Origin of the sequence: Paenibacillus pabuli NBRC 13638 (genome assembly GCF_001514495.1) — a bacterium.
In the GTDB taxonomy this organism is placed as follows: Bacteria; Bacillota; Bacilli; order Paenibacillales; family Paenibacillaceae; genus Paenibacillus; species Paenibacillus pabuli.
In genome coordinates this window covers 56,821-158,073 of record NZ_BCNM01000019.1, presented here as the reverse complement: position 1 = coordinate 158,073, position 101,253 = coordinate 56,821, and the positions used below count along the sequence as shown (strand labels likewise).

The window sequence follows — 101,253 nt, the reverse complement described above, 5'->3', positions numbered from 1 at the left end:
GGCGCTGGGCGCTGCCGCAGCGCCGCTGCAAGCGGAAGCCGCCGCGTTGCAGCAGGCGGCTGTAGGCGCGCAGCAGCGCCGCATGGAAGCGGCTGCCGCGCAGGAGGCCGGCCAAGCCGGGCTCGCACAGGCCGAGCGCAGGCTGGCCGAGAGTGAAACCGCCGCAGCCGCATTGCACGGCCGCTGGGCCGCGGAACTGCCAGGCATCGCTCAGGAGGAGGCTATGGCCCTCCACCAGGCGATGCAGGAGCGCGACGCGCGCGCAGAAGACATCAAGGAACGATTGAACAAAAGTGTAACGTTCCTTGAAGAAAAGGAGCTGCTGGTCCAATCTCTCCAGCATCAGCTGGTTGAATTGGACAAACAGCTGATTCAGTGGCAGACGGAATGGCAAGGCAACAACAAACTGCTTGCCGAGAAGGAAGAACGTCTCCGCCAATGGGTTGGTGAGCAGCGGGTTGAGGATTTGATTGCTGCTGCCCAGATTCGACTGAATGAATTGCGAAGAGCTGCCGCTGATTCGGCGCAGCGCTTCAAGGAAGCCGATGCGTTGAAACAGGAATCAGCCAAAAGGGACGTCATGGCCCAACAGGCAGCAGCTTCGGCAGCAGAGCATTCGCAGCAGGCACAGGAACGCTGGAAGCAATTGCTGGAACAATCCCCGTTTGCTACGGAGCATGAGGTGGTGGAAGCATCGATTCCTGCCCAGGAAGCCGAGCGACTGGCAGCAGAAATTCAACAGCATCGGGAACGTGATCGTGAGCTTGCATCCCAACTTCGTGAACTGGAACAAAAACTGGGCGGAGCAGTCGTATCCGAGGAACAGTGGTTAGCTTGCACCGAACGACTGCAACGATCCCGTACAGAGGATGAGGCGGCCCTCCGAGCGAAGGCGCGTGCAGAACGTGATCTGGAGGATGTTCAGCAGCGACATGTACGCTGGACCGAGCTGGAGAACAAGCGGGTGGAGGTAAGCCGTCAAGGTGAAATGCTTAGCAAATTACAAGCGGCATTCAGAGGGAATGCATTTGTTGAATACATTGCAGAAGAACAACTGATGCAGGTGAGTCAGGCAGCCTCACAGCGTCTGCGCTTCCTGACCAAACAACGCTATTCTCTTGAGGTGGATTCGGGTGGAGGCTTTGTCATCTGTGATGATGCAAATGGTGGGGTTAAACGACCGGTGTCCACCTTGTCCGGTGGAGAGACCTTCCTGACCTCATTGTCCCTGGCATTGGCACTATCTGCCCAAATTCAGCTGCGCGGCCAGTATCCGCTGCAATTCTTCTTCCTGGACGAGGGGTTCGGCACACTGGACCCTGAACTGCTGGATACGGTCATTACATCGCTGGAAAAATTGCATGATGACCGTCTTGCTGTCGGCATCATCAGTCATGTTCCGGAGCTGAGAGCACGTTTGCCGCGTAAACTGGTGGTTATTCCAGCAGGTGAAGCCGGAGCCGGTTCCCGTGTTGTACTGGAAACCTTATAGAACGGAAGCGTTCCACCGATTCAATGAGTTGATCGAGAGATCCCGATTTTAACCAGTCCTGCAACGTGCATCTGATGGAGGTCTCCACAGATTGATTGACGATGATGGGCTTGAATTCATTTATATGTTCCGTTAGATTCGTTAAGTGAGTTAGATCACAGATACAGGTTCATTCTGTTGTTATACTACAGTTAAGCCGACAAACTTTATGTAAAGTACCCCGGCGGACGTCTGACCGGGAAAGCTCCTGGATAGACGTCCGCAACAGCAGGCCCCAATACGGGAGCTGCTACGGGGTGCTTCTTTTTTATGTTTTCAGCACTTGCCCCTACTTCACAGGTGATTCATTTTTTATAAACTTTTCTAGAAACAGTCGTACTCCTGAAACTCTTGTCATTCATATAGTGTCATTTCGCCCAGATCCTGAATACCATGAAAAGGTGATGAAGAGCAGAACAGTTCAGGGAGGCGATAGAACGTGGAAAAGGTGGAAGCGAAGAAACTGTGTAAGGAACACATGCATCGCTACGTGTGTGTACAAATGCATGATGGTGCCCATTATGATGGCATTATGGAGAATGTGGATGATGACATGATTTACCTGGCCGTTCCCGTGGGTCATGACGCTATGGTTAATCACGGAAATGGGGGCCCCAATATGATGCCAGCTCCTTATCCCGCTCATGCACGCGGCTTTTTTCCAGGGTATGGCTATGGATATGGCTATGGCTACCCATATCCATATTACGGCTACGGTCGCAGACGTTTCAACAGGCTGGTACTTCCTCTGATTGGGCTTACTGCCTTAACCTTATTGCCTTATTATTAATAGGGCTGTGTGATGAAGTAATGCGTATTGATGCACATATTACCTTTTACATCTTGGTGTATGCTCAGCAGTTCACTAAGATGTAAAAGGTTTTTCTGTTTATAATTGCGATTTTATGGAGATAACGGAGCAGGTTAGATTGGACGTCACTTTTCAGTTCCGGTATGATAGTAGTGTATACATAATTTTAATCAAAGGAGGGTATGAACAATGGATTGCTTGTTTTGCAAAATTGTGGAGGGCAGCATTCCCTCCAATAAGGTACTGGAGAATGACCATGTCATTGTCTTTCATGACATCCAGCCCGCTGCACCCACCCATGTACTCGTTATTCCAAAGAAACATATTGATTCCATGAATGAAGTAACTGCGGAAGACCTGCCGTTAATCGGTGAGATCCATTTGGCTGCGAAGGAAGCAGCTAAGCGTCTGGGTGTGGAAGAGACAGGTTACCGGCTGATTAATAACTGCGGCAAGGACGGGGAACAAACCGTTCATCATTTGCATTATCATTTGCTTGGCGGTACGCGACTCGGCGTATTAACGAGCTTGTCTGATTCACACAAATAAAAGTTTTGTTACTGTAATTAGGATTTATCCATATGCTAGAATATGGGGCTAAAGTTCACATAAAATAAATGATCATTACGTTAAGGTTGACACCTTTATTACCTTTCGCCTATAATGAAAGGTGATGAACCGTGTTATTGCTCTTGGACGGTCTGGTCGGAGGGAGGGAAAACTGGTGTCTGAAACTAAAGTTCGCAAAAACGAGACTATTGATGCTGCACTTCGTCGGTTTAAACGTTCCATCGCAAAAGATGGCGTATTGGCTGAGGTGAAGAAACGTAAGCATTATGAGAAGCCAAGCGTAAAGCGCAAGAAAAAGTCCGAGGCTGCTCGTAAGAGAAAGTTTTAGGAGGATTTTAACTACATGAATCTTAGCGAACGATTGAACGAAGATATGAAGCAAGCGATGAAGAGTAAGGACAAGTTCAAGCTCTCCAACATTCGGTTGATTCGTTCGACGATCAAGAATCTTGAAATAGATTTGAAAAGAGATTTGGATGATAACGAAGTGCTTGATATTCTGAGTCGTGAAATCAAACAGCGCAAAGATGCCCTCCAAGAATTTGACAAAGCGGGCCGTGAAGACCTCGCGGCAAATGCAAAAGCGGAAATTGAAATACTCAGTCAGTACCTTCCCGCACAGCTTACCGAAGAAGAAATTAAAGTTATTGTACAGCAGACCATCCAGGAAACCGGTGCTTCTTCGAAAGCCGAGATGGGGAAAGTCATGTCTGCCCTTATGCCGAAAGTCAAAGGCAAAGCGGACGGCAAACTGGTAAATCAAGCAGTTCAACAATTTCTGCAATAAAGCAAATCAATGAACACCTCCTGACTTGTCAGGGGGTGTTTTTTCCGTTTATGTTTTTCTTTCTATTCTAGACAGGTTTAATCGAAGGGGATCGCTGATTGTTCAGCTATCTGATGCAGGATAACTTGCTGGATTATTCTATGTACGTTCACAAATATTGCTTTTAACTGGTTAATACACATGAATATGGATTTTATTTGTTGCAATTGCTCTAGGTTTCAAATATAATTTTAAGATTTTGAAACGAAATGTTGCATTGTACGTAATAAATACCATAAGCTGGACAGTATAACATTAATGGAAAAGGGGGGACTATTGTGAAGGGAAAGCGCCGGAAGAAGCTTACGGGGCCATTGTTGCTCTTGATGCTGCTGACGCTGCTGCTTCCTGTCTGGATTGGATCACCGTCTGCGCATGCAGCTGAGAAAAGTGGCGCCGTATATATCATTCCGGTGGATAAACCAATCGAGCAGGGGCTTGGCAAGTTTATGGAACGCGGTTTCAAGGAAGCAGAAGAGATGAACGCTGGCCTGATCGTTCTGGATATTAATACGCCGGGAGGGCGTGTCGACACGGCAGAGGAACTGGGCAACCTGATTAAGGAAAGTCCAATTGAAACCGTTGCATTTGTTCGTGGAGATGCTGCATCGGCCGGAAGTTTTCTGGCTTTGAATGCAGATAAGATCGTAATGTCGCCAGGCAGCATGATCGGTGCGGCAGCGATGGTAGACAGCACGGGTAAACATGTCGATGATCCGAAGCTGGTTGCATTCTGGAAGAGCAAAATGCAGGGAGCGGCTGAGAAAAGTGGTCGTGATGGCAAAATTGCAGCCGGAATGACAGATGTTAACATGGTTGTAGAGATGCCGGAGATTAATAAAACCAAAGAAAAAGGTGAAATTATTGCTCTCTCGGCGGAAGAAGCGCTCAAGGTGGGCTATGCGGACCATATCAGCAATTCGCCGGAAGAAGCCGCAGCCTGGCTCGGATACAGTCAGGATGATGTGTTCACTGTTCAGAGAACTGCCGCAGAGAACATATCGACATTTCTGACCAATCCTGTCGTCATGACGATACTGCTATTCCTCGGAATAGCCGGGGTGATCATTGAGTTGATTGTGCCTGGGTTCGGAGTGCCTGGTATTGTTGGTATCGTATGCTTTGTGCTTTATTTCTCAGGGAATTATATTGCCGGTTTTGCCGGAGCGGAGACATGGGTATTATTCACTGTTGGACTCATCCTGATGATTCTGGAGATGTTTATCCCAAGCTTTGGTATTCTGGGGATTTTGGGATCGGTTGCGCTTGTGGCTGGTGTTGTGCGAGCTGCTTATGATACAAGTGATGCATTTATATCGTTGGGTATTGCTTTTGGTGCAGCTCTGGTGGTCATTGCAATCGTCGTTATTCTGTTTAAGGATCGAGGCATATGGAACCGATTCATCTTAAGCGACAAACTGTCTGCTGATCGTGGTTACTCTTCTGTTACAGAGCGGAAAGAGTTGATCGGTATGCAAGGGATCAGTCTGACTCCGCTTCGTCCCTCGGGCACAGCGATGTTTAACGGGGAGCGGGTCGATGTGGTCTCTGACGGAGATTTCATTCCGATTGATACGCCGATTATCGTGATTAAAGCGGAAGGTACCCGAATTGTCGTTCAACAGGCATTGCCGGTATAATCCACTCTGTTGCCGGGCTTGATTAAAGCTCCGGCAATGTACATAACCATTCTGCAGAAGCTGCTAGTGGAGTGGTGCGAATCAATGAACAGCAGCGAAGTTCCACCACATGGTCTGTTCACATGTTTTTTTTACAAAATTTAATGGCAAACGGAGGAATTTTGACTATGGAACCAACCTTGATTACGGTTTTGCTCGTTGCGGTAGTTGCGATTATCGTATTGAGCGTATTTTTCAGCTTTTTCCCAGTAATGCTCTGGATCTCAGCTCTTGCATCCGGCGTACGTGTGGGGATTATCACGCTGGTAGCGATGAGACTAAGACGTGTAACACCTAGCCGGATCGTAAATCCACTGATTAAAGCCACCAAAGCTGGACTTCAGTTGACAATGAACCAACTGGAAAGCCACTTCCTTGCCGGTGGTAACGTTGACCGTGTTGTTAACGCCCTGATTGCTGCACAACGTGCGAACATTCCACTTGAATTCGAACGTGCTGCTGCGATTGACCTTGCAGGCCGGGACGTATTGCAAGCCGTACAAATGAGTGTTAACCCTCGTGTCATTGAGACACCGATCGTATCTGCGGTAGCCAAAGATGGTATCGAAGTTAAAGTCAGAGCTCGGGTTACGGTTCGTGCCAACATTGACCGGCTCGTCGGTGGTGCTGGTGAAGAAACCATTATCGCCCGTGTCGGCGAAGGTATCGTTAGTACAAACGGTTCCTCGAATTCCCATAAAGATGTCCTGGAAAATCCGGATTTGATCTCTCGTACGGTATTGTCCAAAGGTCTGGATGCAGGTACTGCTTTTGAAATCCTGTCCATTGATATCGCGGATGTAGATGTAGGTAAAAACATCGGTGCATTCCTGCAAACGGAACAGGCAGAGGCGGATAAACGTATCGCTCAAGCAAAAGCGGAAGAACGTCGCGCTATGGCCGTAGCTCAAGAGCAAGAGATGAAAGCACGTGTAGTAGAAATGAGAGCGCGTGTGGTTGAATCTGAATCCCAAGTACCGTTGGCAATGTCTGAAGCACTCCGCAGCGGTAAAATTGGTGTAATGGACTATATGAACCTGAAAAACATTGAAGCTGACACTCAAATGCGTAACACATTAGGAAAACCTGGTGAAAATACAAATTCCAACGATCAGGGTGATTCCAAAAACGGAAGATAGGCGGTGAGTGCATATGGGCCTATTCGAATGGATTTTTAATAACCTGTATATTGTAGCCGTTGTTGCTTTTGCCCTCTTTTCCTTTCTTGGAAAAGCAGCCAAGTCGGCTGATCCGAACAAGAAACGTCCAAATAACGGGATGCCTACGTTTGGAGGAAATGGTGATTTGGACCGGGATGATCGCTCGCGCGGGAACACTTCTCCACAGCAGTCAGCCGGCCCTTCAGATCCACGCCATGATGAACAGTACGATGAACGGTATGAGGACGACCAGTATGATGATCGATATGATCAACCCTACTCGGAACCGGCGGCGACATCTGTCCGTCCCGTGAATGACGATTTTGGAAGTCGAGGTTCTATGGGGGGGATGGAAAATTCCCTTGAAGAACAGATGAAGGTCATGGAGCAAAGGCAACGTGAAATTCGTGAGCGTCTGGATCGTATTTCTACTGCCAATACACCGGTTGTATCTGATTCCAGTTGGAATGAAGTTACCACTGGTGAGTTTGAACCGTCCCAGCTTCGACGCGAAGACATTCGTACGGGTGTGTTGTGGGCTGAAGTTTTAGGTGCCCCTAGGGCGAAACAGCCTTTTGGAACACGAGGCAAACTGTAACTTTATATAGTTTTACTGAGTGAAAAGCCGTCTCTGGTGAGCATGAATCCAGACGACGGCTTTTTTCTGTTTCGTTCTCTTTTAATTTTCGCATCTAACACAGCCCGTAGTTTTCATAATTTCAAGAATCTGCGCATAAGTTGAACTGTAGAGGAAGGGGGAAGACCTTCGAATGACCCGGATCAGCCGCAAGCTGCGCAGATGGACCAGCGAGGTGCTGGATTTGCCGCAGGATGTGCTTTACGATATGCCACGGTTAACCCTGATCGGCACAAAGCAATTGTATATAGAGAATCATCGTGGTGTCATCCATTTCACACCGAATCGCATCGTCCTTGCACTCTCCCAAGGTCAGCTGGAGATCAAGGGATTTGACTTGATGATTCGCAATATTTTGCCGGATGAAGTAGCAGTTGAAGGAACCATTTTGGATATTCACATGAATGAAGCGGAGGGGAACGCATGAAGCAGCCCAGTCTGTACAAACTGCGAGGAGCAGTCCGTATCACGGTCACTGGGGGGGATATTGAAGCATTGATCAACATGGTGGCAGAGCAGGGACTGGAAGTGTGGAACCTGCGTGCCCATGACGGACGCAAGGCAGAAATGAACATTCTGCTACCGCATTTTTTCAGGCTGCGTCCTTTGGTGAAACGGACAGGCTGCCGGGTGAAGGTGACCCATCGAAGCGGATTTCCGTTCTTTGCAGCCCGGCTGCTGAGAAGAAAGTTCTTTCTTGGCGGTATGCTGTTTTTTATAGCGGCTTTGTTTGCTTTGTCATCCATGGTTTGGGATGTGGAAGTCAAAGGAAATGTGACCATTCCGACGGATGAAGTGCTTGCGGCTGCGAAAAAAGAAGGTATTTACCCTTTTCAATGGGGGTTCCGTCTTCAAAGCCAGGACAAGCTCTCCAGACAGCTCGCACTCGCTCTGCCGGATGTAACCTGGATTGGTGTGACCAAAGAGGGGACAACCATCACCATCCAGGTCGTGGAGTCGGCACAACCTAAACGTGAACCGCTGCTGAACCCGAGACACCTGGTCAGCAAGTCGGATGCTGTGATCACGCAAATCTATGCAGAGCAGGGGCGACCTGTTGTCCAGAAGGACATGCGTGTCAAGAAAGGGCAAGTATTGATATCGGGTATTTTGGGGGATGAAGAGAATACAAAGACCATCGTAGCCAAAGGCGAAGTTCGCGGACTGGTATGGCGTGAATATCAGGTGGAAGTGCCTCTTGTTCAGAAACATAAGACGATGACCGGGGAAAGCAAGGAACGTTTTTACATTGTTCTGGGGAAGTGGGCGATACAACTTTGGGGATACGGGAATACGCCTTTTACCTCATTTGCTACCGCCAGTGATCATAAACCACTGACCTGGCGATCCTTCACTCTTCCCATGGGATGGCTGACAGAGAAAGATTTGGAGACGACGGAACAAGAGGAGCAGCAAACGATTGAATGGGCCAGAACGAAAGGGCTGGAAGGAGCCAGAAACGATATTATTGCCAAAAACGGCAAAGGAACCAAAATTTTAAGTGAAAAAATTTTGCATGAGAAGAAAGAGAATGGTAAAGTTTATATGAAAGTATTATTTGAAGTGGAAGAAAGCATTGCGGAAGAACTTCCGTTAGTCCATAGTCAAGGAGAATGAGGCTATTTGTCAGAGCAAACGCGCAGCATACAAATCTCCCTCCAAAGTGCGGGAGAGGGTCAATCTCTTTTTGGACCCCAAGATATTTTCCTGAAATTAATTGAATCCGAGATTCCAGCCCAGATCGCTTCCCGTGAAGCGGAGATTGTGATCCATGGCAGCATACAGAATGTGGAATCGCTTGAACAATTATTTGATGTGTTGTTGCAATTGGTACGTAACGGGTATGTGTTAACCGAAAGGGATGTCAAGTATGCCATTGAGCTCGCCAAGGAACTGCGTGCAGACCAGCTTCTGGATCTGTTCAAAGGCGAGATTACAACGACATACCGCGGGAAACCGATCCGGGTCAAAACGATTGGACAGAAACACTATGTAACTACAATTAAAAAACGTGATGTTGTATTTGGTATCGGTCCTGCCGGTACAGGTAAAACCTATCTAGCGGTTGTATTGGCTGTCGCAGCTCTCAAGGAAGGCAGCGTCAAACGAATCGTGCTCACAAGGCCTGCCGTTGAAGCGGGAGAGAGCCTCGGCTTCTTGCCTGGTGATCTTCAGGAAAAGGTGGACCCTTACTTGCGTCCCTTGTATGATGCTTTGTATGACGTCATGGGGCAAGAACAGACCGCCAAGGCCCTGGAACGTGGCTTGATTGAAATTGCGCCTCTGGCCTATATGCGGGGACGTACACTGGACGACTCATTCATTATTCTGGATGAAGCCCAAAATACGACACCCGAACAGATGAAAATGTTTCTAACCCGTCTTGGTTTTGGTTCCAAAATGGTCATTACGGGTGACGTGACACAAATTGATTTACCCCGCGGCAAAAAGTCGGGTCTTGTGGAAGCAAATACGATATTGGGTCAAGTGGAGGAAATCGGATTCGTTTACTTTGCCGAACAGGATGTTGTAAGGCACTCCCTCGTCCAGAAAATTATCGTTGCCTATAACCACGCCGCAGAAAATCAAGAATAGAAAGGGATTGTCTCGATGACCTCGAAGGAACTGTCAAAAGGCAAATCTTTTCAGAATAGAGCTACAGGATGGAAGTATAGCGTGTGGGCACGCTATCTTCTGTTTTTGTTTCTGGTGATCCTCTTCTACGTAGGTCTTGCTTCCAAGCTGCTCCCTGAGCGGTATGATATTCAGGAAGGCACACGGAGTGAAGTGGATATTGCTGCGCCCATGCAAATTCCAAATACGAAAGCTACACTGAAAGCGCAAGAAGAAGCGGCAGAACGAGTACAGCCGATGTTTCAGATCGTGCAAATGCGGAACGAAAATCTGATGACGACTCTGCTTGACCGTATTGATCGACTGAATCAGGATGATCAGATTTCAAGTCAGGACAAGATTGACATCTATCGTGATGAAATACCGCAGCGTCAGAAGGACTTTGTGTCCAATTTTATCAACAACAACCGAAAAGCGGGTACATACTCCGAAACTCTTTTGGAAGAGATCAGAAATGTGGTACAGGAGCAAAGCTATCGTATCCCGGAAGAGACATACATTAAAATCTCACGTCTGACTTCAGATGATATCCAGGAGATGAAAGCCGTTGCCCGGGATATCGTCTCCAGATTGATGACAGACCAGATTAGCGATGCAACAACGGCACGTGCGAAAGTGGCCGAGATGGTGAGTGTAAGCTCACTTAGCAAACGTACACAGCGTGAGGTTGTGCAGGAACTTGCTCGTCTTGTGGTGACGTCCAACCGCTTCTATGATGAAGAGGGGACGAAGGAAGCCAAAGTGCAGGCTCGTGAGAATACGCAAACGGTCTTTATCAAGCAAGGGGACACGCTTGTAGCCAAAGGGGAGTTAATTACCCCTGAGATGTACACCCTTCTGGGTGAGAATGATTTGCTGAAAAACGAAGTGAACTATTGGCCGCAGCTTGGACTACTTATGTTTTCCTGCCTGTTGTCAGCAGCGATTCTAATGTATATTCAGCAGTTCAGTGGAACGCATTTTAAATATAACAATGCGCAGTTGTTGATGCTTGTTCTCATATTTATTATTACCATTGTGGTTATGCATGTTACAGCCATCCTACAGACCAGTGAGAATTCATACGTAGGCTTTCTGGCACCAGTTGCTGTAGGAGCTATGTTAATTGCATTGCTGCTGGATACATCGCTCGCCTTTGTCTGCTCGATCATTATCGGCATGTTGTCGAGCATTATTTTGAATACGCATCAGGGTCAGATTTTTGACTTTGAACTTGGTTTCTTCGCGGTGTTGGTATCGTTTGTTGCGATCTTTGCCACCCATCGGGCCAGTCAGCGGTCTACCATCCTGAAAGGCGCCATTATGGTCTGTCTGTTCGGATCCATTGCAGTCTTCACGCTCGCTTTAATAGATTCGGGTGACTGGAACCGGACCACAACGCTGTATGGTATTGGATTTGCGTTTGCCGGAGGCGTACTGACCGCCATCCTGGTCATTGGGCTGATGCCGTTTTTTGAAACCTCATTCGGGATCTTGTCTGCGCTGAAATTGGTGGAGCTGTCTAATCCGAATCATCCGCTACTACGCAAACTGCTAACGGAGACACCGGGCACATATCATCACAGTGTTATGGTAGGTAACCTGTCAGAAGCCGCAGCAGAGGCGATCGGTGCCAACGGACTGTTATGTCGGGTAGGTTCCTATTACCATGATATTGGCAAGACCAAAAGACCCATTTATTTTATTGAAAATCAGAACAATATGGAGAATCCGCATGATTCGATTGATCCCAAGCTGAGCAAGTCCATTATCGTAGCTCATGCACGGGATGGTGTGGAAATGCAGAAGGATTACAAGTTGCCAAAACCTATTCGGGACATCGCCGAGCAGCATCATGGAACAACCTTCCTGCATTATTTCTATCACAAAGCGCTTCGTCAGGCGGAGGAAGCTGGAGTGGAACCTGATTTCACGGAAGAAGATTTCCGTTATCCAGGTCCTAAGGCTCAGTCCAAAGAGTCGGCAATTGTTGGCATTGCTGACAGTGTGGAAGCCGCTGTCCGTTCCTTGCGGAAGCCTACTGTGGAACAAGTGGAATCCATGATTGAAAAAATAATTAAAGGTCGTCTGGATGACCATCAGTTTAACGACTGTGATCTGACCATGCGTGAACTGGACATCGTAGCCAAGACCCTTAAGGAAACCGTCATGGGCATATTCCACTCCAGGATTGAATATCCGGAGGAAATGAAGAAGCCGAAGCCTACTTCGCCAGAAGCGGGTTGATTCGCTAATATGAGCAGACAGGAGTATGAAAGAATGAGTCTTAACCTAGCGTGGAATAATGAACAACAGAATAAAGAAATTACCGAACCGATGATCGCGATGCTGGAGCAGCTGCTAAACCTTGCCGGAGAAGCAGAAGGCGTTGCAGACGGGGAAGTGGCCCTGACATTTGTGGATGATGAACAGATCCATGAGTTGAACCGTGACTATCGCGGCATTGATAGTCCAACAGATGTATTGTCTTTTGCGATGAATGAGACGGTGGATGAGGAATTGGATATTATCTACGAGTTGGATGAGGACGAAGAAATGGAAGAAATGCCGGATGTCTTAGGAGATATTATTATCTCTGTTCCAAGGACGATCCTGCAGAGTGAAGAATATGGACATTCATTTGAACGCGAGCTCGGGTTTCTGTTTGTTCATGGTTTCTTGCACCTGCTCGGATATGATCATCAGGATGAAGCCAGCGAAGCCGAAATGATGGGTAAACAGGAAGCGGTACTGGCCCAAGCTGGGCTGACACGATAATGAAAAGGCGCTCCTGGGGCATGGTATTCCGCAATGCTGCGGAAGGAATCGTATACGGGCTGCGGACTCAGAGAAATGTAAGAGTTCATACGGGAGTCGCCATCTTGATGTGTGCAGCCGGCTTTTTTTTCGGAATTTCCAGAACAGACTGGATGTTTGTGCTGACAGCGGTCTTTCTGGTTCTTGTGACAGAGCTGATGAATACAGCAGTGGAAGCTGCTGTGGACTTGGCGCATCCGCATATACATCCGCTGGCAAAAGCGGCGAAGGACACCGCGGCCGGCGCAGTTCTACTGGCTGCGGTGTTCGCCGTCATCATCGGGTGTATCGTTTTCATTAAGCCGGTGATGAGCTGGCTGGGTTTGCTTTGATTTTGGTTTAAAATTACACACAATTGTATAGTTACTTGATGCAAACACGATAACGGAGAGGTCAGAATAAACCTGAAGAAACGAAGCATACGCTTATCCCCGGATTTTCACTTTGAAAAAGTGAATCATAAAAATCTGGGGATAACAGCGCTCGGAAGGTTGTTCTGGCAGCGGAGTGTCCAGTGTAAATGCACTAGTTAACTTTATAGTACACCCCAGAGGGAGAGATTAATTATGGATAATGGTTTGTTGATGCAGGAAGCAATTAAGGCACGTACGAAAGCGTATACGCCGTATTCTCATTTTGGGGTAGGCGCAGCTCTGCTTGACAGTGAAGGACATGTGCATCATGGTTGTAATATTGAGAATGCTGCTTATACACCAGGCAACTGTGCTGAGCGTACAGCCATGTTCAGTGCGATTGCTGGAGGACAGCAGCCGCGCAGTTTCAAAGCCATTGCCATTGTAGGGGATACGGACGGCCCGATTGCTCCTTGTGGCGTATGTCGTCAAGTGATGTACGAACTGTGTGATCCGGATATGAAGGTCATTCTGGGTAACATGAAAGGTGATCTGCAGGAAACTACAGTTGCCGAACTGTTGCCATGGGCATTTGGACCGTCTGATCTGAACTCTGCCAAAAAATAAAAACCAATACATTCCAGGCCTAGGCGCCTGAGGAGGAACATATGAAAAAACAAGCATTCAAATCCGGCTTTGTAGCCATTATTGGACGTCCCAATGTAGGTAAATCCACACTGATGAACCAAGTCATTGGACAAAAAATTGCAATTATGTCGGACAAACCACAGACGACACGAAATAAAATTCATGGTGTATATACTTCGGAACAACAACAAATCGTTTTCCTGGATACACCAGGGATTCACAAACGTCAATCCAAGCTCGGCGATTACATGAACCAGACTGCTTTGAACACCCTCGGAGAAGTGGAAGCTGCTCTGTTCCTGATCGATGCTTCGGAAGGCATGGGTGGTGGTGACCGTTATATTGCTGAACAATTGAAAAATGTGCGGACGCCTGTCATTCTTGTCATGAACAAAATTGATAAAATTGAGCCAGAAGCTTTGCTTCCTTTGATTGAGGAGTACCGCAAGCTGCACGATTTCGCTGAAATCGTTCCAGTTTCGGCTATGCTAGGCAGCAATGTTAGCACCTTGCTGGAGCAGCTGGGCAAATATCTGCCGGAAGGTCCACAGTACTATCCGGACGACCAGGTAACTGACCATCCGGAGCAGTTCGTTTGCGCCGAGTTGATTCGGGAGAAAATCTTGCAAATGACGCGTGAAGAAGTGCCCCACTCCATTGCGGTAACCATTGAGGATATGAAGGTACAGGATAACGGCGTCGTTTATATTTCAGCCGTCATTTTTGTGGAGCGTGATTCGCAAAAAGGAATCATTATCGGAAAACAGGGTGCTTTGCTCAAGGAAGTGGGGAAACGGGCACGTCAGGATATTCAAAACCTGCTCGGTTCCAAAATTTTCATGGACTTGTGGGTTAAGGTGAAAAAGGACTGGAGAAACCAGGAACGTGTACTGCGGGATCTTGGCTTTGGTCGCGAATAATACATTCATTATCCAGTAATTGCAACACATAGTTTACCTTGCAAGACTCCATCCTATCTGGTAGAAGCAGACGTCATTTCTGAAGAGAGGATGAAATTCCGATGCGAGATTTTTCGTGGAAGGTTTTTGCAATGACGGGGGATGTGGAGTCCTATCTGTTATATGCCGAGGCATGTGGCTCGTTGGGACAGGAGTCGGATACTGCAAGGGAAGTGATTGAAGATGAAGAAGCCGAAGGATAACTGGCTGATTCGGGAATGGTTAGGTGACGAGGCATGCTATACAGGGTGGAAGGGATTGTCATCCGCAGCATGGACTACGGCGAGGGAAACAAAATTATTACGCTTTGCACCGAAAGCGGCGGGAAAGTAGGGGTACTCGTCCGCGGTGCCAAAAAGCCCAAGAGCCGACATGCTGCACTGGTGCAGCCATTTACGTACGGTCAATATGTATATTTTCGAAACACGGGTCTGGGTACACTGAACGCTGGGGAGATCATTGAGTCTTACCATGAGCTGCGCGAAGATCTGGTTAAGGCCTCCTATGCATCTTATGCCTGTGAACTGCTGGATCGGGTATTGCAGGATGAAGAGACGGGCGCGTTCTGGTTCAAACAGTTAAAAGCCTGTCTTCAGGCGTTAAAGGAAGAGAAGGATCCGGTGGTCATCACAAGCCTGTACGAAATGAAAATATTACAGGCAGCCGGGTATGGACCCCAGCTTGATGAGTGCATCTCCTGTGGTCACGAGCGACCGGATGAACAATTATTTGTTAGTCCTAGGCTTGGGGGCGTCCTGTGCCGTGCTTGCAAGCACTTCGATCCTCCTGCGATGTCTGTAAGTCCAAAGGCTTTGAAGCTGCTGCGCCTGTTTGCGCAGTTGGATCTGCAAAGACTTGGTAATATATCCGTGAGTGAAGGCACCCGCGCTGAGATCAAAAAAATGATGCGGGCCTTTATGGATCATCAACTCGGATTGAATCTGAAATCCCGTTCTTTTCTTGATCAAATGGAAAAGTACGGGATTTGAGTCGTCATGTATTAAAATATAATATATCTTGACTTCGTACTTATTTTTATATATTATGAACTATAATTTCTCTTTTGGAGACATGCATTGAACGAGAAAGTAGGAGACTTGATTTATTACATTTAGGAGCAGAAGCGGTCGTTGACCTTGCTGATCCTGTATGAGCGAGCCGGGGATGGTGGGAGCCGGGTTGAATCGGTCTGTGAAATGGCACTCGGGAGCATGAATGGACACGGAAAAGTGGGCTTGAATGAACGGGATCTCCTGTTTATATCTAAGCCAAGTAGGGTGGAACCGCGGGAATAGCTCTCGTCCCTATGTCTGTATAACAGGCGTAGGACGGGGGCTTTTTATTGTCCGTACCGTTCTAGGCTTGTTTATCACAAACCATCGAAAAGGAGCATGATTATGAATTTTCAGCAGATGATCCTCACGCTGCAACAATTCTGGGCCGAGCACAACTGTATTATTGTCCAGCCATATGATACGGAAAAAGGGGCAGGTACGATGAACCCGATGACCTTTCTGCGTTCGCTTGGACCCGAGCCTTGGAAAGTCGCTTATGTAGAGCCGTCCCGCCGTCCTTCGGATGGTCGTTATGGAGAAAATCCAAACCGTCTCTATCAGCATCATCAATTCCAGGTTATTATCAAGCCTTCTCCGGACAATATTCAGGAGATTTACCTGGATAGTCTGAAACAGTTGGGCATTGATCCGCTCAAACATGATATTCGGTTTGTTGAAGACAACTGGGAGAATCCCTCCCTCGGCTGTGCTGGTCTTGGCTGGGAAGTATGGCTGGACGGTATGGAAATCACCCAATTTACGTATTTCCAACAAGTCGGCGGAATTGAGACGAATCCGGTAGCGGTTGAAATTACGTATGGCATGGAGCGTCTTGCTTCATACATTCAGGAAAAAGAAAATGTGTTCGAACTGGAATGGGTCGACGGCATTACATACGGCGATGTGTTCCGTCAGCCTGAATTCGAACATTCCAAATATACGTTTGAAGTATCTGATGTCAAAATGCTGTTTACGCTCTTCAACATGCATGAGGAAGAAGCGAACAAGGCGATGGCTCAGAACTTAGTTTTCCCGGCCTATGACTATGTGTTGAAATGTTCACATACGTTCAACTTGCTGGATGCACGCGGAGCAATCAGTGTAACGGAGCGTACCGGATACATCACCCGTGTTCGTAATCTGGCTCGTCAAGTGGCTGCAACATATGTGGAAGAGCGTGAGAAGCTCGGCTTCCCGCTGATTAAGAAAGGGGGAGCTGAGCATGTCTAAGGATCTGTTGTTTGAGATTGGTCTGGAAGAAGTGCCTGCGCGCTTCATGCGGGCAGCGATTGAACAGCTGCAGGATCGGGTCGTGAAATGGCTGGATGGATCACGTATTGCTTATGGTGAAGTGAACGCCTATGCCACACCGCGCCGATTGGCTGTTTTAATCAAGAATGTTGCCGAGAAACAGGAGGACGTGGAGGAAGAAGTCAAAGGACCTTCCCGCAAAATTGCACTGGACGACAGTGGGAACTGGAGCAAAGCTGCACTCGGATTCGCCCGTAGTCAGGGTGTTGAACCCGACCAGTTCACATTCAAGGAACTAAGCGGCGTGGAATATATCTATGCGACCAAGAGCAGCAAAGGTGTAGAAACATCCTCTGTAATCGGTCAAGGATTGCTGGCTATACTGCATGCCATGACGTTCCCCAAATTCATGCGCTGGGCTTCGTATGATTTCAAATTTGTACGTCCAATTCGCTGGATTGTTGCTCTGCTGGGCAGCGATGTTATTGAGTTGGAAGTTGCAGGAGTAAAGTCTGGCAATGTAACACGTGGACATCGTTTCCTCGGGAAAGAGGCGGTCATTACAGATCCGGCTTCGTATGTGGAGGTGCTTCGTTCCGAGAACGTCATTGCGGATATTCAAGAACGTGAGCAGATGATTGTGTCCCAGATCCAGGCACTGGCTGCCGAGAAGAAATGGGATATTGCGATCAAGGAAGATCTTCTGGAAGAAGTGCTGTTCCTGGTTGAGACACCAACGGTGCTGTTCGGGACATTCGAGTCTTCATTTTTGAATATTCCACAAGAAGTGCTTATTACTTCAATGCGCGAGCATCAACGTTATTTCCCTGTGCTTGATAACGATGGACAATTGTTGCCATACTTCGTTACGGTTCGTAACGGCGGCAGCGATTCACTGGACGTTATTGCGAAAGGAAATGAAAAGGTACTTCGTGCACGTCTGTCTGATGCAAAGTTCTTCTATGAGGAAGACCAGAAGCTGGAGATCAAGGACGCATTATCGAAGCTGGAGAGTATCGTCTTTCAGGAAGAACTCGGTACGGTTGGAGATAAAGTCCGCCGTATTCGAAAAATTGCGGATGGCCTGGCTGCCAAGCTGCACGTATCTGCTGATGTAGCTGAAGCGGTGAGTCGTTCTGCGGATATCTGCAAATTCGATCTGGTTACACTTATGGTGGGCGAATTCCCTGAACTGCAAGGTGTAATGGGTGAAGACTATGCCCGTAAAGCTGGTGAAAAAGAAGAAGTGGCGAAAGCTGTTTTTGAACACTATCAACCACGTTTTGCCGGCGATCAGTCTCCTGCTTCGCTCGTAGGTGCCATTGTAAGTGCTGCGGATAAAATGGATACGATTGTTGGCTGCTTCTCGATCAATATCATTCCAACGGGTTCTCAGGACCCTTATGCGCTGCGCCGACAGGCAGCAGGTATCGTTCAAATTTTGCTGGATCACAATCTTCCACTGACCTTGTCCGATGTGTTTGGCGTTGCACTTCAAGTGCATGCCCAGATGAACCTGTTGAAACGTGCGGATGAAGAGGTTCGTAAAGACTTGCAGGACTTCTTCGGTCTTCGCGTGAAAAAACTGTTGTCTGAGACTGTCCGTTATGATGTGGTGGATGCAGTGATTTCTTCCGGATTTGATGATATTAGCGCCGTAGTTCCAAAAGGTGAGGCACTAATGGCAGCCGTCCAAACGGGAGATGCCTTCAAAACAACCGTAGAATCCTTCAACCGTGTAGGTAATCTGGCTGCCAAAGCATCCAATGCGTCGGTACATTCGGAACTCTTCACAGAAGAAGGAGAACGACAGCTGCATGAGGCATGGAGCCAAACGAATGAGGAATACCGTCAGGTATTGTCTAAGCATGATGCTGCTGAAGCGCTCGCGATTGCATCGGCTTGGAAAGAAGCGATCACCATATTCTTTGATTCGGTTATGGTTATGGCGGAAGACGAAGCTGTCCGGGCGAATCGTCTGGCACTGCTTGCAGCGATTGACCGTGATCTGAAAGCTTTTGCTGATTTCTCCAAACTGGTGTGGTAGTCGGGTCGGTTTAGATCCAGGAGGACAGATCTGCCGCAAAGCATAAATTCAGTATTAAAGAAGGATATATGAGGGTATAAATATACGGAACGGATTGTGAGAAATTTATATTTACAGCCGTTCCGTATTTTAGCCTTTGATTTCCATAGCCCGGTCAGAAGGATTTTGGCTGGCTGGGGTCGTATATTACAATATGCAGCTATTTTATGAAACCGGGTGGTCTGGGTTTGAGTGAGTTGAATGTACGCCACATTGTTGTGGATGGTGACGCTTGCCCGGTCAAGGCCGAGATTGCAGAAACAGCTCTCCGATTCAACGTTCCTGTATTGATGGTTTCTTCATTTGATCATTTTCTTCAGGGTGGCGAAGGCGTGCGCACCGTTCAGGTTGATCGAAGTGACCAAAGTGCCGATCTCTACATTGCCAATCACATTAAGCCTTACGATGTGGTCATTACACAGGATTATGGACTGGCGGCGCTCGCACTTGGCAAACGTTGTTATGTTTTATCATTTCGTGGTCGCGAGTTTAATGATCGTGACATTGATTTCATGCTGGATTCCCGTCATACTGCGGCCAAAGCACGAAAAAGAGGGCATTATGGAAAAGGCCCTAAGCCTTTCACAGAGCAGGATCGGGAAATTTTTCAACATAAACTGACAAAACTTTTGAAAGATTTGCAGGAGAATGTGTAAGTTTATCGAATAATATTTACGTGTTAAAGAGATGAAGGTGGACCAAGATGAGTACCGGACAAGGCGGTATACCCGAAAGCATTATTGAATCGGTGTTACAGCAGCATGATATCGTCGATACGGTGAGCCGATTTGTACATCTGACCAAACAGGGGAAATATATGAAAGGCCTCTGTCCTTTTCATTCTGAGAAGACGCCTTCGTTTACAGTTACGCCTGAGAAACAAATTTTCTATTGCTACGGTTGCGGCACGGGTGGAAATGCCATCAAATTCAGGATGGAAATCGAAGGGTTATCCTTTCCCGAGGCTGTCAAGACGATGGCAGAAGAAAGCCACATTTCAATGGGGGACTGGCAAGGGCGTGAATCGGCTCATGTTAATCCAGAGACTGAACGTTTATTGGAAGCATATGAGCTTACCGCGAAGCTGTATCATTTCTTATTAAAAAATACAGAGCACGGTAAAGTGGCTATGGAATATTTACGCTCACGCGGGTTTAGCGACAAACTAATTGACCAGTTCCAGATCGGCTATGCGCCGAATCGCTGGGATACCTTGGTACAATTTCTGGAAAAGCGCGAATTTCCGCTTGAGGAGATGGAAAAGGGTGGTTTACTGTCACCGCGAAACGAAGGTCAGGGGTATGTAGACCGTTTCCGAGACAGGGTCATGTTTCCGATTAATGGCAGGAGCGGTAAGCCGATTGCATTTGCAGGTCGCATTTTGGGAGACGGGCAACCAAAGTACCTAAATTCACCGGAAACCCGGTTATTTAACAAAAGCCGTGTTCTCTACAATCTGCATCATGCCAAAAATGCAATTCGCAAACAAAGGCAGGCCATATTGTTCGAAGGTTATGGCGATGTTATCTCCGCCTGGGATCAAGATATCCAGAACGGTGTAGCGGCAATGGGTACTGCGCTCACTGAGAATCAGGCACTGATGCTTAAAGGCATGTGTGATGAAGTCATTGTATGTTATGACGGTGATCGAGCTGGACAGGCCGCAGCACTCAAAAACTTCCCTATTCTTGAGGAAGCGGGATTGCAGGTCAAAATTGCTCTGATCCCAGATGGGCTCGACCCGGATGATTTTATCCGCAAGCACGGTGGCGAGCGGTTCCGAAACCAGATTGTGGACGGCGCCGTTACGACTACAAAATTTAAGCTTATAAACCTAAAAAAAAACCATATACTGCTAGAAGGCGGCGGACAAATCGCTTACTCCAAGGAAGCGGTCAAACTTATTGCTCCATTGTCTTCTCCAACTGAACGGGAAGTATATCTTCGGGAACTGGCTGCGGAAGTCGATGTATCATTTGAAACACTGAAGCAGGAGTGTAACGAAGAACGGGAGGCTATGAAAAATAACCTTCAGTATGGGGATAATAACCCGAAAAGGTGGAATAATGGTAGGCAACAAAATAGGCAGGTGCCTACGCCCAATCTGTTGCCGGCTTATCACGCTGCTGAACGCAAACTGCTGGCCTGGATGCTTCAGGATGAGGAGGCTGCCCAGTACGTGAATGAGCATCTTGGTGAAGCTTTTAACTTAGATGATCATGCAGCTATTGCTGCTTATCTATATGCCTATTATGCGCAAGGCAAACCGTCGGATACAAGCCGTTTTATGTCTTCACTGCATGACGACCGACTTGAAAAAACGGTCAGTTCAATCTCGATGATGGATGGTCCAGGTGAATGGAGTGTTCAAATGCTCGATGATTGCATCAGGGAAGTGCTGAAATATCCGCGTAAGAAAGAGTACGATTTGAAAAAAGAAGAAATGATTGCTGCAGAGCGGGCAGGTGATTCTGTACGCGCGGCACAAATTGCAATTGAAATGATTGCCCTAGAGAGACAGTGAACGTCTGAATGTTGGATGTTTCTAGGGAGGAGGGAGTCGAGTTATGGCGAATGATCAGCATACTGAACTAGAAACAGAATTGACGCTGGATCAGGTTAAGGATCAATTGATTGAATCAGGTAAGAAAAGAGCTTCGTTGAACTACAAGGAAATTATAGAAAAACTCTCCCCATTTGAGCAAGATGCAGAACAGATGGATGAGTTCTATGAGCAGCTGAGCGACCTGGGTATTGATGTCGTGAATGAAAATGATGAAGAGGTAACCCTTCGCCCTAGTGAAGATTCCGAGAACAACACCAGAGAGGGAGACGATGAATTCCACTTTGATGACGATCTGAGCCTTCCGCCAGGAATCAAAATCAACGACCCTGTTCGGATGTATCTCAAAGAAATCGGTCGTGTACCTTTGCTGTCTGCGGATGACGAAGTAGAACTGGCCAAACGGATTGAAAATGGGGATGAAGAAGCGAAACGTCGTTTGGCTGAGGCTAACCTTCGTCTCGTTGTCAGTATCGCCAAGCGTTATGTTGGACGTGGCATGTTGTTCCTGGATCTGATTCAGGAAGGAAACATGGGTCTGATCAAAGCGGTTGAGAAGTTCGACCACAAAAAGGGTTATAAATTCAGTACGTATGCAACATGGTGGATTCGTCAGGCGATCACCCGTGCAATTGCGGACCAGGCGCGTACCATTCGTATCCCTGTTCACATGGTGGAGACGATTAATAAGCTGATCCGGGTATCCCGTCAGCTGTTGCAGGAACTTGGGCGTGAACCGACACCGGAAGAAATCGCTGCCGAGATGGACCTGAGTGTGGAGAAAGTTCGTGAGATTACGAAGATTGCTCAGGAACCGGTTTCCCTGGAAACACCGATTGGTGAGGAAGATGATTCTCATCTGGGTGATTTCATCGAGGATCAGGAAGCACTGGCTCCGGCGGATGCTGCTGCTTATGAACTGCTGAAAGAACAACTCGAAGATGTCCTGGATACCTTGACTGAGCGTGAAGAGAACGTTCTTCGTCTGCGTTTTGGCCTGGACGATGGTCGCACAAGAACGCTGGAAGAAGTGGGCAAGGTATTCGGTGTTACGCGTGAGCGTATTCGTCAGATTGAAGCCAAGGCACTTCGTAAATTGCGTCACCCTAGCCGCAGTAAACGGCTTAAAGATTTCCTCGAATAACACTATGGGAGACTTTCCGCAAGACGCTTAAGCGGCGGCGGGGTCTCCTTTATTTTTAAATTGAACATCTAAATTTCTTGGTTTTGGTAATTCATCCTTGAAATGTTTTATTGGATTTCATTTTATCGCTTTTTGTTGTTCAATGCAAATCAATAAATTAAATGAATGGTGTAGGTGCTTCATGAAACTTTCGAATCGATTACAACAAATACATGATCAAATTCCCGAAGGCAGCCGCTTGGCTGACATTGGTTCAGACCATGCTTTGCTTCCGGTAGCGGCAGTTCGCAGTGGGAAAGCAGCAGGTGCAGTAGCGGGAGAAGTTAACCCGGGGCCTTATGAAGCTGCACGTAAGCAAGTTAGCGATGCAGGCCTAAAAGAGCGAATTACAGTACGACGTGGAGATGGTTTGGATGTCATCTCTGCAGGAGAAGTGGATGTTATCACGATTGCGGGTATGGGAGGGGCGCTCATTGCCTCCATTCTGGATCGTGGCCTTTCCAAACTGGATGAGGTCAAACTGCTTATTTTGCAACCTAATGTGGGTGAGGACATCCTCAGACGATGGTTGTTGGAGCATCAATGGGTTGTAGTTGCAGAGCAGCTGCTTGAAGAAGATGGCAAAGTGTACGAGATTATTACAGCAATGCCCCAAGCCCTCAGTCCGATCGCCAACGAGGAAGTGTATCGGGCACGTCCGCTTGAAGGCGGAGTGGAGTTGACTTCAGATTTGCTGCTGCGCATGGGTCCTTATTTAACAGACCGTCCAACAGATGTGTTTTTTGCCAAATGGGAGAGCGAAATTGTCAAGCTGCAAAGTGTTGTACAGTCGATCTCCAAATCCGATCAGGAGTCTTCGCGGGACAAGGCGGCTGAGGTGGAGCGTCTAATTGTGAACTTGAAGGAGGTACTCTCATGTTTGCCAAAGGTCAAACGGTAATTCAATTCATGGAGCAGCTTGCTCCCAAACATCTGGCTGTGCCGGATGATCGGATTGGTCTTCAACTTGGTAGTCTGCAAAAGGAAATTACGCATGTTCTTATCGCGCTTGATGTTACGAACGAAGTTGTAGACGAGGCCATTCGGATTGGAGCCAATCTGATTATTGCGCACCATGCCATCATTTTCCGTCCGGTCAAATCATTGAATACCGACACGCCCATGGGGAAACTGTACGAAAAGCTGATTAAGCATGATATTGCGGTGTACATTAGTCATACCAATCTGGATGTGGCTGAAGGCGGAATGAATGATTGGATGGCCGAGGCTATTGGAATTGAAAGCAAGGAATCACTTGAGGACGTACATACAGATCATTTGTTCAAATTGGCTGTATTCGTACCCCGCACACACCATGAGCAGGTACTTCAGGCGATCCTTGAAGCAGGTGCTGGCAGTATTGGTCAGTACAACAAGTGCAGCTTCAATACAGAAGGCACAGGTACTTTTGTACCGGGAGAGGGGACACAGCCTTTCATCGGAACAGAGGGACAGATGGAGCGGGTAGAGGAAATGCGAATCGAGACCATTGTACCGCAAAGCCTGCGCAGCAAAGTTGTTCAAGCAATGCTTAAGGCTCATCCATATGAGGAAGTAGCCTATGACCTGTATGCAATGGATTTAAAAGGCCGTACGTTGGGTCTGGGGCGCTTGGGACCGCTCAAACAACCCAAGACACTCGGTGAGCTGGTGGAGGTCGTGAAGGCCCAATTGGATGTGCCATACGTTCGGGTAGTAGGCGATCTCAATCGGCAAATCAAAAAAGCAGCCGTGCTTGGCGGCTCAGGCAGCCGTTATACCCTTCCCGCACGCTTCAAAGGTGCTGATGTCATCGTAACCGGGGATATGGATTATCATACGGCTCACGATGCACTGATGGCAGGCATGTGTATTATTGATGTCGGTCATAATGCCGAGAAGATCATGAAACCGAAAACTGCGGACTGGCTGCGTTTCCGTTTGGAAGAAAAACGTTATGACACACAAGTAACAGCATCTGAGGTAAACACGGAAGTATTTCAGTTTATCTAGAAAAACATGTGAATTCGTTGCTGCCTGTAAATAATTAAGCTTGTTTGTAAACTCAAATGCCTGTATACTATGTAATGTTGTTCGGAAAGCTTGACAGACAATCGCTGGTGGCCTTCGTTGCCACGAGAGGAAAGTCCGGGCTCCACAGGGCAGGATGCTGGATAACGTCCAGTCAGCGCGAGTTGAAGGATAGTGCCACAGAAATGGACCGCCGATGGCCGGATTTTTCCGGCACAGGCAAGGATGGAACCGAGGTGTAAGAGACCCCGAGGAACGCTGGTGACTTCGTTCCTGGTAAACCCCATCTGGAGCAAGACCTAATGGGACACAGTCGACTCTTCGGAGATGGCAGCCTTAGCCCGAGGTGTGTCTAGGTTGGTCGCTTGAGCTGTACAGCAATGTATGGCCTAGATAGATGATTGTCGCTTGTGGTGGGAGGGTAGTTCCCGTCTGAACCACGAAGAGCACAGAACCCGGCTTACGGTAAGCTTTCCTAACTACAACAACACAACAGCAATACTGTAGTCCACTATCAGTCGAGGGGAACCAGAATGATTGTATCTGATCCTGATTGATCAGAAGGACGCCATCGCATCATAATGACAAAAGATACCTGTTCAATCAGGTTATATAATAAGGCGGCAGACTCTGAGTTTTCTCGGTCTGCCGCCTTATTTTTGTTCTACCATGTGAATGGGAAATGGTTCCTAATGATACAGTTGATGACAGTTTATTACAGTGTTACTACACTGTCCGACTGTAATGATGCATGCCACCGTTGAATGGCGCGATCCATACGCTCGACTGCCTCAGGCAGCAGGTCTGGATCGGTATGGGTAAAGTTGATCCGCATACGGTTCAGCTCCGGTGTACCTGCATAGAAGGAATCACCTGGTACAATGCACACTTTCTCCTGAATTCCATAGGTAAACAGATTGCTTGCCAGCATACTCTCAGGCAGCTGCAGCCACAGGAACATTCCGCCTTGCGGAGAGTTCCAGGAGATACCTTCCCAGGATTTTGCTGCCATGAGCGCGGTCAATTTCTTCATCCGCTGTTCATAATCCTGTGAGATATGGCGAATATGCCCGTCCAGGTCAAACGATTCCAGCAGTGCATGAAGTGCTCTTTGGTCGATGCTGCTGGAATGCAGATCTGCGCCCTGTTTGGCACGGGCAGCAATTTTGACTATATCGGGTGCGGCCAGAATCCAGCCCGTGCGGAGGCCAGGGGCTACGGTTTTGGAGAACGTGCTGGTGTAAATGACATTGGATGGACCCTCATAGGATTCTGCATCCAGTTGCGCCAGTGCAGGAGCGTCCAGCTGTTCCGGATTAAAGCGAATTTCCCCATAAGGGTCGTCTTCCAAAATCAATACTCCATATTTACGACACAAGTCCACCGCTTGCTGACGTCTGGCACGACTCCATACTTTGCCCGATGGGTTGGAGAACGTAGGATTGATGTAAACGAGTTTTGGACGATGCTGCTGAAGCTGTTCTTCCAGCGATGCAGGCAACATGCCTTCATCATCACAGGCGACTCCATGCGCTTCTGCCTGATAGGAGTGAATCACTTGAAGGGCTGCCAGATAGGTTGGTGATTCCACCAATACGCTGTCGCCCGCATCGAGCAAAATTCTGCATACCAGGTCAATGGATTGCTGAGATCCGGTAGTCAGAAGCATATGATCAGGTGAAGCGGGAATGCCCTTGGATTCAAGACGTTCGGCAATTTTGGCACGCAATGGTCGATAACCTTCCGTCTCTGCATATTGAAGAGCCGCTGCGCCGCCCATAAATACTTTGTCATATGCTTCACGAATGGCCTCAAGTGGGAACGATGTCTGGGCGGGTAAACCTCCGGCAAGCGATATCATTCCAGGTGCCTGTGCAGCCTGAAGCATGTCGCGAACGACAGAGGACGGGGTGTTTTGTGCCATTTTGGACCAAGGGATATTCATATTATTCTCATCTCCTGTTATTCACTGTTATACTGATGTTATAAACTATAATAGACGAAATGCATTATAACAGTAAAATGCGGATCATAACAGTTGGGGGGCATAGGTATGCATATTGAACTGAAGCGGGGGAGCAGCACCAAATTATATATCCAGATCGCCCTAACCCTTGCGGACCGGATAAGATCGGGGCTAATTGAGCCTGGAACCCGTCTTCCTTCTGTTCGAAAAATGACTGCAGACCTGGGCGTCAGCCTGGTGACCGTGTCCAAAGCATATGCTGAACTGGAAGCCATTCAACTGATCACCTGTTCTCAAGGAAAAGGATGCTATGTACGCGGGGGACAGGATCTGGAGATAACAGAAGACATGGAGAGAACTCACCGGACGCATCCGAGGAATGAATCAAGCACACCCTGGAACTGGCAGATGGCCCTTGTCGATTATTTGCCCCGTGCACAGCTTTGGCGACATTTTGACGCATCTCCTCAAGTTCAATATGAGCTGCATATGTCGGCCATTCAGCCTGAATTGTTGCCAACGCAGGAGATTATCGACAGTGCTTACCGACTCTCCTTGGATCATCCACAACGGATGGCGGCTTACGGCTCTTTCCAGGGAGATCGTGAGCTGCGGCAGACGTTTTCGGGGCATTTTGCAGAAAGAGGGCTCAGAGTAACACCTGAACGGATGCTGATCACGAGTGGGACCCAGCAAGGGATTGATCTTGTCGCACGGACATTCGTCGGGCCTGGGGACGTTGTGTATATGGAAGCACCAAGCTACACCGGTGCCATTGATGTGTTTACAAGCAGGGGAGCGAAGATCATAACGGTGCCGATGGATGATGAAGGGATGCGCATTGATCTGTTAACCCGGTTATGTGATACATATCCACCCAAATTGATTTACACCATTCCTACATTTCACAATCCTACAGGCATTACGATGACTGCACAGCGTCGTGCTCAACTGCTGAATCTGGCTCAGAGTTATCACTGTCTTATCCTGGAGGATGATCCGTTCGCTGATCTGTATTTCCATGATTCGCCGCCCGCTTCCATTAAATCCATGGATGGGACAGGTCATGTGGTATATATCAAAAGTTTTAGCAAGGTGCTGTCTCCTGGCTGCCGTGTGGCCTGTGCAGTTGCAGACGGAAGTGTGCTCACCCGACTTGTCGCTGCCAAATCCACAGCGGACCTGGGGAGCCCGCTTCTCACGCAGAAGGCATTGCAATCGTATATTCAAGTTCATTACAGTGCGTATACAGCTCGTCTGAGGGAAGAATTATATTCCCGTCTGTGTGCCGCCTCGGACGTCTTGGAGAAATATGCTCCTCCAGGGATGTACTGGACGCTGCCTGACGGAGGATTGAACTTATGGCTGCAATTGCCTGATGGTTTGGATATGCGTGAGCTGCACCGCCAAGCCCTTGCTGCAGGCGTTTCATTTTTGCCGGGTTCGGCCTGCTATGTGGGGGAGACGGATACGGCGAGTCTGCGAATTTGCTTTACGGTAACGAATCAGGAGCTGTTATGTGAGGGGCTGCGTGTATTGTGCAGGGTCATTGAGAAGGTTACACCCCAAAAAGGTGGGGCAACAGCGGACAGGCTACCGCTTATTTAATTTTTCAAAAATGGACATACATCCAATCCACAATGGACCAAGTGCAATACGTTATAGTATCACTTGAAAGGGAGTTGGTTTGAAATGAACCATTTCTGTCCACCGCTTTGCCCGATAGTTTGTGACCCGATCCAGGTTGTTGAAGATTACTACATTCCACAAATCGTACCTGTAATCCACCCGATCGAAGTCATCAAAAAACATCACTGTGTGCCAATTCATCATCATATGTACCCTGTAGTGGTCAAAGAAGAAGATCCTTGTTATATTTCAAGCCACAACGCCAAGAAAAAATCCGTGAAAAAATCAGGCAAATCCCGCACAACTTCTCGCAAGCGCTAGTGCAGCGGGTGCCCCGGGGGAATAGGTAAATATACCAAAGAGCAGCATACGCCCCGGGGCGCAGCTGCTTTTGTTTTTTTATATGAAGAGCTACAGTCATTATTTGGTGTACTTTTTCATCGTATTGTCCATTTGCTGTCTCACATGCTGTGGCCAGAACTGAAGTGGGGCGCTACTGCCTGAAGCCGCCTCCAAAGCCTTAAACACGTCGATCTGCCCATATCCATAATATTTGTCATGGCCAGGATCGCCGAGGTCTATAACGCTTTGACGCATCAAATCCATAACCTCCGTGTTGGTCAAATCCGGATTTAAGGAGCGGATCAAACCTGCAAGTGCAGCTACATGGGGGCTTGCCATCGACGTTCCGGACAAGGCCGCATACTGGTTTTTCGGATACGTACTTGCAATACTGGAACCTGGTGCCGTCACGTCTACGTAATCTCCATAGTTGGAATAGGAAGCTTTATTCATATCCGGATCCGTAGCAGATACTGCGAACACTTCAGGATAAGCTGCAGGGTATCCCGGTCGCTCCGTGTTGTCGTTACCAGTCGCAGCAATTAATACGATATCGCGGTCAAACGCGTATTTGATTGCATCATGAAGAAATTGGGCGTCGGCATAATTGCCGAGACTCATATTAATGACTTTTGCTCCATGATCTGCAGCCCAGATGATGCCTTCTGCAACAGCATAGGTTGTACCTGAACCTGAATTGTCCAGTACCTTAACAGGAAGTACCTTGTTGTACCAGCTCATGCCTGCAACACCTTCATTGTTATTCACAACAGCCCCGATAATACCTGCGACATGTGTACCATGGCCAACATCGTCAAGCGGTTTGCTTGCCGGATCAACGACATTATAACCGTCCAGCAGTTTGCCTTTCAGGTCAGGGTGGGTCAGATCAACACCGGTGTCTACCACCGCAACGATAACGTCCTTGTTGCCCTTTGTAATATTCCAACCGCGGTTGGTCTCAATGGCGGGCAGATTCCACTGATAGTCAGAGAATAAAATATCATTGGGCACGGTTACATCTGTTTGTTCAGTTGTGGTCTCATTGGTTAAATACATGTAGTGGGGTTCCATATATAACGGATTCCATTTACGTTCGAAATAAGCATGCAATTGCTCATAATTCATGGTTTCAGACCGGAAAACATACGTATATCCCAGCTTGCGTGCGGATTGGGTACGCAGATCAGATTTAATGATGCGCAAGTCCCGCTCACCCGGGTTCTGCCGGAAACGGATCACAATCTCATTTTCGTAAAAGTGACTGGCATTCGCGTTATCATGACCTGTTTTCACTGTGATTTCTTTGAGGGTATCCGGGTGCACCGACTCAATTTTGAATTTACCTTCACGCGGATAGGGAATCATGCGCAGATTCTTGCGTTGATGCTGCTCTACGGCATTCAGCACATTCTGGCTAAATAGTGCGATGACCGCTCGTTTCCCATCCTTGGAGGGCTGTCCCATCACAAAATACTTTTCTTTACCCAGAGGGAAGGAAGAGGACTCGAAGCTTTGACGCTTGCTGACGGCTTTCTTCGCAAGGGTAAGAGAATGTTCAAGTTTTTGCTGTTCCAGCTTGCTTCCTTTTGATGATTTTTTGTCAAAGTGCCGTCGGTTTGCTCCATCGGTACTCATCATATCGATGGAGCAAATATGGTCATGTGTTTGTTGTAATTCGGTGATGTAGCGCTTGATTTGCGAATCAGTCATATTGGAGGTTTTCTCAAGCATGCTGCTGAGATGCTGTTTGGCATCCATACGTGTAAGCATATCGGTTGCTTTTACATCCTGGACTTTGAGGCGTTGCTTGCTTGCATGCTCTTTGTGTGGAGAATCGGGCATGGCACTTGGGACTGGAACAGGGCGATTGGACGTGGGAAGCAGCAGCGTCAGGGCAAGTGCGCCCGCCCCAGCGGCTATGGCCCAGTTAACCCATTTCGGTCTGGACATAAGGGATGGAACCTCCTCAATTAGTTTGACAATCATTCTTAACCGTGTTCTGAATTCATCATTGTCACTGGTTATATCTATCGTTAGGAAAAGCGCATATTTTTATGCAACTGAACATGAGGTTGGATGCGTTTGCGAGCATGTTCAGCAGCAGAAAGGGAAAGCCTGATTAAGGGATACCGCTCGTCATCTTTTTATGGTAGGATAGTACCTGAGAATTCAAGGTCAAGGGCGAACATCCCTGTGGCCGATCTATATGTAAGGACTTATTTAAGGGGGAGCTACCTTTATGTCAGCAGCCAATGTACAGAAAACATGTGAGTCAACTAGGGAAAAGTTAAAACCGGCTATCGATCGGATCGAACAATTTTTGAATGAAAATGCCTTGCCTGAACTGGATCAGAATCAGACAGAGGAATCAACAACCTTCTACAAAGGATTTCTTTCGGATCTCCGTCATTTGCTCGTTTTTTCTGAAGTTTCTTACGAAAAACTTGGCGTTGTGCTGCGTCGTGCCAATTTTGATGTTGATTTTGCCGAAAAGGCTCTCTATAACACGTATCACCAATGCGTAAACAGCTTTTTCTATCCTAAAAATGAATGTTATTCGGAAGATGGCAGATACGCTTACACGGGTCAGGATGCAATCCGTTTCCGTGATAAGCCCATCCGTGCAGTACGGGATGTTATTCTTGAGGTGTCGAAAACCTATGAAGAACTGCGCGATGATCTGGCCTTTTATGAAAGTGACTACCTAACGCAGCGTCGGATGCAAAATCAACGCAATCACGCTTAATTAACATTTTCAACTTATTTGCGAATTGGACAAAGCCGCCCTTGTGGGCGGTTTTTTTTGCTGCTTTTTTATCCTGAATTACTCAAAAGGGATGTCATCATCTGGTATTTCGGCAGGGAATAGTGGGTTTGAACAGCGGGGACAATAGGTGTCGAGGTGATAAAAAAAAATGAGCCATGAGAAGCCAATTGTAAAATGCAGTGTTTCGAACTGTCACTTTTGGGGAGAAAACAATTTCTGCCAGGCCGATGCCATTATGATTGACATCGACCAACATGCCACTCGCCGTTTACATGAGGAATTTGCCGGAGAGACCTTTGATTCCGATCATCATGATCATGCGCGTACTTCTTCTGCGACATGTTGTCACACATTCAGACCCAAATGAGCAGTCATTCCCATTCATATGGAGGTGCTTTGCATTGAATAATGACCATAAAGAGGATCACCCGTTGCAACGTCAAAAAACGACTTCGTATGAAGAAGAGCAGCGTAAGCGTATAGATTATCCAAGACGAAGTCACAGGGAAGAATATGGTGCTGAGGTAGCGCCACCAACAGGTTCCATTCGCACAGAATCGACAGAAAGAACAGATCATACACCGGTGAAGCGTGAAGATGACGGTGTAATGAAATCTACGGGTCGAATCTCGGGATATATAGGGCTGGCGTTTGGCATAGCGTCCTTATTCATGTGGTCTATTGTCCTTGGTCCTGCTGCGGCGGTGCTTGGTTATTATGCCTATGTGAATGGCCGGAAAACAGCGGGTGCATGGTCTATCGGACTTGGCGCAGTGGCGACACTCAGCTACTTTTTCATGATTCCGTTTGCACGTTAATAAAGTAAAGACTAACTAAAGAATTGCACGTACCAGACATACTGAACAGATGATGATTGACTCTTCTAAGCCTTCTACTTTCCCCGGAGTTAATGGGTGATTGAAGAAGGTTTTTTCGTACATATGCAATCGTATGCAAATAAGAATTATTTTTTGAAAACAATGGAACCTTCATGTAAAACGATGTAGAATAAAGTCATCATATACGTTTACAATATACGGGAGTGGATATAACTCATGCAGATTGATCCGCGCGGGTCGCGGCAGTTGCTGGAACTGCAATTGACCAATAGTCTCAACGAAACGAATGCATCGAATGCAGCTTCTGGTTCAACAGTGGATTTTGCCAGTGTCATGGATGGGCTTCTTGGCACAAATCCAAATTCTTTGAATACTACTGAAGGAGAAACAGTTGACTCTGCTGAGGTCTCCAAACGTTCCAGTGACGGTCTTTTATGGCTGCAACTTGGTAGCATGTATAATCCGGATGCAGATTCTGTTTCTGCTCCAAAGGGTGATGTGGGCTCCTTATCTTCCCTGTTGACTACAGCTTTAGTGGATTCTGGAGCATCTGTACCTACGGATTTTGAATCATTGATTGCTTCAGCAAGCGCGAAATACGGAGTGCCTGAGTCTTTGATTAAAGCTGTCATTGACACGGAATCCGGTTTCGATCCAAATGTAGTATCTTCCGCAGGCGCCAAAGGATTGATGCAGCTAATGGATGGGACGGCTGCAGGTTTGGGAGTAAGCAATGCTTATGATCCTGCTCAAAATATTGATGGCGGAACCAAATATCTTTCTCTTCAGCTCCAGCGTTTTGGTGGCGAGGTGAAGATGGCACTTGCTGCATACAATGCCGGGCCAGGACGGGTGTCGAGGCTCGGTGTATCCAGTGACGCTGAACTGATGAGTGTACTCAACCGTCTGCCTTCCGAAACACAAGCTTATATCTCCAAAGTGGAGAAAGCACAGTCGAAATATATGATTTAAACAGGTTTGGGAAAACAACCGTAATCCAGGTAGAGATCAAACGCGGGAACAGCAGAGCTCCTATGAGCTCCGTTCCTGTTTGGTCTTTTTGTGTTGAACGGAGATCATGTTACAATGCTCACAGTAGATTCCACAATGAAGACTAGGAGGGGAACCTCATTTGAAATATTTTGATTATGCAGCAACGACGCCTCCTTATCCAGATGTCGTTCGTACAATGGCCGAGATTATGGAGGCACAATATGGGAACCCTTCATCAATTCATGGTTATGGTGAACGTGCCCATCAATTATTGCGCCGAGCACGAACCGGTTGCGCTGCAGCCATTGGAGTGAAACCCGAAGAAATCGTATTTACCTCAGGCGCAACCGAGAGCAACAACCTTGCTATTAAAGGGGCTGCATTACGCTATCAGTCTCGGGGCAAACACATGATTACCACTGCAACAGAACATGCTTCGGTGTATGAAAGTTTTGTGCAATTGCAGCAATGGGGGTGGGATGTCACCTGGTTGTCCGTGGATTCCGACGGCCTGGTGAGCGCCCAACAGGTCATGGATGCTATAAGACCCGACACAGTGCTTGTAAGTCTGATGCATGTGAACAATGAAACTGGAGCGATCCATCCTATTGCGGACATTGGTGAACGCCTCAAGAAGGAAGCACCAAGGGTGCTTTTCCATGTGGATGGTGTACAGGGGTTTGGGAAGATTGAGGCTAAACCTGCGGTGTGGGGTGCAGATCTATATAGTTTGTCTGCTCATAAGATTCGTGGTCCCAAAGGGGCGGGTCTCCTATATGTACGAAGCGGGGTGGAACTTACACCTCTGCTGTCAGGAGGCTCACAGGAGCAGGGACGGAGAGCGGGCACCGAAAATGTACCTTTGCTTGTCGGTATGGCAAAGGCGATGCGTCTCGCAGCGGAACGTCAGGCTGACTTTGCGTCCCGTACAACCATTTTGCGAGATCGTATTATGGAGATCATAGATGCAATTCCCGGATTTGTGCTAAATAGTCGTAAAGAGGGTGCGCCGCACATTGTTCATTTTTCCTACCCGGGAATGAAGGCAGAAGTGGCGCTGCATACCCTGGAGCAACTTGGAGTAACCGTGTCTACACAATCCGCCTGCTCTTCGCGATCAGCTGAACCCAGCAGGGTATTGCTTGCCATGGGCAGGGATAATGTTTGTGCGGCTGGCGGACTGCGTATTAGTCTTGGAGATGAACATACAGAAGAAGATGTGACTCTGCTGGAGCAGGCGTTACATCAGATGGTGGCGCAGCTGCGCCCGATGGAAAGGCGGATGTGATTTTAGATGAAATATGATATGCTGCTACTCCGTTTCGGAGAGTTTATGTTAAAAGGAAAAAATCGTGCCCGGTTCGAAAAAACAATCATTACCCACGTACGTTCTCTGCTTAAACCTTATCCAGGCGCAAGTCTGCGGAAGGAATTTGGACGGTTGTATGTGGATCTGGGCGGTGAATCTCATACGGAACTGCTTGCTGTACTTAAACGAGTGTTCGGAGTGATGTCGATCAGTCCGGTTAAAGTTACGCCATCGAAGCCGGAGGATATCGTGGAGACGGCTGTTGCTTTTATGGATGAGAGAGAGTCTGAATTCAAAGAAGGTACCACATTCAAGGTGAATGCCCGTCGTGTGTGGAAAGAGTTTCCTAATTCTTCGCATGAAATGAATCATCTGGTGGGTTCTCCGATCCTTCGGAAATTCCAGCAGTTAAGCGTAGATGTGCGTCAACCTGACATTGAGCTGCGTGTGGAAATCAGGGATCAGGGCACGTATATCTTCAGTGAAGTCATTCCGGCCGTAGGTGGATTCCCCCTGGGTACAAATGGCAAAGCGATGCTCTTATTATCAGGAGGCATTGACAGCCCGGTAGCTGCATGGTCTTCGATGCGTAGAGGACTTGAAGTGGAATGTGTACATTTCTACAGCTACCCATTCACAAGCCAGCGTGCCAAAGAAAAGGTCATTGATCTGGCGCGAGCACTTGCTGATCATGCAGGCACAATCAAGCTGCATCTGGTTCCGTTTACTGAAATTCAAACTGCATTTACCCAACTGGGACAGGATAACCTGATCATTACATTGATGCGGCGCTCGATGTTACGGATCGCTACCAAGTTGGCTGAACGTGAACGCGCGCTTGCGCTGATTACGGGGGATAGCCTGGGTCAGGTAGCGAGCCAAACGCTGCCGAGCATGAATGTCATTGGACGTGCAACGGATCTGCCGCTGCTGCGACCGCTTGTCATGATGGACAAACAGGAGATTATAACGTTATCCAAACAGATCGGAACGTATGATATATCGATTCTGCCATATGAGGATTGCTGCACGCTATTCGTACCGAAATCCCCGACAACGAATCCAAATCTGCGCATTGTGGATAAAATCGAAGCGACCATGAGCCAACTTGCTGAATGGGTAGACCAGGCGGTGGAGCAAACCGAAACGTTGACTTTGCATGCAGGTGAAACACCTATGCTGACCAATCAACAAGATCAGGATAACGAAATGAAGGAAGATTGGTTCTGATCATTCATCTTCAGAATCGAATGACATAATAAGGACTATGTTATCTCATCGAAAAAGGACTGGCCGAATTCTATCGGTCAGTCCTTTTATATATGTCCTACGGTTTAAAGTGGCAGATTCTTAAATGTTATGAATAGGAGTGCTGCCGCTCCCCGCCTGGCTTATTGCTGCTAGCGCGTTTGCGATATCCGGCAAACACAACACCAGCCGTAACCAGAACAATAAATAAGATCCGCAATGCCGGATGTTCGGTAAAGAAAGGCACGAGACGGTGTTCCTCTGTAATCATGTTGGAAGCCGTATAACCCAGAACGATGGCTCCAAGGTAAATGATCCAAGGGAAACGGTTGATTAATTTGATAAACAACGTGCTGCCCCAAACGATAATAGGAACACTGATCAGGAGTCCAAGTATGACAAGTACCAAATGCTGCTGTGCAGCACCGGCAACGGCAATCACATTATCCAGACCCATAGCTGCATCTGCGATCACGATTGTCCGCACGGCTACCCAGAGAGAACTGCCTGCCTTGATGTCGGAATGTTCCTCCCCTTGATCTGCCAATAACTTGTAGGCGATCCAGATCAGAAGTAATCCCCCTACAAGGAGCAACCAAGGCACTTTCAGCAGCCATAACACAATTACGGTGGCCACAATACGTATCAATAGTGCGCCGCCTGTTCCATAGAGAATTGCCCTTTTCTGCACAGATGGGTGCAAATTTCGAGCTGCGAGACCAATCACGATGGCATTATCGCCAGCCAGAATTAGATCAATAAATACAACGTTCAACAACGCCAGCCAAAAAGCGGGGCTAAACAGCTCCATTCGATGTCACTCCTTCTATTTATCCAAACCTTAGAAAGCTTGTTCAACGTTTAAGAATAGCATGGACAACTCTGACATACAAGTTAGAGTGGGGGGATGAGAAGCATGGATACGCTATGGCTGTTGACCGAAATCTTAATGATTAATCTGGTTCTGAGTGGAGATAATGCGGTTGTCATCGCACTGGCAAGCAAGGATTTACCAGCACGACAGCGCAAGAAGGCGGTGTGGTGGGGGGCATTTGGCGCGGTTGTCTTGCGTTGTGTATTAACCTTTGCAGCCGTTTTGTTGTTGGGTATTCCTTTTATTCAGGCGGCAGGCGGGCTGCTGCTACTCTGGATTGCCGTTAAGCTTCTGCTTCAAAATGAAGATGAAGTACATATTCGGGAAGCTTCTACGACCTGGAAAGCGATCCAGACGATTTTGATTGCTGACTTTGTCATGAGTCTGGATAACGTTCTTGCGATTGCTGCTTTGGCGGATGGTGACCTCGCATTGACGGTAATCGGTATTGCGATAAGTATTCCGATTGTGGTGTGGGGCAGCGGGTTAATTGTCGGTTTGTTGAAGCGATTCCCGATTCTCGTGTTTGCTGGTTCAGGTATTCTGGCCTTCACAGCAGGTGAGATGGTGATGAATGATCCGAAGCTGGGACAATGGCTTGGCGGCATGGCAGCTGAGGCACACACCTTCTTGCCTGCCGCTATGGCCTGTCTTGTGATCGCGGTTGGGGGGGCGCACAAGTTTGTTCGTCGAAATGTGTAGGTTAAATGTAAGCAGGTGAAATGTAAGTTTTGCCGGCAAACTGCCCGTATAAGGGCGGTTTTTTGCTGTATTCATTTATTGGTGCAGTTGTGAAGAAGAGAGCTAACTTGAAGAAGTCATAGCAATGGCATTTTAGGGTAATAAAGGATAATGGAACGAGGCGAAGTGCGACATAAAGTGTAGTTTTTTGTATACACATCGGCTACACTAGAAACAGGCTGGAAACAGTCAGTCATCATGGAATGCTTGTCGTTTAACTTTCGGGGTACATAGCCAAATGTTATAAGAGGTGATTGTAGATGAGGATGAGAAATGAAAAAGCAATCGGAATTTTTATTGTAGTTGCGGGTTTAATTATTTTACTCGGCAAGCTGGGTGTGTTTGGCTTCATTGGACGGCACTTCTGGCCTTTGCTCATCTTGTTGCCTGGTATTGCTCTTCATGCATTATACTATGCGAGGCTTACGCCATCATGGTCACTCGTTCCAGCAGGCACATTAACGGTCTATGGTTTGTTGTTCGGGATCACGAATACATGGGGCGGCGGATTAATGAGCAACCTATGGCCTGCGTTATTGCTTGGGATTGCGATTGGTTTGCTTGAATATGCGATGGTCGATCACCGAAGACCTGCATGGGTGCTTCCGGCAGCAGTGGGCGTAGGTATCATTTCAATTATTTTATTCGGAGTTACACTGCTTCACACGGGGATTATCTACGTATTGGCAGTACTTTTGATTGTAGGCGGGCTGTGGTTGTTGCTTGGTCGAGGACGTCGAGGGAGAGGCTGGTAACATTCCCAATGGTCTTTCAAGCGAAATATCTTGATTTTTACCTATGATCAACTATAATATAAGGGATATAGACATGCGTCGGGATATCACCGACGCTTATTTTGGGTGAGTAACCTGCGAAATTGCGGGAAGTTTAGTAGATAAGAATTGAAATTGGAAAGGATATGGATACAAACCATGCATTCAAGAGAACACATTCGCAATATTGCGATTATTGCCCACGTCGACCACGGGAAAACAACACTCGTCGACAAGTTGCTCCAGCAATCCGGTACTTTCCGTGATCACGAAACGGTACAGGAGCGCGCAATGGACTCCAACGATTTGGAGCGTGAACGCGGTATTACGATTCTGGCCAAAAACACAGCTATTACCTATAAAGATTACTTGATCAATATTGTGGATACACCAGGACACGCCGACTTCGGCGGTGAAGTGGAACGTATCATGAAAATGGTTGACGGCGTATTGCTCGTTGTTGATGCTTACGAGGGCTGCATGCCGCAAACGAAATTCGTATTGCGTAAAGCACTGGAGCACAACCTGACACCTATCGTTATTGTAAACAAAATTGACCGTCCAGCAGCTCGTCCTACTGAGGTCATTGATGAAGTATTGGACCTGTTCATTGAACTGGGTGCCAACGATCAACAACTTGAATTCCCTGTTGTATATGCTTCCGCATTGAACGGAACATCCAGCATGGACAACGATCCTGCTAAACAGGATGACAACATGATGGCGATCTACGATACGATCGTTAGTCATATCCCTCACCCAACAGAGAATGTTGAAGAGCCGCTTCAATTCCTCGTTACTTTGATGGACTACAATGAATACCTTGGCCGTATTGCTATCGGTCGTGTAAACCGCGGTGTAATCCGTCAAGGACAATCCGTTACGGTTATTATGCGAGATGGCAAAAGCAAAACCGCTCGTATCGAGAAACTGTTTGGTTTCCAAGGTCTCAAACGTGTTGAGACAGAAGAAGCAGGAGCAGGCGATATCGTTGCAATTGCAGGGATCAAGGACATCAACATTGGTGAAACCATCGCTGATCCTAACCAACCTGAAGCTTTGCCAGTTCTGAAAATTGATGAGCCAACATTGCAAATGACGTTCCTCGTGAACAACAGTCCATTTGCAGGTCGTGAAGGTAAATGGGTAACTTCCCGTAAACTTCGTGAACGTTTGTTCAAAGAGTTGGAAACAGACGTTTCTCTTCGTGTTGACGAAACGGAAAGCCCGGATGCATTTGTCGTTTCTGGACGTGGTGAGCTTCACTTGGGTATCCTGATTGAAAATATGCGTCGTGAAGGATATGAGCTTCAAGTATCCAAACCAGAAGTTATCGTTAAAGAAGTTGAAGGTAAGAAAATGGAACCACTTGAGCGCTTGTTGATTGATATCCCTGAAGAGAGCATGGGTTCCGTAATGGAGAGCCTGGGCGCACGTAAAGCAGAGATGGTTAACATGGTCAACACAGGTAGTGGTCAAGTTCGTCTGGAGTTCCTGATTCCGGCACGTGGTTTGATCGGATACAGCACAAACTTCCTGACATTGACTCGTGGTTACGGTGTTATGAACCATGCATTTGACAGCTACGCTCCGGTAGTGTCCGGTCAAGTGGGTGGACGTCACCAAGGTGTACTGATCTCAACTGAAACTGGTACGTCTACGTTCTATGGAATGATGGGCGTTGAGGATCGCGGTACTCTCTTCTTGGAGCCAGGTACTGAAATCTACGAAGGTATGATTGTTGGTGAACATACACGTGACAATGATATCGTTGTTAACATCTGCAAAGAAAAACAACTGACTAACGTTCGTTCTTCAGGTAAAGATGATACGGTTAAAATTAAAACTCCGATTATCTTCTCGTTGGAACAGGCGCTTGAATATCTGAATGACGATGAATATTGTGAGATTACACCGAAATCTATTCGTCTTCGTAAGAAGATCCTGAATAAATCCGAGCGTGAACGTGCAGAAAAACAACGTAAAATGGCTTCAAAATAACGCCTAACTACAACTAAAATAAATGATATAAGTTAATGTTTGATGGAACACGGAAAGTAACGAAAGGTTTGTACAGCGAAAGTAGTGAAGGGATCGGAATCGATTCTGAAGAATTGATTGAAGTTGAATTTCAAATTTACACGATAACGGAGAGGGCAGAAGCAATCTGTAGAAGCGAAGCGGTCGCCTTTATCCCCGGATTTTCCCTTTCAAAAAGGGAATCAAAAAATCTGGGGATAACAGCGATTGTAAGATGATTCTGTCCACGGAGTGGTCCAGTGTAAAATGGTTTATCTCAACAGATATAGATCGAAAGAACGATCCGAAACCGAAACGGTCACCACGCATGTACTTCCCTTGAGTTATCGAAAGGGTATCATCAACAATTGACTTATATCTAGCATGAACACGAAAGGAGCTGGCTGTGCATGCAAGCATGGTTCGCATCAAACCCGATCGTCGCCTACATCGTCATCTTTGTTTTGATTACTTACGTATATAACAAGGTGTTTCGGGTACGTCAGAAATTGCCGCTTGGTAAGGAAATCGTTCTCTATGTATTGATGGCGATGGGCACATTCATGCTTCTTATTTTTCAGATCGACAAACTGCCTATCATTCAATGTTTGCTGGTGGCAGTCGGTTTGATGCTGTTAGTGCGAGTGCGCTATTTCATTGAAGGTCGTCAAAAGAAAAAGGCGGAAGCTGCCGCTCGAAACTCATAAACTCTGCCTTGCATATACCATCCGTTTTCCTTAGGGAAAGCGGATGTCTTATATATAGGCAAAAACAGATGTGATAAAGGTGTTGAAGATATGAACTCAAATTCGAACGGTCTGCCTCCACGGAGACAGGCACCAACTCCATCCGGTGCTTCTGGATCGAAGAACGGCAAGGGCAAGCAACCAAAGAAGAAAAAACGGATGCGAACCTTTGGGAAATTAGTTTTAAGTTTATTGGTCATTGCTATTGTGGTAGGCGGGGGATATACCTATTGGGTATACAATCAGGTAACCGATACAGGTATTGATAAGCCGGTACCGCCAGGAATGTCAGCCAAAACCAAGCCCATTACGATGTTGCTGTTAGGTACGGATAATCGGCCTGAGACAGGTACGCATCTCTCCGACGTGGTCATGGTAGCTGCTCTGAATCCGGAGACCAAGACCGCAACCATTGTATCTTTACCTCGGGATACACGTATTCAGCTGGATGGGTATAAGGCGAATAAATTGAACTCTTATTATCCTAAATTCAAAGCGCAAGAAAAAACATCTGGCAAAAATGCAGAGGATCAGATGAAAGAAATGATGGGCAAGTATCTGGATGTGAATATCCATTATACGACCGTTCTGAATTTTCAGGCATTCCGCGATGCAGTCAATGCTGTGGGTGGCGTAGATGTGACTGTGGACAAAAACATGTGCTACCGAGATACGGCTGATGGCACGGATATTAATCTGGTAGCTGGAGCACAGCATCTGGATGGCAAAGAAGCACTTGATTTTGTTCGATATCGCAAATCGAACTGTAAACCGAAAACGGCAGAGTCCAATGACTTTGACCGAAATAAACGTCAGAACCAAGTGCTGAATTCCATGCTGGACCAGTTAAAATCACTTGGTGGCGTAACGAAGATTGGTAAAGTGATTGGTGCTGTTGATAAAAATATGACAACAGACGTGGAATCGGAGCAGATGAAGAACTTTATTGCTACCTACTGGAATATTTCCAAATCGGATGTACATTACACACCAGTAACCGGAGAGTGGAGAAGTCCATATGTGTATATCAACGAAACGGAATTGGCTAACGCCAAGCAGGCATTGCAGGATACCCTTTCAGGTAAAGTAACAACTTCTCCATCAGCCGAGTAACACCCATTCTTCTTTTGGGATTGGAAGCAAGATTGGTGATATGCTATAATAACATCAATAACGAATCAAGAATTGCATAAAGAAGATTAGGGGGCTGGTTGGATGTCCGAAGCCGTCACACAATTGACTGAATCTCTTCTACAGCAATTCAAGAACGAAACATTTGTGCTCCTGAGCACCGTGGACATTGAATCTGGAGGTCCGACATCAACTGCAATCTCTTGGATTTATGCGGAGAATGCCTCTACCCTTCGTGTGGCGATTGATCATCGGTCACGTCTCGTGAACAATATGATCGAGAATCCGGCCATTACCGTCACTATATTTGGAGAAGAAATGGTGTATGCTGTAAACGGACGTGCTTCGGTACGACAAAATCCGTTACAGGATGTTCCCTTTAACATGTGCTGCTTCGACATTTCCATTGAAGCGGTAAGGAATGCCCTTTTTTATGGAGCCCAATTGTCCTCTGTGCCGCAATATGTCAAAATATATGATCAGCGTGCTGCTGAGAAATTAGATGAGCAGGTGTTTACTGCCATGAAAAAAGCCTAGTGAGAGATCACTGGGCTTTTTGTTGTCTTTTGTCAGATGAATGCAGCTGCTGCATTTGTTGTTCATGTCCTACACGTTCATCTGGATTTTGGCGGACTTTGACATCTTTCGGGAGTTGAGGGATGATTCGCCCCACCATGTCGGCGAGCTCTGAGGCAAAGCCGGATATCGGGTGTCCTTGACGAATATGTTTACCAATTTCCTTAATACGTTCAGTAACATCCGCATCTGCGGTTACGATGGAATCCACACCTTCCGGATCTTTACGAAGGGCTTCGGCTACAGCATATTTGATCGTACCGACTCGTGCACGTTCCAGTTCACCATCTACATCAATGCCAACGACGGCCGTATTGCCAAGGATAACGCAGTTGGCATCTTTGACACCTTCCACTTGCTTGGCAAGTGTTTTAAGGTGGGTGACCCTTTTTTCATTTGGCATCCGATCAGCCTTGGTGTTATCCATTACGTTTTTCTCATGAACCTCACCCGTATTTTCGGTCAGGTGATCCACTGCAGAAGGGTGCAACCGGTCTTCCCGTTCATTGAGCATATGAGAGCCTTCCCGTTGGTCTTGCTGAGTTGTAACATTTCCTCCATAGCCTTTCGCATGTGTTCCCTGATTGGGCGAAGCGTTGCGAGTGGTGTTGCAGCCTGTAAGTATAAAGATCATCAGCAGTGTGCATACCCATATTTTCATAAATGTTCATCCTTTCTTGGAGTTTTTCAGAATCGTTGACAATTATTTTGTCCTAGTCGAATACATTTATGTATGGGAGCATGATTGTCCATGCAGCTGCTGAAAGATCACACGATCAAAAACGAACTTGGGAAAGAAAAAAGGACTGCCCATGCATGGTAATACAATTGTATAATCTGGCATTCCCAAGTTCACGTTCTAGCCCATGCCTTTAACGACGCCGCTTTGGAGGGGATTGAATGAAAAAGATTTTTGTATTGGATACCAACGTGCTTCTGCATGACCCCAATGCCATATTTGCCTTTGAGGAACATGAGGTAATCATTCCCGCGGTTGTACTGGAGGAGATCGACTCCAAAAAAAGAAATGCCGATGAAATTGGCCGCAATGCCCGTAATGTATCAAGGCTTCTTGATGGATTACGTGAATTAGGACATCTGCACAGTGGTGTGCCTCTGGCCAACGGAGGTAATCTGAAAGTGGAACTGAATCATCGCAGCTTTGTGAAAGTTCAGGAAATGTTTGGCGAGGTGTCCAATGATAATCGGATTTTGGCTGTTGCCTTAAATTATCAAATTGAGGAAAATGAAAAAGAGGTTATCGAACGTCAGGTGGTTCTGGTTAGCAAGGATGTACTTGTTCGTATCAAAGCGGATGTACTTGGGCTGTTTACGCAGGATTACTTATCAGATCGGACCGCAGGGCTGAGTGAGTTGTACCCGGGCTATACGGCCCTGAAAGTCCACCCTTCGGTGATTGATGAGTTTTACACATATCGTTTTCTGCCAATCAAACCGTTACAGCTATCTTATTCGCTATATCCGAATGAATTTGTCATTCTCAAGGATGAGATGGGAACCAATAAATCGGCCTTGCTCAAAGTAAATACAGAGGGAACGAAGCTGGAGCCGCTTTTCCTGAGCAATGATAATGTGTGGGGCATAGGTGCACGTAACGCGCAACAACGAATGGCCCTGGAGCTGCTGCTGAATGATGATATTCCCCTTGTCACGATTACAGGAAAGGCGGGAACAGGGAAAACCCTGCTGGCGCTTGCTGCAGGTTTGCTCAAGGTGGAGGATGATCATAAGTACAAAAAATTATTGATTGCCCGCCCTGTCGTCCCGATGGGAAAAGATATCGGTTATCTTCCTGGGGAGAAGGAAGAAAAACTCCGACCGTGGATGCAGCCAATTTATGATAATCTGGAATTTTTGTTTGATACCAAAAAAGCAGGCGACATTGATAAAATTTTGATGGGACTTGGCAGTATTCAGGTTGAAGCCTTGACCTATATTCGTGGACGGTCTATTCCAGGACAGTTCATCATTATCGATGAAGCCCAAAACCTGTCTCGCCATGAAGTAAAGACCATTGTATCTAGGGTCGGTGAAGGCAGTAAAATTATTCTGATGGGCGACCCTGAGCAAATTGACCATCCTTACCTCGATTCAGCAAGTAATGGTCTGACGTATATTGTGGAGCGATTCAAGCAGGAGGGAATCAGCGGCCACATTATGCTGGAAAAAGGAGAGCGCTCCAAACTGGCTCAACTTGCAGCGGATTTATTGTGAGGTAACGGGGAGTTTATTTCCCGGAAAATGTTTTGATTAAACCGGCTCTTGAAGCCGGTTTTTTTTGCTGAAAAAATAAAAATCAGTTATTGCACAGAACTCGATATGCTCGAAGTATGCAAAATATCGGAAAACTTCTTTTTGGCAGGATAGGACAAGAGCACTACTTATTTGTTACAATGAGTGTTGCAGGAAAAAATTAGGGAGTAAGGAGGAGAAGTTAATGAAGCGTGGGCATCAGGTTATTTTGTTCGCAGTACTGCTGCTTTCGTTAACGATTCTGTCTCCCAGTTTTGACTTTAGAGGTTCACAGCTTAATCAGGAAAAAGACCAGGAAAAAGATGTGTTTCCAAACACATCATCGCGTAGCGAGGATCAACATGCCCCGCTAAAGATTGTGGTCTCTATGTCAGAGACAGAATTTCAGTCGTTTAAAAAAATGGCTAATGAAGTAGCAGCTTCTCAACATGTGGAAATCAGTCTTCAAAATTTGGAGCCAGATACATATAAAAGAGTGCTTGATAATCAATTTTTGGTAGGGGAGAGCGGTGATATTATTCTTCTGGATAGTGCGGAAGTTCAATATCATGCTAAAAAAGGACATCTGTATCCGTTAAACGGTACAACGCTGTCCAAGTCTTTGGGCGAAACTGTGGTTGGTTTGAGAGAATGGACAGAGTGGAATGGTTACCAATGGGGGATGCCGTTTGACTTTGACGCCTACGTACTCGCAGCTCGCTCTCCGTTCCTGGATGAAGCCGGTTTGACAGGTTTACCCGAAAATAAGGACCAGTGGATCAAACTTGTACAACAGGCAGCGCAAGATGGAACGGATTTAATAAGAATAAACTTAAATGACCTTCACGCGGTAAGTGCGTGGTTGAATCAGTTTGAGCCAGGCATGGCCCCCGACAAAATTAAGAAAGCGCAAACTTCTTCGCAAACAGAGGCGTACCAACCAATCATACAGCTGCTGGATCAGATCCAGTCCCATATTACAGTCGAATCCGTAAATCCAACGATCTCTGCTTCTGATGAGCAAACGGGGGCCCCTATGGTAGTCACATTATTGTCTCGTTTGTTGAGTGAAAATCAACCTGGGGCAGGCGAACAGGATTCAACAAAAGGGATTGCCCTCCGTGGGTTGGAACCACTAAGATCAAGAAGTCTTGTTATCGCAGCTGGCTCACTTGAGGCGGAAGAGGCCAGCCGCTGGGTTGAAGGGATGACTTCCTCCTCAGTGCAATTGAAGTGGTACCAACAAGCTAAATACTTACCAGCAAAGCAGCGGGAACTAGATCTTGAGTCACAGAAACTAATAACGAAATACCATACGACTGATGTAAAATCCTGGTTTTCAACTGAACCGTCACAGGCTGTAATGACGGAAAGCGGTATACTCGCTTCTGCCTTTCAAAAGAAGATCCAGCAGCTTCTCGCGGGAGAGATTACAGCTAATCAATACGTAAAAAGCATTATTGCCTTACAGATCTCGTCAAAATGAAATGGCAAGCTTCACTTCAAGTATACCTTCACTCGTGGATACCTCTGTGGCTTTAACAAAAGATAGTATCTTCTGTGGGTAAAATCCGAGATCGAACTCCTGCTCCAGCATACGACGAGTAGTATCGGGTAGTTCCAACTGATTAAATACAAGTTTGTCTACATGAAAACGAATGGAGTTTTGCGGTTCATTCTCTACCGTATAATGACCTTCAATACTTAGTTGCAACTGATCACGCTGTCCCGAGGCGGTAATTCGATCCTTTTCAAACTCAAAGGCGAAGTCTTCAAAGATGGGATTCTGGGAACGCAGAAATGTATTCAGTTCATCTTGCCCAATTCGAATCGTGTACGTCTTTCCGGTAGTTGAGATTCCTCCGTTCTGCTCCTGAATGAACTGCGGCAGGTTCTGCATGGCGGCTGCCAATGCTTTGAAGTATCGCTTGACCTCGTATATGCCGATGTTCTCCCAATAGATGGTCAGCTCATCCATCAATTTTTGCATGGCCGCAGCATCTCCGCTGGCGGCTACTTTTCCGTCTACCTCTTTCTGCAATGCAAGTACACGTTCCCGTTGATGCTGAAGATTGATTTTTAGTTGAGTCAACTCTGCATGGGTCTGACTAATCTGTAAGGACGTTTGCTGCAAGCTGCGATAACGATCCTGGTACTTGTCCAGTACAGCCTGATCCCTTCCAATGATGATCTGATAGTAGTCGAATAGAATAAACAGATCTTTGAAAGATCTTGCCCCGAGTACTGTCATCAAGAGACTGTCTCGCTCTCCCGTATAGTAGGACCTTACAACAGCACCTGCCCGATCTTGCTGAGTATGTATCTGTCCTTCCTGTTCCTGAAGCTGTAAGGACAACGCTTGGCGCTGTTCATCCAGTTGTTTTTGCCTTTCTCCAATTCGCTCGATTTCATGATCGATTTCGACGATGGATAAACTTTTTTGCAATATTTCATGCGTATCCTGCGGTGAAGACTCTCCATAGGCATATGTCGATGGCAGTTGGATAAATAATATAATACATACGATGAAGGCAGAAATGCCGTATCGATGTTTCACCAATCATTCTCCTTTCGGTTCGAATATCTGAGGTACAGGCTATCTCTTTCAGACAATATATGAAACAAATACGTGAAATATCCTTAGTGGTTACATAACACAAAAGAACAATCGTTTCATCTGAAAAAACAAAAAAGCAACCCGACTGTAGCCGGATCGCTTTGATGCTGCTGGCGGATTAGAGCGGCAAATCCATTTGGAATACGGTCCAGTAGCTGAACCCTGTGAATGTCACGATCATATAACCCCAGAAGAGCAATATGTACGTTCGTTCGGTAAATTTCAAGTATCCCAAAATGACAAAAAACGCAGTCTGCAGGAAAAAAAGCAAGGCCATTTCGACTAGGTCTCCCGCAAAAGCCATCAGGCCAATCGCAAGCGTGAAGAACCCGAGTACCCGAAACATGCGCGCCACGGTAAGTCCTCCTCTCCTATGTACGATCATAGATTGTCTACACAACATTATACCGGGAAAGGAAAAAGGTGTAAACAAAATTGGATATGAAAGCGAATTCTTTTTTTGATGGAATGAATTAAAGTGTGGTCTGTTTTGCATATGTAACGTATGAGCGCACATAAATGTGGAAATACATTTTAGTATGAAATCAATTCTATGAACTCTATGAGAGGCATAAGAATGAATGAAGCAGCTTTTATACCTAATTCGCAGGCCGGCAATCGGTCATGGGGACGGTTATTTTAGGATGTTGTTAGGAGGGTATTATAGCATGACTGCAGTGAGACAGGATGCTTGGAGTACAGAGGATGATTTGATATTGGCAGAGGTTACTTTGCGTCATATTCGGGAAGGGAGCACACAACTGGCTGCTTTTGAAGAGGTAGGCGAAAAAATAGGCAGAACTTCTGCCGCTTGCGGTTTTCGCTGGAACAGTTGTGTGCGTAAAAAGTATGAGTCTGCTATTAGCAATGCCAAGGCTCAACGTCAAAAACGAAGCTATCTTCGCAAACAGCCTGCTTTGCTTGGACCACAGGTAGCAGCATTGTCCACATTGGATACAGAAGATAATCTGTACAAGGCAGATGGAATCTCGGAAGACTCGCTTTCCATTGATGCGGTAATTCGTTTCTTGCGCCAATGGAAGGGTACAGTCCAGGAGAATAGTCGCCAGCTTAAGATGCTTGAAAAGGAACTGCGGGAAAAAGAGGATGAACTTCATGAACTTCGCTGCGAGAATGATCGGCTGTCCAAGGAAGTAAATGAAGTGCAGACAGACTATCGTGTGGTGAATGACGATTATAAAGCATTGATCCAGATTATGGATCGCGCTCGCAGACTTGCATTTTTGACAGAAGAGGAAGAAGAGCTCAAAACAAGATTCAAAATGGATGCCAACGGAAACCTGGAACGAATTGAATAACAACAACATGTGTTTGATTCTCTGTATTAGATTAGGGCCCGTCACACCTTCGTTATATAACGGCAGGAATGACGGGTTTTTTGTTTGCTGTTTTTGTTCTATTATATATGAAAGCACTTTTGAGCAGAGGTAGGGATGCTGCATGATCATTGACGTTGTAGGAGCGGGGTCGCTGGGTCTTTTGTATGGAGGGAAACTTCTGGCTGCAGGATACGAGGTTCGATTCTGGACCAGAACGGCTGAACAGGCAGCGAAACTGAATAGAGAAGGATTTAAAGTGATCGAGGGGGAGAGAATCCAGCCCATTCCTCCCAGCCTGATTCAGGCCGATGAGATTAAAGCATTATCCAGAAGACGAGGCCACTTTGAACAGTTACCTGGGGAATGGCTGCTTTTAATGGTGAAGCAGACGGCGATACATGATGTCATTCGTGAATTAGGGACCTTGAATACCAAACCCCTGAACATTGCATGTTTTCAAAACGGGATAGGGCATTTGGAGGACTTACACTTGGGTATGCCGCATTGCAATATATGGAGTGTCATAACCACTGAAGGTGCAAAACGTGAGCAAGGCAGGGTCATCAGGGCAGGCAGTGGAGAGACTTGGGTGGGCAAAAGTGCAAATGGAAGTCCTGCCTCTCCAACTTCGACGGATCAGGATGAGTTAATTCATTTAACGGGACTTTTGCAGCAGGCAGGATTTGACTGTACAGTGTCGAATGAAATCGATAAGCTGATATACAGAAAACTGTTAATCAACGCTGTCATTAACCCTCTTACTGCGCTGTGGCGTATACCGAACGGTGAGTTAATCACGAAGAATGAACGAATCGTGTTGATGCGTCAGTTATACGACGAGGCAATGGTGATATATGAAACAAGCGGAATCGTTTTGGACGTGGATGTATGGGAGCAAATCCTCTCTGTTTGTCATTCCACAGCCTCAAATACTTCCTCCATGTTATCGGATGTTTTAAATGGAAGACAGACAGAGGTCCAATCCATTAACGGGCAAATTGTAAGCATGGCGCGTCGGTGTGGCTTGACAGCTCCGATGCATGAATTACTGCTTCATCTGATTGAAGGCATGCAACCGGAAGGAGTGAGTTGATGGGATTTTTTATTGTGCTGAGCATACTGCCGTTTTTTCCCTTTTTACTTGTTTACTGGATCATGTACGGGTGGAAGAAAGATAAGCGAGTAGCGCTGCGATCTGCAATGGATGTGACGACAGTATTTCTTATTTTCTCTGTTTCGGCGTTATTCAACTTAACATTTGATTCGAATTTCGGATTTTATTTAACGCTTATACTCATACTAATAGCCCTTGGATTTATCGGAGGTGCCCAAAATCGCCTAAAAGGAAAGGTTGATGGGGGTAGAATGTTCCGGGCCGTTTGGCGCATGGCGTTTGTAATGATGAGTTTTGGGTATGTTTTGTTTACTATATTTGGATTATTTAGATACTTCATGAAACAGATGTGAGGATACATAACGTAAAAAGGCTAAAAAATGTGTCGATTTTGTCGAATACTGAAAAAAACATTACTTTCTGAAAAAGTAATGTAGATTTTTTTGACCGGTGGTTGTATAATCTATAAACATAAACCATATCAATTTAGGGGGAACGTGTTAGATGAAAAGGAAAAGTCTATTAGTCCTTTTGACGCTGATTTTGGCGTTCGGTACCGTACTTGCAGCGTGCGGATCGAAAAACGAAGGCACAGGTAACACCGATACTGGTTCTGCAGGCGAGAGCAATGGTCTCGCAAAAGATCAAGTGCTGAAAATTAACCTGACAGCTGAACCTCCTACGTTGGACCCGGCTCAAGCAAAAGACAGCCAAACCAACACTGTTCTGAAATTCTTGTATGAAGGTCTTGTTCGTATCGACGCTGATGGCAAAGAAGCTGCGGGCGTTGCTAAAGACTGGGTTATTTCTCCAGACGGATTGAAATACACCTTCAACCTAAACCCGGATGCAAAATGGAGCAATGGTGACGCAATCACTGCCGAAGACTTTGTACGTTCTTGGGAACGTGCTTTGAAACCGGAAACAGCTTCTCCATACGCTTACCAATTGTACTATATCAAAGGTGCTGAGGGTTACAACCTGAGCAAAGACGAAAAATATAAAGGTACTAAAATCACAGATTTCTCTCAAGTAGGTGTTAAAGCTACTGACGAGCACACGCTGGAAGTAACGTTGGAAAACCCGACACCTTACTTCTTGGGTCTGACAGCATTCTACACATACTACCCAGTACACAAGTCTGCTGACACGAATGACAAATTCTTCACAGACTACAAAAACATGATCGTTAACGGACCATTCACAATGGATCAATACGCTAAAGGTCAAAAAATTGTTGTGAAGAAAAACGAAGGCTACCATGCAGCTTCCGATATCAAGTTGTCTGAAATCAACATGTCCCTGACAAGCAGCAGTGCTTCCGAACTGCAAGCTTATAAGTCGGGACAATTGGACTATACAGGTAATCCAAATGGTGAGATTCCAACTGACCAAATTCCTTCTGTAAAAGCGGAATTGCCAGACGAATTCAAAGCAACAGGTATTGCAAGTACGTATTACTACCTGTTCAACGTTAATGAAGCTCCATTCAACAATGCTAAAATCCGTAAAGCTTTTGCAATGTCAATCGAGCGTCAGCTGATTGTTGACAAAGTAACACAAGGTGGACAAATTCCTGCATTCGGCTTTGTACCTCCAGGTATTCGCGGTGAAAAAGGCGAGTTCCGTGATGAGCACAAAGACGACTACTTCACTGAAAATGTGGACGAAGCTAAGAAATTGCTTGCTGAAGGTATGAAAGAAGAAGGCTACACAACATTGCCTGCAGTAACTTTGATCTACAACACTAGTGACAATCATGCGAAAATCGCTCTTGCCGTTGCTGACATGTGGAAGAAAAACCTTGGTGTTGACGTGAAAACGGAAAACCAAGAGTGGGGCGTATTCCTTGAGAACCGTCAAAACCAAAACTTCCAAGTGGCTCGTGCGGGCTGGTCTGCAGACTATAACGATCCGTACAACTTCTTGGAAATGTGGACTACTGGAAACACAAACAATGATCCCAAATTCAGCAACGAACAGTATGACAAAGATGTTAAAGAAACTGTGAAATCTGCTGACCCAGCTGCCCGTATGGCTGCATTTGCTGACGCTGAGAAAATTCTGGTTCAAGATGAAATGGGCGTATTGCCGATCTATTACTACACTAACGTATCTTTGACTAAGCCTTACTTGAAAGGCGTACAACTTGATTTCAGTGGAGCTATTGACTTCACTCGTGCATATTTGGAAGAGAAATAAGTTGTTCTGAAGTCTATATGATTACTTCGGGATATATATGTGGAATTCCATATATATCCCGATTTTTTTGTATGTGCACCGATTTTCCTTATAATTCTTGAAATTTCCGATAAATGGATTGGACATTATTCATGTCTAATTCTACAATCGATTTGTATACAAAATATTGTTTGTGGAGGTGTGCAAGGGTTGGTTAAGTACGTGCTGAAAAAACTGCTATTTATGCTGCTATCGCTTTTCATACTCGCATCAGCAACCTTCTTCCTCATGAAGGCCATTCCGGGTGACCCTTTTACATCCGAGAAAAAAGTATCACCTGAAATCCGGGCACTTTTGGAAGTGAAGTATGGTTTGGACAAACCGATGTATGAACAATACCTGAAGTATATGGGTGGAATCATCAAAGGTGATTTCGGGGTTTCTATGAAATACCTGAATCAAGATGTATCTGGTATGATCACTCAGACGTTTACAGCATCACTGAAGCTGGGAATTTTTGCGATTATTATCTCCATTATTGTGGGGGTCTTGTTGGGGCTTCTTGCCGCAGTGTACCATCGCAAGTTGATTGATGATATTACGATGATCCTCGCTGTCATAGGAATCGCTGTTCCAAGCTTCTTGCTTGCATCACTATTGCAATATCTTTTTGCTTTCAAGCTCGGCTGGTTTAACGTTATGGGCTTCGATGGTCCGCTTGACTATGTGCTTCCAGTTGCAGCACTGTCTGCATCACCAATTGCCTTTATCGCACGTTTGACGCGTTCAAGCATGTTGGAAGTGTTGCATGCGGATTACATCAAAACAGCCAAAGCCAAAGGTTTGAAATGGCCTGCTATCATGTTTAAACACGTTTTACGGAACGGTATTCTGCCAGTCGTTACTTATGTTGGTCCGATGACAGCGAATATTATTACAGGTTCCGTTGTTATTGAACAGATCTTTAATATTGGCGGGATTGGTAAAGTATTCGTAGAAAGTATTACGAATCGTGATTATACGATGATTATGGGGATTACAATCTTCTATGGTATTCTCTTGATGCTTGCACGTTTCCTGACGGATATTGCTTACGTGCTGATCGATCCTAGAATTAAGCTGGAAAGCCGGAAGGGGGCATAACGTTGTCTGGCACGAATAACAACAATAATGAAACGGCGAACACAGGCCTGGATAGTCAGGCAGCGTTGAAATCGCAAGAGAGTGTATCGCTATTCAAAGACGCTATGTATAGACTTGCAACCAACAAGGCCGCTATGATTAGTTTGGCTGTTCTAGTCCTTGTTGTCATTTTCTCTATGATTGGTCCAACTTCGTTGTTCTCAAGTTATAATTATTATTCCAATGATTTGTTGAATGCCAATGCTGCTCCGAGTGCAGAACACTGGTTTGGGACAGATGAATTGGGTCGTGATGTATGGGTAAGAACCTGGGTAGGTGCACGTGTATCTCTTACTGTAGGTTTGGCTGCTGCTTTAATTGACCTTGTCATCGGTGTAATTTATGGAGCAATTATGGGCTTCTACGGTGGGCGTGTTGACGGCATCATGAACAAGTTCTCCGAGATCCTATACTCCCTGCCTTACATGCTCGTTGTTATCTTGTTGCTGGTTGTATTGGAGCCAAGTCTGACAACGATTATCATTGCACTTACCATCACAGGCTGGATCAGTATGTCCTGGATTGTCCGTGGTGAGATTATGCAACTCAAAAACAGAGACTTTATCCTTGCTGCTCGTTCCATGGGCGCAAGCACTGGACGTCAGCTCTTCCGTCATTTGTTGCCAAATGCTGTCGGACCGATTCTCGTTACATTGACGTTGTCCATCCCAAATGCCATCTTCGCAGAAGCATTTTTGAGCTTCCTCGGATTGGGTGTATCTGCACCTAAATCCTCTCTTGGATCTATGATCAATGATGCACTTACTGGCTGGACGCTGTATCCTTGGCGGATGTGGTTCCCTGCAGGTTTGATGGTTATGACAATGCTCGCATTTAACTTGCTTGGTGACGGCTTGCGCGACGCGCTTGATCCGAAATTACGTAAATAGAAATAGGAGGTGGGATTATGGAGCCGATTTTAACAGTCAAAGACTTGAGTGTGTCATTTACGACGCGTTCTGGTGAATTTGATGCCGTTAAAAATGTGAGTTTTGAACTTGGCAAGGGAGAGACGCTGGGAATCGTAGGTGAATCTGGTAGTGGTAAGAGTGTTACTGCCCAAACCATCATGAAATTGATTCCCTCCCCGCCTTCGAAGGTCAAAAGCGGAGAGATTACTTTTCACGGGCAGGACCTGCTGAATAAGACAGATAAACAGATGGAAGCCATCCGTGGTAAAGATATCGGCATGATCTTCCAGGATCCAATGACTTCTTTGAATCCTACCATCAAAATTGGTAAACAAATTACCGAGGTACTGCGCAAGCATCAGAATATGTCCAAAAAAGAAGCCGAAAAAAGCGCATTGGAAATGCTGGAACTTGTAGGCATCAAAAATGCGGAAGCGCGTATGAACCATTACCCGCACCAATTTTCCGGTGGTATGCGCCAACGTGCTATGATTGCGATTGCCTTGGCATGCCGTCCATCCCTGCTGATTGCGGATGAACCAACAACTGCACTCGACGTAACGATTCAGGCACAAATTTTGGATGTTATGAAGGACATGCAGCAAAGGCTCGGAACTTCGATCATGCTTATCACGCATGACCTTGGAGTAGTCGCAGGAATGTGTGACCGTGTTGTTGTTATGAAGGAAGGCGAAGTTGTTGAAACGGGAACAACTGCCGAAATCTTCAGTAATCCTCAACATCCATACACGATTAAATTGCTGAATGCTCTTCCTCGTCTGGACGAGCCTAAGAAAGAAAAGCCTACTCCAGTTGGTATTATCAAAGGTGCCAACAAGCCGCTTGTTCAAGTGAAGAACCTGAAGCAATACTTCAATTTGGGTAAAGGCAACATTCTCAAAGCGGTTAATGATGTTAGCTTTGATATTTTTGAAGGCGAAACACTTGGAGTTGTAGGGGAATCTGGATGTGGTAAATCCACAACAGGCCGCACGATTCTTCGCCTTTATGAGCCAACAGGCGGAAACGTTAACTTTAACGGAACAGATATCTATAAGCTTTCCCCACGCAAAATGAAAGAAATGCGTAAAGATATGCAGATGATTTTCCAGGATCCTTATGCATCCTTGAACCCACGTTTCAACGTTATGGATATTATCGGTGAATCCCTCGATATTCATGGTCTGGCATCAAGTCGGACAGAGCGGAAGAGACGTGTTGAGGAACTGCTGGATCTGGTAGGTCTGAATCCGAGCCATGCACTTCGTTATCCACATGAATTCTCAGGTGGTCAAAGACAACGGATCGGGATTGCCCGTGCATTGGCTGTAGACCCTAAATTCATCATCTGTGACGAGCCATTATCTGCATTGGACGTCTCCATTCAGGCTCAGGTCGTTAGTTTGCTTGAAGAACTTCAGCAGCGCCTCGGCTTGACATACCTGTTCATTGCGCATGACTTGTCCATGGTTAAGCATATCAGTGACCGTGTTGCTGTTATGTACATGGGTAAAGTGGTGGAGTTGGCAGAGAGTGAAGAACTTTATGCTAATCCGATTCACCCTTACACCAAAACATTGCTGTCTGCGATTCCTGTACCTGATCCGGAAGTAGAAGCGAGCAAACGTCGCATTTTACTGCCGGAAGAACAAGCAATTAAAAATGGATCTGGTGGTCCTGCAAATGATCCATACAACCTGCAGAATGCTCAATTGATTGAGGTTTCCAAAGGTCACTGGGTTGCAGAACCTTACGTATAAAAAGTACAATTTTCATTTGGACTTATCCATGAATATCAAACCGCCGAATAATTCGGCGGTTTTTTGTTTTTTGATGCACTTTCTTTTGACGAAGAGGGCACTCATTCGGTACAATCAAGAAAGGCTCTTTGAAGCAGATAGGAGGCAGACCTCATGAAAGGTATGACCGAGGCACTCCGCAGCGGAACGCGACTTGCAGAAGACTATGTCTGTTCAAGGGATGCTGCGCGTGGCCTTTACGAATATGATATACGCTGGGAATCGGGACTACATACACGTGCCGAGTGGCTGGACCAATCGGAAAACACACGTATACCTCGTGAAAGCCTGGCAGAGTATCTACGTATATATAATAAACGGGTGAATGATCATAGTGCAGTACATGAATCCATCACTCGTCTCGCGGAACAAGGTGCATTGGTTGTTACGGGAGGACAGCAAAGCGGTCTGCTTACAGGTCCGTTGTTTGTGATTTATAAGGCGGCAAGTGTAGTTGCAGCTGCAAGGGAAGCGGAGAAGAGATTACAGCGGCCGGTAGTCCCTGTATTCTGGATTGCAGGGGAAGACCATGACTGGGATGAAGTCAATCACACCTACTTGCCTGACGCCAGCGGAGAAATGGCGAAGATCAAGCTGCAAGGTCGATTCGCAGGCAGAGATTCTGTGAGTAATGTTCATGTGGAAACGGATCAGTGGGTGACAGTGTTGAATCAGGTGGAGCATCTCTTGCCGGATACGGTGCATAAACCCGGTTTGATGAAGATGATTACGGAAATCCACCAGTCGAGTTCAAACCTCAGTGATGCATTTGCCCGATTAATTTCGGCCTTGTTTGGCAGCACTGGGCTTGTTCTGATGGATGCTGCAGATCCGGACTTGCGCAGACTGGAACAGCCTGTGTTTGAACGTCTGGTACGTGAGAATGAGATTTTACGGAGTGCATATGCACAAGGTGCTGTCAAGTTGGAACAAGCAGGCTATGCAATGCCTGCGGAAGTCGCAGAAGATGGAGCAAATATATTCTACATCCATGAAGGTGCACGTTTGCTTCTGATGTTGAAAGATGGCTTGTTCAGCGACCGCAAAGGTCTGGTTTCGTTTACAGAAGAGCGATTGCTTCAGGAACTCACTGAACATCCCGAGCGGTTTAGCAACAATGTGTTAACACGCCCATTGATGCAAGACTCCATTTTGCCTGTAGCGGCTGTTATTTTGGGCCAGGGTGAGATTGCCTATTGGGGATTGACTCGTGAGGCGTTCCGGCAGTTCGGATTGCAGATGCCTATTTTACTTCCACGCCTGTCCTTTACCATCTTGGAAGATGTTCATCACAAACATATGAAGCAGTACGGTCTTACTTTCCAGGATGTTCAATATCATATGGAAGATAGGAAGGAGCAATGGCTGGAACAGCAGGAGACCTTCCAGGTGGATGAACAGTTCGGTAAAGTTCAACAAGCGTTCGCCGATCTGTATCAACCATTGCTTGATCAGATCGCAGAGCTTCATTCTGGTCTGGATCGCATTGGAAAAACCAATGTTGGTAAAATCAATGCACAAATTCAGTATCTGCAGCAGCAGACCCACAAGGCAATCAAAGACAAACACAATGTGAGCCTAAGGCACTGGGACGGAATCCAGAATTCACTTTTCCCCATGAACAAACCACAGGAACGAGTACATAATGCGCTCTTTTACCTGAATCGTTATGGAACAGAGTGGATTGGACAGCTGATTGAAAGTCAGTGTGAATTCCGTGGACAACATCAAGTAATCACATTGTAGTGGCCTTTATAATAGAAGGAATATATTGAGGGGGAGAAGAATGACAACACCTGCTTTGCAAAACAGTATTGTGAAGGATATGGGACTTGCTTCGGAAGGTCATTTGAAAATTGATTGGGTAGAAGCACATATGCCGGTATTGAACCGCATTCGTCGCCAATTTGAAGAAGAACTGCCGTTTAAAGGATTGAAAGTAGCCATTTGTCTTCACCTTGAGGCTAAAACGGCTTATCTGGCAAAAGTCATTCAGGCTGGTGGCGCAGAAGTTACCATTACGCATAGTAACCCATTGTCAACACAGGACGATGTCTGTGCAGCTCTGGTTGAAGATGGAGTTACGGTGTACGCCAAACATAATCCGGATCCTGTTGAATTTAAGGAATTGCAGCTCCGTGCACTTGAGGTAAAACCTGACCTGATTATTGATGATGGTGGAGATTTCGCCACGATTATTGCATCGGAACGTCCCGATCTTGCTGCCACCATTCGTGGTGGAGCAGAGGAAACGACAACGGGCATCATTCGTCTGAAAGCTTTGGCGAAAGAAGGTCAATTGCGATTCCCGATGGTTGCAGTCAATGACGCGTATTGCAAATACCTGTTTGATAACCGTTATGGTACAGGTCAATCTGCATTTGACGGGATCATCCGTACAACGAATCTGGTCGTTGCAGGCAAGAATGTGGTTGTAGCGGGTTACGGTTGGTGTGGCAAAGGCGTAGCGATGCGAGCTAAAGGATTGGGAGCGAATGTAATTGTAACGGAAATTGACCCGATCAAGGCTGTAGAAGCGCATATGGACGGATTCCGTGTCATGACCATGGTGGAAGCAGCCAAGCTGGGTGACTTTTTCATTGCGGTTACGGGCAACAAAGATGTGATTACCGGAGAGCATTACGATGTAATGAAAGATGGGGCGATCCTGAGCAATGCAGGCCACTTTGATGTGGAAGTGAACAAACCTGAGCTTGCCAAACGTTCGGATTCCATTCGTACGGTACGCCGCAACATTGAAGAATATCGCTTCAAAGATGGTCGTAAAATGTATTTGCTGGCTGAAGGACGTCTCGTAAACCTGGGTGCTGCAGATGGACATCCTGCCGAGATTATGGATACGACATTTGCTTTGCAGGCATTGGGTCTTCGTTATGTAAGCCAGAACTATGAGAGCTTGGGTAAAACCGTTGTTAATGTACCTTATGACATCGACCAGCAGGTCGCGAGCTACAAGTTGGAAAGCCTGAACATTGCCATCGACTCCCTGTCAGCGGAGCAGGAAAAATATCTGGATAGCTGGAAATTCTAAGAGGCATCCATTAATTACAAGCTGATGAAGTGATTCAAAGGGTTTACAATGGTTAATTGATGAATGGTTCATATGCGGTGTACGTACGATTATTCGTAAACGGGAAACGTCTTTGATCCGGACTGACTGGATCAAAGGCGTTTTTTTGCGTTTGCGAAATTAAAAAAGTAAATCAAGCAAGAAGGGTTTTGATTTTTTTGTGCGAATCTATTATGCTTAGGTGGTGGAAAGTGGGGCAAAGTGGGAGAAACGGGTGAGAGGTGAGTGGGCCAATGTTTATGGGGGAGTTCCAACATAGCATTGATGATAAGGGTCGGGTTATTATTCCGGCTAAATTCCGCGAATCTCTGGGACCTTCTTTCGTTGCCACACGGGGTTTGGACCAGTGTCTTTTCGTGTACCCCATGGAGGAATGGGGAATCATGGAACAGAAGCTCAAAGCACTGCCATTAATGAAATCTGATGCACGTGCGTTTACCCGCTTTTTTTTCTCGGGTGCCACCGAATGTGAATTGGACAAACAGGGCAGGGTAAATTTGCCGGGCAATCTTAGAGAGTATGCCAAGCTGGACAAAGATTGTGTTGTCCTTGGTGTGTCGAACCGGGTGGAGATTTGGAGCAAAGGCATATGGGAAAGTTATTTCAATCAATCCGAAGAAGCATTCAACGACATTGCCGAAAAGCTGGTCGATTTTAATTTTGATCTATAAAGTCAGGAGGGGTGCAGGTTGTTTCACCACATAACCGTACTCAAAGAAGAGGCAACAGAGGGTTTAAACATCAAGCAGGACGGTATATACGTGGACTGCACTTTAGGTGGGGCGGGACATAGTTCCGTGATTGCTTCCAAGCTCGGTCCGAATGGACGTCTGATCGCTCTTGACCAGGACGATTGGGCTTTGGATAACGCACGTGAAAAATTGGCTCCGTACGGAGAACGAATCACATTGGTCAAAACCAATTTTCGTGATCTGGAGCAGGTACTTAAGGACCTGGCTGTACCGATGAAAGATGGCGTACCGCAGGTTGATGGTATTTTGTACGATTTGGGGGTATCCTCTCCACAATTTGACGAAGGGGAACGTGGATTCAGCTACAATCACGATGCTCCTCTGGATATGCGTATGGATCAGGATGCATCCCTCACTGCCAAAGAAATCGTTAACGAATGGCCGGAAGAGGAGATTGCACGCGTATTGTATCGTTATGGTGAAGAGAAATTCTCTAGAAGAATTGCTCGTGTCATTGTAGAGAAACGGAAGCAATCACCGATTGAGACGACTGGTGAACTGGTAGAATTGATTAAAGAAGGCATTCCTGCGGCAGCCCGTCGTACCGGAGGGCATCCTGCGAAGCGCAGCTTCCAGGCGTTGCGAATTGCAGTAAATGATGAGCTTGGTGCGTTCGAAGAAGGATTACATCAGGCGGTTCGGTGTCTGGCACCAGGTGGACGTGTCTCAGTTATTACCTTCCACTCCCTTGAAGACCGGATATGCAAACAGATCTTTAGCAGTTATCTGGAGAAATGCACATGCCCTCCCGATTTCCCGTTATGTGTATGCGGAGGTAAGGGTGTCATGCGTTTAGTAAACAGAAAGCCGCTGAGTCCAACGGAAACGGAACTGGCCGAGAACTCCCGTGCTCGTTCAGCGAAGCTGCGCGTAGCCGAGAAATTGTAAAAACAGAGTGGAGGAGCCTTTGTATGGCATATACACGTGGTAATTTGGCAGTGAAAGAAAAAGCGTCCCAAGAGCGTGTGACCCAGCAGCGGTACAAGGAAACCACCAAAGTGGTGACCCGTCGTACCGGTCTTCCGGTACGCGAGAAGTTTTTGTATCTGATTACGGTGATTGCTGTCATTGTTGTCGGCGGTGTTATGATGTCGCGCTATGCGCACATTTATGAGCTTAACAAGCAGGCACAGACGACGTTGTCCGACGTAAGAAAGGCAGAGAAAACCATTGCAGATTTGCAAGTGGAGAAAGAAAAACTGAACAATTTGGTCATCGAGAATGCTCGCAAACTTGGTTACGTTGAGGCTTCCGGCAAGGATGTTATTTTTGTACCTCGCTCAACAAGTACAACGAACTCGACAGGTACTGAATCATCCTCGGATTCAAGCCAATAAGTAGAACATTTTGTATCCATCCATACAGAATGCTGAAGCAAAAGAGGTGTACCGATGGTAAAAAGAATAAAGATGCGCACGCTGCTTATAGGGGGATGTATTACCCTCTTTTTTCTTGTACTAATAATCCGCATATTTTTTATTCAGGTGGTTAATAGCGGTTTTTGGCAGGGAGAAGCGGCTGGTTTGGTAGAGCGCGAACAAACCATCAAGGCCAGCCGTGGGTCCATCACAGACCGGAATGGTAACATTCTGGCGACAGATTCTCCTGCATACACCGTGTCCGTGAATCCGGAGCTGATTAACAAGTTCGGGATTGAAGATGTGGTTATTGACAAACTGTCTGAATTATTGGGTAAAAACGAGAGCGAAATGCGTGCGCTTGTAACAGCCAAAAAGGAAAATGGCTCATTCTTTCAGCAGCGTGAAGTACGAAGTGAAGGGTACAAAATCAACCCTGAATTGGCTGCTAAAGTCGAAGAATTTCGCAAAAAATTGCAGGATGACTACAAGGCCCAAAACGCGATTGTCCTGACACAGGAGTCGAAGCGGTACTATCCTGAGGAAACGCTCGCCTCTCATCTTCTGGGGTATATGAGCCGTGATGGCAAGGCTGTCAACGGTCTGGAATTATCCTACGATGAACAGCTTACAGGTACAGATGGTTATCTGAACTATCAGAAGGATGCCAAAGGCATTAAGCTTCCAGATTCACAGGACAGCTACCTTCCTCCGCAAAACGGGAATAATCTGAAGCTGACGATCGATGATACCATTCAGTTCTACATCGAAGATGCCATGAAAGAAGCAGTAGCTCAGTACAATCCGCTGAGCATGACTGTCATTGCTGCAGATCCCAATACGATGGAAATTCTCGGTATGGCGAACTGGCCAACCTTTAACCCTAACACCTATGGGAAAACGCCAGATCAGAAAAATTTTATTAACCATGCTATACAATCGATCTATGAGCCAGGGTCTACGTTTAAAATTGTTACCCTGGCGGGTGCGGTTGAAGAGAAGCTGTTTGATCCTAACGCCACGTTTGAATCCAAGCGGACCTATATCGGGGGTTACCCAATCAGTGACAACGGTCACGCTTATGGCCGAATTTCCTACTTGGAAGGTGTTAAACGTTCAAGTAATATTGCGTTTGTTAATCTGGGTTATAACATGCTTGGCGGTGAACGTTTGCGTCATTACATAGACCAATTCGGTTTTGGTAAAAAGACGGGCATTGATCTGCCGAGTGAATCAGCTTCACCAATCAAGCCGCTGGTTTATAAATCGGAAATTGCCACAGCCGCCTATGGTCATGGTCTTGTACAGGTAACACCAATCCAGCAGGTAGCAGCCATTTCGGCCATTGCCAACGGAGGGAAACTCATGGAGCCGCACTTGGTAAAGGAGATTATCAATCCAAATGACGGTTCATCCGAAGTGATCAAGCCTAAAGTCGTTCGTCAGGTCATTTCCAAGGAATCTTCCAAACTGGTGAGCGGGTACCTGGAGCAGGTTGTTGCAGATCAGACGATTGGTACCGGACGTAATGCTTACATTGAAGGGTATCGTGTGGCTGGTAAAACCGGTACGGCTAGAAAAGTTGTCAACGGGGATTACAGTAAATCCAAAGACGTCGTTTCGTTTATCGGGTTTGCGCCCGTAAATAATCCTAAAATTGCGATCCTGGTTGTGATTGACCAGCCGGACGGTGCCAATATTGGCGGAGGGAAAGCCGCCGCACCGGTATTCAAAAAGATTGCCAGTCAAGCTCTTCAATATATGGGAGTCCCGAAAGATACAGTGAAGACCACTGACAAAAAGTCAAAAACAACTCCGGTTGTTCAAGCCAAAGCTCCTGATCTGTCAGGTAAGACAGCGAAACAGGCCAGAAGCCAGCTTTTGAACGCAGGGATTGCCTATGAAACACTCGGCCAGGGTGAAAGTGTTATTCGCCAGTATCCTGCAGCGGGTGCGTCCATGAATCCGGGTCAGCGAATCTATCTGCTAACCGAAGAGAGCAGCAAGATGAAAATCCCTGATCTGACGGGTGAATCTCTCCGGGATGCACTTGAAGTACTTTCTCTTATGAAAGTGGGCGTGACCGTTAAAGGTGAGGGTTATGTCGTGAAGCAAACGGAGCAGGTATCAGGTGAACAGAGAACAGTTCAGCTTAGCTTGCAGACAGCCAAAGCGGCGGTTACCGGTATAGCGGATGATGCTCCTGAGTCTTCTGATCCAACTTCAGAAGATGAGACTAACAAACAAGTGGGATCTGATGAAGCGGTGAACATGGAAGAATCGGGCCAAACAAGTACGCCAACTACACCTGCAAATGAGACCGAGTCGTCTACCGAGACATCGGATGAGGCCTCGCTTCCATAGAGATCACTGACAGCTTGTTCTAACCCCTGGTTGTCCTGAATATTCATGAATGGAACACAATCATGATTTTGGGACGAGTGGGGGGATCTTTTCGTGAAGGGATCAAGCGTAAATCTGCGGCGCAGGCTGCTGTGGAGTTTAATGATTTTAGTGTTGTTATTTTCTGCCCTGGTGATCAGGCTTGCTTATGTACAACTTGGGGAAGGCCCAGAATTGTCGGCGAAAGCGGAAGAATCCTGGCGGCGCAACATCCCCTATTCAGCCAAACGGGGAGAAATTCTGGATCGGAATGGAACTTCTCTGGCCTACAACGTGACAACTCCGACCATTATGGCGATTCCTGCTCAGGTGAAAGAAGCGGAAACAACAGCAAGAGCGCTGGCCCCTTTGCTGGGGATGACCGAGGAGAAAGTGCTGGCAACCATCAAGAAGAGAGAATTAATTGTCCGACTACAACCCGGTGGCCGCAAAATTACGATGGAGAAAGCTCAGCACATCCGTGATTTGAAGCTTCCGGGTATCGTTGTTGCTGAGGATAATAAACGCTTTTATCCTTATGACGACCTGGCGGCTCATATTCTTGGATTTACGGGCATTGATAATCAGGGACTGACAGGCGTAGAGAAAAAATATGATGACAAGCTGAACGGTTTGAATGGCAGTGTGTCCTACTTGTCCGATGCGGCCGGAAGGCTTATGCCGGGCTCATCTGAGAAGTATGTGGAACCGAAGGATGGTCTGAACCTGAAACTGACTATTGATAAATCGATACAGTCCATCATGGAACGAGAGCTTGATCAGGCCATGGTCAAATTCCAGGCCAACTCGGCGCTTGCCATAGCCATGAATCCCAAAACGGGCGAAATCCTTGGCATGGCTAGCAGACCGGGCTATGAACCAGCGGATTACCAGCAATATCCTTCTGAAGTATATAACCGTAATTTACCGATCTGGATGACCTACGAACCGGGTTCAACGTTTAAGATCATTACGCTCGCAGCGGCACTGGAAGAGAAAAAAGTCAATTTGACGCAGGATCAGTTCTATGATCCCGGATTTGTTGAAGTTGGAGGCGCTCGCTTGCGCTGCTGGAAAAAGGGCGGCCATGGAAGTCAGACATTCCTGCAAGTCGTGGAAAACTCCTGCAACCCTGGTTTTGTTGCTCTGGGGCAAAAGCTTGGCAAAGAATCGTTGTTCTCCTACATTAAAGACTTTGGATTCGGCACCAAAACAGGCATTGATCTGAGTGGAGAGGCCAGCGGGATCCTGTTCAAACTGTCACGTGTAGGACCTGTAGAGCTTGCAACTACTGCTTTTGGTCAAGGGGTCTCCGTCACACCCATTCAACAAGTAGCGGCTGTGTCAGCCGCCATTAATGGTGGTAAACTATACAAGCCTTATGTTACGAAGGCATGGGTTCATCCGGTAACGGGAGAAGTGATGGAAGAAGCCAAGCCGGAACTGGTTCGACAAGTGATCTCGGAAGCTACATCCAAGCAAGTGCGTGAAGCACTGGAAAGTGTAGTTGCCAAAGGAACGGGACGTCCGGCGTTTATTGATGGATATCGAGTTGGCGGCAAAACAGGTACAGCCCAGAAGGTCATTAATGGACGTTATTCTTCTACCGAGCATATTGTATCTTTTATCGGTTTTGCTCCAGCTGACGATCCGCAGATTGTGGTGTATACTGCGGTGGATAATCCGAAAGGGATCCAGTTTGGCGGCGTGGTTGCGGCCCCGATTGTGCAGAATATTCTTGAGGATTCGTTGCATTACATGAATGTTCCTGTCCGTAAGGATCAGGTAGCCAAAGAATACAAGTACGGAGAGACCAAAATCGTAACAGTTCCCGATCTGACAGGAGCTACGGTCGAAGACTTGTATGAAGATCTGAATATGAATTTTATGCTGGCCAAATCCGGCAGTGGCAAATATGTGATTAACCAGGCACCAAAACCAGGAGCACGAGTGGAGCAAGGCTCTACCATACGCATCTATATGGGCGATGTTCTGAATGATATTCATGATCATACCAAGGAGGAAGGACAAGAGCCCTGACGGGGCTCTTGATCCCTACACCGCAACAAAATTCACTGACTTGCGTTTCATTAATGGGCTGTATTGACGATAGTATGAATACAGAGAGATATTGAAGTCGAAGTAAATTTGGAAAAGTGAGGTTATTCATGTGCTTTTAAAACAACTTTTATCAACGCTGACAACCGCCCGTGTCATTGGCGAACCAAATACAGAATGTCAAAACCTACAGACAGATTCTCGCCAGGTACAACCGGGAGATCTGTTTATCTGTCTTCCGGGACATACGGTCGACGGACATGATTATGCCGAGAAGGCCGTGAACGCCGGAGCTGTTGCCCTGGTAGTGGAGCGTGAACTGGATCTGCCTGTTCCGCAACTCTTAGTTAAAGATAGCCGTTTTGCAATGGCTGTACTGGCAGATTCCTTTTTTGACTCGCCAAGCCGCAAGATGAATATGATTGGGGTAACAGGAACCAACGGCAAAACAACGACAACCTACCTGATTGAAAAAATCATGAGTGATTATGGTCAGAAAACGGGTTTGATCGGTACCATTCAAATGCGTTATGACGGTCGCACATACCCAATGTCAGGGACAACGCCGGAAGCGCTCGATTTGCAGCGCAGTCTGTATGATATGGTTCAAGCAGGCACGAAGTGTTGTGTTATGGAAGTTTCCTCCCACGCTCTGGAGCAAGGTCGTGTTAAGGGAACGGAATTCCGTACTGCCGTGTTCACGAATCTGACGCAGGACCATCTGGATTACCATCATTCGATGGAAGAATATCGTGCGGCCAAAGGGCTGTTCTTTGCAAGGCTGGGTAACGGGTATACGGAAGATGCTTCAAAGCGGAAATTTGCTGTGATCAACGCAGATGATCCCGCAGCAGCCTATTTTAGTTCTGTTACAGCGGCTGAAGTGATTACATACGGCATGGAAGACAATGCGGATGTTCGCGCATCCCATATTTCAATCACCTCTCAAGGTACATCTTTCCATGTGGACACCTTCCGTGGAAGCACGGATATTCGTCTACGGATGGTCGGCAAATTCAATGTATACAACGCAATGGCAGCCATTGCTGCTGCGCTTGTTGAAAATGTTCCGTTGGAAGAGATCAAACGTAGTCTGGAGACGGTGCCTGGTGTAGATGGACGTGTAGAGGCTGTGGATGAAGGACAGCCGTTTGCTGTTATTGTGGATTATGCACATACCCCGGATGGCCTGGAGAACGTGCTGCGGACAGTGAAAGAATTTGCTGAAGGACGTGTCATCTGTGTATTTGGGTGCGGTGGTGATCGGGACCGTACGAAACGTCCGTTAATGGGCAAAATTGCAGCGAAATATAGCGACTTCGTATTGGTTACTTCCGATAATCCGCGTACAGAAGATCCTGATTTGATTCTTAAAGACATTGAACAGGGATTGATTGAAGATGGGATTCAAGCGGATCGGTATACCATGATTGTAGATCGACGCCAGGCGATTCATGAAGCTATTGAAATGGCAAGCCCTGCCGATGTAGTATTGATTGCGGGCAAGGGCCACGAGACTTATCAAATCATTGGTACAACCAAGACGGACTTTGACGACCGGATCATAGCGAAAGAAGCGATAAGGGGCAAATCCAATTGATAAAAAAAACATTGGCACAAATCGCCGAGATGTGTGGAGGAACACTAACTGACGTTGCTGCTTATGGAGATGTGCGTGTTGAAGGTGTATTTACAGATTCGCGTAAGCCCACCCAAGGCAGTCTCTTTATCCCGCTGGTTGGCGAAAGGTTTGACGGACATGAATTTGTGCAAACCTGTGTAGAGAAGGGTGCTGCCGGGGCACTATGGCAAAGGGACCATGGGACTGCACCACAAGGTGCTGTCATTGTTGTAGAGGATACCCTTGTTGCATTGCAGGAGCTCGCGTCATCCTATTTACGGGAGAGCGATGCATCGGTCGTGGGCATTACCGGCAGCAATGGCAAAACAACAACGAAAGACATTGTGGATGCCATTCTGTCTACCACGTTCAAAGTGCACAAAACCCAAGGCAACTTTAATAATCATATTGGCTTGCCACTCACCGTGTTAAGCATGGAGCCGGATACTGAAATTGTGATTCTTGAAATGGGCATGAGCGGACGGGGCGAGATCGAAGAATTGTCTGGTATTGCCCAGCCGGATGTCGCGATCATCACGAACATTGGGGAGTCTCATCTGCTTCAACTGGGGTCCAGATTGGAGATTGCCCGTGCCAAGGCAGAAATCGCTGCTGGCATGAAACCAGGCGGTTTGCTGATCTACAACGGAGACGAGCCTTTGATTGCGCAAGTATTGGCAGAGCCGGCCACAAAGCAGCCAGAAGGCCTTCAGCGTTATACATTTGGCTTGCAGACAGATAACGATGATTATCCTACCGGACTGATGAATGTGCAAGGCGGGGTTGCTTTTACAACCAAGCAGTCGGGAGAAGCGGCTCTTACATTGCCATTGCTGGGGACTCACAATGTGGTTAACTGTCTTGCTGCGCTAGCGGTCGCACGTCATTATGGAGTGGAATCTGAACAAATTGCAGCAGGGCTGTCCGGGTTGAAATTAACAGGCATGCGTATTGAAATTCTTCAGGGTGTTAGTGGTCTGACCATGCTAAACGATGCATACAATGCAAGTCCAACGTCTATGAAGGCCGCTGTGGACGTGTTGGAGAGTCTTAAAGGATATCGCAATAAAGTAGCTGTACTAGGCGATATGCTTGAATTGGGGCCCCAGGAGCAGGAGCTCCATCGTGGCATTGGGGAATACATTACTCCTGACAAAATGAATATGGTGCTGGCTTACGGCCCTCTGTCCTCAAGTATTGCTGAAGGGGCGAGACAGAACATGCCTGCGGACGCCGTACATGCGTTTGAGAGCAAAGAGGAATTGACCCGTTTTCTGCTGGAGAGGCTCCATCCCAGAGACGTTGTCTTGTTCAAAGCCTCCCGGGGCATGAAGCTGGAGGACGTGGTCGAAGCGCTAAAAATAGCTTCATTACAGAATTGAGTAGACTAGAGGGGTGAACCCATGGATTTTCAGGTATTACTTTTAACAATCGGTGTTTCATTTATTTTGGCGGTGATTGCCGCACCGCTCTTGATTCCATTGCTGCGTCGAATGAAATTCGGGCAGCAGGTTAGGGATGATGGGCCACAGAGCCATTTGAAAAAAAGTGGAACACCCACAATGGGCGGAGTAGTCATTTTACTTGCGTTCGCATTGGCTTTTTTGAAATTTTCAGCGGTCAAAAATACGGACTTTTACGTCCTGCTTGTAGCTACACTGGGATTCGGTCTGATTGGCTTTCTGGATGATTACATCAAGATTGTATTCAAACGTTCATTGGGACTTACAGCCAGACAAAAGTTATTTGGTCAGTTATTGTTTAGTGCAGTGATGTGTTACTTGCTGATCCAAAATGGGCATAGTACGGCTATATCGGTTCCAGGTACATCTATATCCTTCGACTGGACGGGATGGTTCTACTATCCATTTGTTGTGTTCATGATGCTTGCCATTACGAATGCAGTCAACTTTACGGACGGTCTGGATGGTTTGCTGTCCGGGGTGAGCGCCATTGCATTTGGCGCATTTGCCATTGTGGCCATGCAAGCAACATCGATGCCAGCAGCCGTATGTGCGGCAGCAATGATCGGTGCGGTGCTTGGTTTTCTCGTATACAATGCACACCCAGCCAAAGTATTTATGGGAGATACAGGCTCCCTGGGAATTGGCGGTGCGATTGGTGCAGTCGCTATTGTAACGAAGACAGAACTTCTTTTTGTTATCATTGGCGGTATTTTCGTTATCGAGATCCTGTCCGTTATTATTCAAGTGGTATCATTTAAAACACGTGGCAAACGCATATTCAAAATGAGCCCGATTCATCATCACTTTGAACTGAGCGGCTGGTCTGAATGGCGGGTTGTCATTACTTTTTGGGCGGTAGGTGCCATATTGGCCGCTCTTGGACTTTATCTCAACAAGGGGTTGTAGACAATGAACCATCCAGAATCATATCGTGGACAACAAGTGGTTGTTCTTGGACTCGCGAAGAGCGGTGTGCAGGTTGCCAAAGTATTAGATCGTGCAGGCGCCAAAGTTATAGTTAATGATAAAAAAGAGAGAGAACAGTGTCCCGAAGCATCCGAATTGGAGGCTTTGGGAATTTCTGTTGTATGCGGAGGGCATCCAGACGGCTTGATCCATCGCGATGTGAAGCTTGTCGTCAAAAATCCGGGCATTCCGTATCAAGCACCTCCTGTACAGCAAGCTCTTGCATTGGGTATCGAAGTAGTAACTGAGGTGGAGGTCGCTTATCATTTATGCGCTGCCCCTATAATCGGGATCACGGGCTCCAATGGGAAAACAACCACCACAACATGGGTAGGCAACATGTTGGAGCATGCCGGTTTGAAACCTATCGTTGCCGGCAATATTGGAACGCCATTGTGTGAGGCGGCAGAGCAGGCTTCTGCGGATAACTGGATGGTGGTGGAGCTTAGCAGTTTCCAACTAAAAGGCACAGCTGAGTTCCGTCCACGGATTGCCACTCTGCTAAACGTGGCGGAAACTCATTTGGACTACCATGGGGACATGGATGATTATGTGGCTTCCAAAGCCAAATTGTTCTCCAACCAGCAGCCGGAAGATGTAGCTATTCTGAACTGGGATGATCCGGTATGCCGCGGACTGGTCCCTTATATCAAGGCAAGACTGCTCCCATTCTCACTGACAGAGACGCTTGAAGCAGGGGTCTATGCTGATCCGCCATACGTGGATGGGGAAGAGGATGATGTGAAGCGCCAGGTGATCTATGCAGACGGTCAGGGCAACCATCACGTCATTATTGATGTGGAAGACATCGGAATCCCAGGACGATTCAATGTGGGGAATGCATTGGCAGCAGTAGCGATCGCTGTGACCGCTGGAGCCGATCCTTCTGTGCTTGCTGCGCCGCTGGCTGACTTCAAGGGGGTTGAACACCGTCTTGAGTATGTGCTTGAGCATAATGGAGCCAACTATTACAACAATTCCAAGGCGACCAACTCCAAGGCAACCGTAATGGCGCTGAACTCATTTAAGGAGCCGGTTGTACTCATTGCCGGAGGGCTGGATCGTGGCTCAGATATGATGGAGTTGCTACCATTGTTCCAGGAGCGTGTGAAAGCTGTAGTCGCTCTGGGAGAAACACGCACGAAAATTGCCAAGGTCGCTGAATTGGCTGGATTAAAGCAAATTAAGGTCGTCGATAATGAGGAGGACGCTGCCCAAACGTTAACCGCTGCCGTGCTGGAAGCATCGCGGCTTGCAGCTCCAGGTGATGTCGTCTTGTTATCACCGGCGTGCGCAAGCTGGGACATGTTTGCTTCATATGAAGAGCGGGGACGCATTTTTAAAGAGGCGGCGCATAACTTGTAAGTAGGGGGGTGGAAAAGCCCCTACTTCCATGCAAGGGGTGGCCTCCTGATGAAACAGTCGCGACCGGCGCCGGATATCTGGCTCCTGATTTGTATTCTGGCATTGCTTGCCATCGGCATTATTATGGTCTATAGTGCGGGCTCGGTACTTGCTTTCCATGACTATGGTGATTCATTTTACTTTGTCAAAAGACAGCTGTTGTTCGCTGGACTTGGGCTTGCTGCCATGTTTGTTACCGCCAATGTGGACTATCGGGTCTGGAGAAAATATGCCAAGCCTATACTGATTGCCTGTTTTATTATGCTGATTGCGGTGCTGATTCCCGGCATCGGAGTAGTTCGTGGAGGAGCGCGGAGCTGGTTGGGCATTGGCTCATTCGGCATACAGCCTTCGGAATTCATGAAATTGGGCATGAACCTGTTTCTTGCTCACTGGTTAAGCAAGGAACCTGGTAAAATCAAAACGTTCACTACGGGGCTTCTGCCACCGCTTGGCTTGATTGGTTTAGCCTTTGGTATTATTATGCTTCAGCCCGATTTAGGGACAGGCACCGTAATGCTGGGTGCATCTATGCTTATTATTTTTACGGCAGGAGCACGCATGAAGCATCTTTTGCTGCTGGCCCTTGGCGGGGTAGCAGGGTTTGCCGCGTTGATTGCAGCAGCTCCTTACCGGTTACAGCGAATAACCGCTTTTTTGGACCCGTGGTCTGATCCACTTGGTGCTGGGTATCAGATCATTCAATCTTTATATGCGATCGGTCCCGGAGGACTTGCGGGCTTGGGGCTGGGCATGAGTCGGCAAAAATACAGTTATGTACCTGAGCCGCAAACGGATTTTATTTTTTCCATTTTGGCAGAAGAGCTTGGCTTCATTGGTGGAATGATTGTATTATTGCTGTTTCTGTTACTGGTGTGGAGAGGGATGCGCGTAGCAATGACAGTACCGGATGCTTTTGGAAGTCTGCTGGGCGTCGGGATCGTGGGTATGGTGGCTGTACAGGTCATCATTAACATCGGTGTCGTTATTGGGCTTATGCCCGTTACGGGGATTACACTTCCCCTTATCAGTTATGGCGGATCCTCTCTGACCTTGATGTTGACAGCACTAGGAATATTATTAAACTTATCCCGTTATGCGAGGTGAATCTACGATGCGAGTCGTTCTAAGCGGCGGCGGTACAGGTGGTCATATCTACCCGGCCGTTGCTATAGCAAGACAATGTGAGGCGGAGAATCCCGACTCGACATTTCTATATATTGGGGGTACCCGAGGGCTGGAAAGCAAACTGGTGCCGCAGGAAAATATTCCGTTTCAATCGATTGATATTACAGGTTTTCGCCGAAAGTTATCCATAGACAATCTGAAGACGGTCATGAGATTTCTTCAAGGTGTTCGCAAAGCCAAAAAAATGCTCAAGGAATTCAAGCCCGATGTCGTCATTGGTACCGGTGGTTATGTGTGTGGACCTGTCGTGTATGCGGCAGCTAAACTCGGTATTCCAAGTGTCATTCATGAGCAGAATGCCATTCCCGGATTGACTAACAAATTCCTGACCCGGTATGTGGATACGGTAGCTGTTAGTTTTGAAGGGTCGGAAAAGGCATTTTCCGGAGCCAAACGGGTGGTGTATACCGGCAATCCAAGAGCTACCACGGTAGCTCAGGCCAGCCGTGACCGTGGCTTTGCGACGCTGGGTGTACCGATGAACAGCAGAGTTGTTCTTGTGGTTGGCGGCAGCCGTGGTGCGAAAGCAATTAATAAGGCCATGGTGGACATGGCACCAATGCTGGAACAGCTTGATGATGTGCATGTAGTTTACGTCACAGGCGATTCCTATTTTGATGAAACACGTGAAGCCATTCGCAGCTCACTTGGTACCATGCCGAATCATCTGCATGTGCTGCCTTACGTACACAATATGCCTGAGGTTCTTGCTTGTACGTCGCTGATCGTGAATCGTGCAGGGGCTTCATTCCTTGCCGAGATCACCTCTCTTGGCATTCCGTCCATCCTGATTCCGTCACCTAACGTGACGAATAATCATCAGGAGGCGAATGCCCGCACGCTTGAGGGTGGCGGTGCATCACTCACCATGCTGGAAAAGGATCTCACAGGGCAGTCGTTATATGAAGCGGTTGCTGGAATTATGAAAGATGAACCGGCACGCAGAAGGATGGCTGAAGCCTCCCGAAAACTGGGTAAACCTGATGCAGCCGAAGTGCTTGTGAGCGAGATTCGGCGTCTTGCTGCAGGGCGGTAAAGTGCGTTTTGGGCGTTTGTCACACACGCGGCGGGACTGACATAAGATACCGTATAAATTGTGACAATCGTTCCATGGCGCCGCAGCACTTACTGCAGTAACGAAAACAGCAGCGTGCTCATCGGTTTTGAAGTAAAGGAGGATATAAATATGCAGCAGTGGATATCGCTACTATCCCAGAACAATGTCGGCAAAGTTCTTGAAAACGAGCCGTTAGCCAAATACACCACATGGAAGATCGGCGGTCCTGCAGATGCGCTGATCATACCGGAAAACAAGGAGCAAATGGTCAATCTCATCCAATTGCTGCACGAGCATCAGATTCCCTGGATGCAGCTCGGACGGGGTTCCAACATGCTGGTGTCTGACAAAGGAATACGCGGAGTTGTCGTGAAACCGGGAGAAGGCTTTGATTATGCCGAGTTTCATGAAAAAGGCGTAACAGCAGGAGCGGCACATTCCTTTGTTAAACTTAGTGTGGTTGCTGCCAAAAAAGAGTGGACCGGTTTGGAATTCGGCAGCGGCATCCCCGGAACGGTCGGCGGAGCCGTATACATGAACGCTGGTGCCCATGGATCGGATGTGTCACGGATATTTCAATCCGCTGAGATTGTCTTGGAGACAGGAGAATTGGTACGTTACAGCAAGGAGGACATGGAATTTGCGTATCGGCACTCTGTTCTGCACGAGCGGAGAGGCATTGTGCTGGAGGCTACGTTTGAACTCCAGCAAGGAGAACGCAAGGTCATTTCGGAAGCGATGGCGGCTTACAAAGACCGCCGGAGACGTACACAGCCACTGCAGATGGCGTGTGCAGGCAGCGTATTCCGAAATCCACCCGGTGATCATGCTGCCCGACTGATAGAAGCAGCGGGACTTAAAGGTATGACTCAGGGAGGCGCACAGGTATCCACCATGCATGCCAATTTCATTGTCAATACAGGGCAGGCGACAGCAGAGGACGTTATCACCCTTATGCAGCATATACAGAGCACTATATTATCTCAAAACGGTATTAACCTGGTACCGGAAGTCTTCGTAGTGGGTGAGCGGTAAACCCCGGAGGTGATACATTGGACAAATTGGTGATTGAAGGCGGGAAACCCCTCTCAGGATCCATACGCATCCATGGAGCAAAAAATGCCGCTTTACCGATCATGGCCGCAAGTTTGTTGGCAGATGGAGAAGTTACGCTGCACAACGTACCCCACTTGCTGGACATTGAAGTGATGCTGTATATCCTGGAACGGCTTGGATGCACGTGTCGGCATGAACAAGGAACAGTGACGATAGATACGTCGTCCATTCGGTCATATGATGTGCCTGAGGATCTAATGAAGCAGATGCGTTCTTCCATTTTTTTGATGGGCCCCTTGCTTGCTAAGTTTGGGCAAGTATCCGTGTACCAGCCAGGTGGCTGTGCCATAGGAGAACGTAAAATTGATCTTCACCTCCGGGGCCTGGAAGTGCTCGGAGCTTCAATTGAAGAGCAGGATCAGCAGATCATCTGTCGGGGACGCAAGCTGGTGGGGACAGACATTCATCTGGACTTCCCCAGTGTAGGAGCAACTGAGAATATTATGATGGCAGCTGTGACGGCTGAGGGTACAACAACGATCTATAATGCAGCGAGAGAACCTGAAATACAGGACCTGCAACATTTCCTGAATGCCATGGGTGCACGAATTATTGGTGCCGGTACGGATACGATTACGATTAACGGTGTGGAGAAACTCAATCCTTGTTCTTACGAGATTATACCTGATCGAATCGTTGCAGGAACCGTGATGATTGCAGCCGCAGCAACCAGAGGGAATGTAACGCTTACACACTGCAATCCGGCCCATCTTACTTCACTTATACATGTGTTGAAGCGCACTGGTGTTCAAATCACAGTCTGCAATGATATAATGACGGTGAGCTGTATGAGTCGTCCCAAATCAGTAGACCGTATTGTGACTTCTCCGTATCCTTCATTTCCTACAGACCTGCAGTCGCAAATCATGGTGCTGCTCAGTCTGGCGGACGGGTTCAGTGTGATGAAGGAGACTGTATTCGAGGGCCGGTTTAAACATGTGGATGAGCTGAATGTTATGGGTGCCGATATTTCGGTAGACCTGAACGCAGCATTTATCCGGGGTGTTCCCCGACTGTACGGGGCTACAGTAGAAGCAACTGATCTGCGTGCAGGTGCAGCCTTAGTCATTGCTGGCCTTGCTGCTCAGGGCAAGACGGTTGTGGAGCAAGTGCATCATATTGACAGAGGGTACGATCGCATCGAGAAGCTTTTTCAGAGTCTTGGAGCTTCCGTGGAGCGACAGTCCTCCGTTTCGAAACAGCTGGATTTTGCCAATTAACGTCCTTTGAGTCCCCTTCTTAAGGGAAGGGGGCCAGAGGCTTTGTGGAGCGCGACCTATGCCTAAAAGCCAAATTCCGGTTCTGAAGAAGAATCGGCCCAAACGAAACACAAGCCGTAAAATTGTATTTATTCTTTTACTACTTTTTATTGTATTACTTGCTGTACTTTTTTTTCGTTCTTCCATGAGCCGGATTTCGGCAATTGAGATTACGGGTAATGTATATACTACAACTTCGGAATTGCTGGAGAAGAGCGGCCTGAAAGAAGGGGAACAGTTTTTTGGTACAAGCTCGGCGGAAGTGATTGAACGGCTGAAAACGAACAAGGCGGTATCATCTGTAACGGTGGATAAACAATTCCCCGGCATTATTCATATCAAAGTCCAGGAATATCCAACGGTAGCGTATGAACTCGCTTCTGACGGTACGCTAAAAGCCATACTGGCAAGCGGGACGAGCCTTACGGTTCCTGCCACGATCGGAGTTGCTGTAGAGAAACCGATTTTGACCCAGTGGAAAGCCAATGATCCGCTCAAGACCAAACTGAGTGAAACATTGGCGAAGATCCCGAATGAACTGACGACTGATATTTCGGAGATTATTCCGAATCCTACACCTTCATTTCCGGATCAGATCCGGATGTATACCAAGTCACAGTTTGAAGTCATTACAACCGTTTCTCTATTATCCGATAAGGTGGAATATCTTAATCAAGTCATTGAGACGGAGCGACCAGGGAAGATTACGATGCTGGAGGCCGATACGTACGTGCCTTTCGTTCCGGACAACCCTGAAGAAGATGCTGAGCCAGGAGCTACACCCTGATTTCGCCTTCTTTGTTTAAATTGTATTGCAAAACCAGGCGGGGGCGGGGTTTAGCCCCTGTGTACCACTGAAAGTTGTTCTTTCTGAGACGAAGAAAAAATGATACACTTGAACTTATGGCACCTGAGTTGCCTCCTTCTTTTTTCTTCAAGGTTTTATGTCTCGCAACCAGATCTTGGCACCCAAAAAAATTGTAGAAAAAAGAGGGAAAGCCTTAAGTGTGTTGAATATGTTTTAAGAGTGTTTAAACCCGAACGTATTTTACTATTTGGAGTCAGGAGGTGCCACAGACTTGAGCAACAATGACATCATTGTTAGTTTGGACATCGGTACATCCAAAATTCGCGCTATTATTGGGGAAATGAATAATGGAACCTTTAATATTATTGGAGTTGGATCTGCCGACTCGGAGGGAATTCGCAAAGGTGTAATCGTAGATATCGATCAAACGGTGCAATCGATCCGTAATGCAGTGGATCATGCAGAACGTATGGTAGGTATTCAAATATCCGAAGTATATGTTGGAATCTCAGGAAATCATATCGGACTGATGAGCAGTCACGGCGTCGTGGCAGTGTCTAACGAGGATCGTGAAATCGGAGAAGAAGACATGGAGCGGGTGTTGAAAGCAGCCGAAGTGATTGCGGTCCCACCGGAACGGGAAATTATTGATGTTGTAGCCAAGCAGTATGTTGTAGACGGCTTGGAGGGCATACAGGACCCCCGTGGTATGATTGGTGTTCGTCTGGAAGTGGAGGCGACGATCATTACGGGTGCAAAAACCGCGATACATAATCTTTTGCGCTGCGTAGAAAAAGCGGGTCTGAAAGTAAGTGATCTGGTACTCATGTCACTTGGAGCAGGTCAGCTTGCATTGTCCAAGGATGAAAAAACGATGGGTTCCGTGCTTGTTGATATTGGAGCCGGGGCGACAACCATTGCCATCTTTGAAGAAGACAGTCTCGTTGCAACCTCAACGCTGCCGATTGGCGGGGAGTTTGTAACCAACGATATCGCTTATGGTCTTCGCACATTAACAGATCAAGCCGAAAAAGTGAAATTGAAATATGGCTGCGCTTGGCTGGATGATGCCGCTGCGGACGTTATGTTCAAAGTAACCCGGATCGGCAGCAATGTAGACAAGGAGTTCTCTCAGGAGGATCTGGCGGCTATTATCGAACCTAGGGTTCAGGAAATATTCCAGATGATTTCTCAAGAAGTGAAACGTCTTGGTTACAATGATCTGCCTGGAGGTTATATACTAACGGGAGGTACGGTCTCTATGCCGGGTGTTCTGCAGGTAGCTCAGCATGAGCTTGCTGCTTCGGTACGAGTTGCGGTGCCGGATTATATCGGTGTACGTGACCCAGGCTTCACGAGCGGAGTCGGCATTTTGCATAGTGTAATCCGCAGTTTGCGTATTCGTCCCTCGATCAACAACGGCGGTGGAAATAACAACAACAATAATAATAACAACAAAAAACCGACCAACCGTCCTAAGCCGAATGTGGCCCAGGAATCGGAGCAGAAACCGGGTCTGTTCGAACGGCTGAAAAATATGTTCAGCGAATTTATATAACAGGTTGAATCCATTTCATACAATTCTGAAGCCGTTTGAATGCGCTGGTTCTAAAATAAACGCTTTCGTTCGTCGATATATGAAATTGATTCGGTTCAATCAAAAAATTGGACGGGCCATCCATGCACATTGAGGGGGAGATGGAATAATATGTTGGAATTTGATTTCGAGATGGAGAGCTTGGCTCAAATTAAAGTCATCGGTGTAGGCGGCGGCGGAAGCAATGCAGTCAACCGAATGATTGAAAATGGTGTACAAGGTGTTGAATTTATTACGGTGAATACGGATGCACAGGCACTACACCTGGCGAAATCCGAGCACAAGTTGCAAATCGGTGATAAATTAACCCGTGGTCTTGGCGCTGGCGCCAACCCGGATGTAGGTAAAAAAGCAGCGGAAGAATCCCGCGATCTGATCATGAACACCTTGAAAGGTGCAGACATGGTATTTGTTACAGCGGGTATGGGCGGCGGTACGGGGACAGGTGCGGCTCCGGTGATTGCAGAAATTGCCAAAGAGTGCGGTGCACTTACCGTGGGTGTAGTTACTCGCCCGTTCACATTTGAAGGACGTAAACGTTCCAGCCATGCAGAGCAAGGTATCGAAGCTCTCAAGGAAAAAGTGGACACGCTGATCGTCATTCCAAATGATCGTTTGCTTGAGATTGTAGACAAAAAGACCCCAATGCTTGAAGCGTTCCGTCAAGCAGATAATGTACTGCGTCAAGCCGTACAAGGTATCTCTGACTTGATCGCTGTACCGGGTCTGATCAACCTTGACTTTGCAGACGTCAAAACGATCATGCATGAGCGTGGATCTGCGCTAATGGGTATTGGTGAATCGACTGGCGAGAACCGTGCCGCTGAAGCAGCTCGTAAAGCCATCATGAGTCCTTTGCTGGAAACGTCCATCGAAGGTGCACGTGGTGTCATCATGAACATTACGGGCGGCATTAATCTGTCCCTGTATGAGGTTAATGAAGCAGCGGAGATCGTTACATCCGCTTCCGATCCGGAAGTGAACATGATCTTTGGTGCGATCATTGACGAAGATTTGAAGGAGGAGATCAAGGTTACGGTCATCGCGACTGGCTTTGAAGATAAACCTGCTCCCCCACCACCAGGACGTAAACCAGCTCCAGCGAGTGAGCCTGTGGATACTCGTTCGCCGAACCTGCGTCCGTTTGGAAATCAGCCGAGCAATGATCAGTTGGATATTCCGACATTTTTGCGCAATCGTTCCCGTAACAATAACAACGATTAATACTTCATTAGGTCTCAATGAAGACCCGATGCTCCTTCTGGAGCAATCGGGTCTTTTTTTATTTTTCTTATCATCATATCACACCATAACTGAACAAATTCTGAACAGCAGGCCTGAGTAATTCCGACAAAAAAAGTTGAAACGGTACCCCCATGATTAGACAGACTTTGAAAAGTGCGCTCCGTATACTTGTGAATATGCTCATGAATATCGGGATAACGTTATTTCGATATGTTGCGCGCAGGCAGGTGAAGAGTGTGGTTGTTTATGTGGATCTTATTTTTTTGACGAACCTGTGTATTGACGGTGCACTCATCGGGTTGACGGCATGGATGCGGAAAACAAAACTGGTCTGGTGGAGATGGTTACTGTCCGCGATCGTAGGTGCGCTGTATGTTGTCATGATGTTTGTGCCGGAGTTTGATTTTATGTTTACTTTTCTGATCAAGTTTGGATTGTCTCTGGTGATGCTGGCTATTGCATTTGGGTTTAAGGGTCTTCAGGCATTTATGAGGACTTTGGGCACCTTCTATGTGATCAATTTTGTCGCCGCAGGGGGAATTCTGGGAGTGCATTATATGCTCCAAAGCTCTGGGGAATTGTTTAACGGTATTTGGTTTACGGCATCGGGTGGAATGTCATTTGATCTGAAAATTGCCTTCTGGTTCACGTTTATCGTATTTTTTGCTGTGCTTTTATTATTCAAAGCTGTGCAAAGCTCCAAACGAAAAACGGACCGGATGACGACGTACTTGGGTAAAGTGGAAGTTTGCATTGAAGAGTTCAGCATTTCTTGTACAGGCCTCCTGGATACAGGCAATCAGCTAACGGACCCGCTCTCACGCATGCCCGTTATGGTGATGGAAGTATCGTTATGGCAAGACATGCTGCCTGCTGCATGGAAGGGCAGGTTGAAGGATGAGGCGCCGGACAACCTTATCATGGAGCTGGATCAGGAGGATTTTCACTGGCAGGATCGTTTAAGGCTTGTGCCCTATCGAGGCATCAACAAAGGAACTGCATTTATGCTGGCAATTAAGCCGGACCGGGTGAAGGTAACGATGGATGGGATGTATTATGAGACGACAAAAGTATTAATAGGGTTGGACGGGGGCGTATTGTCATCCGATGGTAAATACCAGGCCGTGATTCACCCTGAGCTGGTGCAAGACGCTGCTTCTGCGCAGTCTACGGCTATCTCTGCGGGAGCAACAGAAAAGCCGCTGAATGTGGTATAGGAGGAACGTACATGCTTGTAAAATGGAAACTGGTGGCGCAGCTGCAGTACTATCGTTTATTATTTCTGCTGGGTTTGAAAAGTGAAGAGATTTATTACATTGGAGGCAGTGAGGCGCTGCCGCCCCCATTAACACGTGAAGAAGAGGAATTTTTGTTGCAAAAGCTGTCTTCAGGGGATTCAGCGATTCGTGCCATGCTGATTGAACGTAACCTGCGACTCGTGGTATACATCGCACGTAAATTCGAAAATACCGGCATCAATATTGAAGATCTGGTCTCCATCGGAGCTATTGGTTTGATCAAAGCTGTTAACACGTTTGACCCGGAAAAGAAAATTAAGCTGGCAACGTATGCATCGCGTTGTATTGAAAATGAAATATTGATGTATCTGAGACGCAACAGCAAAATTCGTACTGAAGTTTCTTTTGATGAGCCACTCAACATTGATTGGGATGGAAATGAACTATTACTATCGGATGTGCTTGGTACAGAGAACGATACAATCTATCGAAATATTGAAGAACAGGTAGATCGGAAGCTTTTGCATAAGGCGTTGGAAAAATTAACTGAGCGGGAGCGAATGATTATGGAGCTTCGCTTTGGCTTGACGGATGGGGAAGAAAAGACGCAAAAAGATGTCGCTGATCTGCTTGGAATCTCCCAATCCTATATCTCTCGTCTCGAAAAAAGAATCATCAAAAGACTCCGCAAGGAGTTCAACAAGATGGTCTGAACAGGAGTATTTTTCGTAATGGGTATTAATGGCAAGGATGCCAAGTGCGAATAAAAAAGCCTGCCCCGGAGATAATGTACATTAATGTTTCTCCTTGGGAGGTAAATCACGATGACCCGAAACAAAGTCGAGATTTGTGGCGTGGACACCGCAAAATTGCCTGTCCTCACCAACACAGAAATGCGGGAATTGTTTCATTCCCTTCAGCAACACCATGATCGCTCAGCAAGAGAGAAATTAGTGAATGGCAACCTGCGTCTTGTGCTCAGTGTCATTCAGCGCTTTAACAATCGGGGGGAGTTTGTCGATGATCTGTTCCAGGTTGGTTGTATCGGCCTGATGAAAGCCATTGATAATTTTGATTTATCCCAGAATGTCAAATTTTCAACCTACGCGGTGCCGATGATTATCGGTGAAATCCGTCGATACCTGCGCGATAATAACCCGATTCGGGTATCTCGCTCCTTGCGGGACATTGCTTATAAAGCACTTCAGGTGCGTGACAGCCTGACGAATAAAAATTCCCGTGAACCGACGATATTCGAAATTTCCGAGGTATTGAACGTACCGAAGGAAGATGTGGTTTTTGCATTGGATGCCATTCAGGACCCGGTCTCGCTCTTTGAACCGATCTATCATGATGGCGGAGATCCGATCTATGTGATGGATCAGATCAGTGATGACAAAAACAAGGATGTGTCGTGGATTGAAGAGATTGCATTGCGGGAAGCAATGCACCGCCTTGGTCAACGGGAAAAAATGATTCTGTCGATGCGGTTTTTCGAAGGGAAAACCCAGATGGAAGTGGCTGATGAAATTGGCATTTCCCAGGCTCAGGTATCCCGTCTGGAGAAATCAGCGATTCAACAAATGCAGAAACATGTGAAGTCGTAGCATGATGTAAACCAAGAGGACGACCAAAGGGAGAGAAACTTCCTTGGTCGTCTTTTTTTGATTCGGGATGAGGGGGATCGTTCCGTTTCCTTCGAAAAACAGGACATTTTTCGCGTCTTGAACATATATTGTATAGAAGTGGAGAACGGGCAGAAGCGGATGAAGGCGGGGGGCGGAACCGAGTGAAAGTAAACACAGGTGAATCGGCAGCACGAGGCATGAAAATTTCTGATTTTCAGACGAAGGATGTTATTAACATTACAGATGGCAAACGTCTGGGGCAGATCAGTGATTTGGAGCTGGATCTGAAGCAAGGACGGATTGAAGCGATTGTTGTACCGGGCTACAGTCGTTTTATGGGGCTGTTTGGAGGGGGGACAGATCTGGTCATTCCTTGGCGGAACATTGTGAAGATCGGCTCGGATGTGATATTGGTTAAAATGGATGAAATTAAAGAGAGTACCTATGATGAACGAGATCGGGAAGCACGTATGTATGATGAGCAGCATAACAGTCGTGCAGACCGTGTGGAACGTATTGAGCGGTTAGACCGCAGTCAGCGCCGGACGATATAACCGAGACAGAACAGGGTTCATTTGGTACACTGGAAGTTGTGAGGTGAGATAATGGAGCCATTTATATTGGATCAGAAAATAAGCGAACGGTCAGGTAACCAGAATTTCAATTCGGGTCCTGACCCATTGTTATTATATGTTGAGCCATGGAGACAACAGTTTAAGCATATGAAAGCCGGTTTCACGACGAGACAGGGAGGTGTTGGAAGTACCCCTTACGCCAGTCTCAACTGTGCCTACCATGTGGGCGATGATCCGGCAGATGTATTGAAAAACCGTAAACTTGTGGCTGAAAAGCTGGGTTTTTCCTTGGAATCCTGGACTTGTGGTGAACAGGTGCATGGCAAACATGTCGCTGTAATTACAACGGAAGACCGGGGGAGAGGTTTGTTGGATCGACAGTCTGCTTTGCAGGATACGGATGGATTGGTTACGAACGTGCCGGGTGTACTGCTGACTTCTTTTTATGCAGATTGTGTGCCCCTCTATTTCTATGATCCTGTGCAACAAGCGGTGGGGCTTGCTCATGCCGGATGGAAAGGCACGGTTGCCGGTATAGCGGAGTCGATGGTCGAAACATTGGAGCGGGAGTATGGAAGCCGTAGACAGGATATCCATGCTGCCATTGGTCCCTCAATTGGGGCTTGCTGTTATGAAGTGGATGAAGCGGTCATGCAGCATGTGCGGGTTTGGCTGGATCAGTCCCCGGGTAATGATGAATACAGGAATTCTGCTTCTAACCCAGTTTATCAATCCGCCGGAAACGGTAAAACGATGTTAAACTTGAAAGAATGCAATCGACACATTATGATGAAAGCAGGAATATTGCCGGATCATATCGAATGTACAACTTGGTGTACAAGCTGCAATCCCGAGCTGTTTTTCTCGTATCGTAAAGAAAATGGCATAACCGGGAGAATGGCGAGCTGGATTGGGCTGGAAGAGAGGTGACCCTCTGTGTCTTTGGAGGAGCGTATACAACAGGTAAATCAGAAGATCGAAGCCGCGTGTCAGCGCAGTGGCCGTCAACGTGAAGATGTGAATGTGATTGCTGTCACGAAATATGTCTCACTCGAAACGACGGGAACTGTGCTGGACTGCGGTCTTGAGCATATTGGAGAAAATCGCTGGCAGGATGCACAGGCCAAATGGGAAGCGTTCGGTCAGCAGGGCACCTGGCATTTTATCGGTCATCTACAGACGAATAAGGTGAAGGACGTCATCGGTAAGTTTCGTTACATCCATTCTTTGGATCGTTTGTCTCTGGCGAAGGAATTGGATAAAAAGGCTGCTTCTCTTGGCATACAGGTGCAAACGCTGGTGCAGGTAAATATTTCAGGGGAAGAGAGCAAATATGGATTGCAGCCTGAACAAGTGAGTTCTTTTTTAAATGAAATCCGTTCGTTCAACAACCTGAAGGTTATCGGTTTGATGACTATGGCACCTCATGAGGAAGATCCGGAGCTAACCCGTCCCGTATTTCGCGGACTGCGTGAGCTTAGAGACCATTTGAATGGACAAGCATTGACAGCAGAGCCATTGACTGAGCTGTCGATGGGTATGTCCAATGATTTTGAAGTGGCGATTGAAGAAGGGGCAACCTGGGTTCGACTGGGATCGATTCTCGTAGGAAAAGAGGAGGGTTCACGATGGGCGTAATGAATAAATTTATGAATTTCCTCGGGCTTCAGGAAGAGGAAGAGATTGTGGAACGTGAGCGGCTCGCAGCACAAGAGGAAAATGAATCTGACCAACAGGAAGCTGAAACCTCAAGTCTCGATAAACGTAGAAACCAAAGGGGCAATAATGTGGTGAGCATTCATTCCCAGAAAAATGTTAAAGTTGTCCTTTATGAACCGCGTTCGTATGACGAAGCTCAGGAGATTGCTGACCATCTGCGCTCCCATCGTACGGTTGTGGTTAACCTGCAGCGGGTGCGTCAGGATCAGGCACTACGCGTCATTGATTTCTTGAGTGGCACAGTGTATGCACTGGGCGGCGGTATTTCAAAAATTGGCGGTAACATTTTTCTCTGTACGCCAGATACGGTTGAAATTCAGGGAGCAATTACGGAAATACTGGCTGACAGCGAGCAAGATTATAACAGAATGAGGTGAGCCGCTTTTGCAACAGGTTGAAGTTGTGTTGTATACGCTATACCAGATTTATTTTTACATGGTCATTGTCTACATATTGATGTCATGGCTTCCCAACGCACGGGAGAGCTTCATCGGTGAATGGCTGGGCAAGTTAGTGGAACCTTATCTGAGTCCTTTCCGTCGATTTATTCCGCCTTTGTTCGGTATGTTGGATATTTCCCCGATTGTGGCGTTGATTGTTCTTCAACTCGCACTGAATGGGCTGATCTCCATACTCCGGTATTTGGTATATTAGGGTAGGGTGAACATAGATGAGCGGTGAAATTTACGAGCATTTTAGTCACGACGAGCGGGATTTTGTGGATAAAGCCTCAGACTGGATTGAACGTGCGGGCAAGCTTCATGACATGAAGCTAACTGACTTTCTTGATCCCAGACAGGTTTTTATTTTACAAACGCTTGTGAACCGTCGAGATGATGTACAGATCCGTCTGGATGGCGGTTATGAAGCCGCTGAACGCAAACGTGCGCTGATTGCACCGGATTATCGATATCTGGATGATGAAGATATGGGTATGCAGGTGATGAGCATTACGTCTGACGATCAGAAGATCAGAGAGCTGGAGCATGGGGACTATATGGGTGCCCTGCTCGGGCTTGGCATGAAACGTGGCAAGATCGGTGATATTCAAGTGCTGGAGGATGGGTGCCATACTGTGGTGGCGTCGGAAACCGGCGCTTTTTTATCGCTTCAACTGAATCAGGTGCATCGGGTACATGTATTTACAGAACTGCTGGAATTGGATCAAATGAAATGGTCGGAGAGCAAACTGGAGATCATGGACATTACGGTTGCTTCCCTTCGTCTGGATGGAATCTGTTCGGACGTGTATCGGCTTAGTCGCAGCAAAGTGTTGGTTCCAATTAAGGCTGGTCGTTGTCGGGTGAACTGGAAAGTGGAGGAAGATCCGTCCAAATCGCTGAAAGCCGGGGACGTGGTATCCATTCAAGGTTTTGGTCGATTCAAGGTGCTGGAACAGGATGGATTGACCAAAAAGGGACGCTGTCGCGTTAAAATCGGCAAATTTGCCTAAGTGTGTTGCAGGAAAACCTGCTTTCTTGTCGAAATGTTTAAGATAAAGGTGCAAAAAACATTCGGTGTTTCCGATATACATTGAAGTGCAAAGGTTGATATGACGATCAGAGGATCAAAGTCTGATCCTGCATTCCGTATGAGTTGCCAGGATTGGGCATTCTACATACGGCCTCTTGGGTGGAACCCATATGCTGCAACCTTCTCGGTACGGGAAGGAACTTTTACAGGAGGTGGACAGCATGCCATTAACGCCGCTGGACATACACAACAAGGAATTTTCCCGACGCTTACGTGGGTATGACGAGGATGAAGTCAATGAATTCCTGGATCAAGTCATCAAAGATTACGAAGGCGTCATTCGCGAGAACAAAGAGCTGAGCAATCAGCTGCTGTCCGTTCAGGAGAAGCTTGATCATTTTGCAACGATTGAAGAGACGCTCAGCAAAACAATTATTATTGCGCAGGAAGCTGCAGATGATGTGAAAGGCAATGCCAAAAAAGAGGCACAGTTGATCGTGAAGGAAGCGGAGAAAAATGCGGACCGGATCGTAAACGAGTCTTTGGCCAAATCACGTAAAATTGCTTTGGAAGTGGAAGAGCTGAAAAAGCAGGCATCCATCTATCGTGCCCGTTTCCGTACACTTGTGGAAGCACAGCTTGAACTGTTGTCGCAGGACGGCTGGGAAGTGCTGGAGAGCCGGGAGCAGGAAGTCCGTGACCGTGAGCGGGAAATGAAGGAAATTTATTAGTCTGTTCGCCCGGTTGACTTTTGCCTGCAAAGAGGCTATAACTATATTCATAATGAATAGTGATTCCATGACGGGTTCAGTACGTTATGATCTCATCCCTCAGAGAGTTGGCATTCTGGTGCAAGCCAATGGATGAGTTATAGCCGAATATCTCCCCGGAGAAGTGACGCTGAAGCGGTAATTGATTGCCGTGTGTAAGCGAAACCGTAAGCCAAACGTTATATTGGCACCCTGCGGTAGTATAGCGGGGCATAAGTGCTGTTGATGACAGAACATACCCAGCTTGTGTTGGATGTGGTTTGTGATGAACAGAATTAGGGTGGTAACGCGAGCACAGCCTCGTCCCTTTCCAGGGATGAGGCTTTTTTGTGTCCAAAAAAAGGGCGAACGTCCATGAGGCCCGAAGGTGCCTCAAGGAGAGAGCCACCCCGCCGGGGGAGCGAAGCGCCCGGCACCGGGGTTTCGCCAGGGCGAACGTCCATGAGGCCCGAAGGTGCCTCAAGGAGAGAGCCGCCCCGCCGGGGGAGCGAAGCGCCCGGGACCGGGGTTTCGCCAAGGCGAACGTCCATGAGGCCCGAAGGGACCTCAAGGAGAGAGCCACCTCGCCGGAGGAGCGAAGCGCCCGGCACCGGGGTTTCGCCAAGGCGAACGTCCATGAGGCCCGAAGGGACCTCAAGGAGAGAGCCACCCCGCCGGGGGAGCGAAGCGCCCGGCAGCTTCCTTCTCGCGGTAAAGGCCCTGCGGCGTTCCCGAAGGGAACAGTCGCAAAAGGGCTGACTCCAACACATACACACACCCACACCCAACGCGCCGCAGTTCCCGCCAAAGACAATCCATTCCGGGTGTCCAGAGGGCGGAGCGCCTATGGGGTCCCCCTTGGCAAGGGGGATTTAGGGGGATTGAAACGCTTTTTGTGGACGGTCCACAATCCATACTTGAAAGGAAGAGATGATCACCATGCAACGAGTTGACGTCAAAGAGAAAGCACGTGCCAGAGAACTACGCGTGTTAAACAAATGGAAAACCGAGAATACATTCAAAAGATCCATCGAAAACCGGGAAGGCAAGCCGAACTTCGTATTTTACGAGGGACCGCCTACAGCTAATGGTAAACCGCATATCGGTCACGTACTGGGACGGGTAATCAAGGATTTCGTGGGTCGGTATAACACAATGAAGGGGTACCGCGTCGTTCGTAAAGCGGGCTGGGATACACATGGTCTGCCTGTAGAACTGGGTGTTCAGAAAAAGCTGGGCATCTCCCACAAGTGGGAAATTGAAGATTACGGTGTGGAGAAATTTATTAATGAATGTAAGGCGAGCGTGTTCGAATACGAACAGCAATGGCGCGATCTGACCGAAGGTATCGGCTACTGGACCGACATGGATAATCCCTATATCACACTCGACAACAATTACATCGAAAGCGTATGGAATATTCTGGCGACGATTCATGAAAAAGGCCTGCTGTATCGGGGTCACCGTGTGAGCCCTTACTGTCCGTCTTGTCAGACTACACTTAGCTCCCATGAGGTAGCGCAAGGGTACAAGGACGTTAAAGACCTCAGCGCCACTGCCAAATTCAAGCTGGATGACAGCGGGGAATTCGTGCTTGCCTGGACAACGACGCCTTGGACATTGCCTTCACACGTTGCGCTTGCCGTGAATCCGGATATGGACTACTCTCGTGTTCGTCAGGACAACGAAGTGTATATCATGGCGACCAATCTGGTGGAGAAAGTCATGAAGGATGCCAAAGGTGAATATGAAATCATTGGTGCCCTGAAAGGTTCTGACCTGGTTGGCAAAACGTATGATCCTCCATTCAACTACGTACAGGCTGAGAAAGCAAACATCATCCTCGGCGCAGGTTTTGTAACCGATGCAAGTGGTACAGGGATTGTACACATGGCACCTGCACATGGTGAAGATGACTATCGTGTTTGCCGTGAGAATGGCATCAGTTTTGTGAACATGGTAGATCTGGAAGGCAAGTTTGTCCCACAGGTGACTGATTTTGCCGGACGTTTTGTGAAAGATTGCGATATTGATATCGTAAGATACCTTTCGGAAAAAGGACGCCTGTTCAGCAAAGAAAAATACGAGCACAGCTACCCGTTCTGCTGGCGTTGTGATACACCGCTTCTGTACTATGCAATGGACAGCTGGTTTATCCAAACTACTGCCATCAAGGATCAGCTGATCTCCAACAACAAGGAAGTGGACTGGTACCCTGGCCACGTTCGTGACGGGCGCTTCGGAAAGTTCCTTGAAGACCTCGTGGATTGGAACATCAGCCGTGACCGTTATTGGGGAACGCCGCTGAACATCTGGGTGTGTGAAGAGACAGGTGAACAATTCGCTCCTCATAGCATCGCTGAGCTTCGTGCCCGTGCGATTGGCGACGTGCCAGAGGATCTGGAGCTGCACAAACCATATGTAGATGATGTCAAAGTGATGAGCTCTTGCGGCAACTATGAAATGAAACGTACACCGGAAGTGATCGATGTCTGGTTCGACAGCGGCTCCATGCCGTTTGCCCAGCAGCACTATCCATTTGAAAATAAAGAAATATTTGAACAGCAATATCCGGCAGACATGATCTGTGAAGGAATTGACCAAACACGAGGCTGGTTCTACAGCTTGCTGGCTGTATCTACACTGTTGACAGGCAAAGCGCCGTATAAAGCAGTGATGGCAACAGGCCACGTTCTTGATGAGAATGGCCAGAAGATGTCCAAATCCAAAGGTAACGTTATCGATCCATGGGAAGTCATTGAAGAATACGGTACAGATGCATTCCGTTGGGCATTGTTGTCTGACAGCGCCCCATGGAACAGCAAACGTTTCTCCAAAGGCATTGTAGCGGAAGCGAAATCCAAGATGGTGGATACACTGGTCAACACTCATGCATTTATGACGCTGTATGCTACCATTGACGGATTTGACCCACAGGAGCATCCGTTTAAGCTCTCCGCCCACAAGCTGGATCGCTGGATTCTGTCGAGACTGAACAGTCTGATCCTCGTAGTGGAAAAAGCGCTGGCGGTTAATGACTATCTGAACTCTTCCAAAGCCATTGAAGCGTTTGTGGATGAGCTAAGTAACTGGTACATCCGTCGTTCACGTGACCGTTTCTGGGGAAGTGGACTGACAAAAGACAAACTGGACGCTTATCGTACGCTTACCGAAGTGTTGGTGACTACAGCCAAGCTGGTGGCTCCGTTCACACCGATGCTCGCAGAAGACATCTATCTGAACCTGACTACCGGCGAGAGTGTGCACATGGATGATTATCCGGCAGCCAACGAATCCTTAATTGATCTGGATCTGGAGCAGGATATGGAGACAGCACGCCGAGTTGTTGAACTTGCCCGTAACGTGCGTAATGAAACAGGAATCAAGACACGGCAGCCGTTGTCCGAGTTGATCGTTTCCCTGGATAAAGGCTTCGATTTGGCGAGTTATGAAGAGATCATCAAGGATGAGATCAATGTCAAAGGGATCCGTACGGAGCATAATGATGCGGAATTCGTTGATTTTACATTGAAGCTGAACTTGAAAATAGCGGGTAAAAAATACGGTAAAAACGTAGGCTTCCTGCAAAACTTCTTCAAGGGAATGTCTGCGGATGAGACACGTAAAGTGGTGACAGAAGGCGTCCTGAACGTCGTTTCTCCAGAAGGCGAAGAGCTGCAAGTGGCGGAGGAAGAACTGCTGGTGGAGAAACAAGCCAAATCCGGTTTTGCCTCGGCATCCGGCTACGGTCTGACGGTAGCTCTCAACACCGAAATTACAACAGAACTGGAACAGGAAGGCTGGGTCCGTGAAGTTATTCGAGCCGTACAAGACACGCGGAAAAAGCTCGATCTCCCGATTGAGAAAAGAGTACGTTTAACCTTGGATGTGGACCCGTCTCTCCAAGAAGCGATTCAATCCTTTGATGATGTGCTGCGTGATAATGTTCTCGTAACCGAAGTAACCTTCGGTACGAACGAATCAATGGAGCGCATTGAAGCTGGAGGTAAAACTTTCGGTGTATACATCGAGGGTTAATAGAGTATTTACACGTAAGGCGATTCCTTGGGAATGAGCAGTTGTCCCCAGACTTTAACGGGGACAGAGTAACTCCATTTCAAATAGGACAGTATATAGAGACAGACATGCCAACGAGCCTCAGATGCAGGAGATGAATCCTGTATCTTGGCTCGTTTGGTTTTTCTGCAAATGGGCAATGATTTCTATTGTGCAGACATTCTATATACATCAAAGGAACTGAGTAAATTTATGAAGGAACAAGATACCCAAACGCCATCCAGTTCAGAATCCATGCATTCCAATCATGCGGAAGACAAGATTGAAGAACTTCACAAGCTCACGAACCGGCTCGCCAATGAACTCGAACGTTCACGAATCGCACAGTATACGGAATTGTTGAACCGGCCGTGGAAGTTGATCGGACTTAATCTGTTATCCGGTACAGCAAGGGGCGTGGGGATTGCCATCGGTTTTACTTTTTTCGCAGCAACGATCATTTATGTGTTACAAGTGCTTGGGGCCCTTAATCTGCCCATTGTGGGTGACTACATCGCAGATATTGTGCGGATTGTGCAACGACAACTGGAGTTGAATACATATTAGGCGCCCCGGGCGCTTAATACGAATCGTCTGATTCCATATCCGGTTCTAACAGACCATCACCTTCACGGTTCTCCAGGTACTTTCGATATTGCCGATTGCGTACGATGGATACATCATGACCATAAATGTCGGTTGCGACAAAGCTCTCATACGCTTCAACGCATCCTTCCACTTCGTCTGTGGCTTCAATGGCCATGACGTCATAACTGTCGATGTCCCGTCCCTCAGCCATAGCTGGCGTGTTGGAGGTACCCCAGCTTTCAACGATCTGCCACGCATCTTCACCGTCGAAGCCGTTTTGGTCATCACGTTCATCGAGGCTTGTGCGGCCAAAGGCAGGAGCGAGGAATTCTTCCTCGACAGGGCGATTCTCGGAGACCACGGTTTCCGGTTGATGCTTTTTGCAGTATTTAGTGTAAGGGACAGCTTCCATTCGCTCATAGGGGATAGGTTGTTGACATACGGCACAAGTCCCATAGTGGCCTTCTTCAATCGAATGCAGAGCAGAATCGATGCGTTCCAGTTGAAACTCATCATGCTCCAGCAGTGAAATATCCTTTTCGCGTTCATACACCTCGGTAGCTACATCACCTGGATGGTTGTCAATCGGTGATAATTCACCTGTCTGGAGCTTCATGGAGTCACCAAGACCATAATGTTCGTTTTGCTCCAGTCTATGTTCAATATCACGCTTTTCGGTTATCAGTTGAGACCGTAACGAGTGCAGTTGCTTGGAAGTAAAATGTGACATCGTTTTCCCCTTTCTGTTCCGTGTGAACTCCGGATTTTGACTCTATTGTAGGATGTACCATTACGTGCACAATTACAGAAGGGAAATGTTATCGTTTTTCCCATCGGGCAGCGAGTAACCGCGTCGTGGACGATTTCCAAACAGCTGTGCTACAATGAACAAGTCTGGCGTTAGGCCTGGTATCGTTTGGAAAAGACAAGAACGGAGTGACAAACAAACGTGGTGTATTATATCCTCGCTTTTATCGTATTTTTAGTGGATCAGGGAACAAAGTTCCTCATAGCAACCCGGATGGAACTTAGAGATGAAATTCCGGTGATTGGCAATTTCTTTGTCATCACATCACATCGTAACTCAGGTGCAGCTTTTGGTATTTTGCAGGATCAACGCTGGTTCTTTATTGTGGTTACGCTGGTTGTCGTGGTAGCTTTGGTGTGGTATTTGCAAAAGGTAAAAGATACTCCGCACAAATTGCTGCCTGTAGCGCTTAGCTTGGTGCTTGGCGGAGCGATTGGTAACTTCCTGGACCGCGCTTTGACCGGAGAAGTTGTTGATTTTATTCAGCTTAATTTTGGAAGCTACACGTTTCCCATTTTCAACATAGCCGACTCGGCCATCTGTATTGGAGTGGTACTGATCATTGTGGAAACGTTGCTTGAAGGACGGCGCGAAAAAGCAGCCGCAAAGATCGAAGGGAATGAACATCATGAGTAAAACGCAAAATGAAGAACAGACTAATGGAGACATGTCATCACATGACGATGAACTCCTGCTGAATGACCATGACCGTATGGAATGGACGGTTGACGCTGAACATAAGAAGGAACGAATTGACAAATATATTACAGAATCCATGGATAACGTATCGCGGTCCCAAGTTCAATTGTGGATTGGAGACGGATTCGTAACGGTGAACGGGGCCAAAGTCAAAGCCAACGCCAAATTATCCGAAGGTGATCTGATAGAGCTCCGCATTCCTGAGCCGGCAACGGTGGAGATCATTGCTGAAGATATTCCGCTTGAAGTGGTATATGAAGATAGCGACTTGATCGTTATTAACAAACAGCGTGGTCTTGTTGTTCATCCTGCACCGGGGCATACGTCCGGTACACTCGTTAATGCACTGATGTATCATTGCAAGGATCTCTCGGGCATTAACGGCGAGTTGCGTCCCGGCATTGTGCATCGGATTGATAAGGACACATCAGGTCTGATCATGGCCGCCAAAAATGACCGCGCCCATGCCTCGCTGGCTGCCCAACTCAAAGAGCATAGTGTGAACAGACGATACATTGCACTCGTTCATGGCCATCTTAGTCATGATCAGGGTACCATTGATGCACCCATTGGACGAGACACCAATGATCGCAAAATGTACACCGTTACCGAACGTAACAGTAAGCATGCCGTCACGCATTTTACCGTCACGGAGCGTATTAATGACTACACGCTGTTGGAATTGAAACTGGAGACAGGGCGTACTCACCAGATTCGTGTTCACATGAAGTTCATTGGTCATCCGCTTGTTGGAGATCCGACGTATGGACGCAACAAAGGGATCAAAATGCAGGGACAGGCTCTGCATGCCGCGATTCTTGGTTTTGTTCATCCGACCACCGGAGAATATCTTGAATTCACAGCTCCGCTTCCGCAGGATATGGAAGATGTACTGGCCTCATTGCGCAGCCGTTGACAGCTCGTGAAAGTACAAATGTTCCGATCATTTGTCCATGGTTTTGATCGCGCAAATGCTTCATATTTAAGTGTAGAAATTTGCGTCAAATGAGGAGATGAACAAAATCATGAGTATTGATAAATATCAGGAAACGTACATTCAAACTAATTTTGCCGACCGTATTGGCGGCTCCAACTATGGTAAAGACACGAACATCTATAAATTCGAGAAAATCAAACGTGCCAAAGCTTCGGCCAAAAAAGATTTTCCCAATGTAGAATTGATCGACCTCGGCGTAGGTGAGCCGGACGAGATGGCAGATGCAGGTATCGTAGCTGCATTGGCGGAACAAGCTTCCAAACCTGAAAACCGTGGTTATGCCGATAACGGTATTCCTGAATTCAAGGAAGCGGCAGCGGCTTACCTGAAAAATGTATTTAATGTGGAAGGTATCGATCCAGTGACGGAAATCGTGCATTCGATTGGTTCCAAACCGGCTTTGGCGATGATGCCTTCTTGCTTCATCAACCCAGGTGATGTAACGATCATGACGGTGCCAGGTTATCCAGTTATGGGGACACACACCAAATACCTGGGTGGCGAAGTATTCAACATTCAATTAACCAAGGAAAACAACTTCTTGCCTGATCTGTCTGCCATTCCGGAAGACATTGCAAAACGTGCGAAGCTACTCTACCTGAACTATCCGAACAACCCAACGGGTGCGAGCGCAACGGTTGAGTTCTTTACGGAAGTGGTCGAATGGGCGAAAAAATACAGCGTTGTGGTCGTCCATGATGCTCCATACGCAGCACTGACATATGACGGCAAAAAACCGTTTAGCTTCCTTTCCGTACCTGGTGCGAAGGATGTGGGTGTGGAACTGCATTCCCTGTCCAAGTCTTACAACATGACTGGCTGGAGAATTGGTTTTGTAGCAGGTAATCCCCTTGTCGTAAAAGCATTCAGCGACGTGAAAGACAATAATGACTCCGGTCAGTTCATCGCGATCCAGAAGGCTGCTGCCTATGGTTTGAACCACCCGGAAATCACGGAAAAAATTGCAGAGAAATATTCCCGTCGTCACGATATGCTGGTAGCGGCATTAAATGAGCTGGGCTTCCAGGCTGAGAAACCTAAAGGTTCTTTCTTCCTGTACGTTGAAGCTCCAAAAGGGGTAGTTGGTGGACGCAGATTTGAATCCGGAGAAGATTTCTCCCAATTCCTGATCCGTGAGAAACTGATCTCATCGGTACCTTGGGATGATGCAGGTAATTTTGTTCGTTTCTCCGTTACCTTTGAAGCTAAAGGGGAAGACGAAGAGAAACGCGTTATCGCTGAAATCAAACGCCGCCTGAGCGACGTGCAATTCGAATTTTAATTGAATTCACATCATCATAATGAGTAATGAAAAGAGACCGGTTTACGGTCTCTTTTTTTATACCTTAAATATAAAATTATTCCTATAATCCCTTTACAAAATTATACAAGCAACATATGATTAGATCTTTACGTTATTTAAATAGACAGAAGTTGCTTTTGAAGGGAGTTATGGAAATTGTTATCATCACGTACCAATACGGTGTCATCCCCTGCTGCAGGAACAAGTAATACTATCACAGGTTTATTCAAACTATTGAGGCCAAAACAGTGGACCAAAAATGTGCTGTTATTTGCTGCGCTGCTTTTTTCATTTGAGGAAATTCGGACGGAGACCATTCTATCGACATTGCTAGGTTTTATTTTATTTAGTCTGGTTGCGGGTTGTGTTTATATTTTGAATGATTATGTAGATCGAGACAGAGATCGGCAGCATCCGGTGAAGAAGTTCCGTCCAATTGCCTCGGGCCAGGTCCATGCAACTCATGCTTTGCTGTTCGGAATTGTCCTACTGATCTTTGCCGTAGGTACAGCCTTCGTGATGAATCCGTTATTCGGAGTGTTATGTATGGTTTATTTCCTATTGAATGTATCCTATTCATTTGTACTGAAACATCTCGTTATTTTGGATATGATGACCATTGCGGCTGGTTTTGTGCTTCGTGCGATTGCGGGCGGTGTGCTGATCCATGTACCATTTACGCCATGGTTTCTCATTTGTACGATGCTGCTTTCCCTGTTCCTGGCTATTGGCAAACGGAGGAATGAACTTACTCTGCTTGAGGGTAACACAGGTTCACACCGTAAAGTATTGGAAAACTATTCGATAACGTTATTGGATCAGTTCAATACGATCGTCACGACGGCGACCATTATCAGTTATTCACTCTTTACCTTCACATCCGACCGCACCATTCATCTGATGTGGACCATTCCTTTAGTCATATATGGCATGTTCCGTTATCTGTATCTGATTCATATGAAGAACCAGGGCGGTTCGCCTGATCGAGTTCTGTTTGAGGACAAGCCCATCTTAATTACGGTCATTTTGTATGTCATAAGTGTTATTTCGATTTTTGCTATTTTTGAATAAAGTCCAGAGTTTGAAAGGCAGAGGGGGATCAGGGTGAAAAGCACGAAAGTCGCCATCTTTGATATTGATAAAACGATTATACGCAAAGATTCCATGTTTCAGTTTGTGCACTATGGTGTTCGGCGTTACCCATGGCAGGCATGGAGATTGCCTGTAATTGCTTTTCATACGGCGCTGTTCAAGGCAGGTCTGATGACTGTTGAACGTGTCAAACGTTCCTATTTCAAGAGCATTGAGCGCATGTCCGAAAAAGATCTGGAGCATTTTTTTGATACGCGATTGCGTACTGCCATTTTTGCCGAGGCAAGTGTTGAGATGCAGCACCGTAAGGAAGCGGGCTACCATGTGTTACTCGTAACCGCATCCCCGCATGCCTATATGAAATATTTTAATAGCTTTCCCTGGGTGGATCACGTCATTGGCACCGATTTGGTTCGTCATTCGAATGGCTATACCTGTAGGATCGAAGGCAGCAATTGCAAAGGTGATGAAAAGGTTCGCCGAATTCAGGCCTATCTGGATGAGAAAAAGATGGTGATTGATTATGAACAGTCCTGCGCCTACTCCGACTCCTTATCCGATCTTCCAGTCATGCAGCTAGTAAGTCAGCGGTACTTTATTAACAAGCGAGTGCCTGAGATGGAGGCATTAACGTGGGGGAAATAAAAGGGCGTCACACAGGCAAACTGTTGATGCTGGTCTCCGCTTTTCTTACAGCCACAGGCCAATTGTTCTGGAAGTGGGGACTGAACGAGTGGATCTATCTGGGCATCGGCTTTCTGTGCTATGGACTGGGTGCCATTTTGATGATCAAGGCGTTTGCCTTGGAAAAGCTGTCAGTGGCCTACCCTTTGATGTGTGCCAGCTATGTGTTTGCACTGATCTATGGATACTTTTTGCTAGGGGAAGAAATTACGGTGCAGAAGTTGGCCGCTGTTGTGCTGCTTGGAATCGGGGTGACGTTGACCAGTGTTGATCGATAGCTGGATGATTGCTGTACTAATTGCAATGACCCTGTGTGGAGCGATGGGGGGAGCGGGATTGAAAGCCTACGCCACCAGCCGCAAAAAGCTCCATGTTCTAATGGGGCTTGGATTCTACGGTACAGGTGCGCTGCTGAACATTGTCTTGTTGAAATTTCTTCCCTTAACGGTTGTACTGCCTGCCAATGCATTAACGTATGTGTGGACACTCATCATTGCGAGCTTTGTCTTTAAAGAAACAGTGGGTCCTTTGCGCTGGATGGGTGTCGCTTGTATTATGGGCGGGTTGTGTTTATTGGTTTTCTAGAATTTTGAAACTGGATGTGAACGCATGAAATTTTTGGACTACATATTTTATAATTGCAAAATGAATTGGACAGCATGCTGCCTTTTTGCAGGGTTTGCACTTTTCTATGGACTGATGAACGCTTCCTACGTGACGTACGTGGCAGAGCATGCTGAGCTTCTTGGGTCATATACGCCATTTAGTACGACTCAGTTTCCACTTAATTTATTTAACTTTGATCCTTCCATGTATTATGGAGATAACAGTTCTTCAGTTATTCATCCGCTAATTTCGTTCCTGGCGGTTACACTTGGAGCAGGTGCTCAACTGCTGGGTGGGAATTGGTTCTTTCTAATCCTGCAGTCCCTTGTGAATGCGGGCTCGGTTGTGCTGGTATTTCTGTTTTTGAATCAAAAAGATAAACCAATCATTATACCCTTACTTTTCGCTTTAATGTTCGGTTTCAGTTCGTATCTAATGTTTACTGCGTTGATTCCGGATTCTTATTCGTATGTACAGTTTATTATCCTGCTCTCAGTGCTATACATGCAATACACCCGTGAGCGGAAAGATGTCCGTTATATCCCGAATGCGCTCTTGGCATCGATCAACTTCGGACTGACGTCGACCAACATTGTACCGTTTGCCGCCGCCATGTTTCTCAACTTGCGCACGTGGCGTAACAAGTCTGGGTGGAAAAAGTATATCGGGATTATGGCACTGGCCGTTGCTTTCATTGTGATATTGACAGGGATTCAGTACATCGCGTTTGGCGGCCGCAGTTGGGTTAGCAATTGGCTGCTTGGTATTCAAAATGGGGGAACAAGCTATGCCACTCCATTTCAATTTGCAGTTCATTGGAAAGCTCTGAACCTGCTGACGATTAATCCGATATTATCTCCCAAAGTGCATTTGCTTGATCCGGGCATGGTGGCGTTTGTAACGGATCTGTCCCGTTCCAATCCGATCTATGTTCAGCTTACGGGTATTTTTATCCTGTTGCTGGCACTCACCGGGTTTATCAAGGGCATCCGTGAACGGGAAGTCTGGACTGTTATGCCATACATTCTGTTTGCATTTGTACTTCATATCATTGTTGGTTTTGGGCTGGCGGTATTTCAATATGATATGTACCTGTATGCAGGACACTATCTCTTTGCTTTTTTCCTCCTCGGTGGGGGCTTCGTGATCAGTCTTCGTCAGGGATTGGGCAAAAAAGTGCTAATAGGCTTAATCACGCTATGTGTTCTCGTTACCGCTGGAAACAACATATATCGTCATGTAGAAACATTAACTACGATCAAGCAATCCTATGATCAGTTAGAACAGGAACGTACAGTGAAATAATCAGGAATTCCAATTATCCTCTACCATAAGACAAGGCCATGGGATCTACAGTCCAATGGCCTTGTTTTGTTTAAGTTGATTTATTGAAATGCGCAGGGTGGTTTATAAATAAAAATCCTCTGCATTATTGATGCAGAGGATCGCTTCAACGGTTTAAGCAATAATTTTGGTCTTCTTGGCATTCTCGGCGGAACGTTTAGTGAGCCTGCTTAGTGGACGTTTCAAAGCGAGTGCAACGATGAGACTCAGTGCGATGAACATGCACAGCCACAGAATATCCTTGATGGCCGTAGACCACAAGATGCCGCCGACCGACTCACGCAGCAGACTGATCGCATATGTGAAAGGCATGAACGGATTCAAAGCCTGGAAAAAGGGCGATGTCATGCTAATCGGAAAGGTACCACCCGAGCTGGAGAATTGGAACACCATGAAGATGATCGCGATCCCTTTTCCGATATTCCCAAAAACGGACAGCAAGGTGTACGTTATGGTGACAAATACGGCACTTACCAGCATGGCAAACAGGACGAACCACAGTTTATCTGCGACATAGGTTCCGAGGATTAAGATATCTCCCAGGGTTACACATACCGCTTGCAGCAATCCAATGGTAAGAAAAGTAGCAAGACGTCCGAGATACAGCTCGTATCCCCGGAACCTACCCTCTGGATTCTCAGCTTCGGCTCGAAGCAGGGAGATCAGCAGCGTTGAACCGACCCACAAGGACAGCACGCCATAAAATGGTGACATGGCCGATCCGTAATTCGGAATCGGGTAAAGCTGCTGTTCCTTGATTTGCACAGGGCTCGCAAGGAAAGCACTCTCTTCTTCGATGTCGCCACGCAAAAGCTTCGCAAGTTCGGCGAACTGGTTGTTGCCTTCGACCTCTCTGAGTTTGTCCGCAGCTTTACTGATGGCACTTTCCAATGCAGGCAGATCATCACGTACAAGCGTAGCCACATGATGAACTCCTTTTTCGACCTCCGGCAACTGGTTCTGTACAAAATCGGATGCCTTGCTTATCTGTTTCTCGGCATTAGGCAGATCGTTTCGAACAAAATCAGCCGCTTCGTTCAACTTGGTACCCAGCTTGGGCAGATCGTTTCGAATAAATGAGGACACTGTGTTCAAAGCTTGGATAAAGCCTTCACTTTTGTTCGCGAGTGTCTCCGATATCTCGTGGATCTTAGATTGGATTTGAGGCAGTTCGCTCTGAATTTTTGTCAATTCAGTCTGCCCAAACACAATCCCTTTTTTGGCTGATGCAAGAATGTCCGCAATATCCGGAATTCGATCCCTTGCTCCCTGTAGTGTATCTGCTGAAGTGGAGAGAATAGACCTGAGCTTATCCGCACCAGCTGCAAGTGCAGGCGATATTTCGCTTTCGTAGGTGTTCAGAATATTGCTAATACCGTTGCTAATGTCCTTGGAGAGAGCATTTAACTGAGCGATGATGTCTGCGGGCGGGGTTGTATTGCGACGCAGAGCATCACTGATGATCCCGGCCAGGCGGATTTGCAACTGAAGTTTATCTGAAATGGTGTTCAGCTGCGTAATTTTATCGGTAAGTGGATGGCTTGGAAGCAAGTTGTCGATTTTGCCCAGTAGTTCTGCCATACTGTCGACGAGTTTTACTGCAATCCCCAAGCGGGCAGCGATCCGGTCCAGATCTTCTGGTGTTGGCAGTTTACTCAGATCTGTACTTTGCAATTGTCCAAATACGTCTGCCGCAGCGTTTGCGATTTGCTGCACCAGCAGCAGGTTTTGCCGGATCGCGGGGCCTATAGCCTGAAACGCTTCTTCACTGGAATCCACAAACTGATTCAATCCTTCGGCGAGCTCAATCCCGTTGCCAGCGATTTGGGATACTTTGTCCAGATCTTGCTCTGCGGCCGTTACGATCGACAGAGCCTTGTCGGTTTTATCCAGGGCCGTTTGGATGACACTTGATACCTGACCAAAGTTTGCATCCACTTCCTGAATACGTTCTACGGCTTTTTGAATATCGGGAATCCGCCCCTGAATAGCCAACACCTCGGAAGCCGCATCATTAATTTGTGGCCAATACTCCTGCACCTTGAGCACATACTGTGCGGCTTCATTGATTTCGGGCAGTTTTTTTTCGATTTCGACGATCTTTTGAGCATCTTTTACAATACCGGGCATGGCTTTTTCCACTTCCAGTACCTTTTGACCTGCGGCTTGTATTGCCGGAAGATTTTTCTCCAGCGTGAAAATGCCATTTTCCATCTTGCGC

At 47.0% G+C, this 101,253-nt stretch carries 95 protein-coding genes, 1 other RNA gene and 1 other annotated feature (1 of these 97 only partly in view); of the genes, 88 read left to right on the top strand and 8 right to left on the bottom strand.

The window, feature by feature from the left end:
* The 27 genes from PPA03S_RS23835 to rnpB form a co-directional block, all read left to right on the top strand.
* A partial coding sequence (locus PPA03S_RS23835; protein WP_281189083.1) for an SbcC/MukB-like Walker B domain-containing protein occupies positions 1–1,492 on the top strand: 1,492 nt, incomplete at its 5' end.
* Between the two features lie 517 nt (positions 1,493–2,009).
* Positions 2,010–2,321, top strand: coding sequence for a hypothetical protein (locus tag PPA03S_RS23830; RefSeq protein WP_411835281.1), 312 nt, complete (start codon positions 2,010–2,012; stop codon positions 2,319–2,321).
* Between the two features lie 210 nt (positions 2,322–2,531).
* Positions 2,532–2,891, top strand: coding sequence for a histidine triad nucleotide-binding protein (locus tag PPA03S_RS23825; protein WP_062326503.1), 360 nt, complete (start codon positions 2,532–2,534; stop codon positions 2,889–2,891).
* Between the two features lie 175 nt (positions 2,892–3,066).
* Positions 3,067–3,240, top strand: a complete 174-nt coding sequence (gene rpsU / locus PPA03S_RS23820) for a 30S ribosomal protein S21 (protein WP_005547957.1) — start codon at positions 3,067–3,069, stop codon at positions 3,238–3,240.
* Positions 3,241–3,255: 15 nt separating this feature from the next.
* Positions 3,256–3,699, top strand: coding sequence for a GatB/YqeY domain-containing protein (locus PPA03S_RS23815; protein ID WP_062326501.1), 444 nt, complete (start codon positions 3,256–3,258; stop codon positions 3,697–3,699).
* Positions 3,700–4,064: 365 nt separating this feature from the next.
* On the top strand, positions 4,065–5,378 hold the full coding sequence (locus tag PPA03S_RS23810) for an NfeD family protein (protein WP_062326532.1): 1,314 nt from the start codon (positions 4,065–4,067) through the stop codon (positions 5,376–5,378).
* 167 nt (positions 5,379–5,545) lie between these two features.
* Positions 5,546–6,556, top strand: a complete 1,011-nt coding sequence (gene floA, locus PPA03S_RS23805) for a flotillin-like protein FloA (protein WP_167666093.1) — start codon at positions 5,546–5,548, stop codon at positions 6,554–6,556.
* Positions 6,557–6,569: 13 nt separating this feature from the next.
* Positions 6,570–7,175 (top strand): YqfB family membrane protein, encoded by a 606-nt coding sequence (locus PPA03S_RS23800; RefSeq protein ID WP_062326498.1) that lies wholly within the window; start codon positions 6,570–6,572, stop codon positions 7,173–7,175.
* 172 nt (positions 7,176–7,347) lie between these two features.
* Positions 7,348–7,641: a sporulation protein YqfC gene (gene yqfC / locus PPA03S_RS23795; RefSeq protein ID WP_062326496.1), complete on the top strand. Its 294-nt coding sequence runs from the start codon at positions 7,348–7,350 to the stop codon at positions 7,639–7,641.
* Positions 7,638–8,831, top strand: coding sequence for a sporulation protein YqfD (gene yqfD, locus PPA03S_RS23790; protein ID WP_062326494.1), 1,194 nt, complete (start codon positions 7,638–7,640; stop codon positions 8,829–8,831). The genes yqfC and yqfD overlap by 4 nt, the downstream gene beginning before the upstream one ends.
* Positions 8,832–8,837: 6 nt before the next feature.
* Complete coding sequence (locus tag PPA03S_RS23785; RefSeq protein WP_062326492.1) at positions 8,838–9,809, top strand: PhoH family protein; 972 nt, start codon at positions 8,838–8,840, stop codon at positions 9,807–9,809.
* A 15-nt stretch (positions 9,810–9,824) separates the two neighbouring features.
* The gene (locus PPA03S_RS23780; protein WP_062326490.1) at positions 9,825–12,074 is read left to right on the top strand and encodes an HD family phosphohydrolase; all 2,250 of its coding nucleotides are present in this window, start codon (positions 9,825–9,827) and stop codon (positions 12,072–12,074) included.
* Positions 12,075–12,107: 33 nt separating this feature from the next.
* On the top strand, positions 12,108–12,605 hold the full coding sequence (ybeY, locus tag PPA03S_RS23775; RefSeq protein ID WP_062326488.1) for an rRNA maturation RNase YbeY: 498 nt from the start codon (positions 12,108–12,110) through the stop codon (positions 12,603–12,605).
* A complete protein-coding gene (locus PPA03S_RS23770; RefSeq protein WP_024628467.1) occupies positions 12,605–12,976 on the top strand; it encodes a diacylglycerol kinase family protein in 372 nt (123 codons plus the stop codon). Before ybeY ends, PPA03S_RS23770 begins: the two co-directional genes overlap by 1 nt.
* A 234-nt stretch (positions 12,977–13,210) precedes the next feature.
* Positions 13,211–13,624 carry a cytidine deaminase gene (locus PPA03S_RS23765; RefSeq protein ID WP_062326486.1) on the top strand — a complete coding sequence of 138 codons (414 nt, stop codon included), beginning with the start codon at positions 13,211–13,213 and terminating at the stop codon, positions 13,622–13,624.
* Positions 13,625–13,665: 41 nt separating this feature from the next.
* Entirely contained in the window at positions 13,666–14,565 is a 900-nt protein-coding gene (gene era / locus PPA03S_RS23760; RefSeq protein ID WP_062326484.1) for a GTPase Era, read from the top strand.
* Positions 14,566–14,666: 101 nt separating this feature from the next.
* Positions 14,667–14,807: a YqzL family protein gene (locus PPA03S_RS32505; protein ID WP_082704290.1), complete on the top strand. Its 141-nt coding sequence runs from the start codon at positions 14,667–14,669 to the stop codon at positions 14,805–14,807.
* 33 nt (positions 14,808–14,840) lie between these two features.
* Complete coding sequence (gene recO, locus PPA03S_RS23755) at positions 14,841–15,593, top strand: DNA repair protein RecO (RefSeq protein ID WP_062326483.1); 753 nt, start codon at positions 14,841–14,843, stop codon at positions 15,591–15,593.
* 141 nt (positions 15,594–15,734) lie between these two features.
* Positions 15,735–15,899, top strand: a complete 165-nt coding sequence (locus PPA03S_RS33425; protein WP_167666092.1) for a hypothetical protein — start codon at positions 15,735–15,737, stop codon at positions 15,897–15,899.
* A 102-nt stretch (positions 15,900–16,001) separates the two neighbouring features.
* Positions 16,002–16,889 (top strand): glycine--tRNA ligase subunit alpha, encoded by an 888-nt coding sequence (gene glyQ / locus PPA03S_RS23750; protein WP_062326481.1) that lies wholly within the window; start codon positions 16,002–16,004, stop codon positions 16,887–16,889.
* On the top strand, positions 16,882–18,957 hold the full coding sequence (glyS, locus tag PPA03S_RS23745; RefSeq protein WP_062326478.1) for a glycine--tRNA ligase subunit beta: 2,076 nt from the start codon (positions 16,882–16,884) through the stop codon (positions 18,955–18,957). Before glyQ ends, glyS begins: the two co-directional genes overlap by 8 nt.
* A 206-nt stretch (positions 18,958–19,163) precedes the next feature.
* Entirely contained in the window at positions 19,164–19,652 is a 489-nt protein-coding gene (locus tag PPA03S_RS23740; protein WP_062326476.1) for a YaiI/YqxD family protein, read from the top strand.
* Positions 19,653–19,699: 47 nt separating this feature from the next.
* Positions 19,700–21,520, top strand: a complete 1,821-nt coding sequence (gene dnaG / locus PPA03S_RS23735) for a DNA primase (RefSeq protein ID WP_024628460.1) — start codon at positions 19,700–19,702, stop codon at positions 21,518–21,520.
* Positions 21,521–21,563: 43 nt separating this feature from the next.
* Positions 21,564–22,703 carry an RNA polymerase sigma factor RpoD gene (rpoD, locus tag PPA03S_RS23730; protein ID WP_024628459.1) on the top strand — a complete coding sequence of 380 codons (1,140 nt, stop codon included), beginning with the start codon at positions 21,564–21,566 and terminating at the stop codon, positions 22,701–22,703.
* 181 nt (positions 22,704–22,884) lie between these two features.
* Positions 22,885–23,643: a tRNA (adenine(22)-N(1))-methyltransferase gene (locus tag PPA03S_RS23725; protein WP_062326474.1), complete on the top strand. Its 759-nt coding sequence runs from the start codon at positions 22,885–22,887 to the stop codon at positions 23,641–23,643.
* Positions 23,619–24,734: a Nif3-like dinuclear metal center hexameric protein gene (locus PPA03S_RS23720; RefSeq protein ID WP_062326472.1), complete on the top strand. Its 1,116-nt coding sequence runs from the start codon at positions 23,619–23,621 to the stop codon at positions 24,732–24,734. The genes PPA03S_RS23725 and PPA03S_RS23720 overlap by 25 nt, the downstream gene beginning before the upstream one ends.
* An 85-nt stretch (positions 24,735–24,819) precedes the next feature.
* An RNA gene (rnpB, locus tag PPA03S_RS23715) (RNase P RNA component class A) lies at positions 24,820–25,230 on the top strand.
* A gap of 237 nt (positions 25,231–25,467) precedes the next feature.
* On the opposite strand, the gene PPA03S_RS23710 is transcribed toward rnpB, so the two are convergent.
* Positions 25,468–26,697 carry an aminotransferase-like domain-containing protein gene (locus PPA03S_RS23710; protein WP_062326470.1) on the bottom strand — a complete coding sequence of 410 codons (1,230 nt, stop codon included), beginning with the start codon at positions 26,695–26,697 and terminating at the stop codon, positions 25,468–25,470.
* Between the two features lie 108 nt (positions 26,698–26,805).
* On the opposite strand from PPA03S_RS23710, the gene pdxR reads away from it, so the two are divergent.
* Positions 26,806–28,326, top strand: coding sequence for a MocR-like pyridoxine biosynthesis transcription factor PdxR (gene pdxR / locus PPA03S_RS23705; RefSeq protein WP_062326468.1), 1,521 nt, complete (start codon positions 26,806–26,808; stop codon positions 28,324–28,326).
* An 84-nt stretch (positions 28,327–28,410) separates the two neighbouring features.
* The gene (locus tag PPA03S_RS32500; protein WP_082704289.1) at positions 28,411–28,668 is read left to right on the top strand and encodes a hypothetical protein; all 258 of its coding nucleotides are present in this window, start codon (positions 28,411–28,413) and stop codon (positions 28,666–28,668) included.
* Between the two features lie 99 nt (positions 28,669–28,767).
* On the opposite strand, the gene PPA03S_RS23700 is transcribed toward PPA03S_RS32500, so the two are convergent.
* Entirely contained in the window at positions 28,768–30,642 is a 1,875-nt protein-coding gene (locus PPA03S_RS23700) for a S8 family peptidase (RefSeq protein WP_062326466.1), read from the bottom strand.
* Between the two features lie 289 nt (positions 30,643–30,931).
* On the opposite strand from PPA03S_RS23700, the gene PPA03S_RS23695 reads away from it, so the two are divergent.
* The 6 genes from PPA03S_RS23695 to thiI all read left to right on the top strand — a co-directional run bounded on the left by PPA03S_RS23695 (position 30,932) and on the right by thiI (position 35,830).
* Positions 30,932–31,438: a YpuI family protein gene (locus tag PPA03S_RS23695; RefSeq protein WP_062326464.1), complete on the top strand. Its 507-nt coding sequence runs from the start codon at positions 30,932–30,934 to the stop codon at positions 31,436–31,438.
* A 169-nt stretch (positions 31,439–31,607) separates the two neighbouring features.
* A complete protein-coding gene (locus PPA03S_RS32495; RefSeq protein WP_082704288.1) occupies positions 31,608–31,826 on the top strand; it encodes a DUF1540 domain-containing protein in 219 nt (72 codons plus the stop codon).
* 34 nt (positions 31,827–31,860) lie between these two features.
* Complete coding sequence (locus PPA03S_RS23690; protein ID WP_411835248.1) at positions 31,861–32,277, top strand: hypothetical protein; 417 nt, start codon at positions 31,861–31,863, stop codon at positions 32,275–32,277.
* Positions 32,278–32,514: 237 nt separating this feature from the next.
* Positions 32,515–33,270, top strand: a complete 756-nt coding sequence (locus PPA03S_RS23685) for a lytic transglycosylase domain-containing protein (RefSeq protein ID WP_062326463.1) — start codon at positions 32,515–32,517, stop codon at positions 33,268–33,270.
* Positions 33,271–33,430: 160 nt separating this feature from the next.
* Positions 33,431–34,579, top strand: a complete 1,149-nt coding sequence (locus tag PPA03S_RS23680) for a cysteine desulfurase family protein (protein ID WP_062326461.1) — start codon at positions 33,431–33,433, stop codon at positions 34,577–34,579.
* Positions 34,580–34,585: 6 nt separating this feature from the next.
* Entirely contained in the window at positions 34,586–35,830 is a 1,245-nt protein-coding gene (gene thiI, locus PPA03S_RS23675) for a tRNA uracil 4-sulfurtransferase ThiI (protein ID WP_062326460.1), read from the top strand.
* A gap of 127 nt (positions 35,831–35,957) precedes the next feature.
* Here thiI and PPA03S_RS23670 read toward each other — a convergent pair whose 3' ends face one another.
* Positions 35,958–36,659 (bottom strand): TerC family protein, encoded by a 702-nt coding sequence (locus PPA03S_RS23670; protein WP_062326458.1) that lies wholly within the window; start codon positions 36,657–36,659, stop codon positions 35,958–35,960.
* A 105-nt stretch (positions 36,660–36,764) separates the two neighbouring features.
* Between PPA03S_RS23670 and PPA03S_RS23665 the strand changes: the two genes are divergently transcribed.
* The 6 genes from PPA03S_RS23665 to PPA03S_RS23635 all read left to right on the top strand — a co-directional run bounded on the left by PPA03S_RS23665 (position 36,765) and on the right by PPA03S_RS23635 (position 42,669).
* The gene (locus PPA03S_RS23665; protein WP_062326456.1) at positions 36,765–37,424 is read left to right on the top strand and encodes a TerC family protein; all 660 of its coding nucleotides are present in this window, start codon (positions 36,765–36,767) and stop codon (positions 37,422–37,424) included.
* A gap of 299 nt (positions 37,425–37,723) precedes the next feature.
* Entirely contained in the window at positions 37,724–38,218 is a 495-nt protein-coding gene (locus PPA03S_RS23660; RefSeq protein ID WP_062326454.1) for a hypothetical protein, read from the top strand.
* A gap of 177 nt (positions 38,219–38,395) precedes the next feature.
* Positions 38,396–40,237, top strand: a complete 1,842-nt coding sequence (gene typA / locus PPA03S_RS23655) for a translational GTPase TypA (protein ID WP_062326452.1) — start codon at positions 38,396–38,398, stop codon at positions 40,235–40,237.
* A gap of 428 nt (positions 40,238–40,665) precedes the next feature.
* Positions 40,666–40,962 carry a YlaH-like family protein gene (locus PPA03S_RS23645; RefSeq protein ID WP_062326448.1) on the top strand — a complete coding sequence of 99 codons (297 nt, stop codon included), beginning with the start codon at positions 40,666–40,668 and terminating at the stop codon, positions 40,960–40,962.
* A gap of 90 nt (positions 40,963–41,052) precedes the next feature.
* The gene (locus PPA03S_RS23640; RefSeq protein WP_062326446.1) at positions 41,053–42,114 is read left to right on the top strand and encodes an LCP family protein; all 1,062 of its coding nucleotides are present in this window, start codon (positions 41,053–41,055) and stop codon (positions 42,112–42,114) included.
* 102 nt (positions 42,115–42,216) lie between these two features.
* Positions 42,217–42,669: a pyridoxamine 5'-phosphate oxidase family protein gene (locus PPA03S_RS23635; protein WP_062326444.1), complete on the top strand. Its 453-nt coding sequence runs from the start codon at positions 42,217–42,219 to the stop codon at positions 42,667–42,669.
* 7 nt (positions 42,670–42,676) lie between these two features.
* On the opposite strand, the gene PPA03S_RS23630 is transcribed toward PPA03S_RS23635, so the two are convergent.
* Entirely contained in the window at positions 42,677–43,369 is a 693-nt protein-coding gene (locus tag PPA03S_RS23630; protein WP_062326441.1) for a YhcN/YlaJ family sporulation lipoprotein, read from the bottom strand.
* A 239-nt stretch (positions 43,370–43,608) separates the two neighbouring features.
* Between PPA03S_RS23630 and PPA03S_RS23625 the strand changes: the two genes are divergently transcribed.
* Both PPA03S_RS23625 and PPA03S_RS23620 read left to right on the top strand, forming a co-directional pair.
* Positions 43,609–44,943: a PhoH family protein gene (locus PPA03S_RS23625; RefSeq protein ID WP_062326439.1), complete on the top strand. Its 1,335-nt coding sequence runs from the start codon at positions 43,609–43,611 to the stop codon at positions 44,941–44,943.
* A 223-nt stretch (positions 44,944–45,166) separates the two neighbouring features.
* Positions 45,167–46,447 (top strand): type 2 periplasmic-binding domain-containing protein, encoded by a 1,281-nt coding sequence (locus PPA03S_RS23620; protein ID WP_062326437.1) that lies wholly within the window; start codon positions 45,167–45,169, stop codon positions 46,445–46,447.
* On the opposite strand, the gene PPA03S_RS23615 is transcribed toward PPA03S_RS23620, so the two are convergent.
* The gene (locus tag PPA03S_RS23615) at positions 46,439–47,518 is read right to left on the bottom strand and encodes a coiled-coil domain-containing protein (protein ID WP_062326435.1); all 1,080 of its coding nucleotides are present in this window, start codon (positions 47,516–47,518) and stop codon (positions 46,439–46,441) included. The genes PPA03S_RS23620 and PPA03S_RS23615 overlap by 9 nt on opposite strands.
* Positions 47,519–47,696: 178 nt before the next feature.
* Positions 47,697–47,933 (bottom strand): DUF2626 domain-containing protein, encoded by a 237-nt coding sequence (locus tag PPA03S_RS23610; RefSeq protein WP_053781237.1) that lies wholly within the window; start codon positions 47,931–47,933, stop codon positions 47,697–47,699.
* A 313-nt stretch (positions 47,934–48,246) separates the two neighbouring features.
* Between PPA03S_RS23610 and PPA03S_RS23605 the strand changes: the two genes are divergently transcribed.
* The 37 genes from PPA03S_RS23605 (at position 48,247) to PPA03S_RS23420 (ending at position 91,478) form a co-directional block, all read left to right on the top strand.
* Positions 48,247–48,897, top strand: a complete 651-nt coding sequence (locus tag PPA03S_RS23605; protein WP_062326433.1) for an RsfA family transcriptional regulator — start codon at positions 48,247–48,249, stop codon at positions 48,895–48,897.
* 142 nt (positions 48,898–49,039) lie between these two features.
* Positions 49,040–50,011, top strand: a complete 972-nt coding sequence (locus PPA03S_RS23600; protein WP_062326431.1) for a ketopantoate reductase family protein — start codon at positions 49,040–49,042, stop codon at positions 50,009–50,011.
* Positions 50,011–50,385, top strand: a complete 375-nt coding sequence (locus PPA03S_RS23595) for a DUF3397 domain-containing protein (protein WP_062326429.1) — start codon at positions 50,011–50,013, stop codon at positions 50,383–50,385. Before PPA03S_RS23600 ends, PPA03S_RS23595 begins: the two co-directional genes overlap by 1 nt.
* Positions 50,386–50,536: 151 nt before the next feature.
* On the top strand, positions 50,537–52,234 hold the full coding sequence (locus tag PPA03S_RS23590; RefSeq protein ID WP_062326428.1) for a peptide ABC transporter substrate-binding protein: 1,698 nt from the start codon (positions 50,537–50,539) through the stop codon (positions 52,232–52,234).
* Positions 52,235–52,423: 189 nt separating this feature from the next.
* On the top strand, positions 52,424–53,356 hold the full coding sequence (locus tag PPA03S_RS23585) for an ABC transporter permease (RefSeq protein ID WP_062326426.1): 933 nt from the start codon (positions 52,424–52,426) through the stop codon (positions 53,354–53,356).
* A gap of 47 nt (positions 53,357–53,403) precedes the next feature.
* Positions 53,404–54,285, top strand: a complete 882-nt coding sequence (locus PPA03S_RS23580; RefSeq protein ID WP_371121656.1) for an ABC transporter permease — start codon at positions 53,404–53,406, stop codon at positions 54,283–54,285.
* Positions 54,286–54,302: 17 nt separating this feature from the next.
* On the top strand, positions 54,303–56,066 hold the full coding sequence (locus PPA03S_RS23575) for an ABC transporter ATP-binding protein (RefSeq protein WP_062326421.1): 1,764 nt from the start codon (positions 54,303–54,305) through the stop codon (positions 56,064–56,066).
* A gap of 153 nt (positions 56,067–56,219) precedes the next feature.
* Positions 56,220–57,851, top strand: coding sequence for a bacillithiol biosynthesis cysteine-adding enzyme BshC (bshC, locus tag PPA03S_RS23570; RefSeq protein ID WP_062326419.1), 1,632 nt, complete (start codon positions 56,220–56,222; stop codon positions 57,849–57,851).
* Between the two features lie 40 nt (positions 57,852–57,891).
* Complete coding sequence (locus PPA03S_RS23565) at positions 57,892–59,157, top strand: adenosylhomocysteinase (RefSeq protein ID WP_062326417.1); 1,266 nt, start codon at positions 57,892–57,894, stop codon at positions 59,155–59,157.
* Positions 59,158–59,429: 272 nt separating this feature from the next.
* Complete coding sequence (gene mraZ / locus PPA03S_RS23560; RefSeq protein WP_062326415.1) at positions 59,430–59,867, top strand: division/cell wall cluster transcriptional repressor MraZ; 438 nt, start codon at positions 59,430–59,432, stop codon at positions 59,865–59,867.
* Positions 59,868–59,885: 18 nt separating this feature from the next.
* Complete coding sequence (gene rsmH, locus PPA03S_RS23555; protein ID WP_062326412.1) at positions 59,886–60,836, top strand: 16S rRNA (cytosine(1402)-N(4))-methyltransferase RsmH; 951 nt, start codon at positions 59,886–59,888, stop codon at positions 60,834–60,836.
* A 23-nt stretch (positions 60,837–60,859) separates the two neighbouring features.
* On the top strand, positions 60,860–61,285 hold the full coding sequence (locus PPA03S_RS23550) for a hypothetical protein (protein ID WP_062326410.1): 426 nt from the start codon (positions 60,860–60,862) through the stop codon (positions 61,283–61,285).
* A 54-nt stretch (positions 61,286–61,339) separates the two neighbouring features.
* Entirely contained in the window at positions 61,340–63,670 is a 2,331-nt protein-coding gene (locus PPA03S_RS23545) for a penicillin-binding transpeptidase domain-containing protein (protein ID WP_062326408.1), read from the top strand.
* Between the two features lie 93 nt (positions 63,671–63,763).
* Positions 63,764–65,728, top strand: coding sequence for a stage V sporulation protein D (locus tag PPA03S_RS23540; protein WP_062326406.1), 1,965 nt, complete (start codon positions 63,764–63,766; stop codon positions 65,726–65,728).
* Positions 65,729–65,858: 130 nt separating this feature from the next.
* Positions 65,859–67,346: a UDP-N-acetylmuramoyl-L-alanyl-D-glutamate--2,6-diaminopimelate ligase gene (locus PPA03S_RS23535; RefSeq protein WP_062326404.1), complete on the top strand. Its 1,488-nt coding sequence runs from the start codon at positions 65,859–65,861 to the stop codon at positions 67,344–67,346.
* Entirely contained in the window at positions 67,346–68,749 is a 1,404-nt protein-coding gene (locus tag PPA03S_RS23530) for a UDP-N-acetylmuramoyl-tripeptide--D-alanyl-D-alanine ligase (RefSeq protein ID WP_062326529.1), read from the top strand. Before PPA03S_RS23535 ends, PPA03S_RS23530 begins: the two co-directional genes overlap by 1 nt.
* Positions 68,750–68,770: 21 nt before the next feature.
* Positions 68,771–69,739: a phospho-N-acetylmuramoyl-pentapeptide-transferase gene (gene mraY, locus PPA03S_RS23525; RefSeq protein WP_062326403.1), complete on the top strand. Its 969-nt coding sequence runs from the start codon at positions 68,771–68,773 to the stop codon at positions 69,737–69,739.
* Positions 69,740–69,742: 3 nt separating this feature from the next.
* Complete coding sequence (murD, locus tag PPA03S_RS23520) at positions 69,743–71,164, top strand: UDP-N-acetylmuramoyl-L-alanine--D-glutamate ligase (protein WP_062326402.1); 1,422 nt, start codon at positions 69,743–69,745, stop codon at positions 71,162–71,164.
* 48 nt (positions 71,165–71,212) lie between these two features.
* The gene (gene spoVE, locus PPA03S_RS23515; RefSeq protein ID WP_062326401.1) at positions 71,213–72,310 is read left to right on the top strand and encodes a stage V sporulation protein E; all 1,098 of its coding nucleotides are present in this window, start codon (positions 71,213–71,215) and stop codon (positions 72,308–72,310) included.
* Positions 72,311–72,317: 7 nt separating this feature from the next.
* Positions 72,318–73,427, top strand: a complete 1,110-nt coding sequence (gene murG / locus PPA03S_RS23510) for an undecaprenyldiphospho-muramoylpentapeptide beta-N-acetylglucosaminyltransferase (RefSeq protein WP_062326400.1) — start codon at positions 72,318–72,320, stop codon at positions 73,425–73,427.
* A gap of 150 nt (positions 73,428–73,577) precedes the next feature.
* On the top strand, positions 73,578–74,483 hold the full coding sequence (gene murB, locus PPA03S_RS23505; protein ID WP_062326399.1) for a UDP-N-acetylmuramate dehydrogenase: 906 nt from the start codon (positions 73,578–73,580) through the stop codon (positions 74,481–74,483).
* Positions 74,484–74,500: 17 nt separating this feature from the next.
* Positions 74,501–75,784: a UDP-N-acetylglucosamine 1-carboxyvinyltransferase gene (gene murA / locus PPA03S_RS23500; protein ID WP_062326398.1), complete on the top strand. Its 1,284-nt coding sequence runs from the start codon at positions 74,501–74,503 to the stop codon at positions 75,782–75,784.
* A gap of 58 nt (positions 75,785–75,842) precedes the next feature.
* Positions 75,843–76,610 (top strand): cell division protein FtsQ/DivIB, encoded by a 768-nt coding sequence (locus tag PPA03S_RS23495; RefSeq protein WP_062326397.1) that lies wholly within the window; start codon positions 75,843–75,845, stop codon positions 76,608–76,610.
* A gap of 292 nt (positions 76,611–76,902) precedes the next feature.
* The gene (gene ftsA / locus PPA03S_RS23490; protein ID WP_062326396.1) at positions 76,903–78,189 is read left to right on the top strand and encodes a cell division protein FtsA; all 1,287 of its coding nucleotides are present in this window, start codon (positions 76,903–76,905) and stop codon (positions 78,187–78,189) included.
* A gap of 150 nt (positions 78,190–78,339) precedes the next feature.
* Entirely contained in the window at positions 78,340–79,452 is a 1,113-nt protein-coding gene (ftsZ, locus tag PPA03S_RS23485) for a cell division protein FtsZ (RefSeq protein WP_062326395.1), read from the top strand.
* Positions 79,453–79,709: 257 nt separating this feature from the next.
* Positions 79,710–80,690, top strand: a complete 981-nt coding sequence (gene spoIIGA / locus PPA03S_RS23480; protein WP_062326394.1) for a sigma-E processing peptidase SpoIIGA — start codon at positions 79,710–79,712, stop codon at positions 80,688–80,690.
* An 11-nt stretch (positions 80,691–80,701) separates the two neighbouring features.
* Entirely contained in the window at positions 80,702–81,424 is a 723-nt protein-coding gene (gene sigE / locus PPA03S_RS23475; protein ID WP_017687308.1) for an RNA polymerase sporulation sigma factor SigE, read from the top strand.
* Between the two features lie 111 nt (positions 81,425–81,535).
* Positions 81,536–82,318, top strand: a complete 783-nt coding sequence (gene sigG, locus PPA03S_RS23470; protein ID WP_024628410.1) for an RNA polymerase sporulation sigma factor SigG — start codon at positions 81,536–81,538, stop codon at positions 82,316–82,318.
* Positions 82,319–82,536: 218 nt separating this feature from the next.
* Positions 82,537–82,893 carry a YlmC/YmxH family sporulation protein gene (locus PPA03S_RS23465; RefSeq protein ID WP_062326527.1) on the top strand — a complete coding sequence of 119 codons (357 nt, stop codon included), beginning with the start codon at positions 82,537–82,539 and terminating at the stop codon, positions 82,891–82,893.
* A 51-nt stretch (positions 82,894–82,944) separates the two neighbouring features.
* Positions 82,945–83,844, top strand: a complete 900-nt coding sequence (gene pgeF / locus PPA03S_RS23460; RefSeq protein ID WP_062326393.1) for a peptidoglycan editing factor PgeF — start codon at positions 82,945–82,947, stop codon at positions 83,842–83,844.
* A 6-nt stretch (positions 83,845–83,850) separates the two neighbouring features.
* On the top strand, positions 83,851–84,552 hold the full coding sequence (locus tag PPA03S_RS23455) for a YggS family pyridoxal phosphate-dependent enzyme (protein WP_062326392.1): 702 nt from the start codon (positions 83,851–83,853) through the stop codon (positions 84,550–84,552).
* Positions 84,543–85,010, top strand: a complete 468-nt coding sequence (locus PPA03S_RS23450; protein WP_062326391.1) for a cell division protein SepF — start codon at positions 84,543–84,545, stop codon at positions 85,008–85,010. Before PPA03S_RS23455 ends, PPA03S_RS23450 begins: the two co-directional genes overlap by 10 nt.
* A 7-nt stretch (positions 85,011–85,017) precedes the next feature.
* Positions 85,018–85,287 (top strand): YggT family protein, encoded by a 270-nt coding sequence (locus PPA03S_RS23445; RefSeq protein WP_082704286.1) that lies wholly within the window; start codon positions 85,018–85,020, stop codon positions 85,285–85,287.
* 16 nt (positions 85,288–85,303) lie between these two features.
* A complete protein-coding gene (locus PPA03S_RS23440; RefSeq protein WP_062326390.1) occupies positions 85,304–86,086 on the top strand; it encodes a YlmH family RNA-binding protein in 783 nt (260 codons plus the stop codon).
* 241 nt (positions 86,087–86,327) lie between these two features.
* Complete coding sequence (locus tag PPA03S_RS23435) at positions 86,328–86,837, top strand: DivIVA domain-containing protein (protein ID WP_062326389.1); 510 nt, start codon at positions 86,328–86,330, stop codon at positions 86,835–86,837.
* Positions 86,838–86,895: 58 nt separating this feature from the next.
* Positions 86,896–87,187, top strand: a binding site (T-box leader).
* 607 nt (positions 87,188–87,794) lie between these two features.
* Positions 87,795–90,893, top strand: coding sequence for an isoleucine--tRNA ligase (gene ileS / locus PPA03S_RS23425; protein ID WP_062326387.1), 3,099 nt, complete (start codon positions 87,795–87,797; stop codon positions 90,891–90,893).
* Between the two features lie 273 nt (positions 90,894–91,166).
* A complete protein-coding gene (locus tag PPA03S_RS23420) occupies positions 91,167–91,478 on the top strand; it encodes a DUF5665 domain-containing protein (RefSeq protein WP_411835283.1) in 312 nt (103 codons plus the stop codon).
* Positions 91,479–91,491: 13 nt separating this feature from the next.
* Here the strand turns inward: PPA03S_RS23420 and PPA03S_RS23415 are convergent, their stop codons facing one another.
* Entirely contained in the window at positions 91,492–92,229 is a 738-nt protein-coding gene (locus tag PPA03S_RS23415; RefSeq protein ID WP_062326386.1) for a TraR/DksA C4-type zinc finger protein, read from the bottom strand.
* A gap of 219 nt (positions 92,230–92,448) precedes the next feature.
* Here PPA03S_RS23415 and lspA point away from each other — a divergent pair, with 219 nt between their 5' ends.
* The 8 genes from lspA to PPA03S_RS23375 all read left to right on the top strand — a co-directional run bounded on the left by lspA (position 92,449) and on the right by PPA03S_RS23375 (position 98,993).
* Positions 92,449–92,943, top strand: coding sequence for a signal peptidase II (gene lspA / locus PPA03S_RS23410; protein WP_053784185.1), 495 nt, complete (start codon positions 92,449–92,451; stop codon positions 92,941–92,943).
* Positions 92,936–93,922: an RluA family pseudouridine synthase gene (locus PPA03S_RS23405; RefSeq protein ID WP_411835251.1), complete on the top strand. Its 987-nt coding sequence runs from the start codon at positions 92,936–92,938 to the stop codon at positions 93,920–93,922. The genes lspA and PPA03S_RS23405 overlap by 8 nt, the downstream gene beginning before the upstream one ends.
* A 109-nt stretch (positions 93,923–94,031) precedes the next feature.
* Positions 94,032–95,285: an LL-diaminopimelate aminotransferase gene (locus tag PPA03S_RS23400; RefSeq protein WP_062326384.1), complete on the top strand. Its 1,254-nt coding sequence runs from the start codon at positions 94,032–94,034 to the stop codon at positions 95,283–95,285.
* A gap of 177 nt (positions 95,286–95,462) precedes the next feature.
* A complete protein-coding gene (locus PPA03S_RS23395; RefSeq protein ID WP_411835252.1) occupies positions 95,463–96,377 on the top strand; it encodes a decaprenyl-phosphate phosphoribosyltransferase in 915 nt (304 codons plus the stop codon).
* 33 nt (positions 96,378–96,410) lie between these two features.
* Complete coding sequence (locus tag PPA03S_RS23390) at positions 96,411–97,043, top strand: HAD family hydrolase (protein WP_068964204.1); 633 nt, start codon at positions 96,411–96,413, stop codon at positions 97,041–97,043.
* Positions 97,044–97,069: 26 nt separating this feature from the next.
* Complete coding sequence (locus PPA03S_RS23385; RefSeq protein WP_157284340.1) at positions 97,070–97,360, top strand: EamA family transporter; 291 nt, start codon at positions 97,070–97,072, stop codon at positions 97,358–97,360.
* A complete protein-coding gene (locus PPA03S_RS23380; protein WP_245683710.1) occupies positions 97,347–97,667 on the top strand; it encodes an EamA family transporter in 321 nt (106 codons plus the stop codon). The genes PPA03S_RS23385 and PPA03S_RS23380 overlap by 14 nt, the downstream gene beginning before the upstream one ends.
* A gap of 60 nt (positions 97,668–97,727) precedes the next feature.
* Positions 97,728–98,993 (top strand): DUF6080 domain-containing protein, encoded by a 1,266-nt coding sequence (locus tag PPA03S_RS23375; protein WP_245683709.1) that lies wholly within the window; start codon positions 97,728–97,730, stop codon positions 98,991–98,993.
* A 153-nt stretch (positions 98,994–99,146) separates the two neighbouring features.
* Here PPA03S_RS23375 and PPA03S_RS23370 read toward each other — a convergent pair whose 3' ends face one another.
* Positions 99,147–101,253 carry the 3' portion of a YhgE/Pip domain-containing protein gene (locus PPA03S_RS23370; RefSeq protein ID WP_062326381.1) on the bottom strand. The gene runs 569 nt beyond the window's last position, so 2,107 of the gene's 2,676 nt are visible here — the last part of the coding sequence; its start codon lies beyond the right edge, outside the window; it ends in the stop codon at positions 99,147–99,149.

Excerpts from the sequence above, each read along its gene's own strand:
- PPA03S_RS23830 (WP_411835281.1), top strand. The coding sequence starts at position 2,010 with ATGCATCGCTACGTGTGTGTACAAATGCATGATGGTGCCCATTATGAT.
- PPA03S_RS23825 (WP_062326503.1), top strand. The coding sequence starts at position 2,532 with ATGGATTGCTTGTTTTGCAAAATTGTGGAGGGCAGCATTCCCTCCAAT.
- PPA03S_RS23815 (WP_062326501.1), top strand. The coding sequence starts at position 3,256 with ATGAATCTTAGCGAACGATTGAACGAAGATATGAAGCAAGCGATGAAG.
- PPA03S_RS23810 (WP_062326532.1), top strand. The coding sequence starts at position 4,065 with ATGCTGCTGACGCTGCTGCTTCCTGTCTGGATTGGATCACCGTCTGCG.
- floA (WP_167666093.1), top strand. The coding sequence starts at position 5,546 with ATGGAACCAACCTTGATTACGGTTTTGCTCGTTGCGGTAGTTGCGATT.
- PPA03S_RS23800 (WP_062326498.1), top strand. The coding sequence starts at position 6,570 with ATGGGCCTATTCGAATGGATTTTTAATAACCTGTATATTGTAGCCGTT.
- yqfC (WP_062326496.1), top strand. The coding sequence starts at position 7,348 with ATGACCCGGATCAGCCGCAAGCTGCGCAGATGGACCAGCGAGGTGCTG.
- yqfD (WP_062326494.1), top strand. The coding sequence starts at position 7,638 with ATGAAGCAGCCCAGTCTGTACAAACTGCGAGGAGCAGTCCGTATCACG.
- PPA03S_RS23780 (WP_062326490.1), top strand. The coding sequence starts at position 9,825 with ATGACCTCGAAGGAACTGTCAAAAGGCAAATCTTTTCAGAATAGAGCT.
- ybeY (WP_062326488.1), top strand. The coding sequence starts at position 12,108 with ATGAGTCTTAACCTAGCGTGGAATAATGAACAACAGAATAAAGAAATT.
- PPA03S_RS23770 (WP_024628467.1), top strand. The coding sequence starts at position 12,605 with ATGAAAAGGCGCTCCTGGGGCATGGTATTCCGCAATGCTGCGGAAGGA.
- PPA03S_RS23765 (WP_062326486.1), top strand. The coding sequence starts at position 13,211 with ATGGATAATGGTTTGTTGATGCAGGAAGCAATTAAGGCACGTACGAAA.
- era (WP_062326484.1), top strand. The coding sequence starts at position 13,666 with ATGAAAAAACAAGCATTCAAATCCGGCTTTGTAGCCATTATTGGACGT.
- PPA03S_RS32505 (WP_082704290.1), top strand. The coding sequence starts at position 14,667 with ATGCGAGATTTTTCGTGGAAGGTTTTTGCAATGACGGGGGATGTGGAG.
- recO (WP_062326483.1), top strand. The coding sequence starts at position 14,841 with ATGCTATACAGGGTGGAAGGGATTGTCATCCGCAGCATGGACTACGGC.
- glyQ (WP_062326481.1), top strand. The coding sequence starts at position 16,002 with ATGAATTTTCAGCAGATGATCCTCACGCTGCAACAATTCTGGGCCGAG.
- glyS (WP_062326478.1), top strand. The coding sequence starts at position 16,882 with ATGTCTAAGGATCTGTTGTTTGAGATTGGTCTGGAAGAAGTGCCTGCG.
- PPA03S_RS23740 (WP_062326476.1), top strand. The coding sequence starts at position 19,164 with ATGAAACCGGGTGGTCTGGGTTTGAGTGAGTTGAATGTACGCCACATT.
- dnaG (WP_024628460.1), top strand. The coding sequence starts at position 19,700 with ATGAGTACCGGACAAGGCGGTATACCCGAAAGCATTATTGAATCGGTG.
- rpoD (WP_024628459.1), top strand. The coding sequence starts at position 21,564 with ATGGCGAATGATCAGCATACTGAACTAGAAACAGAATTGACGCTGGAT.
- PPA03S_RS23725 (WP_062326474.1), top strand. The coding sequence starts at position 22,885 with ATGAAACTTTCGAATCGATTACAACAAATACATGATCAAATTCCCGAA.
- PPA03S_RS23720 (WP_062326472.1), top strand. The coding sequence starts at position 23,619 with ATGTTTGCCAAAGGTCAAACGGTAATTCAATTCATGGAGCAGCTTGCT.
- PPA03S_RS23710 (WP_062326470.1), bottom strand. The coding sequence starts at position 26,697 with ATGAATATCCCTTGGTCCAAAATGGCACAAAACACCCCGTCCTCTGTC.
- pdxR (WP_062326468.1), top strand. The coding sequence starts at position 26,806 with ATGCATATTGAACTGAAGCGGGGGAGCAGCACCAAATTATATATCCAG.
- PPA03S_RS32500 (WP_082704289.1), top strand. The coding sequence starts at position 28,411 with ATGAACCATTTCTGTCCACCGCTTTGCCCGATAGTTTGTGACCCGATC.
- PPA03S_RS23700 (WP_062326466.1), bottom strand. The coding sequence starts at position 30,642 with ATGTCCAGACCGAAATGGGTTAACTGGGCCATAGCCGCTGGGGCGGGC.
- PPA03S_RS23695 (WP_062326464.1), top strand. The coding sequence starts at position 30,932 with ATGTCAGCAGCCAATGTACAGAAAACATGTGAGTCAACTAGGGAAAAG.
- PPA03S_RS32495 (WP_082704288.1), top strand. The coding sequence starts at position 31,608 with ATGAGCCATGAGAAGCCAATTGTAAAATGCAGTGTTTCGAACTGTCAC.
- PPA03S_RS23685 (WP_062326463.1), top strand. The coding sequence starts at position 32,515 with ATGCAGATTGATCCGCGCGGGTCGCGGCAGTTGCTGGAACTGCAATTG.
- thiI (WP_062326460.1), top strand. The coding sequence starts at position 34,586 with ATGAAATATGATATGCTGCTACTCCGTTTCGGAGAGTTTATGTTAAAA.
- PPA03S_RS23670 (WP_062326458.1), bottom strand. The coding sequence starts at position 36,659 with ATGGAGCTGTTTAGCCCCGCTTTTTGGCTGGCGTTGTTGAACGTTGTA.
- PPA03S_RS23665 (WP_062326456.1), top strand. The coding sequence starts at position 36,765 with ATGGATACGCTATGGCTGTTGACCGAAATCTTAATGATTAATCTGGTT.
- PPA03S_RS23660 (WP_062326454.1), top strand. The coding sequence starts at position 37,724 with ATGAGGATGAGAAATGAAAAAGCAATCGGAATTTTTATTGTAGTTGCG.
- typA (WP_062326452.1), top strand. The coding sequence starts at position 38,396 with ATGCATTCAAGAGAACACATTCGCAATATTGCGATTATTGCCCACGTC.
- PPA03S_RS23645 (WP_062326448.1), top strand. The coding sequence starts at position 40,666 with ATGCAAGCATGGTTCGCATCAAACCCGATCGTCGCCTACATCGTCATC.
- PPA03S_RS23640 (WP_062326446.1), top strand. The coding sequence starts at position 41,053 with ATGAACTCAAATTCGAACGGTCTGCCTCCACGGAGACAGGCACCAACT.
- PPA03S_RS23635 (WP_062326444.1), top strand. The coding sequence starts at position 42,217 with ATGTCCGAAGCCGTCACACAATTGACTGAATCTCTTCTACAGCAATTC.
- PPA03S_RS23630 (WP_062326441.1), bottom strand. The coding sequence starts at position 43,369 with ATGAAAATATGGGTATGCACACTGCTGATGATCTTTATACTTACAGGC.
- PPA03S_RS23625 (WP_062326439.1), top strand. The coding sequence starts at position 43,609 with ATGAAAAAGATTTTTGTATTGGATACCAACGTGCTTCTGCATGACCCC.
- PPA03S_RS23620 (WP_062326437.1), top strand. The coding sequence starts at position 45,167 with ATGAAGCGTGGGCATCAGGTTATTTTGTTCGCAGTACTGCTGCTTTCG.
- PPA03S_RS23605 (WP_062326433.1), top strand. The coding sequence starts at position 48,247 with ATGACTGCAGTGAGACAGGATGCTTGGAGTACAGAGGATGATTTGATA.
- PPA03S_RS23600 (WP_062326431.1), top strand. The coding sequence starts at position 49,040 with ATGATCATTGACGTTGTAGGAGCGGGGTCGCTGGGTCTTTTGTATGGA.
- PPA03S_RS23595 (WP_062326429.1), top strand. The coding sequence starts at position 50,011 with ATGGGATTTTTTATTGTGCTGAGCATACTGCCGTTTTTTCCCTTTTTA.
- PPA03S_RS23590 (WP_062326428.1), top strand. The coding sequence starts at position 50,537 with ATGAAAAGGAAAAGTCTATTAGTCCTTTTGACGCTGATTTTGGCGTTC.
- PPA03S_RS23575 (WP_062326421.1), top strand. The coding sequence starts at position 54,303 with ATGGAGCCGATTTTAACAGTCAAAGACTTGAGTGTGTCATTTACGACG.
- bshC (WP_062326419.1), top strand. The coding sequence starts at position 56,220 with ATGAAAGGTATGACCGAGGCACTCCGCAGCGGAACGCGACTTGCAGAA.
- PPA03S_RS23565 (WP_062326417.1), top strand. The coding sequence starts at position 57,892 with ATGACAACACCTGCTTTGCAAAACAGTATTGTGAAGGATATGGGACTT.
- mraZ (WP_062326415.1), top strand. The coding sequence starts at position 59,430 with ATGTTTATGGGGGAGTTCCAACATAGCATTGATGATAAGGGTCGGGTT.
- PPA03S_RS23550 (WP_062326410.1), top strand. The coding sequence starts at position 60,860 with ATGGCATATACACGTGGTAATTTGGCAGTGAAAGAAAAAGCGTCCCAA.
- PPA03S_RS23545 (WP_062326408.1), top strand. The coding sequence starts at position 61,340 with ATGGTAAAAAGAATAAAGATGCGCACGCTGCTTATAGGGGGATGTATT.
- mraY (WP_062326403.1), top strand. The coding sequence starts at position 68,771 with ATGGATTTTCAGGTATTACTTTTAACAATCGGTGTTTCATTTATTTTG.
- murD (WP_062326402.1), top strand. The coding sequence starts at position 69,743 with ATGAACCATCCAGAATCATATCGTGGACAACAAGTGGTTGTTCTTGGA.
- spoVE (WP_062326401.1), top strand. The coding sequence starts at position 71,213 with ATGAAACAGTCGCGACCGGCGCCGGATATCTGGCTCCTGATTTGTATT.
- murG (WP_062326400.1), top strand. The coding sequence starts at position 72,318 with ATGCGAGTCGTTCTAAGCGGCGGCGGTACAGGTGGTCATATCTACCCG.
- murB (WP_062326399.1), top strand. The coding sequence starts at position 73,578 with ATGCAGCAGTGGATATCGCTACTATCCCAGAACAATGTCGGCAAAGTT.
- PPA03S_RS23495 (WP_062326397.1), top strand. The coding sequence starts at position 75,843 with ATGCCTAAAAGCCAAATTCCGGTTCTGAAGAAGAATCGGCCCAAACGA.
- ftsZ (WP_062326395.1), top strand. The coding sequence starts at position 78,340 with ATGTTGGAATTTGATTTCGAGATGGAGAGCTTGGCTCAAATTAAAGTC.
- sigE (WP_017687308.1), top strand. The coding sequence starts at position 80,702 with ATGCTTGTAAAATGGAAACTGGTGGCGCAGCTGCAGTACTATCGTTTA.
- sigG (WP_024628410.1), top strand. The coding sequence starts at position 81,536 with ATGACCCGAAACAAAGTCGAGATTTGTGGCGTGGACACCGCAAAATTG.
- PPA03S_RS23465 (WP_062326527.1), top strand. The coding sequence starts at position 82,537 with ATGAAAATTTCTGATTTTCAGACGAAGGATGTTATTAACATTACAGAT.
- pgeF (WP_062326393.1), top strand. The coding sequence starts at position 82,945 with ATGGAGCCATTTATATTGGATCAGAAAATAAGCGAACGGTCAGGTAAC.
- PPA03S_RS23450 (WP_062326391.1), top strand. The coding sequence starts at position 84,543 with ATGGGCGTAATGAATAAATTTATGAATTTCCTCGGGCTTCAGGAAGAG.
- PPA03S_RS23440 (WP_062326390.1), top strand. The coding sequence starts at position 85,304 with ATGAGCGGTGAAATTTACGAGCATTTTAGTCACGACGAGCGGGATTTT.
- PPA03S_RS23435 (WP_062326389.1), top strand. The coding sequence starts at position 86,328 with ATGCCATTAACGCCGCTGGACATACACAACAAGGAATTTTCCCGACGC.
- ileS (WP_062326387.1), top strand. The coding sequence starts at position 87,795 with ATGCAACGAGTTGACGTCAAAGAGAAAGCACGTGCCAGAGAACTACGC.
- PPA03S_RS23420 (WP_411835283.1), top strand. The coding sequence starts at position 91,167 with ATGCATTCCAATCATGCGGAAGACAAGATTGAAGAACTTCACAAGCTC.
- PPA03S_RS23415 (WP_062326386.1), bottom strand. The coding sequence starts at position 92,229 with ATGTCACATTTTACTTCCAAGCAACTGCACTCGTTACGGTCTCAACTG.
- PPA03S_RS23405 (WP_411835251.1), top strand. The coding sequence starts at position 92,936 with ATGAGTAAAACGCAAAATGAAGAACAGACTAATGGAGACATGTCATCA.
- PPA03S_RS23400 (WP_062326384.1), top strand. The coding sequence starts at position 94,032 with ATGAGTATTGATAAATATCAGGAAACGTACATTCAAACTAATTTTGCC.
- PPA03S_RS23385 (WP_157284340.1), top strand. The coding sequence starts at position 97,070 with ATGCTGGTCTCCGCTTTTCTTACAGCCACAGGCCAATTGTTCTGGAAG.
- PPA03S_RS23375 (WP_245683709.1), top strand. The coding sequence starts at position 97,728 with ATGAATTGGACAGCATGCTGCCTTTTTGCAGGGTTTGCACTTTTCTAT.